Here is a 115,343-nt window from a genome sequence, read left to right as displayed (position 1 = left end):
GCTGGATTTCAACATTACCTGCAAAAGCGACTACGGCACCTATTCCGCTATCGCCTCAATGATGACCGACACCCCCTCCTCGGACGGCTCGTACATCCGCGTTAAGGACGCGGGCGGCAACCTGGATCGGCTGGGCATAAAAATCACCGATGGCGCAGGCAAGGCGATGAAGCTGGACGGCAGTACGTCAGAACAAAAAACCAGTATTACCAGCCAGGGCCCCGCCGAATTCGCCTGGAACGCCACGCTGTTCGCCAGCAGTAAAACCGCCCCCGCAGGCGGGACCTTTAACGCCCAGGCGGAAGTCATTTTTGATATTCAGTAATCAGCTTTTAAATGGATTGGGAAAAATGGACACCCCAGCGACAATTTTTATCAGCATCGCCAGCTATCGCGACCCGGAACTCATTCCAACGCTACAGGATATGCTGCGCCATGCCGCTCACCCGGAGAATCTGCATCTCTCTGTTTGCTGGCAGGACGACGAAAACCTGTCGCTGTTTGAACAACAGGGCATGACCCCGGAAGGCCGCCGCATCGTTGCGGGTCAGGAGGTATTTGCCTTCCGTTACCGTCAGGCCAGGATTGATATTATCAGCGTGCATTATTTTGCCAGCCAGGGTGCCTGCTGGGCGCGTAGCATGGCGGAAACGCTGTTTGAACAGGAAGCCTATTTCCTGCAAATCGATTCCCACTGCCGCTTTATTCCCGGCTGGGATGACGAAATGATCGCCATGCTGCGCCAGGTAGAGCAGAAAAGCGCGCGCCCCATTCTCTCCTCCTATCCGCCGCCCTATAGCCCCGGCGAAGATGAAGAGGCCAGCAAAAAGCGCTATGTCAGCCGCCTGATATTTCGCGAGTTTAATCCGCAGGGTATTCCTATGCTTAGCTCCACCCCTTTTACGGCAACCGAACCGGTGCGGGGGAGCTATCTCGCAGGGGGATTTATCTTCACCCGTGGTGATTTCGTCAGCACCGTGCCTAACGATCCGCAGATATTTTTCGCTGGCGAAGAGATCGCTATGGCGGTGCGCGCCTTCACCCACGGTTATGATATTTATCATCCGCATAAGCCGCTGCTCTGGCATTACTATCAGCGTAAAGAGCACAACAAAGTCTGGGGCGATCACTCAAACGAGGCCAAAGCGCAGGGCGCGGTGGATAAAGCCTGGTGGGAAAGAGACAACGTCTCGAAAAAACGCGTCCGGACTGTGCTGGGGCTGGAGTCAGAAGACGCCGCAAGCCTGGCACCTTACACCACGGGATCGGCACGTTCTCTGCGCGCGTTTGAATATCAGACCGGGATCTGCCTGCAAAGGGGCACCGTGCTGCCGGAAGTCATGAGCGCGGAGAAGATCAACTTTTTCCCGACACCGCCCGATGATCACGCGCAATGGCTTGCCCGCCAGTACGTCTGGTACAAAAAAAACCTCACGCTGGAGCCCGCCGTCTGGCGCGCTGACGACAAAGAGGCGGAAACCCTGCACCTTGGCGTTTATAACCCGCAAAACATGCTGCTCTATAAACGCACGCTCGACGCCCGGGAACTGCAGGCGCTGCATACTGCCTCCCCGGATGACAACCTCACACTCTCGCTCGAATTTAAAACCGCCAACGCCGCGCAGCCTTCTGTCGTGCGGATATGTCCGTGGTCAATAACCTCTGGCTGGGGCACCGTTACGGAGAAAACATGGTGAAAAGTGAACATTTTTTCTGCCGCCTGATCGGCATTGATACCCTGATATCCTTCGACGGCATCATTCCTTCAGCGGCGGATTTTCAGCTCAGGCTGATTTCACTCATTGAGCAGTTCAATAAAGCGTTGCAGGAAGAGAACCAGGCTGCCGAAGAGAGCGAGGCGCTGTGCCAGTTGTTATGCGGCTATTTCGACAAACGACTGATGATAAATCAGAAAGATAACGCGCTCGCCTGGGAGCGTTACTCGTTGATGCATTACTTCTATGGCTACACTCAAAGCCAGGCCGATGACGATATGACGTCGCTGCTGGCCGCTCTGCTTCGTTCCGACAGCAACCTGATGTTCCGCTATGCCCGAAAGCTGCTTACCCTGGTGGAACAGGTCGAAGGGCAAACCGACGCGTTGACATCGCTGCGCGCCACCTGCGCGCCCCGCACCTGGCTGATGCGCGCGGAAGCGGCCCCAGAGCCGGAAACAGGCTACGCAGATACGCCAGCGGCTTCTCCCCGGCTGATGGTGCTGATTACCGGCCCCTTCGCCCGAAAATGGTTTCACCATGCCAATCTGTCGACCAGCGACAACGGACACATCGTCTGGATGGTCGCTGAACATTCAACCACGCTCGCCAGTCGGCTCGCGCATGCGCAAGAGACGCACCCGCCCATGGCGACAGTGGCGCTGTTTCCCGTGCTCGTCGATGGCGTGGAAAACAGCGCCCTGCTGACAGAGCAGCTGATGTCCTGGCAGTACGTCTTTACCTCGATACGGCTTAACAGTCGGTTGCCCTGTATCCCGGCGTTTTATACCCGTCTGAGTCAGCAACGCCATTCGCACGACCCTGACCGGGCGATCTGGACCAGCTCACTGACGCCACCGCCGCACGGTGAGTTGACCCTGGAGTCGTGTTTCCACGACCTGGTGGAGAAGCTTAACGCCCGCGATGACGGCCAGGATCTTTACGCCATACAGCGTTATACGCTCGGCAGAACCTTTATCGCCTGGCTTGCGGAAAGCCGGCTGATGAACGTTATGCAGACCTTGTTTAAAAATACCCCGCTCGATCTGGCTGGCGTTATGCTGGCTGATTATGGTCAGGGATTTACCCGTCACGGCGCCTGGTCGCAATGGCTGGAGGAACGATACGGCATCCTGCCTGCACTTTCCGCCACCATCGCCATGCCGCCCTTACCGCCGTTGCCTTTGCCGCCGCTACCGGAACCCAAGACCGTCTGGCCTGCGCCTGCGCCTCTCGTTGCGCCCGCGCGGCGCCGTCGCGCTTTGCTGCCCGTCATTATCGTGCTGCTGTTACTGTTCGCCTGTCTGGCTGGCGGCATTTACTACTATGCCCGGCATAACATCGGCGAAATACGCGAGCAGATAAGGCAATTTTCTCCGTTCCCGGAAAACCTTGCCGCAGACAACGATGCCTCGCTCTTCTCCCTGGCAGATACCGTGCCGCTGTTTGCAAACGGCAGTAGCACTCTCATGCCCGATAGCGAAAAAACCCTGCTTGCTGTCGTGCCGGCAATTCGCCGCTCGCCAGAAAAAATGTTCCTGATTGTTGGCCATTCCGACAGTACCGGCTCTGCCGCGACCAACCTTGCGCTCTCCGCAGAACGTGCGCAGGTCATTAAAGAGTGGCTGGTCGCGCATACAGGACTGCCTGCCGAACAGTTCATTACCGAAGGCGCTGGCGACACCCGACCGGTCGCCAATAACGACACCAAAGACGGACGGGCGCAAAACCGCCGTGTTGAGATTATTCCCTTATCCCGACAAACCATTAAGGATGAAAAGGACTTACATGAATAAAACACCCATGACTTATCCTATTAATGAAGGCACTTTCATGACGCTCACGCCGCAGGAAGATCAGTCCATTAATATTCTGCGGTATATGGATGAGGACAATAACCCGTACAACATACTGATAAATCGCACCACGCTGGAAAAAGATCAAACGGTGGACGATTTCTGTGAGAAGCAGTGGGAAAAAATGAAGCTTTATGTGCCTGGATTTGAGGTGGAAGGCAAAAACCTGCGCCATGAAATTGGCCCAGCCAAACTGCAGGTGCTGCAAACGGCCAATAAATTCCTGGAGGATGGTGCCTGGGTCCGGCAGGTCTCGTCTATTGTGACGCTGCCCCATCATCCGAAACACAATCCCGAGTCGCGCAAACTGCTGGTCTTTACGCTGGCTGCTTATAACGACTTTACCGAAGCACAGCGTAAGCATTACGTCCGTATTATCAACAGCTTTATTCCAGCGGAAACCGCAATGAACGTGGAGTAACCCGCACGCCCCTCTGCCTCCGCCCGGGGCGCAGAGGGGAGCTTTGCACCGCAACAGTATGGAACACATGTGCAGGGATCATCGATTCCGATCCCCCTCTTTAAAGAACCCTCACCCACCGCCATCCCAGCAGTATCGTCCCCAGAATAATCGTTATCCCCGCAGCCACATGCAGCAGAAAATCCAGGGGATGAACTTCAACAGGATGGCAGAGCGACAGTAGCGTTAACGCCATGCAGGCCACGCCAGCCCCCGCCGCCGCAAGCGTGCGCAGCGGATACAGCGCCCCTGTACGCCGCAAATAGCCAATAACAATGACCACCATGGGCGCGCTGACCGCCATCATGTAGACGTAGCAGTTCACCTCATCAGCATGGTGCGCCTGCGCGGGCGCGAGCCGCAAACTCATCATTACCCCGCCCAGCCACAGCGCGGCCAGCGGAATAAACCATTTCCAGTTCAATGAGGTACGACCGGGGATGCTGAGCAAAAACGCGTTGCGAATGGCGAGCGTCCCCATCACAAACGCCACCGCCAGCTGAAAAGCCGCAATCAGCGCGCCCGGTTGGCTCCAGTCCGTGCCGTCTCGCGGAAACGCCAGGCTGCTCAACCAGCCGCACGGCAGCGCCATCAGCAGCCAGCCGACAACGCGCCAGGGGTTCGCCAGCGTTCGGCGTATCGGCCTGGCATCCTGACTCAGCTGTTTTATGAAAACATCATGATCGACCATGTTTCGCTCCCATACGGCGAAGGTTGGTAAGGGCTCTATGTAATAACGATTTCACTGCCGCAATGCTCAAATTGTTCTGTGTCGCCGCCTCGGCAAGGCTCATCTCCTGAAGATGGACATGCTCGACAATTTGCCGCTGGCGCAGCGGGAGTTGGTCGAGTATCCGCGCCAGGCGTTCCTCTTTATCTGTGTGCTCGGGCAGATCCTCACCCGGGCTTTCCTGTGCATCCTCTTCAGGCGTTTCACGCTGCCAGTGGCGACCCCGCTTGCGTAACGCGTCAACGGCGCGTGCCTGCGTTATCGCCATCAGCCACGGCAGAAAGGGGTAGGCAGGATCGTAGGTATGGCGCACCCGATGCACGGTCAGGAGGACATCCTGGATAACATCGTCGACCAGCACATCATCGAAAATGTGCTTGCGAACGCGCGAGCGAATAACGGGCACAATCGCCCGCAACAGCTGGGTATACGCGTGACGATCGCCCGCCTGCGCGCGCGCCATCAGGGCGGGCCATGCGTCTCGCGGTGCAAAGCCGTTATCCATATTGCGCCATCATTATGACCTCACGCTTTTTTCCCGGCGGCCTGATCCAGAGCCTTAACCACAATCGACGGTGTCAGGACCTGGGGCAGCACCTCAGGTGCGCTGCCGTCCGCGGGATAAACCACATACAGCGGCAGACCGCCCTGGCCGAACGCGCTCATTGCATCGTCAATATCCGCATTAAACTTCGTTGAGTCCGCCACCATATAAACGGCGCCGGTGCGTGAAAGCGCCTGTTTAACCGCCTCTGTCGACAGCGACGTGCGATCGTTAACCTGACAGGTGATGCACCACGATGCCGTAAAATTGACAAAGATCGCTTTGCCCTGCCCGCGCAGTTGCGCCACCGTCTGCGGCGACCACTTCACCGGCTCGGTGTGAGTAACGCTTTGCACGTCGGGCTGCGAAGGCTGCGTATGGATTACGCCGGGCAGCGGGCCGATCGCGGCGATGAACAACACCACCGTCACCGCCAGCAGCGCTTTATACGACTGCCCGATATAGCGTCTGCGCTGGGCCATGCCGTACAGCCACGCCGCAAAACTCACCACCACCGCACTGGCGAGCATGGCGGCCAGGGCGGTGGTTCCTGCCTGCTGCGTCAGCACCCAAACCAGCCAGGCGAAGGCGCCCAGCATCGGGAATGCCAGCCCGCGCTTGAGCAGATCCATCCACGCGCCGGGCCGCGGCAGGCGTCTGGCAATCGACGGGAACAGTGAAATCAAGGTAAAGGGGGCGGCAAAGCCTATCGCCAGCGCCAGGAAAATAGCCAGCGATACCGCCGGAGGTTGTACCAGGGCATAGCCTACCGCGCCTGCCATAAACGGCGCAGAACACGGGGTGGCGACCACGATAGCCAGCGCACCGGTTAGCGCCGAACGCGTAAACGCCCCGCGGCCCACGGAAATTTCCCCCGCGCGCTGCAGCGATAGCCCCACCTCAAACACGCCCAGCAGGTTCAGGGCGGCCCCCAAAATCACCAGCGATAATACGGCGATAACCAGCGGAGACTGAAGCTGAAATCCCCAGCCAACGGCGGTGCCGCCGGCGCGCAGTGCCAGTAATACCCCCGCCAGCGCCAGCATAGTGAGTACGACCCCAAGCAAAAATCCCAGCCCCTCGGTGCGGGCGCTTTTGATGTCGCCCTGATGGCGCAACATGCCCAGCGCCTTCAGTGAAATCACGGGGAATACGCAGGGCATAAAATTGAGGATAATGCCGCCCAACAGGGCGGCCAGAATAGCAGTCAACATAGCGGACCCCGTTATTCAGGTTACGAGTGCGACTTCGCGTATTTCTTCACGGCATCCATCGTTTTTTGAATGTGCTCGTCTGGGTTGCGGTCGGTATAGCTCAGCAGAATTTTGCCGTCCGGAGCGATAACAAACGAGGTGCGGTCAGAAACCGTTTTACCGTTCATCTGCATCAGGGTCTGGTACTCAGCCGCCACTTTCGCGCCGGGGTCAGCCGCGACGGCAAATTTATCCCGACACTCCAGCTTCGAAAACTCATCCACCTGATCAACGTTACCGGCGGTGACACCCACCACGGTCGCCCCCAGTTTTTTGAAGTCATCGGTGGCTTCGGCAAAGGCGTGCGCTTCAAGCGTACAGCCCTTGGTGAAGGCCGCCGGGAAGAAGTAGAGCACCACCGGGCCTTTCTTCAGCGCCTGCTGAAGGGAGAAGGTCAAGGGTTTACCGCCCAGCGCACCCTGAAGGCTGAAGTCCGGCGCGTTGGCACCTGCCTCAAGGGCGGCATGGGCGTTTACTGCGAAGAGGGAAAGGCTCAGTACAGCAGCGGCAGACAAGGTTTTCAAACGATTCATGGTCGACTCCATCAGGGAAAAAGGGGGCTTTATGAATAATAGTTCGCACGCTAACCCCTGAAGGTTTCGCTCAATGATAAAAAAAGTCCGCAGGGGTCGCCTGCGGACTTTTTATGGCCTTCGGGGAGGACTATTTATCCTTCTCGACCATCAGCGGTTCAATATCGCTCTCTTTTTTCACCACCAGCGTTTCATCCCCGCGCAGGCAGGTTCCGCCGTAGTTTCCCCCCACGGTAAAGGTGCACACCTGAATGTATTTTCCGTCTACTTTTGGCAGGCACCACAGCTGCTGGTAAATGTTTTTACGGTCAACAAACTTGCCGCTGGATTTATCCAGCAGTTCGTCCTGCGCGCTAATCAGATCGATATTGCTGCCGCAGCGCCCGGCGATGGGCTTCACGGCGTAGCCGGTCGTTTTCAGCAGGTCGTTAACCTCAAAATCGGTATCCAGCAGGTAGCGGTGGTTCGGGAACAGCTGCCACAGCACCGGCAAAATCGCCTTGTTGCCGGGGATCACCGTCCAGAGCGGTTCGAAGACCAGCACTTCCGGGCGCAGCAGCACGTCGATCAGACGCACTTCCCCTGCCGGGTGCCCGGTCCGGATCGGTACGGCGGCATACTCGGTTTCACTCACCTCGCGGATCTGCTCGATCGCCGTTTCCCACGCCCAGGTTTTCCAGACGCAGTTGACGGGCCGGCCTTCATCGTCAATCAGTTGTCCGGCGGGATCCCAGCTCAGCGCGCCAAGGCCGTGGAGGATTTTGGTATCAAACCCCGCCTGCATCAGCGAACGCTGAATAAAGAGGGCGTGATAATCTTCCTCGACATCGTTGTCCTGCATGATGTGCACAAACGGACGCGCATGGCTGTGCTTCCACGCGCCGGTCAGTTCTTCCAGCAGCCCTTCCGCCGGGTTGTGGCCGGTTCCGCGGTAGCCGTTTTTCACCCACTCCTCGAGGATTAATCCTCCTTCCGTGTGGCAGGAGGCGGAGTCCGCGTTGTACTCGTACACCTTGATGCCGCGCTCATCCATGCAGAAATCCATACGGCCAGTGATCATATGGTGACGTCGCCACTGCCAGGAGAGGCGCAGGCGCGGCCAGAGGATTTTAGGGATGTCGAAAAGCGCCAGTAAGTTATCGTCTTTCAGCACTTTGTCGGTCGCGTGGAGGTACATCAGGTGCAGTTCGTTGGTGGCCTTGATCAGCTCCTGCTCGGCGCTTTCGGTAATGGTGAAATAGTGGCAGGGATCGTTGTTGATGACGTGACCGTTAGCGCGAACGTACGCCTGCTGCAGAGCGTCGTTTTCGTTGAGCCATTTGCCGTCGAACTGACGCTGATTTTTGAGCCGCGCACCGCGGATTTTCAGCAGCTCGCCGTCGATTTCCGGCTGCGGGATACTGTGCTCCGTGTCGCTGGTCTGGATCATCCAGCCCAAAATTTCCGTGTCGGTGAAGGTGTCGTGCAGCGTGTAGCAGCCGTTCTCGACGGTCATGCGCAGCTCGCGCGTCCACTGCTGCCCCAGCGGGAGCGGAGCGTGAATGACGTTCTGCTCCGCAATGCGGACCTTATCGCCGCAGAGCTGAGTGATGACGGCAACGTGCCCGGTTTCATGGAACTCGCCGCCCTTTTGCCAGATCAGCAGCGCCCCGGCGCGCGGCGCACGCTGCGATCCGTTGGCGAAGGCCTGCAGCGGCAAAATGTTGTCGTTCACCACCTCACGCAGGAAGCGCAGGGAGAAGATCTCCCACGCCATGCCGACGTCGGTAAAGACAACACCGTAATTGAGAAAAAGAAAACGACGCGCAAACTCAACACACTGCCACTTGTGGCCCATGTATTCGTTGCCGATATAGCTTCGGAATTCCGCGTCTTCCGGGTAGCGGCGCGGGTCGAGGCTGTCGTAATTGGATGAGTAAATCGCCACTCCACCTGGCGCATAGCCTAATAACGTCCCGAAGGGTGCATCACTGCTTAACGTTCCTTTACGCATGTATCCAACCTAAAGCTGGCAGGCGGCAATTTTAGTAAGGTTGTCGTCGTCTGCACGTTGAGATTAACCTGACAGAGGTGGATTTATCATACACCTGCGATCGCAGAAATATAGCGCCACGTTGGATAACGCCTCTCATCGTTAAACCGTTTTGTCATCTCCTGCTACACTGCCTCAACACATCACTCAAAAGGCAGGCCAACATGTCAGACAACAACACCTATCAGCCACCGAAAGTGTGGGAATGGAAGCAGAATGCCAACGGCGGCGCGTTCGCCAACATCAACCGTCCGGTGTCGGGCGCGACGCATGAGAAGGAACTGCCGGTCGGCTCGCACCCGCTGCAGCTCTACTCCCTGGGCACGCCTAACGGCCAGAAGGTTACCATCATGCTCGAAGAGCTGCTGGCGCTGGGCGTGACGGCGGCAGAGTACGACGCGTGGCTTATCCGCATCGGCGAAGGCGATCAGTTCTCCAGCGGTTTTGTTGAGGTGAACCCGAACTCGAAGATCCCGGCGCTGCGTGACCACTCCACCACCCCGCCGACGCGCGTGTTTGAATCTGGCAGCATCCTGCTTTATCTGGCGGAAAAATTTGGTCACTTCCTGCCAAAAGATCCGGCGGGCCGTACCGAAACCCTGAACTGGCTGTTCTGGCTGCAGGGCGCGGCACCGTTCCTCGGCGGCGGTTTTGGCCACTTCTACAACTATGCGCCGGTAAAAATTGAGTACGCGATTGACCGCTTCACCATGGAAGCCAAGCGTCTGTTTGACGTGCTGGATAAACAGCTGGCGCGCGGGCGTTACGTGGCGGGAGAAGAGTATACCATCGCCGATATGGCGATCTGGCCGTGGTTTGGCTGCGTGGCGCTGGGCAGCGTGTATAACGCCGCCGAGTTCCTCGATGCCGGGAAATACACCAACGTCCAGCGCTGGGCAAAAGACGTGGGTAACCGTCCGGCGGTCAAACGCGGGCGTATCGTCAACCGTACCAACGGTGAACTGAACGAGCAGCTGCACGAACGCCACGCGGCGAGCGACTTCGATACCCAGACCGAAGATAAACGTCAGGGCTAAAATGTGCGCCCGGTGGCGCTACGCAACCGGGCGTGAAGACGGTTTTGGGCAGGCTGGTTCACCAAATCCAGCCTGCCTGAGTCGTCCTTTTGCCTCATCAGACTGTAAAAAATCCGCCAGACGCTGGGCGCGCGGCGTGATAACCGCACAGGCATAATCCGCGCGCGGGTTATAGGGCGCAGGGATATCCATCACCGTCAGCCCGGCAATCTGCCGAAGCGCGGCGGCATAGCTCGCATAGCCGATAAACACCTCCGCCTGCCCGCTGAAAATAATCCACTGCGCGGCCAGCATCTCTGCCGGGATCGGTGAAGAATCGCGCCCGCCCACCAGGGCTATCGCCCGCGTCCTCAACGCCTCGCCCGCCTCTCCCATCCGGCTAAACAGCACCTGGGTGTAATCGCCGGACGGATCGGCTCCCGCCGTGGAAGTGGCAACCCGTAAGTCGCCGCGCATCAGCACCGACCGCCAGTCGTCCTGTGCGCGCAGCACATCGCTGCGCACCGTCAGGCAGAGCCTGTTACTGGCAAACGGCGTCACAGACGCTGCCCGCCCGGCGCGCTGCAGCGCCAGAGGATGCTCGAGACTGGCGGAGGCAAACAGGTCGCACGGCTCACCGGCTTCGATACGTTCCCGTAGCAGCCCGGCGGGGCCAAACTGCGTGTCGACATGTTCCGGGAATTGCACCATCAACGGCTGCCAGACGCTGCGCAGGCTGCCCGCCGCCAGCACGCGCATCAGTCGATCCCCTGATAGTGGGTGCGGTAGAAGCGCTGATACCAGTCGTCTGCCACCTTGCGCATGTCTACATCCGTAAACTTCTGCGGGTAGAGCTTTTTCGCCATCCACAGTTCGCCAATGCCCATTGCTTCCGGCATCGGGTAACCCCAGGCTTTGGCATAGTCGGGCATCAGATAGACGCGGTGGTGTTTGACCGCATCAATCACCTGCCACTGCGGGCTTGTCATGATCTCATTGACGACGGACGGGTAGCGGTCCTGCACGAAGATCACCTGCGGGTTCCAGGCGATGACCTGCTCCATCGCCACGGTTTTGAAGCCCTGAATGGTCGATGCGGCAACGTTAACCGCGCCCGCGTGTGCCATCATCAGCCCGGTGTATTTCCCCGAGCCGTAGGTGGTGAGTTCCGGGTTAGCCATGTAAGCGCGAACGCGTTTTTCGGCGGGGATAGCCTTCAGGCGGTCGCTCACCTTTTTGCGGCCCTGGTCGGTCGCTTCAATTAACGCCTTCGCTTCCGGCTGCTTATTGACGATCTCGCCAATCAGCGCGATCCCTTCGCGCAGCCCCTGATCGTAGGCTTTTTCCTCGTCGGCCAGGGTCGGGTTCAGTTTGGCTTTTTCACCGGCTGCGTCGTGGCGCAGGGAGATCGCCACGACCGGGATGCCGAGGCTGGCGATTTTGTCGATCATCTCCTGCGGCGCATAGTTCGTGACAAACACCACCTGCGGTCTGAGCGCTACCAGTTTTTCCGGATCGACGTGCGTGAGATCGCCCAGCGTCGCTTTCTGGTTCAGCTCTGGCGCGAGACGCGCATAGCCCTCGCCCAGCTGCTGCTTCCAGTTTGCCATCACGCCGACAATTTTGTCAGTGGCATGCATTTGCACCAGCAGGTTAAGGGTTTGATGCTGAAGCACAACCACCCGATCGACGTCGTCGGGAATCGTCACCGTGCGGCCAATCTGGTCGGTTATCTGGCGAGACGCCTGAGAAGAAAGCGGAAGTAAAATCAGGGCGCAAAACGCCACTGCCTGCCAAAAGCGCTGTTTCATAATGTCCTCACATATCGTTATGCAATGGATTATATAACGATTGGATAAGGAAGTCGTGGTGTGCTTTGGGGGTAGGCACCGTCGGTACGATGAAGCGGCTATGGCCCTGATAAGAGGACGTTCGTCGATCCGTGCCGCAAATCCTCCTCTTTTTTCAACATCATATTTACAAGCCCGGATAATCTGGCAAGAATCGATTTATCTTCCCAGGAACAGACGCATGAAACAGGACAGACAGCAGAACATTATTGCCTTGCTGAGCCGCTGCGACTGGCTGACGACCGAGGCGCTGGCAGAACAGCTTGCCGTCAGCAAAGAGACGATCCGCCGCGATTTGAACGGGCTTCAGCAGCAGGGGCGGATCCTGCGCCAGCACGGACGGGCGCGGCTGCTCCATCCGGCCAGTCGCGACGGCGGCGAGCCGTTTGGCGCGCGCCTGAAAAGCCATTACGCCGACAAAGCCGATATTGCACGCCACGCGCTGGCGTGGATCGGCGAAGGGATGACCCTCGCCCTTGATGCCAGTTCGACCTGCTTTCACCTGGCGCGCCAGCTCCCCGACTGGGATCTCACCGTATTTACCAACAGCCTGCCGATCTGCCACGAAATCGCCAGGCGCGAGCGGATCACGCTGATCTGTTCCGGCGGCACGCTGGAGCGTAAGTACCGCTGTTACGTTAACCCTGCCCTGGCGACGCAGCTTAAAACCCTGGAGATTGATCTGTTTATCTTCTCCTGCGAGGGCGTCGACGAGGAGGGTAACCTGTGGGATCCGACCGAGCATAACGCCGCGTTTAAGGCCCACCTGCTCCGCCGCGCCAGTCAGTCGCTGCTGCTGATTGATAAAAGCAAATTCCAGCGCTCAAGTGAGGTGAAAATCGGCCAGCTTTCGCAGGTGACCGAGGTGATCACCGACGCTCACCCTTCGAGACGGTAGCCCGCCATAAAGTAGCGCAACGCCACGCTTGAGTGCGTGTCTCTGAAGAAGTCCATCACCATGTCGCGATCCAGCCCGTAGCGACGCGTTAAAATTCCTGCCTCCCACGCGCTCAGTTGGCGATCCCCGGTCTTCTCAAACATTCGATGCGAAAAGCCCAGCACGAAGCCGCGCTTATAGTCAGAGCAGAAGTGTGCCACATTCTTTGCCGTATCGGCCTGTGCCGCGCGCATGCCCGCCATCAGCCCTTTTCCAAAATGGTTATCCATCGCTACGCCCTCATCGTTGTATATAAAATTATATAGCGATATTTTAAGCGATAGCCAGTGAAAATGAAGGCCGCACGTGGCGGCCTTGAGGTGATTACGCAGAGAGGCGGAATTTCTGGACGGAGCGCTGCAGATCTTCCGTCTGGCGCTCCAGGGCGGAGGCTGCGGCGGAGACCTGCTCCACCAGCGAGGCGTTCTGCTGGGTAACACCGTCCATCTGGGTAATGGCGATACCTACCTGCGAGATGCCCTTGCTCTGCTCTTCCGAGGCAGAGGCAATCTGCTTCATGATGGTGGTCACTTCGGTGATATCGCGCAGGATCGCTTCCATGGTGGTGCCGGTGTCGTTAACCAGTTGCGCCCCCTGCGCCACGCGGGCAACCGAATCGGCAATCAGCCCTTCGATCTCTTTGGCCGCATTGGCGCTGCGGCTTGCCAGATTACGCACCTCACCAGCGACGACGGCGAAACCGCGCCCTTGTTCACCCGCACGCGCCGCTTCCACCGCCGCATTGAGCGCCAGGATGTTGGTCTGGAACGCGATGCTGTTAATGACGGTAGTGATTTCTGCAATTTTCTTCGAGCTGCCTGAAATACCGCTCATGGTCGTCACCACCTCTTCCACCAGCGAGCCGCCCCGGCTGGCGGTGGTTGACGCCACATCCGCCAGTTCGCTGGCCTGACGCGCGCTTTCGGCGTTCAGTTTTACCGTCGCGGTGAGCTGCTCCATGCTGGCGGCGGTCTCCTCCAGCGCGGCGGCCTGCTCCTCGGTGCGTGAGGAAAGGTCGTTGTTGCCGCTGGAGATCTCGGTTGCGCCGCGCCAGATATTTTCACTGCCGGAGCGGATGTTGCTGACCGCTTCACGCAGGCTGTCCTGCATCGCACTGAGCAGCGGCACCAGCTGCCCGACGCAGTTGCGGCCAATGGGTTCAATCGGCTGGCTGAGATCGCCCTGGGCAATCTGGCGGAACTGATGACGAATACGATCCAGCGGTTTCACCAGCAGTGCCACCAGGTAGCGGTCGGTAAACAGCAGGATCAGCAGACCGATAATCGTGGCAACGACGATCACCGTGCGGGTCATGCTGGTCAGCCCATCCACCACCACGCGCGTGGTGTCGAGCCTGTCGCCTGCGGCCTGGTTAAAGCGTTCGGCTGCGGCACCAAAGGCGCGGCTCAGCGGCGGGGTGACGTTGTTCGCCTGCTGGCGATAGCCCTCCAGCGAACCTTGCTGCGCCTGCTGCATCTGCGACGTTACGCCCTGATCGAGCAACGCCTGCCAGGTGCCGATCACCTGGGCGGAGATCTGCTCATCCATCGGGCCTGGCGAAATGGCCTTCATCTGTTCCAGTTTTTTGGCCATGTTATCCAGCGCCTGCTTCGCTGAGGCTAAATCAGGCGTGCCGCCTGCGGCTTTGGCCTCCATTGCGCGGCCAAGACGGGTGACAAAGCGAAAGTACTGATCGTTACCCTGGCTCAGCACCGTCATCTGCTGCACCAGCTGACGGTCAACATCGTTACCCTCGGAGACGCGGGAGAGTGACCAGGTGCTGTACAGGCCGACCCCCGCCCACATTAAACAAAAGATCCCGAGTATCGTCAGCATAACGAAGCGGATCGTGAAATTACGAAGCATCTGCATTGAGTTTTCCTTGCCGTGAGGGGAGATTCGCCCAGAGGCGAGACTTAATCTCGTTATCGGCAGGAAATGGCGAAGGTATACTGTTTCGCGACTCTTTTTCTCACATTTTTTATTTTCCCTTTCCCAATCAGAAAACGATAATCGCGGTGCAGCAATACCCCCTCAAAATATATGTTTTTACATTTCAGCAGATGATGAAATGTAAACTTGCCGCACATTCAATTTTTTCTCCCCACCGGGTACGCTTTTTTGTTCATCTGAATTTTCAATCAATCACGCCAGTATTGATCGTTACCGATAAAATTAGCCTGCTAACCATCCAATCATATTGATACTACAAATGTATTTGCTTTTGTTTATTTGTTTAATTTATTTAAATTGGCTTAATTTAGCTTTAAGTTTTATTACATCCAAAATGGCCAGGATGTTTCTTACTTTTACTTTTTTCATTTAAAAAGGAGATCTGTTCAATCAATCCCATTCAGAGAAAAACAAATGCGAAATTCAATGAAACGTACGCTGATCTCCCAGTGTATTTTACTGGCCTTAACCTCTTTTGGCGTCAGTGCAAAAACAACGCCGATGTATCCAGACGTTCCGACAAAATCATGCGAGAGCGGAAATAACAGCCAGACGTGCGGATTAACAGAATATACCGACGGTAATTATTATCAGGATCCTGGTGCGACCAATGCCGTTATGGCTGACACCACCGCTACCAATATTTATATGGACGGCCACCGTAAGAGCGGCGATACCCAGTCGTTAACCGTATCGGGCACGAATATGTCCGGCCATTATATTCAGGGCAGTAACGGCGGAACGGTCAATATTACCCTCAATAACGGCGCAACCGCCGATATGATTGAGGCTGGCAAGGTGGAGGCCACCACAAATACCACCGTTAACGTCGACCATTCGACGCTGAACGGTGAGAGCAGCACGGGTAAGTACGATAATCATAATAAAGATTATATGATGGGGTCCGCGATTTTCCTCGATCCCATGGATAAAGGCTATCACACCGTCAATATTACCAACGGCAGTGCGCTGCACGGGAGTATTGTGAGCGCGGGTGAAGGCGCACAGGCTATTTCCATGAGCAACAGCGCCATGGATAAAGGGGGTATTTATGCCGGCAGCCTTACATCAGATACCACTGTTTCTCTGACCAGTGCGACCGTCGATGCTTCGCAAAGTCTGATTGCAAAAAATATCGACTCGCTGGCCGAGGCGCTGTTTAAAAAAACTGGCATCAAAATTAATAACCCTGACGAATTCAACGATCTTGCCGTGGCGCTGTACGGCACCACCAACACTACGCTTGCCATGAATAACAGCACCGTAACCGGCGACGTGGCGATACTGAATGACAAAGGCACCACGACGGTAACGATGACCAATAAAAGCGTGGTGAACGGTGACGTAACGGTAGACGGCAGTACCGCCACCACGCTGCTGGTCGATAACAGTACGGTTAACGGCGACGTGGATACCAGCCACAACAGCGGCAATACCACCGTAACCCTGCAAAATAACGCGACCGTAAACGGCGATGTCAAAACCGGCTCGGGCGATGACACGCTGGTATTGACCAACAATTCTCACGTCAACGGCAACGTGGACGGCGGAGCCGGCAGCGATACGCTCTCGATGGACGCAGGCAGTTCCATCACCGGCCAGATCAGCCAGTTTGAAACGGTGAATACCACCAGCGATAACAGCATCACCATTGACAAGATCAACGATGCCACCACCTGGAGCCTGCAGGATGGCTCAACCCTCGTGGCGAGCACTACCGGCAGCAACGCCCGGGTGAGCATGAGCACCGACAGCTTCGTCAACTTCGGTACCATTACCGGTGCAAATAACGCCATCATGGTCACCAGCATTACGCCAACGGCGCAAAACAAGAGTAACGTGATTCTCGGCACGTTCAGCACCGCCAGCAGCACCGCGCCGCAGAACTATGCTGCCGCAACCTTCACCAACGGCGAGAATAGCGTTGAGAACCGCAGCGGCGCGTACAACTATGACAACAGCCTCGACATTGTGCCGGCAGATGCGGCCCCGCAAACGATGCTGGCCGCTGATAACAGCTATAACTGGAACATGGTGTTCAACAGCGCGCAAGGCTCGCTGGCAAGCGACGTTCAGGGGCTGATTGCCGGGCTGGACGCTGCCGAGCAGGCCGGTCACCAGGTTGCGGACGACATCAGCAACCACATGAACCAGGTGCACCTGGCGAATCTGCTGGGTCAGCAGCAGGACGGCGCGCAGGTCTGGGGCGACTTCCTCTATCAGAACGGAAACTTCAGCAACGACGTCGACTATAAAAGCATTACCCAGGGCGCGCAGGGCGGTGTCGACTGGACGGCGCACATGGACAACGGCGACAGCGTGACCGGCGGTATTGCCCTGGCCTGGACCCGCAGCCGCGTGCAGGACACCAGTGACGGGGTCGATAGCTTTAAGGACAGCGTTTACGGCAACTACTACAGCGTCTACGGCGGCTGGCAGCAGGCGCTGAACGGTAAATCCTGGGGCATGTTCGCCGACGGCAGCTTCAGCTATGGCGACATGCGCTATACCCTCTCAGCCAATAACGTGACGGGCAATACCAGCGGGATGACCGAGGCGCTGAACGGCTCCACCGACGGCAACCTGTACATTGCCCAGGCGCGTACCGGTGTGAACGTCTTACTGCCAGGCGAAACCCTGCTGCAGCCGTACGCGACGCTTGGCTGGGATCAGACCAAAGCCAACGGCTTCTCCGACAGCGAAGTGACCTTTGCCGACAGCCAGGTCTCTTCCTGGAACGGCGGCGCGGGGGTGCGTTTGACTACCACCCTGACCGATCTGAACAAGAACGTGCAGGTGATGCCGTGGATTGACGCGCGCTTCCAGAAAGAGTTTAGCGACGATACCGACATCAAGGCCGCGGATTATCACAACACCTCCGGGCACAACAACGCAATGGGTATCTTTGGGGCAGGCATCAACGCCACCATCGCGCATAACTTCTCGCTGAATACCGGCGTGTATGTGGGAACGGGTGACGTGGATAACGATGCCAGCGTTCAGGCGGGGATGAGCTACAGCTTCTGATCCCCTTCACTTCCCGGCAGCGCGACGCTGCCGGGGCAAGCCTGTTTTGCAAGCCGGGCGTGCCCGGCTTGTTTGCGTTCAGCGCAAATACTTCTCGAACCATCCCAGCGTGCGCGTCCAGGCCAACTCTGCCGCAGCCTCGTCGTAACGGGGTGTGGAATCATTGTGAAAACCGTGGTTTACGCCGGGGTAGATATAAGCCTCGTAAACCGTGTTACTGGCTTTCAGCGCCGCCTCATAAGCGGGCCAGCCTTCGTTAATGTTCTTATCCAGTTCGGCGTAATGCAACAGCAGCGGCGCTTTGATTTTAGGGACATCCGCCGCCGCAGGCTGGCGACCGTAGAACGGCACCGCGCAGTTCAGCTCGGGATAGGCCACCGCCGCCGCGTTCGACACGCCGCCGCCATAGCAAAAACCCGTGATGCCGACCTTGCCGGTCGCCTCAGGGTGCGTTCGCATAAACTCGACGGCGGCAAAGAAGTCGTTCATCAGCTTTGTCGGGTCGACCTTCTGCTGGAGCACTTTGCCCTCTTCATCATTGCCCGGATAGCCGCCGACCGAGCTTAAGCCGTCCGGTGCCAGCGCGATGTACCCGGCTTTGGCGACGCGTCTCGCCACATCTTCGATATAGGGGTTCAGGCCGCGATTCTCATGCACTACCACCACCGCGGGCACGTTGCCGCTGGCTTTAGCCGGTTTGACCAGATAGCCGCGCACCTCGCCGTGCCCGTTGGGCGACGGATAGTGAATGTATTCAGGAAGAATATCGGGGTCGGTGAATTTAACCTGCTCGGCCAGCGCATAGTTGGGCTTAAGCATGTTAAACAGCGCCAGCGCCGTTACGCCGCCCACCGCATAGCGTGCTGCAAGATTCAGAAACTCGCGTTTGGAGATTTTACCGTGTGCGTAATAGTCGTAGTAATCGAGCAATTCCTGCGGAAAATCTTTGGCGGTCAGGCGCGTCATCGCATCTCTCCGGGATTTGTGATTTGATAAGCATAGAATGAAAACGTTGTTTCGAAAATTCATCGACAAGAAAGGAGACATCATGTCCTGGCATCCCTACCCTGGCCGCTACGAAAATATGCAGTACCGTTTCTGCGGGCAAAGCGGCCTGCGCCTGCCCGCGCTGTCGCTCGGCCTGTGGCACAGCTTTGGCCACGTTCAGACGCTGGAATCCCAGCGCGCGCTGCTGCGTAAAGCGTTCGATCTCGGCATTACCCATTTTGACCTCGCCAATAACTATGGCCCACCGCCGGGCAGCGCCGAAGAGAACTTTGGTCGGCTGCTGCGCGACGATTTTGCCGGGTATCGCGACGAGCTGATTATTTCCACCAAGGCGGGCTACGACATGTGGCCGGGGCCGTACGGCTCGGGCGGTTCGCGTAAGTATCTCCTCGCCAGCCTCGACCAGAGCCTGAAGCGCATGGGCGTGGAATATGTCGATATTTTCTACTCCCACCGCGTCGATGAGAACACGCCCATGGAGGAGACGGCTGCGGCCCTGGCGCACGCCGTGCAGAGCGGCAAAGCGCTGTATGTGGGGATCTCCTCTTACTCGACGGAGCGAACCCGGATCATGGCCGGGCTGTTGAGCGAGTGGAAGATCCCGCTGCTGATCCATCAGCCGTCCTATAACCTGCTGAACCGCTGGGTCGATAAAACCGGGCTGCTGGACGCGCTGGACGCTAACGGCACCGGCTGTATCGCCTTTACGCCGCTGGCGCAGGGGTTGTTAACCGGAAAATATCTGAACGGCATTCCGGACGGATCGCGCATGCAGCGTGAAGGCAAGAAAGTGCGCGGACTGACGGAAAACATGCTGACCGAGGCCAACCTGAACAGCCTGCGCCTGCTTAACGAAATGGCGCACGCCCGCGGGCAGACGATGGCGCAGATGGCGCTGAGCTGGCTGTTGAAAGACGAGCGCGTCACGTCGGTGCTGATCGGTGCGAGCCGCCCTGAGCAGCTTGAGGAGAACGTTCAGGCGCTGGAAAACCTGCGCTTTACGGACGATGAACTGGCGCGAATTGACCAGCACGTTGCGGATGGTGAGTTGAATCTGTGGCAGGCGTCGTCAGATAAGTAAAGTGAACGGAAATACCCCCACAGCCGTATATTCCCCTCACCCTAACCCTCTCCCCAAAGGGGAGAGGGAATGGTTCGATGCGCGCATAAATTTGTGCGCGATGGAAAATTACTTCTTACTGATCTTATCCAGATACCCCATAACGAACGCCGACAGGACAAACGTCAGGTGGATAATGACATACCACATCAGCTTGTTGTCCGGTACGTTCTTCGCATCCATAAACACGCGTAAAAGATGGATGGAGGAGATCGCCACAATGGAGGCGGCCACTTTGTTTTTCAGCGAGGTGGCGTCCATTTTGCCGAGCCAGCTCAGCTTTTCTTTGCGCGCGTCGATATCCAGCTGAGAGACAAAGTTCTCATAGCCGGAGAACATCACCATCACCAGCAGCCCGCCGACCAGCGTCATGTCCACCAGCGACAGCAGCACCAGAATTAAATCCGCTTCCGCAATGGAGAAGATGTTGGGCAAGACGTGAATAATTTCCTGGAAGAACTTGATCGTCAGAGCGATAAGCGCCAGGGAGAGGCCAAAGTAGACCGGCGCCAGGATCCAGCGAGAGGCGTACATTGCGTTTTCAAAAAAGCGTTCCATAGAGTCCTGTCTGCAAACGAAACCAGCGCTCAGTATATCTCAGGAGCGCTTACTGTTTGCAACAGCTAACCAACAAAGCACTTACACTTCCTGCGGGTTTACGTCCGGGCGCGCATATTCCGGCCACACCAGCGCCACCAGCTCCGGGTAGGCTTCAAGACTGAACTCGCGAAAACACTGGCGCAGATTTAATACGTCCAAATCCGAATACGAGACCTTCTCGCCATTCAGACAACGTTTTTTGATATTGTCATAATATTTGTACACCGCCGAATTCAGGTCGCTGCAGCGGCGCTGTGCTTCAAACAACCCGGGCGTATCATTAATTTCAGCCATTTTCATGCGCTTAATAGTCGCATGCAAAAAGTCGATATATTCATGATTGACACGCCAGTACCAAACCGGCGTTATCGCGTTCATCAATACCGAGAAATGATCTTCCCCTTCCTCTTTTGTCATCGGCTCTGGCTGTGGCGGGACGCTGGCATCCTTCGATACTTTGGTTTTATTGAACTCTTGCATCAATAAAAGAACGCCGGCGGTCAGTAATAGCAATGTAATGACCGTAAAGAAAATACTGTTCATGGGTAGGCTCCATTTTTTTTGATTTTAAAATTGCCTCATGTTATTGTCAACGAATCTCACCCTAATACTAACCCCACCCTGTTGAAATTAAAGGACGTTACAATGCTGCCCGACAATCTCGTCCCGGCTAAGTACCACATCACGCCTGTGGAGCAGCCTGCGAAGGAAGCAGAAAAAGAGACGAATTTCACTCAGGGAAAAAGAAAGCTCTCCGATTATGAGTCCGAAATATTAATTGGTGTCTCACAGTCCGGTAAATCCCGTAATATGTTGCTGGAAGAACACGACCGCCATATTAAGGATCGCTTGTTTCGCGCCGTAAAAATTGAAGCCTTGGTACACCTGCTGGACGATCTGCAAGCCGAGGGCGAAATAGATGCCCAGACCTTAAGTCAAATAATGGCTGAAAAAACCAAAGAAATAAACGAAGCGGGAAATGAAATTTGGCTTAATTTAATTACCCGCGAAAAAAACACCCCCATTTTTTATGACCTCGGGGAAGATTAACGTGAAAGCAGTTAGCGATAATAACGTTTATTTGACTTTAGAAGATAAAAAAAGCGACGAGTTTATCTTAAAGCAGAATCTCGCTGCGTTACGAAACATCAAAAACGCCGAGATGACGCGTATTACCCAGGATCTGGTCTCTATCCCGGCGACGCTGGTGCGCCTGAAATGGCAGAACCGCCGTGAAATTTATGCTTTACAGGTGAAAGAGGAGATTTACGGCGCGGTGATGAATGCCATCATTGAAAAGCAGCCGGAGCTGAAAGAGAAGCTCCTCGGACGCCTTGAAGCCCACTACCAGTACCTGCTGGCGCGCGAAACCGCAACCCTGCGCCTGACCCGCAAACTCGCCGAAGGCGACTACCGCACCTCCAGCGTCACCTGCGTCGCGCTTGATGAAGAGGCGCACGCCAGTATTACGGATAATCCTTAATTATCCCTGCTTTTCGATAAAATCTCCTACGCTTAATGGGTAAGTTCACTCAAAAGGAGATCCCTTATGGCACATCACCAGACGAAAATGCAGGACCCCACCACGCAGTATCACACCGGTGAATACCCTAAGCAGAAGCAGCCTGCCCCTGGCGTGCAGTCAAAGATGACGCCTGTACCGGACTGTGGCGAAGAGAGCTATAAAGGCAGTGGACGACTCCAGGATCGTAAGGCGCTGGTGACAGGGGGCGATTCCGGTATCGGACGCGCTGCCGCCATCGCTTACGCGCGTGAAGGCGCAGACGTAGCGATTAACTACCTCCCGGCGGAGGAAGAGGACGCGCAGCAGGTCAAACAGCTGATTGAAGAGGCGGGACGTAAAGCGGTGCTGATCCCGGGCGACCTGAGCGATGAGCAGTTTGCCCGCTCGCTGGTGCATACCGCGCACGAGGCGCTGGGTGGTCTGGATATCCTGGCGCTGGTTGCCGGTAAGCAGACGGCGGTAGAGAAAATTGCCGATCTCACGACCGAGCAGTTTAAAGAGACTTACGCGGTCAACGTCCTGGCGCTGTTTTACATTACCCAGGAAGCCATCCCGCTGCTTCCGGCCGGGTCCAGCATCATCACCACGTCCTCGATTCAGGCCTACCAGCCAAGTCCACATCTGCTGGATTATGCCTCAACCAAGGCCGCGATCCTGAACTACAGCCGCGGGCTGGCGAAGCAGATCGCCGAAAAAGGGATTCGCGTGAACGTGGTCGCACCGGGTCCAATCTGGACCGCGCTGCAGATTTGCGGCGGCCAGCCGCAGGAGAAAATCCCGCAGTTTGGTCAGCAGACGCCGATGAAGCGTGCGGGGCAACCTGCGGAGCTGGCACCGGTGTATGTCTATCTGGCAAGCCAGGAATCCAGCTACGTCACGGCAGAAGTGCACGGCGTGTGCGGGGGAGAACACCTCGGTTAAAAACCGTTGTGGGGAATAAACAAAGGGGGCCGCGATGGCCCCCTTTTTACATTCACAGTGTGTTACCGACTGGCGTTAACGGTGAAATCACTTCGCCGCCGTTTTCTCTTCACCCACCAGACCAATCTTCAGGTAACCCGCCTGATGCAGCGTGTCCATTACCTTCATCATGGTTTCGTAATCAACGGTTTTATCCGCGCGGAAGAACACGGTGGTGTCTTTCTTGCCGCCGGTGAGCTGGTCCAGCGCCGGAATGACTGACGTATCCGTGACCGGGTCGTTGCCCAGGAACATGGATTTATCGGCCTTAACCGACAGGTAGATTGGCTTTTCCGGACGCGGCTGCGGCTGGCTGGACGAGGCCGGCAGGTTCACCTTCACGTCAACCGTCGCCAGCGGCGCAGCCACCATGAAGATAATCAGCAGCACCAGCATCACGTCGATAAACGGCGTGACGTTGATTTCATGCATTTCGCCGTTATCGTCCAGATTTTCGTTAAGACGCATTGCCATAGTATCAACCTAAGCGCAGTTTGGACGCCGCATGTACCGGTTTAACGGCGCTGGCGTTGAGGTCCAGGTCACGGCTTTGCAGCAGCAGAACCTGCGCCGCAACGTCACCCAGCGTGGCTTTATAGCTGCCAATCATACGCGCGAAGATGTTGTAGATAACGACCGCAGGAATTGCTGCCACCAGGCCGATAGCCGTCGCCAGCAGCGCTTCTGCGATACCCGGCGCAACAACCGCCAGGTTGGTAGTCTGCGTTTGGGCAATACCGATAAAGCTGTTCATGATGCCCCAGACGGTACCGAACAGGCCGACAAACGGAGAGATCGCACCGATGGTCGCCAGATAACCGTTACCGCGGCCCATATGACGGCCCACAGCAGCCACGCGACGTTCCAGACGGAAGCCGGTACGCTCTTTGATGCCTTCGTTATCTTCACTGCCTGCGGAGAGTTCCAGCTCGTTCTGCGCTTCATTCACTAAAAGGGAGGTCAGGCTTTTCGCGTGGAAGGATGAGGTCATGTCGGATGCCTGATCCAGAGAGCGGGCTTCAGCCAGCTGCTGCTGTTCGCGCTTGAGACGACGCTTCTGCGAAATAAGCTCAACGCTCTTGCTGAAGAAAATAGCCCAGGTGACAACGGACGCCAGGATCAGGCCGATCATCACAATCTTAACCACGATGTCGGCATGATGATACATGCCCCAAACGGAGAGATCCGTCTGCATCAAATTATTACCCACTCTGTATCTCCAGGACGCAAATCACAAATTCTGAGCATAATAATATCAAAACAACGTCGAATTGATAGTAGTTCTCATTAGTATTTACATAGTGCCGTAAATTTCACTCACTTTCCTTGCGCTTACCCAGGAAAAATTTTCAGAGCCGCAATTTTAGAAAATTTTCGCCTTATTCCACTATCGCAGAAGTGCACTTTTTTACTTTCATGGTAGTCTGGACGTCCAGACGTATAAAAACAGGGCTATCCAGGATGACGAAGAAGCAGCTTGATACCACGCTGGTGCAGGCCGGACGCAGCAAAAAATACACCCAGGGCGCGGTCAACAGCGTGATCCAACGGGCCTCCTCTCTGGTGTTTGATACCGTTGAGGACAAAAAGATCGCCACGCGTAACCGCGCCTCCGGCGGGCTTTTCTACGGGCGTCGGGGCACCCTTACCCATTTTTCGTTGCAGGAAGCGATGTGCGAGCTGGAAGGCGGGGCGGGCTGCGCGCTGTTCCCCTGTGGCGCAGCGGCCGTTGCCAACACCATTCTGGCGTTCGTGGAACAGGGTGACCATATCCTGATGACCAACACGGCGTACGAGCCGAGCCAGGATTTCTGCACCAAAATCCTCAGCAAGCTCGGCGTCACCACCGGCTGGTTCGACCCGCTAGCGGGCGAAGGCATTGCCGACCTTATTCAGCCGAACACGCGCATCGTGTTCCTGGAATCACCGGGGTCGATCACCATGGAAGTACATGATGTCCCGGCCATCGTTAAGGCGGTGCGCAGCAAAGCGCCTGAGGCAATCATCATTATCGACAATACCTGGGCGGCGGGCGTGCTGTTTAACGCGCTGGAATTCGGTATCGATATCTCCATTCAGGCCGCGACCAAATACCTGATTGGCCACTCTGACGGCATGATTGGCACCGCGGTATCTAACGCCCGCTGCTGGGATCAACTGCGTGAGAATGCCTACCTGATGGGCCAGATGGTGGATGCCGATACGGCCTACATGACCAGCCGCGGCCTGCGCACGCTGGGCGTGCGCCTGCGTCAACACCATGAAAGCAGCCTCAGGGTGGCCGAGTGGCTGGCGCAGCATCCGCAGGTTGAGCGGGTTAACCATCCGGCGCTTCCCGGCAGTAAAGGCCATGAGTTCTGGAAACGTGACTTTACGGGCAGCAGCGGGCTGTTCTCATTCGTGCTTAAAAAACGGCTGAACAATGACGAGCTGGCAAGCTATCTGGATCATTTTACCCTGTTCAGCATGGCCTACTCCTGGGGCGGGTTTGAATCGCTGATCCTGCCTAACCAGCCGGAGCAGATCGCGGCGCTACGCCCGGGCGGAGAAGTGGACTTCAGCGGCACCCTGATCCGACTGCATATTGGTTTAGAAAATGTTGACGATTTAATTGCCGATTTAGCAGCAGGGTTTGCGCGCATCGTGTAGAGTGCAGGCTGAAAGTGTACTCCCTGGACATTTTTATTCACGGCGCAACCGGAAAAGTCTGCATGAGTTGCGCCTGCGATCAATCCCAACGGGCCAATTAGGGAGTACAATAGCGTTATATCTGCTGTTCCACAGGAAAGTCCATGGCTGTTATTCAAGATATTATCGCTGCGCTCTGGCAACACGATTTTGCCGCGCTGGCGGACCCGCACGTTGTGGGGATTGTCTATTTCGTGATGTTTGCGACCCTGTTTCTGGAAAATGGATTACTGCCAGCCTCGTTTCTGCCCGGTGACAGCCTGCTGCTGCTTGCAGGGGCGTTAATCGGCAAGGGCGTGATGGACTTCGCACCCACGATGATAATCCTCACTTCCGCCGCCAGCCTTGGCTGCTGGCTGAGCTATTTGCAGGGCCGCTGGCTCGGGAATACCCGCGTCGTGAAGGGCTGGCTGGCGCAGTTGCCGCACAAATATCATCAGCGTGCGACCTGCATGTTTGATCGTCATGGCCTGCTGGCGCTGCTGGCCGGGCGCTTCCTCGCTTTTGTTCGCACCCTGCTGCCAACAATGGCCGGCATTTCCGGGCTGTCGAACCGCCGCTTCCAGTTTTTCAACTGGCTGAGCGCCCTGCTGTGGGTTGGCGTGGTGACATCCCTGGGCTATGCGCTGAATATGATCCCGTTTGTAAAACGTCATGAAGATCAGGTGATGACCTTCCTGATGGTGCTGCCGATTGTCCTGCTGGTTGCCGGGCTGGTAGGGACGATTGCGGTGGTGATTAAGAAGAAATATTGCAGCGCGTGATCCCCTCACCCTGAACCTCTCCCCACAGGGGAGAGGGGGAAAAACCTAAGCGCCCTGCATTGTTCTGATGCGCGTCGCATCTTCCCCCGGCGTCACGCCGAAATAGCGCTTAAATTCCCGACTAAACTGCGATGCACTTTCATACCCAACGCGCATAGCCGCCGCGCTGGCCTTCATGCCGTCGTGGATCATCAGCATGCGCGCCTTGTGCAGCCGGTAGGTTTTAAGATACTGCAGCGGCGAGGTGCTGGTGACCGACTTAAAATTATGGTGGAACGCCGACACGCTCATGTTCGCCTCTGCCGCCAGTTGGTCCACGCTGAGGTTTTCCGTGTACTGGCTTTCAATGCGTTTCAACACGCGGCTGATCAAGCTGAAGTGCGTCTGACGGCTCACCAGCGCCAGCAGCGCCCCGCCCCCCGGCCCTAACAGAACGTGGTAGAGGATCTCGCGGATAATCTGCTTACCGAGAATACGGGCATCCAGCGGTCTTTCCATGACGTCCAGCAGGCGTTCAACGGCGCAGAGGATTTCATCCGACAGCGTCGCGGAGTTGATGCCGCTGGCCGCCATCGACGGCTGGAACAGCTCATCTTCCCCAATGTCCATCAGCAGCTCCTGCAGTTGCAGAATATCAACATTCACGCGGATCCCCGCCAGCGGAACCGCCTCCGTCGCGAACGTTTCACATTCAAAGGGTAAAGGCACCGTCAGGAGCAGATATTCATTGGTGTCGTAACGAAACACGCGCTCATTGATATAGCCAATTTTATGGCCGGAAAAGAGAAAAACGATGCCAGGCTGGTACATCACCGGCGTGCGCGTACCCGGCTGCGTCCCGTAGAGCAGGCGGATATCCGGCAGCAGCGCACTCAGGTCATTTTGCTTATCTATCAACTGTTTGATTTGCGAAGTAAGCTGTAAACAGATGTCATCGCGGTTCATTTTTTCTTACTCCAGAGGCGGTTTCCGACCCATGCAGTGTGCGCAATTTCTTTCACTTTCTCCAGCGCGCTGTAGAAATGGGCAAGACATCGGCAGGAATGTGCATTGAGAGGATAGCGCCAGATAGCCACAATGTGCAGCATCAGGTCGCCATTTGCGCCACCGCGGTTTTTCACCCACCAGAGGGAAAGAGCAATGAATAACTTTAATTTACATACCCCCACCCGCATCCTGTTTGGTAAAGGTGCTATCGCCGAACTGCGCGAGCAGATCCCCGCTGACGCCCGCGTGCTGATCACCTACGGTGGCGGCAGCGTGAAAAAAACCGGCGTGCTGGATCAGGTTTACAGCGCGCTGGACGGTCTGGACGTGCGTGAGTTCGGCGGCATCGAGCCAAACCCGTCTTACGAAACGCTGATGAACGCGGTGAAAATCGCGAAAGATGAGAAGATCACCTTCCTGCTGGCCGTGGGCGGCGGTTCTGTTCTGGACGGCACCAAATTCATCGCCGCAGCGGCCCACTACGCGGACGGCATCGATCCGTGGCATATTCTGGAAACCCGCGGCAGCGACGTGAAAAGCGCGATCCCAATGGGCTCCGTGCTGACCCTGCCCGCCACCGGTTCGGAATCGAACAAAGGTGCGGTGATCTCCCGTAAAACCACGGGCGATAAGCAGGCCTTTATGAACGAACACGTTCAGCCGGTATTTGCCATTCTGGACCCGGTTTACACCTACACCCTGCCTGCACGTCAGGTCGCCAACGGCGTGGTGGATGCGTTTGTTCACACCGTTGAGCAGTACGTTACCTACCCGGTGGATGCTAAAATTCAGGACCGCTTCGCAGAAGGCATTCTGCTGACCCTGGTTGAAGATGGCCCGAAAGCGCTGCAGGAGCCGGAAAACTACGACGTGCGCGCCAACGTGATGTGGGCGGCAACTCAGGCGCTGAATGGCCTGATCGGTGCCGGCGTGCCGCAGGACTGGGCAACCCATATGCTCGGCCACGAGCTGACGGCGATGCACGGTCTGGATCACGCACAAACCCTGGCGGTGGTTCTGCCTGCGCTGTGGAATGAAAAACGTGACACCAAACGCGCCAAACTGCTGCAGTACGCCGAGCGCGTGTGGAACATTACCGAAGGTTCTGACGATGCGCGTATCGATGCCGCGATCGAAGCGACCCGCAACTTCTTTGAAAGCCTGGGCGTGCCAACGCGTCTTTCCGGCTATGGCCTGGACGGCAGCTCCATCCCTGCCCTGCTGGCAAAACTCGAGGCGCACGGCATGACGCAACTGGGCGAGCACGGTGACATCACCCTGGACGTAAGCCGTCGTATTTACGAAGCGGCACGCTAAGCGTTTTTGTTGTCACACCTTTCGTTTTTTGACATTTCGTCCAGACTTAATGCACACCAACATCGTCGGAGGCTCCCTTCGACGATGAGCAAATGGAGGAGGAAAAATGGCAAACCAAACCGTGATCAAGCTTCAGGACGGCAACGTAATGCCCCAGTTGGGGCTCGGCGTATGGAAAGCCGGTAACGACGAGGTCGTGTCCGCCATTCATAAAGCACTGGAAGTCGGCTACCGGTCGATTGATACCGCTGCCGCGTACAAAAATGAGGACGGCGTGGGCAAGGCGCTCGCCAGCGCAGGCATGCCCCGCGACGACCTTTTCATCACCACCAAGCTGTGGAACGACGACCAAAAACGCCCGCGCGAAGCCCTGCAGGAGAGCCTGGACAAGCTGCAGCTCGATTTTGTCGATCTGTATCTGATGCACTGGCCGGTTCCGGCTATCGATCATTACGTGGATGCCTGGAAAGGCATGATTGAGCTCCAGCAGGCTGGGCTGGTGAAAAGCATTGGGGTGTGTAACTTCCAGGTGCACCACCTGCAGCGTCTGATTGACGAGACGGGCGTCGCGCCGGTCATCAACCAGGTTGAGCTGCACCCACTGATGCAGCAACGTCAGCTGCATTCCTGGAACGCCACGCACAAGATCCAGACCGAATCCTGGAGCCCGCTGGCACAGGGCGGTGAAGGCGTATTCGATCAGAAGATAATTCGTACGCTGGCGGATAAATATGGCAAAACCCCGGCGCAGATTGTGATTCGCTGGCATCTGGACTGCGGCCTGGTGGTGATCCCGAAATCGGTCACGCCTTCGCGCATCGCTGAGAACTTCGACGTCTGGGATTTCCGCCTGGATAAAGATGAGCTGGGTGAAATTGCGAAGCTGGATCAGGGCAAGCGTTTGGGGCCGGATCCGGATCAGTTTGGGGGGTAATTTTCCCTCACCCTAACCCTCTCCCACAGGGAGAGGGTACATTTTACACCCTGTCCCTGTGGGAGAGGGCCGGGGTGAGGGCATCACCGTTATCCGATCTTACGTTTTCCCGTTTTTTTCGCCCCCGTTGCCCCACCGTTCGAACGCTGATGCACAATCGGCGTATGTTTCGTGAGGGCCGGGCGCGTATGGCGGTTCTGGCGGCGTGCTTCCCGCATTTCATCGAGCGTTGGCGCAGGGACCAGGCAGTCGCGGCGTGAGCCAATCAGGTGTTTTTTACCCATCTCTTCCAGCGCCTGGCGGATCAGCGGCCAGTTAGCCGGATCGTGGTAACGCAGCAGCGCTTTATGCAGACGACGCTGTTTATCCCCTTTCGGCACCACCACGTCTTCACTCTTGTAGCCAATCTTACTCAGCGGGTTCTTGCCGGTGTAATACATGGTCGTCGAGTTGGCGAGTGGCGACGGATAGAAGTTCTGTACCTGATCGAGTCGGAAGCGACGCTGTTTCAGCCACAGCGCCAGGTTGACCATATCTTCATCGCGCGTGCCGGGGTGCGCGGAAATGAAGTACGGGATCAGATACTGCTCTTTACCCGCCTGCTTCGAGTAGGTATCAAACAGTTCTTTAAAGCGATCGTAGCTGCCCATGCCCGGCTTCATCATCTTGGACAGCGGGCCTTCTTCGGTGTGCTCCGGGGCAATCTTCAGATAACCGCCGACGTGGTGCGTCGCCAGCTCTTTGATATAGCGTGGATCTTCCACCGCGATGTCGTAACGCACCCCGGAGGCGATCAGGATCTTCTTGATGCCTTTCAGATCACGCGCACGGCGATAAAGATTGATCGTCGGCTCGTGGTTGGTGTCCATATGCTCGCAAATGCTCGGATAGACACAGGATAAACGGCGGCAGGTCTGCTCCGCGCGCGGCGATTTACAGCGCAGCATGTACATGTTGGCAGTCGGGCCGCCGAGATCGGAGATCACACCGGTAAAACCCGGCACCGTGTCGCGAATGGCTTCGATCTCGTTGACGATGGAATCCTCAGAGCGGCTCTGAATAATGCGGCCCTCGTGCTCGGTAATGGAGCAGAAGGAGCAACCCCCAAAGCAGCCGCGCATGATGTTGATCGAGAAGCGGATCATCTCATACGCCGGAATACGGCTGCTGCCGTACGCCGGATGCGGTACGCGCTTGTACGGCAGCGCAAAGACGCTGTCCATCTCTTCGGTGGAAAGCGGGATCGCCGGTGGGTTGATCCAGATATAACGCTCGCCGTGCTTTTGCATCAGCGCGCGGGCGCAGCCGGGGTTGGTTTCATGGTGCAAAATACGCGACGCATGGGCATAGAGCACTTTATCGGCTTTGACTTTTTCAAAGGACGGCAGCAGGACGTAGGTTTTTTCCCACGGCTTCGGGCGCGGCGGCTGAACCACCACGGCTTTCGCTTCGGCTTTTTTCGGAGCGACCGGTTTGTTATCCGCACACGGCAGATCGTCACCGTACGGGTGCGGGATAGGGTCGATTTTGCCTGGCATATCAATGATGCGGGAATCCACCCCGCTCCAGCCCGGCAGCGCCTCTTTCACCATAATCGCGGTATTGCGCACGTCGCGGATGTTGCCTACCGGCTCGCCCTGCGCAAGACGGTGTGCCACTTCCACCAGCGGACGCTCGCCGTTGCCGAAGATCAGCATGTCGGCTTTGGAATCGACCAGTACCGAGCGACGCACGGTATCGGACCAGTAGTCATAGTGCGCGGTGCGGCGCAGGCTGGCTTCGATACCGCCCAGGATCACCGGGACATCTTTCCAGGCTTCTTTGCAGCGTTGGGTATAGACCAGCGTGGCGCGGTCCGGGCGTTTCCCCGCCACGTTATCCGGGGTGTAAGCATCGTCATGGCGCAGCTTGCGATCGGCGGTGTAGCGGTTGATCATCGAGTCCATGTTGCCCGCGGTCACGCCGAAGAACAGGTTCGGTTTCCCCAGACGCATAAAGTCGTCTTTGCTGTTCCAGTCAGGCTGCGAGATGATCCCGACGCGAAAGCCCTGCGCTTCCAGCATACGTCCGCAGATCGCCATGCCGAAGCTGGGGTGGTCAACGTAGGCATCGCCCGTCACCAGAATGATATCGCAGCTATCCCAGCCCAGCAGATCCATCTCTTCGCGGGACATTGGCAGGAACGGCGCTGGCCCAAAGCAGGCAGCCCAGTACTGCGGCCAGGAGAAGAGGTCACGATCCGGCTGGATCAGGGAAATTGCGCTCATAGTGCTTCCGAAGAAAAAATAGACAAAAGGAGCGGGATTATACGCTGGTTTACCGGGGGAAATGAAGGGGTATTGTGCGGGCCGTTGCCCTCACCCCCCTCTCCCACAGGGAGAGGGAGAAAAGCCATTTACGGCGCCGGATTCACCAGCAACTGCCCCACGGATCCCCTGTCCATCATCTCCAGCGTCTGGCTGTGATAGAGGAACGGGAAGTGCGGCCACGAAGGTTGACCGTAGTAGACCAGCAGCTCTACCTGCCCGTCCACCCAGACGGTATCTTTCCAGCCGCGATCTTCCGGGAACGGCATCGCGCCGTTGACGTTGCGGATCAGGAAACTCACGCCCTCAATATGGAACGACTGGGGCATATCCGACCGCACCGTCCAGCGCTCCCAGGTGCCCTGCTGAGCGGTAATATCGATGCGGTTTACGTCCCACAGCGCGCCATTAATGCCCGGATCGTCGCCCAGGCTGATGTCGCGGCTGCGGACCGCTGGCCCGGTCATGATCTCCTGCGGTAACAGGCGCATCGGCAGGCTGTCGGTCACCAGCGGCAGCAGGCCGGTTGGACGCAGGGTCAGCACCAGGGTAGAAACCAGAATGCTCGACGGTTCAAAGAATCCGCGGATACGGTCGACAATGCTGGCCGCTTCGCCGCAGGTTAAAGAGACTTCATCGCCGTTGGTCATGTCGACCAGAATTTCACGGCGTTCGCCCGGTGCCAGCGCCAACTGCTTAACGGAAACCGGCGCGGGCAGGAAGCCCTGATCGCCTGAAATCACGTGCAGGGCGCGGCCATCGCTCATCTGCAGCAGATAGCGTCGGGAGTTGGAGGCGTTAAGCAGACGCAGGCGCACCCAGCCGCGAGACACTTCGACATACGGACTTTGCGCTCCGTTAACCAACAGCGTGTCGCCGACAAAACCGCCGCTGCCCGGCTCGCTGTATTCCGGCGTGCCAAAGTTATCCAGACGCTTGTCCTGAATAATGACCGGGAAATCATCCACGCCGTAGTGGTTCGGGATCGGCAGTGATTTGCTGATCTCATCTTCAATCAGCCACATGCCCGCGAGGCCATTATAGACCTGCTGTGCAGTGCGGTTTGGGGTGTTGGCGTGATACCACAGGGTCGCCGCGCTCTGGCGGATCGGCAATACCGGCGCCCAGTCGGCGTTTGGCGACATCATGCGCGCCGCGCCGCCAACCAGCGGACCAGGCACCTGCAGGCCGCTGACGGTCATCGCGACATTCTCAGGCGTGCGGTTACTGTAAATCAGCTTAACGTCATCGCCGTTCCACACGCGGATGGTTGGCCCGAGGTAGCGCCCGTTAATGCCCCAGATGGAGGCGCGCGTCCCCTGGGTAAAGGACCAGTGGCTGCGCTGTAACGTCAGGAAAAGCGGCTGCCCGCGACGGGATTCGATCAACGGCGGGATGGGCAACGGCTGCTGCTGCCCCGCGGCGCTGGCTGTCAGCGGCATCGCACCCGCACAAAGGGCGATCCCCGAAGCCTGAATAAATTGACGCCGACTGAGTGACATATAAGCTCCATCTGAAACGACTAACAACGCGGGAATTCGTTTTCCCTTTAACGCCGGTTAAATTTTACCGGCGGCTTCTCTCTCTGCGACTTCTTTGTCGAGCTGCGCGATATGCTGAGCCATCAGCTCGCGGCAGTGTGTCGCCAGTTCGCGCACCTGATCTTTACCGTAGTGACTGGTGTCCACCGGCGGCAGCATTTCCACTATCACCAGCCCATTATTCAGGCGGTTAAGATTAATTTTATTAGAAGTGTTGGAAACGCACACGGGAATAATTGGAACCCCTGCCGCAATTGCAGCATGAAACGCACCGGTTTTAAACGGCAGCAGGCCGCGGCCACGGCTGCGCGTCCCTTCCGGGAACATCCAGATTGAGATTTTGCGTTTTTTAAAGTGGTTCACCACTTCGGCAATGGTGCCGTGGGCTTTTGCCCGGTTATTACGGTCGATCAGCAGGTTACCGGTGAGCCAGTAAAGCTGGCCGAAGAACGGGATCCACAGCAGGCTTTTTTTCCCTACCGTCACGGTCGGCGGTAATACGATGTTAGCAGCCGTGACCATATCGTAATTGTTCTGATGGTTAGCGATATAGATGGCATTACCGAAGTTCTCTGCCCCTTCCGGCAGACGTTTTTCGACCTTCAGGCCAAACAGCGGGGCAAGACGTCCGAACATGTGACCAAAAGTGGCGACATGCTTCGGATTACGCGGGCTGAACAGGCACCAGATACAGCCGAAAACACAGACCAGAATGCAGTAAATAACGGTAAGAATTAAACGAACAATGTATAGCATAGCGACCTCTGAAGCCCTGACAGCTGACAATTATACTTCACCTGTGGCCAGGTAAGGACTTTATTACGAGCGCGTATTGTTAATCGCAACGCATGAATTAACAACGTTTTTACGGGAAATTTTAGTGAATTTACCCCCTCCGGAACAGAGGGGGTGAGAACTAAACTAGGCTTCGCTGTCGCCCACGACGGGACGATTCGGAGAATCAATCTCAATGCGGTCGATACGCTGCAGGCCGCGCATCAGCGAGCCGCGGCGGCCGCGCTCGCCCACCACTTTTTGCAGCTCTTCCGGACGAAGCTTAATTTTACGTTTGCCTACATGGATCGTCAGCGTGCTTTGCGGCGGTAAAATAAACAGGTGCGCCAGGCCATCTTCGCCTTTTGCCGCTTCCGCCGACGGGATGTTAATGATCTTGTTGCCCTTACCTTTTGACAGCGCAGGCAGATCGCTCACCGGGAACATCAGCATACGTCCGGCGGCCGTGATGGCCAGCAGCATATCGCTGTCGTTCTCAATGACCAGCGGCGGCATAACGTGCGCGTTATCCGGCAGGCTGATCAGCGCTTTACCCGCACGGTTGCGCGACACCAGATCGTTAAAGGTACAGATGAAGCCGTAGCCCGCGTCTGAGGCCATCAGCAGTTTCTGGTCGTCGGACTCCATCAGCATATGGTCAACCGTGGCACCCGGCGGCAGCGTCAGCTTGCCGGTGAGCGGCTCGCCCTGCCCGCGCGCAGACGGCAGCGTAATAGGATCGATGGCGTAGCTGCGGCCCGTGGAGTCGATAAACGCCACCGGCTGGTTGCTCTTGCCTTTTACCGCCGCCTTGAAGCTGTCGCCCGCCTTGTAGCTCAGGCCCGGCGCGTCGATATCGTGACCTTTCGCGCTGCGCACCCAGCCGCTTTGCGACAGCACGATGGTGACCGGCTCGGAAGGCTGCATGTCGTGCTCGTTCATCGCTCTGGCTTCTTCGCGCTCGTGCAGCGGAGAACGGCGGTCGTCGCCAAACGCGTCGGCATCGGCCTGCAGCTCTTTCTTCAGCAGGGTATTCATTTTGCGCTCAGAGGCGAGGATCGCCTGCAGCTTATCGCGCTCTTTTTCCAGCTCGTCCTGCTCGCCGCGGATCTTCATCTCTTCCAGTTTGGCGAGATGGCGCAGCTTCAGCTCAAGGATCGCTTCGGCCTGGGTTTCGCTGATACCGAAACGCGACATCAGCGCTGGCTTCGGCTCGTCCTCGGTACGAATGATTTCAATCACTTCGTCGATATTGAGGAACGCCACCAGCAAACCTTCGAGGATATGCAGGCGCTTGAGCACTTTTTCCAGACGGTGATTCAGACGACGACGCACCGTATCGCGGCGGAACGTCAGCCACTCGGTGAGGATCTCCAGCAGGTTTTTCACCGCCGGACGGCCGTCGAGGCCAATCATGTTCAGGTTGATGCGGTAGCTTTTTTCCAGATCGGTGGTGGCGAACAGGTGGTTCATCACCTGATCCATGTCCACGCGGTTGGAGCGCGGGACGATCACCAGACGGGTCGGGTTCTCGTGATCCGACTCATCGCGCAGGTCGTCAACCATCGGCAGCTTTTTATTGCGCATCTGGGAGGCGATCTGCTCCAGCACCTTCGCGCCAGAGACCTGGTGCGGCAGCGCGGTGATCACCACGGCACCATCTTCTTTATTCCAGACGGCGCGCATACGCACGGAGCCACGGCCGTTCTGGTAGATTTTGCGAATTTCCGCACGCGAGGTAATGATTTCGGCTTCGGTCGGGTAGTCCGGCCCCTGCACGATATCCAGCAGCTCGTCCAGCGAGGTTTTCGGCTGTTCAATCAGGGTGATGGCGGCGTTTGCCACTTCACGCAGGTTGTGCGGCGGGATGTCTGTCGCCATGCCGACGGCAATACCGGTGGTGCCGTTGAGCAGGATGTTCGGCAGACGCGCAGGCAGCATTTTCGGCTCCTGTAACGTCCCGTCGAAGTTAGGCACCCAGTCAACCGTGCCCTGACCCAGCTCGCCCAGCAGCAATTCGGCATATTTGGACAGGCGGGATTCGGTGTAACGCATGGCCGCGAAGGATTTCGGATCGTCCGGCGCCCCCCAGTTCCCCTGCCCGTCGACCAGCGGGTAACGGTAAGAGAACGGCTGCGCCATCAGTACCATCGCTTCATAACAGGCGCTGTCGCCGTGCGGATGGTATTTACCCAGTACGTCACCGACGGTACGGGCGGATTTTTTGAACTTGGCGCTGGCGCTCAGCCCCAGCTCGGACATCGCATAGACGATGCGGCGCTGGACGGGCTTCAGGCCATCCCCGATAAACGGCAACGCCCTGTCCATGATGACGTACATGGAGTAGTTCAGGTAGGCGTTTTCCGTGAATTCATGTAGCGCGAGGCGCTCTGCCATATCGCTCATTACGTGTGATTCCTCAACTCAGAAACCGATGGGTTTCAGGCAATATTGCCGCAGATACTACCTCATCTGGCGAGTTGAGTCACAAAGAAAAAGGGCCGGTTAAGCGGCCCTTTTCGGGTTATTTGTTCAGTTTAATAACCTGCTTCACGTCGATTTCAAATTCGTTCCAGTCTTTGTCGACTTTACCCTGAAGCTCGACTTTATCCTGCGGGGTCACGGTCACGCCGTTCCAGCGCTTGTGGTCGATCTCCACCACCACCGTGCCGCTCTCGTCGCGGAAGGTGTAGCGGTCATCGGACAGGCGCTCGGTAATGTTCCCGCGCAGCTTAACCCAGGCGTCGTCCTTCAGATCTTTCACTTTTGCCGCCGTGGTCAGGTTGGCGTTGTTATCCACAAAACCGCCCTGCTGGGTTTGCGTCTGGCTGGCGGTGGCCGATGGGCCGTTAAAGCCACCCTGTGCAGCAAAGACAGGTGCGGTGGTCATCATCATGATGGCAGCAATTGCAGCGTATTTTTTCATCTTTATCTCTCCCTTTAATGTTGTTTCGCAATCCATTAAACAGGGTAATCCTTAACAACTTCTTAAGGGAAAAATTTATTTATTTTTACTGTACAGCGCCCGGGCGCAACGGGTTTACTGGCTGCATCATGGAGGGAACATGCGCATTTTACTGGTAGAAGACGACAAGTTAATCGGCGACGGCATTAAGACGGGCTTAAGCAAACTGGGCTTTGGCGTGGACTGGTTTACCGACGGGAAAACCGGCCAGGCGGCGCTCTACAGCGCCCCGTACGACGCCGTGGTGCTGGATCTCACCCTGCCGGAAATCGACGGTCTGGAGATGCTACGCGCGTGGCGCGAAAGCGGCCGCAGCGAGCCGGTGCTGATCCTGACGGCGCGGGATGCGCTTAACCAGCGCGTCGAAGGGCTGCGTCTGGGGGCGGATGATTATCTGTGTAAGCCGTTCGCCCTGATCGAAGTGGCGGCCCGCCTTGAAGCGCTGGTGCGCCGCAGCCACGGCCAGACGCGCAGCGAACTGCGCCACGGTAAGGTCATGCTCGATCCGGTCAGCCTGGTGGCGACGCTTGACGGCGACACGCTGGTGCTTAAACCGAAAGAGTTTGCGCTCCTTGAGCTGTTAATGCGCAACGCAGGCCGGGTTCTGCCGCGCAAACACATTGAAGAAAAACTGTATAACTGGGATGACGACGTCTCCAGCAACGCGGTGGAAGTGCATGTTCATCACCTGCGCCGCAAGCTTGGGAGCGAGTTTATCCGCACCGTGCACGGCATCGGTTATACCCTGGGTGACACATGAAACTGAGTCTGAAGCTACGCCTGACGCTACTGTTCCTGCTGCTCTCGCTGGCCGCCTGGTTCGCCGCCAGCCTTGTCGCCTGGCAGCAAACCACCCACAAGCTCGATAAGCTGTTTGATACCCAGCAGATGCTGTTTGCCAAACGGCTGCTGACGATGGATCTGGATGAGGTCCGCGCCCCCGAACGGATGCGCGACATCCCCAAAAAAGTGAAGCACGGTCGCCTGGACGACGACGCGCTGGCGTTCGCCATCTTTAGCGCCGACGGCGATATGATCCTCAACGACGGCGAAAACGGACGCGATATTCCGTATCACTACCGCCGCGACGGATTTGACGATGGTCGCCTGAAAGATGATAACGACGCGTGGCGCTTTGTGTGGCTAACCTCGCCGGACGGTAAGTACCGGGTGGTGGTCGGGCAAGAAGCCGAGTACCGCCAGGAGATGGCGCTGGACGTAGTCAGCTCGCAGCTCACGCCGTGGCTGGTGGCGCTCCCGGTGATGCTGCTTCTGCTGATTGTCATGCTGAGCCGTGAGCTTAAGCCGCTGAAAAAGCTGGCGCAGACCCTGCGATCGCGCTCGCCGGATGCCACCGATACGCTGTCGACGCAGGGTGTCCCTGCGGAAGTCCGCCCGCTGCTCGACTCGCTGAATCATCTCTTCACGCGCACCCAGGAGATGATGTCCCGGGAGCGCCGCTTCACGTCGGATGCCGCCCACGAGCTACGTAGCCCGCTGGCCGCGCTGAAGGTGCAAACGGATGTGGCGCAGCTGTACCTCGACGATCCGCAGGCGCAGGCCAAAGCCCTGGCGCAGATGCATGCCGGCATTGATCGGGCATCCCGGCTGGTGGATCAGCTTCTTACGCTGTCGCGTCTGGATTCGCTGGACAACCTCGACAATATCGAACCCCTTGCGCTGGCCGATTTACTCCAGTCCGCCGTGATGGACATCTATCATCCGGCTCAACAGGCGGGGATTGATATTCGGCTGAACATCAATGCGCCGCAGGCAACGCGTACCGGCCAGCAACTCCTGCTCAGCCTGCTGGTGCGCAACCTGCTGGATAACGCTATCCGCTACAGCCCGCGCGGCAGCGTGGTGGACGTGACCCTTAACGCCCGCAGCTTCAGCGTGCGCGACAACGGCCCGGGTATTGCCCCCGACGCCTTAGCCCGCGTTGGCGAGCGCTTCTATCGCCCGCCGGGACAGGATGAGACCGGCAGCGGCCTGGGGCTATCGATTGTTAAACGCATCGCCACCCTGCACGGAATGCGCGTATCGCTGGCCAATAGTGCCGAGGGCGGTCTTGACGTCACCGTAAGCTGGTAGGGGATTATTGCCTGAGCAGCAAAAGACTTTGCACATTTTGCCTATTTTACCGCCCCGTTCTCGCGCGTAGACTATCTGGCATACTCTCATCGTCGAGGACAAATAATGAGCAATATTCTGATTATCAACGGCGCGAAAGAATTCGCGCACTCTAAAGGCCAACTGAATGACACCCTGACCGAGGTCGCGGACGGTTTCCTGCGCGACGCCGGGCATGATGTCAGGGTGGTGCGCGCGGACGGCGATTACGATGTTAAAGCAGAAGTGCAGAACTTCCTGTGGGCCGATACCATCATCTGGCAGATGCCGGGCTGGTGGATGGGTGCACCGTGGACCGTGAAAAAATACATGGACGACGTGTTCACCGAAGGCCACGGCTCCCTGTATGCCAGCGACGGTCGTACCCGCTCTGATGCGTCTAAAAAGTACGGCTCAGGCGGCCTGATCCAGGGCAAAAAATACATGCTCTCCCTGACCTGGAACGCACCAATCGAGGCCTTTACCGAGAAAGATCAGTTCTTTGAAGGCGTGGGCGTAGACGGCGCATATCTGCCATTCCACAAGGCCAATCAGTTCCTGGGCATGACCCCGCTGCCGACCTTTATCGTCAATGACGTGATTAAAATGCCTGATGTCCCACGCTATATCGCAGAATATCGCAAGCATCTCGCGGAGATTTTTGGTTAACTGGAAGCCTGACATCAGGAGAAACGATATGCTTACCGTAATTGCAGAAATTCGTACGCGTCCAGGCCAACATCACCGTCAGGCGGTGCTGGATGAGTTTGCAAAAATTATCCCAACCGTGCTGAAAGAAGAAGGCTGCCACGGCTATGCGCCGATGATTGATGCCGCCACCGACGCCAGCTTCCAGGCCACCGCGCCGGACTCCATCATCATGGTTGAGCAGTGGGAAACCGTGGCGCACCTTGAAGCACACCTGCAGACCGCGCACATGAAAACGTGGAGCGACGCGGTGAAAGGTAACGTGCTCGACACCCATATCCGTATTCTGGAGCAGGGCGTCTGATCCTTCCTTCCCTCTCCTTTTGGAGAGGAAAATTTCTGTGACCTGCTATGCTTATTCTGACTTCATGTTTAACAGGAGGATGGAATGGGTCTTTTTAATTTCGTAAAAGAAGCAGGCGAAAAACTGTGGGACAACCTGACCGACCACAAAGGTCAGGGCGACAAAATCGCCGAACACCTCAAGAAACTGAATATTCCCGGCTCGGATAAGGTCCAGGTTAACGTCACCGATGGCAAAGCCAGCGTGACCGGCGATGGGCTGACGCAGGAGCAGAAAGAAAAAATCCAGGTTGCCGTCGGGAACATCGCGGGCGTGAGCGAAGTGGAAAACAACATCACCGCGACCGATGCCAAAGACGAAGCCACCTACTACACGGTGAAATCCGGCGATACCCTGAGCGCCATCTCCAAAACCGTGTACGGCGATGCCAACCAGTACAACAAGATTTTCGAAGCTAACCGCCCGATGCTCTCCAGCCCGGATAAAATCTATCCCGGGCAGACGCTGCGTATTCCTAAAGCCTGATAGCAACGGAACGCGAACGGATGAAAATAGCCTGCCTTGGCTGGGGTTCGTTAATCTGGAAGTACGGCCCGCTGCCTGTCGCCGGTGAGTGGCAACCTGACGGGCCGTCTCTGCCCGTCGAGTTTTGCCGGGTCAGCGACGGCGGTGAGCTGGCGACCGCCCTCTGTATGAATGCCCCTGCGGTACCGGTGCTATGGGCCTGGCTCAGCGTGAATTCGCTAAGCCAGGCCTGTGACGCGCTGCGAAAGCGGGAGGCCATTCCGCAATCGCGCTGCGACGGCATCGGCTCCCTGCTGATTACCGGGCGCAGCACCGGTGTCCTCTCGACGTGGGCAGCGGAAAAGGGCATCGATGCCCTCATCTGGACCGGGCTGCCGCCCCGCAGCGCGAGCCTGGAAGGCCGCGTCCCCACCGTTGACGAGGCAATTGCCTATCTGGACAGCCTTAGCGGTGAGACGCGCCCCCATGCGCAGGACTACTTCCGTCGCGTACCGGCGCAAATCAGTACGCCCTATCGCAGGGCGATTTCCGACGTGCTGGGGTGGTGATCCGCCCCGGCATTTTTACCAGTACAGCTTCCAGCTCTGAGTGAACCGCACCAGCGCTTCCACGTAGAAGTAATCCCCCCAGCTTGCACACTCATCCACCCCTTTGTTGCTCGCCAGATGGTAAACCGAGTGCTTCAGCAGCCCGTTGCCCTTCTCTTCTTTACCCATCAGATAGTGTTTCGTCAGCGAGGACATGATCCCTTTTGCCCACTCCAGATAGCGTTCCCGGTCCGGGTCCGTAACCGGCAGATGTTTCACCAGTTCCAGCAGGCCGCACACCGCAATCGCCGCCGATGATGAATCGCGCAGCGCGTCGGTGCCCACCAGCGCCAGATCCCAGTGGCAGACGTTGTCTTCCGGCAGGCGGTTAAGGAAGTAGTTTGCCAGCCGTTTTGACAGGCCGATCATCGTCTCATCGCCGGTATAGATGTAGCTCAACAGGAAGCCGTAAATGCCCCAGGCCTGCCCGCGCGACCAGCAGGAGTCGTCGGCGTAGCCCTGCTGGGTGTTGCCGTAGCGCGGTGCGCCCGTCACGACATCCATATAGTAGGTGTGGAACGTCGAGGCATCATCGCGAATAAGATAGGTCGCCGCCTGCATGACATGGGCTTTTGCCGCCTCGGCGAAGCGCGGATCGCCGGTTTGTTCGCTCGCCCAGTAGAGCAGCGGCAGGTTCATGTTGCAGTCGATGATCATGCGCCCGGCCTGCTCGGGATCGGTCAGATCGCCCCACGCCTGGACGATCTTCGCCCGCGAGTGAAAACGCTCCAGCAGCGCTTGTGCCGCCAGCAGGGAGAAGCCGCGCGCTTCACGGTTGCCGGTCAGCCGCCAGGCCGCTACGCAGGAGAGCGTATAGAGGAAGCCCAGATCGTGGGTATTGGTGTCGCTGCGCCCGGCGATGCGCAGGCCAAACGAGCGCACGTGCTTCTCCGCCAGCGCGCGGAATTTTTCTTCGCCGCTCATCTCCCACGCCAGCCACAGCTGCCCGGTCCAGAAGCTGGTGGTCCACTCCACGTTGTCCGTCAGTGGATAAAAACCGTCCTGACAGGTTTCCGCCGGGAACTGCTCACCGAACTCGGTTACGTGACGGCTAATCAACTCGAGGACGTGGCTGCGCGCCGAACTCAGCTCATCGCTAAACGCGCGTGAATCGACGGGCGTGGCGATGGCGTTCAGGCGTTCCTCTTTGATACGACTTAACATATTTCGGTTCCTTCTTTGACGGCATAATTAACGTGAAGTGGGCTCGGCTACGTTCAGCGTACGGCTCCCACGCCACTTGCTCTGGCAGGCGGAGAGGGTAAACGCAGAGATCAGGGTAAAGGTCAGCGCCGTGGCGCCCATGATGATATAGGTCTGCTCGAAGCCGATGCGGTCATACATATAGCCGGCAGGCGATGACACCACCACGTTGCCGACGTACAGCATCGCCTGATAGCCCAGCAAATACATGGTGGCATTTACGCGTTTGTCGAAATGCTCGGCGATATATTTAAATACGGAGACCAGCAGCAGGCAGATTTCCAGCCCGTACAGCGGCTTAAGCACGGAAATTAACAGGTGTGAATCGCACATCCCGGAAATAATCAGACGCGCCCCGACCACCAGCCCGACAATTAACAGCCCGCGTTTAGCGCCGATAAAATTAACGAACAGCGGGATCACCATATACATCACGAATTCCATTCCCGACTGCACAGTCCCCAGATAGCCAAAGACCGCGTTGCCCTGGTGAATATCGTCGAAGAAGGTGACGAAATAGCGCGAGAATTGCTGCTCGGCAATAAACATCATCCACGCCACACCCGCCACGTACAGGCAGAAGGCCCAGAATTTACGATTCCGCAGCAGGGCGTACACGTCCGACGGCGCGATTTTTTCTTTGGTCAGCACCTCACCTGCGTGAACGGAGTTAGTGTTCACTTTCAGGCTCAGCAGGACAATCAGCATCACCACCGACGCCACGCTGCCCATAATAAAGTTATAGGCCGGAGAGAGGTTAAACAGCAGACCGGAGAAGGAGGACGCCACCGCCCAGCCGAGCGAGCCCCACATGCGAATTTGTCCAAACTCCATGCCGTTTAAACGGCTGAAGCGGTCGGAATAGGATTCGCACGCCGCCACGCCCGCATACCAGGCAAAGCTCAAATAGAGCGCGCCAATAATTATCCCCAGCATGGTGTTGGACATTAATAGCGGCTGGTAAACGTAGATAAAGAACGGAGCCATCAGGGCAGACATTGCCACCACAAAATAGAGCAGGTATTTGCTCATGCCGATCTTATCGAGAATATAGCCGTAGATCGGCTTCAGAATAACCGAGAAAATACCGTTCACCGCAAAGACGGTGCCAATGACCGACCCGCTAAGATTGGCTTTTTGCCCGAGCCAGATCGCCAGCAGGCCAATACTGGCGGACCAGGTAAAGAAATACAGAAAAATAAAACTGCTGATTTTGTAATATTCGGTTCTGTTTTTTGTAGATGGTCTTTTCATAGCATCCTCGCCAACGAGTAGGGGCCAGAGTTTTATAAGGTGAACGACAGCTGGCGTTCACTTCCGGGGTCGCGAATAACGACCTGGTCAGGGGTCATGGTCAGCTGCGGCGTCGCCGCAATCCGGTGTTGCTCGCTGGCGAAGACGGCGCAACAGAGCCAGCTTTCCCCTTGCGGGAGTTCCGTTTTGAGCAGGGGGATGGAGGCGCACTCCGCAAACATCACGCTGCTGTTAGGCGGCGTGACGAGGCTGTCCGGCTGGCGCGTAAGCGCAGGAGAGAGATCGACAATCACGCTGCTGCCGTTGCTGGCCGCCAGATAACAGCCGCGATCGCGGATCTGAGGGTCGGTTTTCATCACCGCAAATCCGCCCTCCGCCGTTTGCAGTTTCCGCGCGCTGTGAATGCGGTGCAGACGCAGATGCCATTCGCCGAACGGGATTTGCCAGGTGTCGATATGCACGTCGCACCACGGAGACCAGCGCGAGTAGAGGTAATTTTCCTCGACGCGCACCGCATCACACGCCCGGCGGCCACGAAAGTAATCGTCCCCGTCGGCCAGCAGCAGCATGGAGTCGCACGCCGCGTGTTTCAGGCCAAAGCGTCCGCGCTCAAGGGTGAAGCCGAAGCGGCTGGAGTAGGCGAATTTGGTGTATTTGGCCTCGGTGTTGACGTAATTGTTCAGCTCAAGCTGACCGGCGGTGAGCATGGTGACGTGCTGCGACTCGTCCGCGTGCATCAGGATCTGCGCCGCATGCGGGAGCACGCGTTTTTCGGCCAGCGCGGGAAGCGGCGCTTCCCCGGCCTGCCAGAACGGATGCGTCTCCGGCAGGGCCAGGATCAGAAAGGTTTTCAGCGCCCAGTACGGCGACCCCGGCGAGTTGTAGTCCTCACACATCGCCAGGTTGGGATAAGCAAAACCGAGCGTCAGAATGCCGTCGCGATCGGCAATGGGCCGCTGCTGCCACCAGCGTAAATGGCGCAGCACAATGCCCTTCACGATGCCCGGTGTGAATACCTCAAGCCCGGAAAAGGCCACCGCGCTCCAGAAAGCGACCATCGCGAAGCGGTAGGTCAGACTACGGCCAAACGGCACCGACGCGCCGTCGGCGGCGGACCAGTAGATAAAGTCTTCGGCGAACAGGCGCGACCGCTCACACAGGATCTGCCCCCTCTCCTCATCACCGCTGAGCGTGGCGTAAATCAGGCCGTAGAAGTGGAATGCCATTGAGATGTAATAATCTTTTGGCCGACCGGGGCCGTCGGAATACCAGCCGTCGCCTAAATAGTAAGCCTCCATCAGTGCAAAACGGCGATCGATAGCCTGCTGGTCGTACGGCAGTCCGGCGCGCCTGAAGCCGAGCTGCACCATGATGGCGAAGTAGTTCCAGTTACTGTCCGGCATTTGCGCATCGGTGATTTGGTTGAGCCACGCGTGCAGGTTCATGACCTCGCGCTCGCTGAAGCGGTCGGTGAGTTTTTCCCCGAGCAGCGCAAGCCCCAGTCCGTAGGCCGCCATCTCCACCAGACGCTGATCGTAGGGGGCGGTTTCTCCCCAGTAACCCGCGCTGAGCGGATCGGTGCCGAGCCGGATCGCCTCAATGTACTTGTCGCTGAACGGGGCGGCATCGCCGGAGGCCATCAGCGGAAACAGCCCCCACAGCGCGCGCGACAGCCCTTCCATCTGCGCAATATCCGTCGCGTAATGCGCACAGGTCTCGCCGAGTGAGAAACGCGACTGCCCCGCCGGAAACTGTTCATCCAGCGCGCCGAGCATGGCACTGAGAGACGCCACCACGTCCTGGCGTGAAGACAACGGATTTGATGTTTTCTGATTTGCCGCCCACATACTTTCGCCCTCGTAATCAACTGCGGCAAAGCATAGTGAATCCGCGAGCTGGAGAAATGTTAGCCAGGTCACAGGTGCGAACGATAACTAAACCCGCAGTTGAGAAAATTTAAAAAGGTGGTTTATAACGATAGCCAGACGAGGAAAAGTTGAGTTTTATTGCACTATGCGCGACACGCCGACAGCCGATTATCTGGAGTTGATTACCCTGAACGATGCGGTGGGATCGTTCAGCCGTCTGTTTGCCAATACCGTGCGTTACCATCACTGGCATCAATGCCTGGAGATCCTCTACGTCGAAGAAGGGTTTGGCGTGGTGATCGTCGATAACCGCCACTACACCATGCGTCCCGGACGGCTGTTTTTCTTCCCTCCCTTCACCCTGCACAAGGTGAGAGTGGATGAGCAGGCGCAGGCCTTGTATCGACGCACCATCATCCATCTCGACCAGCATGCGGTCCTGAAGGTGTTGCGTGATTTTCCCCATGCCCGGCAGCGGCTGCAAAGGCTCTCCTTTCGCGGCGCAGAGGCGTGGGTAGCGGACCTGGCGCATTGCCATGGTCATCTCGTGCATCTGTTTAACTGTTACCGGCCACCGATGAACAGCGAGAACATTGCCTCGCTGCTCATCAGCCTGTTCGCGATGCTGCCGGACGATAACGACGGCGCACCGGGCAACAGCCAGGGGATCGCCAGCCAGGCGATGTTCTGGCTGGATGAACATTATCAGGAGAAATTTCGCCTCGACGCGCTGGCGCACGAACTGGGGAAATCGCGCAGCTATGTGTCGCGAAAATTCCATGCCGAAACCGGCGAGAAAATTCACGACTACCTGAATACGCTCCGGCTGCGAAAGGCCTGCGAGTGCTTATTGCACAGCGATGCGAGCGTGCGCGAGATAGCGACACGGGTCGGATTTTCTGACGTCACCTGGTTTATCAGCGCGTTTAAAAAAGGGATTGGCGAGACGCCGTTGCAGTACAGGAAGAACCATGCGAACCGATGAGCGGCTTTATTGCCGGGTGGCGGCTGCGCCTTACCGGGCCTGCAATTTCATTAGGCAATATCTTAATTATCCCGGCAGCTCGCGAAAGAGGGCTATTAATTTAATTCTTTATTCGGAATAAACCGCGCTGAAATAGTAAAAGTTGCCTTAATCCTAAATCCAAAATCTTAAATCCAGCCTTTTACTATATCGTTCTTATCCGCTGTTGATTACTATATTGCCCCTCAGGTCGACGGAGTCAGTGAGGCCACCAAAAGGACAAGGGTAGTATGATTTCGATTTTGCTTGTAGACGATCATCCAGCAATCTGCTTTGCATTAAAAGTACTTCTGGAAAAGCACGGAGATATGACCGTCAGTACCTCTACGGGTGAGAACCTGCTGTCCCAACTGCATCAGCAGCGCCCGGACTTATTAATCCTGGATCTCGAACTTAAGCACGCCGATGGCCTCGAGCTGTTACCCCGAATTAAACAACACCTCCCGGAACTTAACATTCTGGTCTTTACCAGCCAGTCAGCAGGTATATATGCGCTGAGAACGCTCCACGCCGGGGCGCAGGGGTTTATCAATAAAAATATGCCACTGGAAAACGTTGAGCCACTGTGCCGGCTCATTATGGCGGGTTACCAATGTTTTCCCGAAGGGACGCTGTTCAAAGCCGCCAGCGTCAATGAAAAAAGCGATGCGTCTGAATCACTATCAAGCCGCTTCTCGGATCGCGAAATTGCCGTTCTCAATTATCTGAAACAGGGCAAGAGTAACAAAGAGATTGCCGATCTCCTGATGCTCAGCAATAAAACCATTAGCACCTATAAAACCCGGATGCTGCAAAAATGTGGCTGCGACGATCTCAACCAGCTTATCTCGCTTGTCTTCAGAGAGTCTGATAATGAGAATACTTAGTGGACTGCTGCTGTTACTCGTCGCTTTTATGGCACAAGGCGCGACAGCGCAGGAACCCCTTAAGCTTCTCTCCCGAAGCATGGAGACGATTGCCGACCCGGGACTCAGTGCAAGCGAATGGCGCTGGCTGCGTGAACACCGCAAGATCCGCCTGGCCGTCTGGTTGCCGATGTCGCCGCCCTATGACATTACCACCGGCCTGAACGATTACGGTGGCATCAATGCCGATTTCCTCGGCCTGGCGGCCGATAATCTTGGCGTCGAAATAGACGTTATTCGCTACCCAAACTATGACGCTGCGCTGGAGGCGTTACGCGCAGGGGAAGCAGACTTCATCGCGCAGGCCAGCGATAACCAGCAAAATCAGGGGCTGATACTGAGCCATCCCTACAGCCCAAATGCTGCCGTTGAAGTGGTCAATAACGAAGCCACACAGGATGATGCGGTCAGAAAGATTGCCATCGCGCCGGGCTACGATCCTCAACGCGTCCTGCAGCGTTACCCGAACGCGGAGATCGTCCCCTTCTACTCACCGCGCCACGCGCTGGAAGCACTCGCGTTTCGAAAAATCGACCTTTTCTTTTGCGATGGCGTTACCGCCCGCTATCTGGTGAACCAGTCCAACATCAGCAACTTACTCATACGCCCCCTCGACACCCCCTTTCCCGTGTCAGGATTTTCCTTTGCGGCAATGCCAAAGATGCACATGTGGGTAAGGGTGCTGAATAACTTTCTGGCCGCGTTGCCGGAAAGTGCAAGCGTAGAGATACACCGTCGGTGGAATGGCGGCATCCCGCTTTCACTGAGCGAGCAGAAACCGGTCTTTACCTCGCTGGAAAATAAATGGATTGATGAGCACAAACGCATACGGGTGGCCGTGGCCGAGGATAACCCACCGATCGCCTTTTTTGATGACGGTGGCCAGATGCGTGGCATCATCGCCGATGTCCTGACCGCATTGCAGCTCCGCACCGGGTTTACCTTTGTCATCCAGCGTTTTCCTACCCAAAGGGCGGCCCTGGCGTCGGTGAAAGCGGGAAAATCGGATTTGGTTGCAGGCGTGACGCAGGGGGACATCTGGCGCACTGATTTACTGACCACCCGTACCTGGCTCTATAACTCCTGGGTGATGGTCGGGCAAGCGCATTCTGTTCCGGGCGCGGTGAGTCCTGGCGTGCTCAGCCTGGATGGGCAGTCGCCAGAAGAGTGGTTACGTAAGCAGAGCGGAGGCCAAACGGAAAAAGTCGACACCTGGCGACAGGGGCTCAACCGCATCGTTCACAGCCACGACAAGATGATGGCCATGCCGTTGATCGTCGCCAATACGCTTCTGGCGAATAAAGAGTATGCCGCGCTCCGTATTCTGGGAAGTATCGACATCGACCCGATGCGATTCTCATTCGGGGCGTCCCGTCAGTCCTGGCCTTTAATTACCATTCTCAATAAAGCGCTCATTAATATTCCGCCGGAGGACCTCCATGCCCTGACCCGTGGCGGAAATGCCGGTAACAGCTTCACGTCGACCGGGCCAAAACAGGTAGCGCTGAGCACGGTATTGACCATCGGACTGGCTATCATGGTTCTCCTCTGCCTCGCCGCCGCCTGGGGTTATCGCCGCCATCGGCGCGCTCAGCAGCGAATGCTGAAGATCATGTCGGCCCAGCGACAATCCAGAAATCGTGCCCATCGCGCCAGCCGTGCAAAGAGCGTGTTTCTGACCACCATGAGCCACGAGATACGCACGCCTATCGGCGCAATCATGGGGATGCTGGAACTCGTCATGAAGCGCCCTGGCGATACCCAGCAAAACCGCCAGTCGGTGCAGGTGGCGTGGGATGCGGCCCAGGCCCTGCTGCAGTTGATTGGCAACATACTTGATGTGTCGCGTATTGAATCTGGCCGCCTGGTGCTTCGCCCCGAGCGGGCCTCGCTGCGCAAGCTGATCGAGGAGCCCGCGATGTTGTTCGAAGGCATGGCGGCGCAAAAAGGGCTGGCCTTCGTGCTGGAACGTGATGCCGAACTGCAGGAGGACGTGCTGGTCGATCGCAGCCGTTTCAGGCAGATTTTGGTTAACATCGTCGGAAACGCGATCAAATTCACCGAACGCGGGCAGATAACGCTGAGCGTGCAGCTCGACGGACGTGACGAGGGCTATCTGCTGTTGCGTATCACGGTCGTCGATACCGGCGAAGGTATCGACGAGGCCACCCGGCAGCGGTTGTTCCAGCCCTTCGCTCAGGGAAACACCCGTAACGTCGCACAGGGGAGCGGGCTGGGCCTGTATATCTGCCGCACGTTAACAATGATGATGGGCGGGAGTTTAGCGATCCACAGCGAGCCTGGACATGGAACGACGGTCACGGTCTCCCTTAAGCTGCCGGTAATGGCAGAACGCCAGGATGCTCCTGATATACAGCCCGCGTCGCCACTTTCCCGCCCCTCTCTGCGCGTTTTGATTGTCGATGATAATCCCGTGGGCAGAATGGTATTAAGCCAGCAGCTGAGCTGGCTCGGCCACCGCGCGATCGGCGCCGACAGCTCAGCCTCTGCGCTGGAAACGCTAAAGCAGGTGCAACCTGATGCGGTGATCACCGATTGCAATATGCCCGGCATGAGCGGGTTCGAACTGGCGCAGTTCATCCGTGCGCACTACCCCGACATTGCGGTCTTTGGCGCGACCGCAGACGCACGGGAAGTTGTCCGTGAGATGGCAAGAGAAGCAGGCATGCGCGACTGTCTGTTCAAGCCGGTCACGCTCACTATGCTGGCGGAACTGCTGGCTCCCCTGAAGGGATCTGTCCCGGTCGCCGAAGAGCCACAAGACGCATTGGCGTGTAACCTGCCGCCCGAGCTGCTGGAAGGGGATAACCTGCCCCTGTTTCTTTCGCTCCAGATGTCGGTCATTGATGAATCCCTTGCCCACTTGCGCGCCTGGCTCGCCGCGCCAGAAACCTCACTGCGTGAAACGCTGCACAAACTGCGCGGCGGACTGGCGTTACTGGGCGTGCCCGCGTTGATAGCCCGCTGTGAAGCACAGGAAGCCACCCCGGACCGCGACGGGATCCACCAGCTGTTAGCTGAACTTGCGCAGCTACGCGCCGCGTTACAGCGTTGGCACGATTCAGGACGACAACCTTAATCCACGTCCTACATGCGTTGAGGACGCGTCTGCATCGTTTTGGCTATCCGCGTTGCAGTACTCTTTTGTTCACAGGAGATTGCCGGAGCATCTGCTCAGGCAATACATCAACAAAGGAGAAAGACCATGAAGAAATTAGTTTCCGTTCTGTCTGTCGTTGCCGCTGTGGGTATGTTCGCTACAGCATCAGCACACGCCGCTGAAAGCTGTGCAGCTAAAAGCGCAGCGCTGGAAAAAGAGATCAAAATTGCCCAGCAGTATGGCAATACCTACAAAGTGAATGGCCTGAAAAAAGCCCTGGCAGAAGTTAAAGCCCACTGTACTAACGCAAGCGTTCTGGCTGATGCTCAGAAAGACGTACGCAAGCTGGAGAAAAAACTGGCTGAAAAACGTGGCGACATCGCTGAAGTTCAGGCCGATCTGGCAGAAGCTAAAGCGAAGGGCAATGCCAAGAAGATCGCCAAGTACCAGAAAAAACTGGCAGAAAAGCAGGCGGATCTGCGTGAAATCCAGCAGGAGCTGAACCAGGCTCGCGCTGAGCTGGCAGCCCTCAATAAATAAGCCATCGCGAGCTTAATCGTGGGCAGCAAACGCTGCCCACGAGATTGACGCAAAATGCAGATCCACCATGCAATCCGAGTGTTGGTGCTGTTACTGACAGCAAACGCTGCGTCTGCCAATGAAAAGACATGGGTGATTCTTAATAACGACTATAAAGGCTCAATCTTTCTTGATTTTCAATCCGATAAACCCTGCCTGACGCGTCCTCTGCTTGAAGAGTGGGGCGTAAAATCCACCGTACTTGATAAGCTTCACTGGGATACCAGGGCGTGTCTGAGCGCCGACTCGGCGAACGCCTTCGATCTCCAGTTCTGGTATCGTCCGGATGCCAACCTGCTCACGCTTTTATTTCCCCAGGAGGCGTTTAATCCGCAACAAAACGGGGTCAGTACCAGCCGCTGGGATGATGGAATCAATGCCCTGTTTGTTAACTACCGGCTGGACGTCAATAACCAACGCGCGCAGTACCGTTGGGATACGCCGGGCACCGATGCAACGCTCGCGCTGGAAAACGGCCTTAACGTCGGGCCATGGCGCATGCGCTACCAGAATACATTCTGGCGAGAGGCAGACCGCCAGCACGGCTCTTACAGTAATTCAGCTTCTGTCTGGCGCAGCATCACGTCTATGCGATCCCGGCTTAATCTTGGCGACGGTTACACCTCATCGAACCTGTTCGACAGTATGTCCTATCGGGGGATTTCCCTTGCCAGCGATGAGGCGATGTTCCCGGATAGCTGGCGGCCCTATTCACCGCTGATTAACGGCTATGCGCGCAGCGAAGCGGAAGTTACCCTTCGTCAGAACGGCGAGCGCGTCTATCGCATCCACGTCCCACCGGGGCCGTTTGTTATCCGTGATTTTTACCCGCCAGATGCGCAGGGCAACCTTGAGCTGACGATTCAGGAGAGCGACGGGAGCGAGCGTACCCGGTTCATTCCGTACTCGATCATGCCCAATCTGGTGCAGTATAAAATGTTCAGCTACGAGCTGGTCGCCGGGCGTTATAAGCCCTTTCACGGCGTGGAACTGGAGAAAGATCGTTTCTGGCAGAGCACGCTCTCCTGGGGCGTCGCCCCGCGCGCCACCGTATTTGGCGGCGTACAGCAGGGCGAGAATTACGTCAGCCATGTTGTGGGATTGGGCGGCAATATGGGCAAATGGGGAGCGTTGTCTGCCGATGTGCGTAACGCCCATTACAGCCAGCAGGGTAAAGCGCTCAGCGGCAGCGTCGGGCGAATGCGTTATGCAAAAACATTTTTCCAAACCGAAACCAGCCTTAACGCCCAACTTCAGTGGTACCCGCGCGGTAGCCAGTATCGTTCGCTTGAGGAGCGGTTAAACCGCGCCTCAGTGCTGGCCTGGGGTCTGGATGATGACACCACCCAGCGTAGCTTTGAAAGCCAGGTTGAGCTGACGCAAAACTTCGACGAAAACTCGAGTCTCAGCCTCTCCTGGCGCTGGCTGAAATCACGCACTCGCGCAGCGGGTAGCAACAGCCTCACCCTGAGCCTGGACGCCAGCTGGCAGGACGTCGATTTGTCGCTGTATGGCAGCTATGACCGCTACGGCGACTCTGCCCCGGAATCGACGCTGGGGATTAACATCAGCATCCCCTTCAGCACTGGAAACCATTTTACCAATGTGGCACTGGTTTCCGACCTCGCCAGCCGAAATAAGAATACCCATGGACTCAACATTAATGGCTCGGCACTGGACGATTATAGCCTGCGCTATGACGTGACGGCGGAGCATAGCGAACACGGGAACGATGCTCTGAAAAGCAGTATCGGCTATCAGTACAACAGCGGCGAACTGAACGTCAGTATGACCCGCAGCGGCACGCAACGTGATTATCATGGCGACGTCAGCGGCAGCGTGCTGGTATATCAGGAGGGTGTTGTCATGGGCCAGACGCTGGGAAGTACTGCGGCATTGGTTCAGGTGCCAGGTTCGGCGAAGATTGGGTTTTATAACCAGTTCGGTTCAACCACCAACGCAAATGGCGATCTGCTGGTGAGTTACCTCACGCCCTGGCGCGTAAACCGCATCACGGTGGACAGCTTCAGCCTGCCAGAAGGAACCGATATGGATGTGAATGAGCTGGAGACCGTGCCCACCGATGGCGCGATTGTGAATCTGCGCTTTTTGAAACCGGAAAAAACAGAGGTTCGCTGACGGGATAACGGCGCAACGCCCAGGTAGCCGGAGATCCCTCAGCCTCGTGGAGGCTGAGGGCCAGTGCATCAGGCTTCAATGTCCGCCATATCGCCTTTCTCCTGCAGCCAGTTACGTCGATCTTCTGAACGTTTCTTGGCCAGCAGCATATCCATCATGGCGTTGGTTTGCTGTTCGTCTTCGTCGCTGATCGTCAGCTGCACCAGACGGCGGGTGTTTGGATCCAGGGTGGTTTCACGCAGCTGCATCGGGTTCATCTCGCCCAGCCCTTTAAAGCGCTGTACGTTCGGTTTGCCCTTCTTGCGTCTGAGCTGATCCAGCACGCCTTCTTTCTCTTCTTCCGTCAGCGCGTAGTAAACCTCTTTGCCGAGGTCGATACGGTACAGCGGCGGCAGCGCAACATGGACGTGGCCGTTTTTCACCAGCGTACGGAAGTGCTTCACGAACAGCGCGCACAGCAGCGTGGCGATGTGCAGCCCGTCGGAGTCCGCATCCGCAAGGATACAGATCTTGCCGTAGCGCAGCTGGCTCAGATCCTCGCTATCCGGATCGATGCCGATCGCGACAGAGATATCGTGGACTTCCTGCGAGGCCAGCACTTCGTCAGAGGAGACCTCCCAGGTATTCAGGATCTTACCCTTAAGCGGCATGATCGCCTGATATTCGCGATCGCGCGCCTGCTTGGCGGATCCGCCCGCCGAGTCCCCTTCGACCAGGAACAGCTCGGTGCGATTAAGATCCTGCGCGGTACAGTCCGCCAGCTTGCCCGGCAGCGCGGGGCCGCTGGTCAGCTTTTTACGCACAACTTTCTTCGCCGCACGCAAACGACGCTGCGCGCTGGAGATCGCCAGTTCGGCCAGCATTTCTGCCGCCTGCACGTTCTGGTTCAGCCACAGCGTAAAGGCATCTTTGACCACGCCGGAAACGAAGGCCGCGCACTGACGCGACGAGAGGCGCTCTTTGGTCTGGCCGGCAAACTGCGGATCCTGCATCTTCACGGAGAGTACGTAGGCGCAGCGATCCCAGATATCTTCCGCCGAGAGCTTCACGCCGCGCGGCAGAATGTTGCGGTATTCACAGAACTCGCGCATCGCATCGAGCAGACCCTGACGCAGGCCGTTGACGTGCGTCCCGCCAAGCATTGTCGGGATCAGGTTGACGTAGCTTTCAGTCAGCAGCTCGCCGCCTTCCGGCAGCCACAGCAGCGCCCAGTCGACCGCTTCGGTATCGCCTGAGAAATTACCCACAAAAGGTTTCTCCGGCAGCGTCGGCAGGCCGTTTACCGCTTCGCACAGATAGTCGTTCAGTCCGTCGGCGTAACACCAGGTTTGTTCGGTATTATTGACGTTATCTTTAAAGGTGATTTCCACGCCCGGGCACAGCACCGCTTTGGCTTTCAGCAGGTGCGTCAGGCGAGACACCGAGAAACGTGGGCTGTCGAAGAAGCTCCCGTCAGGCCAGAAGTGGACGCTGGTGCCGGTGTTGCGTTTACCGCAGGTGCCGACAACCTGTAAGTCCTGCACTTTTTCGCCGTTTTCAAAGGCGATGTTGTACACCTGGCCGTCGCGGCGAACGTTCACTTCAACGCGTTTAGACAGGGCGTTAACCACGGAGATCCCCACGCCGTGCAGGCCGCCGGAGAACTGGTAGTTTTTGTTGGAGAATTTACCGCCCGCATGCAGACGGCAGAGGATCAGCTCAACGGCCGGGACCCCCTCTTCCGGATGAATATCCACCGGCATGCCGCGCCCGTCATCGATGACTTCCAGCGACTGATCGGCGTGCAGGATAACATCGACGCGTTTGGCATGGCCTGCCAGCGCTTCGTCCACACTGTTATCAATAACTTCCTGGCCCAGGTGGTTTGGGCGCGTCGTATCGGTGTACATCCCCGGGCGGCGGCGAACCGGCTCAAGCCCGGTGAGTACCTCAATGGCATCAGCGTTATAGGTTTGCGTCATGATTTAAACTAGCAATTCGCATTGATTGTCAGAGGCTTTGCAGTCCAAGAAAATCGACAATCTGGGTGAAATGATCCTCAAAGCCCGTGAAAGCATGATTTCCGCCCTCTTCTACAGTTTGGCGGCAGGATGCGTAATACGCCACTGCCTGGCGGTAATCCAGCACTTCATCACCCGTCTGCTGCAGCAGCCAGATGAGATCGGGCGCTTCCAGCGGGTCTACCTGCATGACTTTGAGGTCGTAAATATGGCGTGACTCTAGCACATATTGTTGTCCGGTGTAGGGGTTCTCGTTTTGCCCGAGAAAGTCCCTCAGCAGCTCAAACGGGCGTACCGCCGGGTTAACCACCACAGCGGGCACCATAAACGCTTGCGACAGCCAGGTGGCGTAATATCCGCCGAGCGACGATCCCACAATGCCAAGCGACTCTCCGCCATGTTCCAGCACAATGGATTCCAGCATCTCCGCCGCGTCTGCCGGATAGGGCGGCAGCTGGGGGACGATCATCTCAACGTGTGGATGATGCTCGCTCAGCCACTGGCGAAACAGCGTCGCTTTTGCAGAGCGCGGGGAGCTGTTGAATCCGTGTAAATATAGAAGCGTCGACATCAATAGCCTTCTGAAGCGGTATCGGGACGAAATTCTGCGCCTGACAACCGGCAGACTTCCGTGGTCAGGGTGCCGTCGGCATGCAGTTCCAGCCACCGCCAGCCCGGCGCGATGGTATCCAGCGTGAAGCTGTCGCAGTGCGGCTTGAACTGTACGCAGGTCGAAGGGGTAGCCAGCAGGCGGCGACCGTTCCAGTCGAGATCCTGCTCCTGATGAATGTGCCCGCACAGCAGGTTTTTCACGTGCGGGAATTTCACCAGCACTCTGTCCAGCGCGGCCGAGTTGCGCAGGCTGTGTTGATCAAGCCAGCTACAGCCCGCAGGCAGAGGGTGATGATGAAGCAAAAGCAGCGTATGCCGCGCAGGCTCAGCGGCCAGTTTGTTCTCCAGCCAGTCGAGCTGAAAGTCGCTCAGTTCACCGTGAGGAACGCCAAACACCTGACTGTCGAGCAGCAGAACTTGCCACTGTTCGCCGAGGAAAACACACTTCGCCGGGGAGATCCCCGCCTCCTGAAGCGAGCTGTACATGGCAGGCTGAAAGTCGTGATTGCCCGGCAACCAGACGCAAGGTGCGCTGAAGCTCGCGATGCCTTCAGAAAAATGCTGATAGGCCGCGGAGGATTGATCCTGCGCCAAATCGCCCGTTGCGACAATCAAATCGCAGCGGCGGTTTTCGGCATGAATCGCGCTTAATACAGCCTGATAACTCTCCCAGGTATTCACGCCCAGCAAAGTCTCATGCTTTTCGGCAAAAAGGTGAGTATCGGTGATTTGTAATATCCTGACTGGCGCCCCACCAGCAACAGTCAGGTTCAACAGGCTTTCCAAATGGTGTCCTTAGGTAGGTTTATGACGCTAACAAACCGGAATCGCCATTGCTCCATGTGCTAAACAATATCTTAGCCAGTCGGCTAAAAACTGGTTAATTTGATGCTTTTCGTCGCGTTGATGCAACTTTTTATTGGGATAATCATACCGCGCTTTGAAGCGAAAGATCTGCTGGCTTGAACACACTTCAGCGACCATCGCGTCATGATAGAGGCGTACCGACATCGACGGCAGGCTCCAGTAGCTAATGGTGGGCGCGGTTTGTTCTATCTCGACCAGGGTCGTGTAACGCGTTGATTCTGTAATAGTTAACCGGTACTGCGCGTTGCTCACCTGATAGCTAACCGTTTCGCCGGGTGCGTCGTTTCGCGGCAGCAGGCGGCGCAGCTGGGCGAAATTGGTTTCGCACAGGCGCATCATTTCTGGGAAGTCAGGTGTATAACGCTTCATTTTAACCACTCGTTTCTTAATTTCTGATGATGCAGCTGCAGCCATTGCAGGGCGATGACAGACGCCGCGTTGTCGATTTTCCCCTCTTCTACCCACTGGTAAGCCTGTTCCCGGCTCACCACATGAACACGAATGTCTTCGTTTTCATCAGCCAGACCGTGAATACCTTTCGCGGTCGTGGCGTCCACTTCGCCTACCATAATAGATAAACGTTCGCTCGTGCCGCCTGGGCTTGCCAGATAGCTCAGCACGGGTTGCGTTCTGCCGACGACCAGCCCCGCCTCTTCCTGCGCTTCGCGGCGGGCAACGTCCTCGACGGACTCGCCTTCTTCGATCATCCCGGCCACCATCTCCAGCAGCCACGGACTTTCACTGACATCATACGCCGCAATACGGATCTGCTCGATCAGCACCACTTCATCACGCACTGGGTCAAAGGGTAGCAAGACAGCCGCATGGCCGCGCTCAAAAATTTCACGTTTAATTTCACCGCTCATCTCGCCGTTAAATAAGCGATGCCTGAAACGGTAAAGATCCATTGAAAAAAAACCGCTATAAAGCGTTTCTCGTGCAATAATTTCTACATCGTTTTTGGTGAAAGTCACTGGCAACTTTTCTGGTTTTTGCATGAGTCATGTCCTGGTAGCAATAGTGATGAAATTGTGAATTTCAAGTCTGTTTGGCTGCCGTTTGTAAGGCTATATGGTAGATTGGTGCAAATTACCGCCAGATGGCACGTAACGCCAACCTTTTGGTGCGGATGATTCTGTTAGAATCGGCAATAATTTTTTAATTTGATCAGCGCTAATACTGCTTCACAACAAGGAATGCAAATGAAGAAATTGCTCCCCATCCTTATCGGCCTGAGCCTGACGGGCTTCAGTTCAATGAGCCAGGCAGAGAACCTGTTACAGGTCTACCAGCAGGCACGTCTGGGCAACCCTGATTTACGTAAATCAGCGGCCGATCGTGATGCTGCGTTTGAAAAGATTAACGAAGCACGTAGTCCGCTGCTGCCGCAGCTGGGCCTGGGTGCTGATTATACCTACGGTAACGGATACCGCGATAATAATGGCGTCAACTCCAACGCCACCAGCGCGTCGCTGCAGTTAACGCAGACCCTGTTTGATATGTCCAAATGGCGCGCCCTGACCCTTCAGGAAAAAAGCGCGGGCATCCAGGATGTGACCTATCAGACCGATCAGCAGACGCTGATCCTGAACACCGCTACCGCGTACTTCAACGTGCTGAGCGCCATTGACTCGCTCTCCTACACCGAAGCGCAGAAACAGGCCATTTACCGTCAGTTGGATCAAACCACCCAGCGTTTCAACGTGGGTCTGGTGGCGATCACCGACGTGCAAAACGCCCGCTCACAGTACGACAGCGTGCTGGCGAACGAAGTGACCGCGCGTAACAACCTCGACAACGCGCTGGAATCGCTGCGTCAGGTCACCGGTAACTACTACCCTGAGCTGGCCTCCCTGAACGTGGACAGCTTCAAAACCGATAAGCCGCAGGCCGTCAACGCGCTGCTGAAAGAAGCAGAAAACCGCAACCTGGCGTTATTGCAGGCGCGTCTGAGCCAGGATCTGGCCCGCGAGCAGATCCGTCAGGCACAGGATGGTCACCTGCCAACGCTGAGCCTGAGCGCATCAACCAGCGTATCCGATACCACCTACAGCGGCTCCAAAACCAATACTCAGGCTTATGACGACAAAAATATCGGTCAGAATCAGGTTGGCCTGAGCTTCTCCCTGCCGCTGTACCAGGGCGGAATGGTGAACTCTCAGGTGAAACAGGCGCAGTACAACTTTGTTGGCGCAAGCGAGCAGCTCGAAAGCGCGCACCGCAACGTGGTGCAGACCGTTCGTTCGTCATTCAACAACGTGAACGCCTCTATCAGCAGCATCAACGCCTATAAACAAGCCGTGGTGTCTGCGCAAAGTTCACTGGATGCGATGGAAGCCGGTTACTCCGTCGGTACACGTACTATCGTCGACGTGCTGGACGCAACCACCACGCTGTACAACGCCAAACAGCAGCTCTCCAGCGCCCGTTATCAGTACCTGATTAACCAGCTGAACATCAAGCAGGCACTGGGTACGCTGAACGAACAGGATCTGCTGGCGCTGAACAATGCGCTGGGCAAACCGGTCTCGACGTCGCCTGAAAGCGTCGCGCCGGAGAACCCACAGCAGGACGCCGCCGTTGATAATTTTAACGGTAACGGCAATGCGCCTGTCGCGCAGCCTGCTACCGCGCGTACGACCGCGCCTGCCGGCAACGGTAACAACCCGTTCCGTCAATAAGCCCTGCCTTCCCTCTCCTGGCTAACGGGAGAGGGAGAACACATATCACACCTGAACGTAAGTCAACGTAAAGACCCCCTGATTTCGCCCCTCTTCGCTTCATTTTCAACCACTCATCCTCTATCCTGAGCGTTATCACCACTGGGTCCTGGAAGACAAAGATGAAACGGACAAAAACGATTAATCACGCTTCGTTCCGCAAAAGCTGGAACGCGCGTCACCTCACACCGGTCGCGCTGGCGATCACCGCCGTCTTTATGCTGGCGGGCTGTGAACAAAATGACGAAACCGTCTCGATGTATCAAAACGCCGACGACTGTGCGTCTGCGACCGGTAACGCAGCTGAATGTAAAACGGCCTACAACAACGCCCTGAAAGAAGCGGAACGTACCGCGCCGAAATATGCCTCACGCGAAGACTGCGTGGCGGAGTTTGGTGAAGGCCAGTGCCAGCAGGCACCTGCGCAGGCAGGCATGGCACCGGAAAACCAGGCGCAGGCGCAGTCCAGCGGCAGCTTCTGGATGCCGCTGATGGCGGGTTATATGATGGGCCGTCTGATGAGCGGCGGTGCAGGCTACCAGCAGCAGCCGCTGTTTAGCTCCAAAAATCCAAACAGCCCGGCGTACGGCAAATATACCGATGCCAGCGGCAAAAACTACGGCGCTGCCACGCCGGGTCGTAGCATGACCGTACCGAAAACGGCAATGGCACCGAAACCGGCGACCACCAGCACCGTTACCCGTGGCGGCTTCGGTGAATCCGTCGCGAAACAAAACACCATGCAGCGCAGCGCAACGGGTTCTTCAACTCGCTCAATGGGCGGCTGATCATGGAAAGAGTCAGTATTATCGAGCGCCCGGACTGGCGCGAAAAAGCCACCGAGTACGGTTTTAACTTCCACACCATGTACGGCGAGCCGTACTGGTGTGAAGATGCTTATTACAAACTCACGCTCGCCCAGGTTGAGAAGCTGGAAGACGTGACCGCAGAGCTGCATCAGATGTGCCTGAAGGTAGTGGAGAAGGTTATAGACAGCGACGAGCTGATGACCAAATTCCGCATTCCAAAGCACACCTGGAGCTTCGTTCGCCAGTCATGGAAAACCAGCCAACCGTCGCTTTACTCGCGCCTCGATCTGGCGTGGGACGGCGTGGGTGAACCCAAGCTATTAGAGAATAACGCCGATACGCCAACCTCCCTGTATGAAGCAGCGTTCTTCCAGTGGATCTGGCTGGAAGATCAGGCTAACGCCGGCAACCTGCCGGAAGGGAGCGATCAGTTCAACAGCCTGCAGGAAAAGCTGATCGCGCGTTTCGCCGAGCTGCGTGAACAGCACGGTTTTAACCTGCTGCACCTCGCCTGCTGTCGCGACACGGAAGAAGATCGGGGAACGGTTCAGTATCTGCAGGACTGCGCCGCAGAAGCCGAAGTCGCAACCGAATTCCTTTATATGGAAGACATCGGCCTGGGTGAGAAAGGTCAGTTTACCGATCTGCAGGATCAGGTGATCAGCAACCTGTTCAAGCTCTATCCGTGGGAATACATGCTGCGTGAAATGTTCTCCACCAAGCTGGAAGATGCCGGTGTGCGCTGGCTGGAGCCGGCCTGGAAGAGCATTATCTCCAACAAAGCGTTGCTGCCGATGCTGTGGGAGATGTTCCCGGACCACCCTAACCTGCTGGAAGCGTACTTTGCCGAAGACGACCATCCGCCCATGGAGAAATACGTCGTTAAGCCGATTTTCTCCCGCGAAGGGGCGAACGTGTCGATTATCGAAAACGGTAAAACGCTGGAAGCGGTTGAAGGGCCGTACGGCGAAGAGGGAATGATCGTCCAGGCGTTTCATCAGCTGCCGAAGTTTGGCGACAGCTATACGCTGATTGGCAGCTGGCTGATTAACGATCAACCCGCCGGGATTGGCATTCGTGAAGACAGAGCGCTGATTACCCAGGATCTGTCACGGTTCTATCCGCATATCTTTGTGGAGTAAGATCTGCCGGGTGGCGGCTTCGCCTGACCCGGCCTACGGTTTTGTAGGCCCGGTAGCGTAGCGCCACCGGCCATTTTTCACCCTACCTGCACCGACAGCATACTGATACTGCCCATCTCAATGCCCTCGACCGGGACGGTCACCGGCTCCTCTGCGTCCCATGCGCCTAAGACATACAGCAGCGGCAGGAAGTGCTCTGGCGTCGGGTTAGAGAGCGATCCGCCTTCGTGATCCAGATAGTTGACCAGCGGGTGCTGATCAACCGGGCCTTGCCAGGTCAGGTTCGCTTTCACATAGTCATTAAAGGATGTTGCCCACGGATACGGCGTGTTCTCACCGTGCCAGCGCGCCGTGCGCAGGTTATGCACCACGTTACCACTGGCGATCAGCATGATGCCTTCATCACGCAGCGCCGCAAGCTTACGGCCCATCTCAAGATGCCACGCCGCCGGTTTGGTGCTGTCGATGCTCAGCTGCACCATCGGGATGTCGGCATCCGGGTACATCTTAATCAGCACGCCCCATGAGCCGTGGTCAAAGCCCCAGGCCTCTTTGTCCAGGGCAACAGGAACGGGCGCGAGTATATTCGCCAGCCGCTGTGCCAGCTCAGGCGAGCCGGGTGCCGGATAGTGCGTGTCGTACAGCGTCTGCGGGAAACCGCCGAAATCGTGGATCGTTTTGGGGGTTTCCATCGCGGTCACACCGGTGCCCCGGGTGAACCAGTGCGCGGATACCACCACAATGGCTTTCGGGCGCGGCAACGTCTCACCCAGCTGACGCCAGGCGCGTGTATAGACGTTGTCTTCCAGAACGTTCATTGGGCTGCCATGGCCTAAAAACAGTGCTGGCATACGAGGCGAACTCATGGTGTTATCCTTAAAGAATGTGTCATGTTGATGGCTCTACATTACGCGTAATGCAGGTAAGATGAACCCAGATAACCATGATGATCATCATCAGGAAATTTGAATATAAGGAGAGAGAGGGATGTCAGTGCCTTTGATTCTGACCCTACTTGCGGGCGCGGCCACATTCATTGGCGCGTTTCTCGGCGTACTCGGCCAGAAGCCGTCCAACCGCGTGCTGGCCTTTTCGCTCGGCTTCGCCGCCGGGATCATGCTGCTCATCTCCCTGATGGAAATGTTACCCGCAGCGCTGGCCACTCAGGGCATGTCACCGGTGCTGGGTTACGGGATGTTCGTCTTTGGCCTGCTGGGGTACTTTGCGCTCGACCGCCTGTTACCCCATGCGCACCCCCAGGATTTAATGGAGAAACAGGCCGGGCCGCAGCCGCGCACGATCAAACGCACCGCGATTCTGCTGACGCTGGGTATCAGCCTGCATAACTTCCCGGAAGGCGTTGCCACCTATGTGACGGCCAGCAATAACCTGGAGCTGGGGTTCGGCATCGCGCTGGCGGTGGCTTTACACAATATTCCTGAAGGACTTGCCGTCGCCGGGCCGGTTTATGCGGCGACGGGGTCAAAACGCAAGGCCGTATTCTGGGCGGGTATCTCCGGCCTGGCCGAAATTCTCGGCGGCGTGCTGGCGTGGCTGATTCTGGGAAGCCTTATTTCACCCGTGGTGATGGCCGCGATTATGGCGGCAGTGGCCGGGATCATGGTGGCGCTCTCTGTCGATGAACTTATGCCGCTGGCAAAAGAGATCGATCCTAATAACAATCCCAGTTACGGCGTGCTGTGCGGGATGTCGGTAATGGGGTTAAGTCTGGTGCTGCTCCAGGCGGCGGGGATTGGCTAATCTGTCGGGGCCTCCTTTTGGGGGCCCTTGCGCTTTATGAATACGTGCGGCGCTTTAAATATGTATTAGAAATTAATCAAACGAAAAAATATAATCCCTTTGTTTTATTTTATTTAAAGTCAATATTTAAACTGGATATTATTATTCTCAATAAATTAATTGCAATTCGCGCAAAGAAAATGACAAACCCTTCAAAATCAAGCAGCACAAATCACTCCAGATAATACATTAAAGCTCTCTACATTAATATTTAAGTTTGATTAATCGCATTCCCCCTTCCCGCACAGTTATACTTTTACCGAAGTTTACTGAAATAACATTCAGACGATGAATTAATTTGAAAAAGGATATTTTCATGCACTTAGCTAAAAAAGCGCTGTTAGCGGTTTCCATGGCAACCATCATCTCTGGCTCAGCTTTTGCGGACGAGCAGGGTTCCGGAAAAATCAAATTTAAAGGTGTGGTGATTAATGCGCCTTGCAGCATTGCACCAGACAGCGTTGATAAAGAAGTTGATCTGGGTGAAGTGACCACCGCAATGATCAATGCCAACAGAAAATCGGCACCGGTTGCAGTCGATATCAACCTGCAGAACTGCCAGCTGGATAACCCAGGCGATGAGTCGGCCACACCAATCACGAAAGTGGACGTCAAATTCACCAGTACCGCAACCAACGCGGCAGACACCAGCCTGATGGCGAACACCTATGCCGATGGCGCACAGAACGTCGGCGTACGTCTGCTGGATGATGCTGAAGCCAAAATCACACTGGGTTCACCGAAGGAAGTGGTGCTGCAGACAGGTTCAGACACTCAGGTGCTGCACTTTAAAGCGCAGATGGAAGTCCCTACCGGTGCAACTGCAACAGCCGGCCAGGTTGAAGCGACTGCCAACTACGTCCTGCAGTACAAATAATACGCCAGCATCACCGTTTAACCGGCTGATGAATTTTATCAGTCGGTATTTTTATTCTCTCGAGTAACAGTATGATGAAAAATAAATCACAATGGATAATCATCATTACTGCCCTGTTAATGACGAAAGTCGCCTCTGGCACCGAATTTAATATCAACGCCATCGATAAAGATCTCCGAAGCGGCATTGACCTGTCCCGTTTTAAAGATGAAACATCCGTCACGCCCGGCCGCTATTTCGTTAGCGTTTCTATTAATGATATTCCACTGACAAATGGCTGGCAGCTAACCTGGAAAGAGGTCAATGATACTGTTCAGGTGTGTATTCCTTCAGAACTTGCTGATACCTTTGGTTTGCAGGATAAATTACGCCAGAAACTCCCGGTCAACGAGGGTTGCGTGGATTTTAGCACGCTCCCGGATATTACCTTTACCTTCGAACAGGCAACCCAGACCTTAAAGGTCACGGTTCCGCAAGCGTGGCTTCAGTATCGTTCCACCGACTGGATGCCCCCGTCGACCTGGGATAACGGCGTCGCAGGCGTCCTGCTGGATTACAATCTGTTTGCCAGCCACTATCAGCCCAACAGCGGCACCAGCACGGATAACGCCAACGCCTATGGCACGGCAGGCGCGAACCTGGGCGCGTGGCGATTGCGCAGTGACTTCCAGTATAACCAGACGCATACCGACGGAGGTTCAGAGCACGACGGGCGCTTCTCACGCGTGTATATGTTCCGACCGCTGCCCGCCTTAGGGGCGAAGCTCACGCTCGGTGAGACCGATTTCCAGTCCGCCATTTTTGATGCCTTCACCTACACCGGTGCGTCGCTTATCAGTGATGAACGCATGCTGCCATGGTCGCTTCGCGGCTACGCGCCGCAAATTTCCGGTATCGCGCAGACCAACGCCACGGTGACGGTCTCGCTGTCGGATCGTGTTATCTATCAGGCCAAAGTTCCCCCCGGTCCCTTTGTCATTCAGGATTTGAATCAGTCGGTTCAGGGCACGCTGGACGTTAAAATTACTGAAGAAGACGGGCGCGTCAGCACCTTTCAGGTTTCCGCGGCGTCGGTCCCTTTCCTGACGCGTAAAGGCCAGATCCGCTACAAGCTTGCAGCGGGTAAAGCCCGTGAAGATGCCTCACACAGCGTCGAGGACAGTGCGTTTATGAGCGGGGAGTTCTCCTGGGGGGTGCTGTCGCAAACGTCGCTGTACGGCGGAACCCTCGCGGACGGCGATCGCTACCGTTCCGTTGCGGCAGGCATCGGGCAAAACCTGGATATCCTGGGCGCCATTTCCTTCGACGTCACCCAGGCAACCAGCCAGCTGCCCGATCAACGCAGCCAGACGGGGTACAGCTATCGCTTTAACTACAGCAAGCGGTTCGATACCACGGGAAGCCAGCTCACGCTCGCCAGCTATCGCTATTCCGATCCGCAGTTTCTGAGCTACGCGCGCTTCCTTGAGCGTGACGACGATGACAACCAGACTGAAAAGCAGACCCTGAGCGTGACGGCAAGCCAGTACATTCCGGCGTTGTCGCTCAACGTGTATCTGAGCATGTTACGCCAGACCTGGTGGGATGACTCGCCGTCCACCACTGGCAGCATCACGGCAGGTTATAACTTTGACCTCGGTCGCTGGAAAAATATGGGGATAACCGTCTCGTTAAGCAAAACGCATTACGAGGATCAAAAAGACGATAACCAGTTTTATCTCTCCCTCAGCGTTCCGCTGGATACCGACCATCGTCTGACCTACGACCTGCGCAACAGTGACAATCTGAGCCAGAACGTCTCCTGGTATGACACCTCGGATCGGGATAACACCTGGGGCGTGTCCGCCGGTACGGAAAGCGAAAAAACGGATGCGGGCGCGCAGTTTAGCGGTAACTACCAGCACTACTCTTCGCTTGGCGATCTCAACGTGTCCGGAAGCTACAAGGCGAATGAGTATAACTCTCTCAGCGCCAGCTGGAACGGCTCTATAACCGGCACGGCGAAAGGCGTCGCTCTGCATCGTCGCAGCTACGGCAATGAACCCCGGGTGATGGTGAGCACAGACGGTATTGGCAACATTCCGCTGAATATGTCCCGGGATGAAACCAACGCGTTCGGCATAGGCGTATTACCGTCCTTCTCCAGCTACTCGCCGTCTAACGTGCAGGTCAACATGAATAACCTGCCGGATGGGATCGATGTGGACAATCGGGTCACCACCTCGACATGGACAGAAGGGGCCATAGGCTATCGCCAGATCGCTACACGTGCGGGTAGCGATGTCGTCGGGGTCCTGCGCACCGCGTCCGGCGTTCCCCCTCTCGGCGCGCAGGTTCTCCTGCAGGAGAGTGGCCAGGAAGTGGGCATTGTGGCCGATGAAGGACACATCTGGCTCGGGGCCGTTAAACCTGAACAACAGTTCCTGGTGACCTGGGGGGACAACAATCAGTGTCGCTTCTCGTTGCCGTCACACCTTGAAAACAGTAAGCAGCTGATGCTGCCATGCCGGTAAGAAACCCATGATGAAACATTCACCCTTAAAACTTCTGTGCCTGATGCTCATCGGCACAAGCTTAACGACCCACGCCGCGATCAACCTGGATCGCACCCGGATTGTGTTTCCACAGAGCGACAAAGCCAGCAGCCTGAAGATCGTTAATCAGAGCAAATCTCTGCCGTATCTCGCGCTCTCCTGGATTGAAGACGAGAACGGGCGCAAGGAAGACAGCCATTTTATGGCCCTCCCGCCCATACAGCGTATTGAACCAGGCGCATCGTCACAGGTGCGGATCGTCAGGCAGGCGGGCGTCAGCCAGCTTCCTGGCGATCGCGAGTCGCTGTTTTACTTCAACCTGCGCGAAGTCCCGCCGAAAAGCAGCAACGCCAGCGAGGAGCGCAGCGTGATGCAGGTTGCCATGCAAAGCCGCATCAAGCTGTTCTGGCGTCCTAAAGCCATCAGCAAAAAAGCGGGCGAGAAGAGTGAAATGCGCTTAGAAGTCACGGCGACCGCTAAGGGGCTTACCTTCCATAACCCGACGCCTTACTACATTACGCTGGCCTGGCTCAGTAAAGATGCAAAAACCATGCTGCCGGGTTTTGACAGCCTGATGATTGCGCCGTTTGCCACCGCTTCCGCCTCCACCGGTAGCTACCACGGCAGCTACTACAGCATCGGTTACATTGATGATTACGGCGCGCTGCGCAAGGTAGACGCCAGCTGCGCGGGTGCGGCGGCGTGTAAGCTCAGCGAGCGCAAGGTAGAGAGCGATGAAAAGACTCGCTAAACTTCTGTTTTTAAGCCTGCTGCTGTTCGTCCCGCTTAAGGAGGCCCTGGCGCTGAACTGCTATCTGGGCACGGCCAACGGCCCGGTTGAGCAGACGAAAACCATCGCGCCGTTCTCCATACCGAGCAACGCACAGCCGGGGCAAAAAATCTGGGAATCTGACGATATTAAAATTCCGGTGTACTGCGATCGCAACACCGCGTCGAACCATGCAAACGAAGACGTTTACGCGTGGGTGAACCCCTACTTATCCAGCGAGGATCCTTATTACCAGCTGGGGGTGACCTACGAGGGCGCGGACTATGACGCAGCCGGGCAGCCAACCGGGATCGACACCCATCAGTGTCTGGATAACAACAGCCTGAACACCTATACCCCCGCGCAGCTGCATGACATGGGCTGGGAGCATTACATCTGTTCCGGCAATGTTAACGACATCCATACCAGCCGCTATTTTATCGCGCGTTTTCGCCTGTACGTGAAAATCAAAACCATGCCGCCCCACGGCTACATCAGCTCGCTCGGGGATTACATACTGGTGCAGTTCGACGGTAAGGGGGGCGTGAACACGCTGTCTGATGCGAAGAACCTGAAATATCACGTGAACGGTCTGAATAACATCAACGTTCTGGACTGCGGGGCAACGTTTAGCATCTTCCCGGAAAACCAGGAGATCGACTTTGGCTCCTTCAGCGCCCGCGACATCGTCAATCAGGGTACCCGTAACCGGACGTTTACCGTTAAAACCACCAAAGTGCAGGACGCCCAGTGCTCGGACGGCTTCAAGATGGACTCGTCGTTTTACACCGACGGTTCCCTCAGCAATAACGATACCGCGCTGCTGATCGGAAACGGGCTTAAGCTGCGGATCCTGGATGGCACCCGGCCGTTTACCTTTAACCAGTATAATGAGTACGCCGATTTTACGGGCAGCACGTTGCAGGTTGAGCAGACCTATACCGCTGAGCTTTCGCCCGTTGCGGGGAAAGCCATTGATTCTGGCCCCTTTGAAACCGTCGTGCTGTTTAAAATTAACTACCACTAAAAACAAAAAAAGCCGGGGGTCGCCCGGCTTTTATCGTTACGTTTGCGCCTTTCAGCTGGCTTTGCGCTCGTGCGCCTGGCGATATTCAACCAGATCTTCGATGGTCACCACCGGCATGTTATGCAGACGGGCAAAGGTGATGCACTCTGGCGCGCGCGCCATGGTGCCATCATCGTTGGTCAGTTCGCACAGCACGCCTGCAGGTTTGAAGCCTGCCAGGGTCACCAGGTCGATGGTGGCTTCGGTATGGCCGCCGCGGGTCAATACGCCACCCGCCTGCGCGCGCAGAGGGAAGACGTGGCCTGGGCGATGCAGATCGGATGGCTTCGCACCGTCGGCAATCGCAGCACGCACGGTGGTCAGACGGTCAGCCGCTGAGACACCGGTAGTCACGCCGTGCGCCGCTTCGATGGTCACGGTAAAACCGGTTCCAAAGGCGCTGGTGTTGTTTTCAACCATCATTGGCAGGTCGAGCTGCTTGCGGCGGTCTTCGTTGATGCACAGGCAGACAATGCCGCTACCGTGACGAATGGTGAGTGCCATCTGCTCTACGGTCATATTTTCAGCGGCAAAAATCATGTCGCCTTCGTTTTCACGGTTTTCATCGTCAAGCACCATCACACCGCGGCCTTCGCGCAGTGCATCCAGTGCATGTTCAACACGTTGAGTTGAAGTGCCAAAAGAGGAAAGTAGCGTCTGATTCATGGTAAAAAAAACCTCATTAACTATATGGTTACCAGAATCAGGGCAGTCTTAGGAGCGCCGTATACGCGGCAAAAAGATAACGTGAGCGGGCCTTTGCCCGACTGGATCGTTACTCTCTCCCATCCGGACTCTAACCGTCGGCCCCGGAATTACACCGGATCTGCTGACCTTTGAGTGTTCACCCAAAGCGCTCGCGGGCTTTCAGCATGACGCTGATTTACCGCCGGTGGGGAATTTCGCCCCGCCCTGAGAATAAGCGAGATAACTATAACGCTATTGATTAACCTGGGCAATGCATAAGCTTCAAACAAATCTTGTTTATGCCCGGCACTTACAGGCTACAATGGTTTCTGAGACCGTTTTACCAAGGGAAGCCACAATGATTGACCCGAAGAAAATTGAGCAAATTGCGCGTCAGGTTCATGAGTCCATGCCGAAGGGCATTCGTGAGTTTGGTGATGACGTTGAGAAGAAAATCCGCCAGACGCTGCAGGCGCAGTTGGTCCGCCTTGATTTAGTCAGCCGCGAAGAGTTTGACGTGCAAACGCAGGTTCTGCTGCGCACCCGCGAAAAGCTGGCGCTGCTGGAGCAACGTCTGAACGAGCTGGAAAACCGCAACGCGCCGGAAGAAGTGAAACCGGCACCGGCTATTCCGCCGGTGGACGATCAGGCGTAATTGCGGCCTGTTGTGCCCGGTAGCGGCTGCGCCTTATCGGGCCTGGATGAACGCGTAGATCGGGTAAGGCGCAGCCGCCACCCGCCATAAAAAAACGGGCCAAACGGCCCGTTTTTTACTGACTGTCTTTCTGGATCTTCTTAATGATGTTGGTGGTTGAACACCCGTCCTCAAAGTTGAGCACCATCACCTCGCCGCCGTTGGCCCAGACCTCTTCGCTCCCCGCGATTTGCTCTGGCTTGTAATCGCCGCCCTTCACCAGCAGATCCGGCAAAATACCTGCAATCAGGCGCTGCGGCGTGTCTTCCTCAAACGACACCACCCAGTCCACCGCTTCCAGCGCGCCGAGCACGATCATGCGCTGCTCCAGCGGGTTCACCGGACGCGTTTCGCCTTTCAGACGTTTGGTTGACGCATCGCTGTTCACCGCCACAATCAGGCGATCGCCGAGCTTACGCGCATTCGCCAGATACGAGACGTGGCCCGCGTGCAGAATGTCAAACACGCCGTTGGTCATCACCACTTTTTCACCGCGCTTACGCGCCGCGGCAACGGCCACCTTCAGCTCGTCTTCGGTCATCACCCCAAAACCGGTGTCGGCACGGCCACGCACAGCGTTTTCGAGCTCGATTGGCGACACGGTAGAGGTGCCGAGTTTACCCACCACCACGCCCGCTGCCGCGTTAGCAAAGTAGCAGGCCTCTTCCAGGGAGTTCCCCGCCGCCAGCGTTGCCGCCAGCACGCCGATCACCGTATCACCGGCACCGGTCACGTCGTACACTTCCTGCGCCTGCGTCGGCATGTGCAGCGGCGCTTTGCCCGGCTGCAGCAGCGTCATGCCCTGCTCGGAACGGGTCACTAACAGCGCGGACAGCTCGAAATCGGCGATGATTTTCATGCCGCGCTCAACCAGCTCTTCTTCGGTTTTGCACTTGCCCGCCACCGCTTCAAACTCAGAGAGGTTTGGCGTCAGCAGCGTTGCGCCGCGATAGCGTTCAAAGTCGGTGCCTTTCGGGTCGATCAGCACCGGCACGCTGGCTTTACGCGCCAGCTGGATCATGGTCTGCACGCTTGCCAGCGCGCCTTTGGCGTAGTCGGACAGCACCAGCGCGCCGATATTGCCCAGCGCCTGGTTGATGCGCTCGTGCAACGGCTCGGGATCAACGCCCTCGAAACCTTCTTCAAAGTCGAGGCGGATCAGCTGCTGGTTGCGCGACAGCACGCGCAGCTTGGTGATCGTCGGGTGGGTGGGAACAGAAACAAAGTCGCACTTCACGTTCACGTCCGCCAGCGACTTGCTCAGCGCACGCGCCGCATCGTCGATGCCGGTTAAGCCAACCAGACGCGACTGCGCGCCCAGAGAGGCAATGTTCATCGCCACGTTTGCCGCGCCGCCGGGGCGCTCTTCAATGGTGTCGACCTTTACCACCGGAACGGGCGCTTCCGGGGAGATGCGGCTGGTCGGCCCATACCAGTAGCGATCCAGCATCACATCGCCGACAACCATAACCCCAGCACGTTCAAACTCTGGCAGTGTTACTTTCATTCCTGACTCCAGAAAGATTCACAATTTGCGCGCGATAATATCACACTTGCTTTGTTACGCACGGTTCCACCAGCCACTTCTGCCAGCTGGCGGTCACCTGCGCCCGCTCGTCGACGAACTGGTCGAGCGCCACATGGCCCGGCTGCTCCTGCAGCGCCAGGTGATGCAGGGCATCCCTTAGCGTGGTGTAGGCCCGGGTCAGCGCCTGCGCCTCCTGCTCATCCATAATCTCATTCTGCGCAAGCAGTTCCAGAATGCGCACGTTATCGGACCAGCGCGTCAGCTTTGGCTTCGCGTGGGCGTGCAGCAGCACCAGATACTGGGTAATAAACTCAATATCGGTAATTCCGCCCTCATCAGCTTTGATATCAAAGCGATCGCGGTGTTTATTGCCAAGATGCGCGCGCATTTTTTCGCGCATCTCCCGCACCTCGGTCTGCAGCGTGCTGCCGTCGCGTAAGGTGGTCATGACCTCCTTGCGGATGAGATCAAACTGCGTTTTTAACTGCGGATCGCCATAGACCACGCGGGCACGCACCAGCGCCTGATGTTCCCACGTCCAGGCCTCGTTTTTCTGATAATCGGCAAAGGCGTCCGTGGAGGTAACTAACATGCCCGCCGCGCCGGACGGGCGCAGGCGCGCATCCACCTCGTACAAAATGCCCGACGAGGTGCGCGTGCTGAACAGGTGCATAATGCGCTGCGCCAGTCGTAGGTAAAACTGACGCCCGTCGATTTCACGCTCGCCGTCGGTCATGACGTCTACCGGGCAGTCGTGCAGGAAGATCAGATCAAGATCGGAGCTGTACCCCAGCTCCCAGCCGCCGAGCTTGCCATAGCCGACCACCGCAAAGCCGCGCCCTTCACGCTCGGCCAGATGTTTCGGCTGGCCGTAGCGTGCCACCATCTGCACCCAGGCCTGATGCACGACGGCATCAATCATCGCTTCCGCCAGCCAGGTTAAGTGATCGCTGACTTTCATTACCGGCAGCGTTCCGGCGATATCGGCCGCCGCCACACGCAGCATCTGCGCCTGCTTAAACTGACGTAACGCCTCCAGCTGCTGCTCTTCATCCTCTTCCGGCACGCGCAGCAGATACTGGCGCAGTTCGTCGCGGTAGGCGTCCGTTGCCGTGGGCTGGTAAAGGGTGTTGGGATCGAGCAGTTCGTCCAGCAGCAGCGGATAACGCGCCAGCTTGTTGGCGACCATCGGCGACGCGGCGCAGAGCGAAATCAGATGCTTGAGCGCGCCGGGGAATTCGCTCAACAGTTCAAGATAGGTGGTGCGGGTGATGATCCCGCTCAGGAGCGGCATCATTCGCGACAGCGGCACCGGGGCATCCGCGCGCGCGCAGACGTCGCTTAGCAGATGCGGCATCAGGTGATCCAGCACCTGGCGACCGCGCGGGCCAATGGCGCGCTTGTTCAGTTCGAGACGGAAATCGGCAATTAACGCCACCACGCGGTGTCGGTCGTCATCGCTTAAATGCGCCAGCACCGGCGTGGTGTCATCTTCCTGGAGGGCGTCCTGCCACAGCTCGCGCCAGTGTTCGGACAGCGCATCGTCCTGCGACTCCCCTTCGTCGTCGCCAATCAGATCGTTAAAGATCCGGCGCACGCCTGCCATGTGGGCATCCAACCTCTCGGTGAGCGCCGCCCAGCTTTCCATGCGCATTCCCCAGGCGAGGCGCGCCCGGTTAAGGTCATCCCCCGGCAGGGTCTGGGTTTGTTCGTCGTTTATGCTTTGCAGCAGGTTTTCCAGCCGACGCAGGAACAGGTAGGCCTCGCGCAGCGTTTGCGCGTCGCCCTCCGGCAGCAGGTGAAGCTGTTCGATGGCGCTCAGCGTCGGTAGCAGCGAGCGGGATTGCAGCGACGGCTCACGACCACCGCGGATAAGCTGGAAGACCTGAACGATAAATTCGATTTCACGAATGCCGCCCGCGCCGAGCTTGATGTTGTCTTTCAGGCCACGGCGGCGCACTTCGCGGGCGATCATCCCCTTCATGTTACGCAGGGACTGGATCACGCTGAAGTCGATGTAGCGGCGGAACACGAACGGGCGCAGCATGGCACGCAGTTCGTTGGCATAGGCATCGTCGCTGTCGCCCATGATCCGCGCCTTCACCATCGCGTAGCGCTCCCAGTCGCGCCCCTGTTCCTGATAGTAATCTTCCAGCGCGGCAAAGCTCAGCACCAGCGGGCCGCTGTCGCCGAACGGCCGCAGGCGCATATCAACACGATAGACAAAGCCATCCTGGGTGGGCTGGTCCAGCGCCTTAATCAGCCGCTGGCCAAGGCGGGTAAAGAACTGGGCGTTATCCAGCTCGCGCCGCCCGCCGCGCGTGGCCCCGTTCTCAGGCCAGGCAAAAATCAGATCGATATCCGAGGAGAAGTTCAGCTCGCATCCGCCAAGCTTCCCCATCCCCAGAATCAACAGCGGCTGAGGAACCCCTTCCTCGTTGCACGGCGTGCCCCACTCTTTACAACATGCGGCATACAGCCAGTCGCGTGCGGCAACAATCAGCGTTTGCGCCAGCTCGCTGAGCTGCTGCAACGTACTCTCTTCGCTGACCAGCTCCAGCGCCTGGGCCCAGGCAATGCGCACCATCACGCGGCGGCGGAACTGGCGCAGAACGCGCATTAACGTGGCTTCATCCGCTACGTCTGCAAGCGCAGCTTGCAGCCAGCTGGCGTACTGCCGCCACTCTTCCGCCTGCGGAGGCGCGCTTTCCAGCGCCGCCAGCCAGCCCGGATTCGCCGCGACACTCTCCTGCACAAAATCACTGAAGGTAAGCACGCACTTCGCCTGTTCACTTAGGGATGACGGCGGTAATGACTCAGGCAGACGTTCGCAAACAATCTGCCACTGCTGCTGTAACTGCGAAGAAAGCGGCATGATGGGGGTTCCTTGCCAGAATTAACGTTTTCCGCTGTGCAGCCAGAACGGCTCCTGCGAAATGGCCTCGTTGCGGAAATGCTCAATCTCGACCTGCTGGCGGTTTTCGATGGCTTGCTTCAGCCCCTGCCAGTTCTCCATCCAGGCCTGCGCTTTCACGCCGTCATAGGCGCCGGACAGCAGCAACATGCTGTCGATATTACGCGCCAGACGCGGAAGCTGATCGCCGTACTGGTCGCCCAGCGGGTAGGCAAACGTGGTTCTCAGCTCAGCGGCATGCCGCGAAAGATGAATATCCGCAAAGCGCTTAAAGTTATCCGCGATTTTGGTCTGCGCTTTTGCATCGAGGAAAGTCCGCCAGCCGCGCGTTACCAGAAACTCGGTGAGCGCCAGTTTGGCCGAGGCGGCCTGTGGGCTATAGAGCGCCGTTTGTGCCGACACATCGGAGAGCATAAGCGCTTCGGTTTGGGTAAGCAGATCACGTAAGTGAGCGCTTGCTTTACGCGGCACGATACCGCCGAACAGCGCCAGCGTATGACGCACCAGGCCGATAGCCGCCATGACGTGGGTTTTCGCATTTTTGACATTTCGCGCCCACAGCTCTTCGTGGTACAGCCACTGGGAGAGCGCCAGTTCCAGCGCCGCTTCCATGCCCTGTTCGATGCTGGCTTTCGGCACAACGCGTAAAATCGGCGTCTCTTTCACCGTACGTGGCGCATTCCCGGCCGCCAGATGATAACCGCGTGCGGCCTTGCTCAGGCTGCCCTGACGCAAGCCGGACTGGTTCACCAGCTTACGTGCCAGCTTCAGCACGTCGTTCGCGTCACCTTCCAGCAGCTCAAGCTCCAGTTCGCAGAGTGGCTCCTGCCATTCGCCCGCCTTCACGTCGCCCAGATCGAGGGCAATTTCTATGCGGCTTTTGCCTTCCGTCACCTGCCATTTTTCGCGCCAGAAATCGGTGCTGAACAGCGGCTGCACCTGCGCCGCTAACGTTGCCGGCAGCTCGCCCTCTGGCCATACCTCGGCAGGGAAACGCGCCAGTTCAAGTTCCGGCTTGCTGATATCAATATTGTATTCCGGGCGCTGGTGTAACCCGCCGACCACGCGGCCAGCGGTTTTCATCGTCATTTCATAGCGCCCGCCAGCTCCCCGGATGCGCAGCCCCATGTCGTGCTGGCGCAGCCAGTTGTCCGGCGTTTCGTAATAGATGTTAAGCAGCTGTACCGGTTCATGGTGCTCGCCGGAAAGCGTGTGCAGATGCTGACGAAGCGCGTCAACGCTGTCTTTTTCGACGATAAACTTTAATTCGATTTCTTGTGCCATAGCCTTGTACTTTTGCGTGCGTCACAGACGCGTCAATGAAGGCGAACTTCCTCGCCATTTGTTTGTCAGTACATAGTATTTTGCGCCAAATTGCCATGCAATGAGCAATTTGACGGGCGTAAAAGTTTAAAGCAGTAGAAATCAGGACACAGATGATTCCGATTGATGATGAATCCTTTGCGTAGAGACACTGATGCCACTACTATCGTTCCACTATTTATGAATATAACGACTGATATGCTTAAATTGCGCCTGATTGGACTTACTTTACTCGCTTTTAGCGCCGCAACCGCGGTGCACGCTGAAGAAAAGCGTTACGTTTCTGATGAACTTAACACCTGGGTACGCAGTGGCCCCGGAGACAATTATCGCCTCGTGGGCACGGTGAATGCCGGCGAGGAAGTGGTTCTGTTACAGACTAATGCGGATACCAACTATGGCCAGGTTCGCGACAGCACCGGCCGCACCTCGTGGATCCCGCTGAAAGAGCTGAGCAACGTGCCAAGCCTGCGCACGCGCGTGCCGGACCTGGAAAACCAGGTGAAAACCCTGACCGATAAGCTGAACAACATCGACAGTACCTGGAACCAGCGTACCGCAGAGATGCAGCAGAAAGTCGCGCAGAGCGACAGCGTGATCAGTGGGCTCAAGGACGAAAACCAGAAACTGAAAAACGAGCTGATTGTCGCGCAGAAGAAAGTGAACGCCGCCAATCTGCAGCTTGACGACAAACAGCGCACCATCATCATGCAGTGGTTTATGTATGGCGGCGGCGTGCTGGGCGTGGGTCTGGTGCTGGGTCTGGTGCTTCCAATGCTGATCCCAAGCCGCAAGCGCAAAGACCGCTGGATGAACTAACTCGTCTTCTCTGCCACACTTACGTATTATCTTGCGAAAAGAAAAAACGGGAGTGTGGCTGTGAAGAGTTATCTGGTCGGTGGTGCGGTTCGTGATGCGTTATTAGGTCTGCCGGTCAAAGATAAAGACTGGGTTGTGGTCGGCGCCACGCCAGAAGAGATGCTCGACGCGGGCTACCAGCAGGTAGGCCGCGATTTTCCCGTGTTCCTCCATCCGAAAAGCCGTGAAGAGTACGCCCTGGCGCGAACGGAGCGAAAATCCGGCGCGGGTTATACCGGCTTCACCTGCTATGCCGCCCCGGACGTGACCCTGGAGCAGGATTTACTGCGCCGCGACCTCACCGTTAACGCCCTGGCACAGGACGAGCACGGCCAGATCATCGACGTTTACGGCGGTCAAAACGATCTCCGCGATCGGCTCTTGCGCCACGTTTCTCCCGCATTTTCTGAAGATCCGCTGCGCGTACTGCGCGTGGCGCGTTTCGCTGCCCGCTATGCTCACCTGAGCTTCCGCATTGCCGAGGAAACGCTGGCGCTGATGACCGCCATGACCGAGGCGGGCGAACTGGCGCACCTGACGCCGGAACGCGTCTGGAAAGAGACTGAAAACGCGCTGACCACCCTCAACCCGCAGGTCTTTTTCCAGGTCCTGCGCGACTGTGGTGCCCTGAAGGTGCTGTTCCCGGAAATCGATGCGCTGTTTGGCGTTCCGGCGCCGGCGAAGTGGCACCCGGAAATTGATACCGGCGTGCATACCCTGATGACGTTAAGCATGGCCGCCATGCTCAGCCCGGAGGTTGACGTCCGTTTCTCGACCCTGTGTCACGATCTCGGCAAGGGGCTGACGCCGAAAGCGTTGTGGCCGCGCCACCACGGACACGGCCCGGCGGGGGTGAAGCTGGTTGAAGGGCTTTGCCAGCGTCTGCGCGTGCCTAACGACATCCGCGATCTGGCGAAACTGGTGGCGGAGTTCCACGACCTGATCCACACCTTCCCGATCCTGAAGCCAGCCACCATCGTTAAGCTGTTCGACAACATTGACGCCTGGCGCAAACCGCAGCGCGTTGAGCAGATTGCGCTCACCAGCGAGGCTGACGTGCGCGGGCGTACCGGGTTTGAAGCCAGCGATTATCCGCAGGGGCGCCTGCTGCGCGAAGCCTGGAACGTGGCGAAAGCGGTGCCGACGAAAGAGGTGGTTGAGGCAGGATTTACCGGCCCGGCTATTCGGGAAGAATTGACGAAACGGCGGATTGAGGCGGTTGCGGCCTGGAAGGAAACGCGTTGCCCTCAGCCAAAGGACTGAGGGCGGTCGGTCATCAGAAGAAGACCACGTACACGGCAGCTGCGACGATAAAGCGGTAGATCGCGAACGGAATGAACGAGATACGCTTAATCAGCTGCAGGAAGGTTTTAATCGCAATCAGCGCCACGATAAAGGCGGTGATAAAGCCCACGGCAAACATCGGGATGTCGCCGGTAGTCAGGAAGCCGATGCTTTTATAGAGGTCCAGCGCGGTGGCGCCCATCATCATCGGGACCGCCAGCAGGAAAGAGAACTCTGACGCCGCATAGCGGCTCACGCCCATCAGCATCCCGCCGGAAATGGTCGCCCCTGAACGGGAGAAGCCCGGCCACAGCGCCAGACACTGGAAGCAGCCAATGATAAACGCCTGACGATAGGTCATGTCATCCAGACCTTCCGCACGCGGGGTTTTAGGTTTGAGCAGCTCCGCCGCAATCAGCAGGACGCCACCAACCACCAGGGCGTACATCACGTTGATGGGGTTAAACAGCGACTTGATTGTATCGTGGAATATCAGCCCCAGCACCACTGCCGGGATCATCCCGAGCAGGATATGAATCAGCGTCAGACGGCCTTTGCCCTCGCCTTCGCGCTGCGGCAGACGGCCAAAGTGGATGCCAATCAGGCCAAACAGACGACGCCAGAACATCACCACCACGGCCAGGATTGAACCGAGCTGGATCACCACTTCGAATGTCTTTGCGGTATCCCCCTCAAAGCCCAGCAGATGGCCCACAATAATCATATGGCCCGTACTGGAAACCGGCAAAAACTCCGTCAATCCCTCGACCACACCCAGTATTGCCGCCACCAGCAGCGAGTGCATATCGCTCATCTATAAACCCCTAAAAAGATATAAAAAAACGGTCGCTACAAAGGCTCCCGTGAAAGATACAGCTTTAAGACCTGTATTACCGAAAATGGTTTAGCGATTATGACGTTAAATCATTCCTTTCAGATTTTTGCCACGCTCGATAATCACGCCCACGTTGGCGGCGCGCGCCACGGCGCCGGGTTTGCTCAGCTTGATGCGCACCCACGGTGAATTAAACTTGTTCAACAGCAGCTCCGCAACCTCTTCCGCCACGCGCTCAACCAGTGCAAAACGCTGCCCTTCTACGTGGCTCACGACGGTTTCGCTGATGTCGGCATAGCTTAAACAGTCATTCACGTCGTCGCTTTTTGCCGACGCGCGGTTATCCCAGCCCATTTCGATATCGAACACTAATTTCTGTTCTATGGTCTGTTCCCAGTCGTAAACACCAATAGTGGTGATTACCGAAAGTTGCTCTATAAATACAATATCCATCACGACCTGCCTGCTTTTTGGCTAAACCGGATACCACTTCCGGCGAATTATGCGTATTATCCACAGATGCTGAGAATACAGATACATTTTCAAAACGGAACAGCGTTATGAGTGCAATCGCGCCTGGAATGATCCTCCTCGCCTACCTTTGCGGCTCAATCTCCAGCGCCATTCTGGTCTGCCGCATTGCCGGGTTACCTGACCCGCGCGAAAGCGGCTCCGGGAATCCCGGGGCGACCAATGTACTACGAATTGGCGGCAAGGGAGCAGCCGTAGCGGTTTTGATTTTTGATGTTCTGAAAGGGATGCTTCCCGTCTGGGGCGCGTATGCGCTGGGCGTCACGCCGTTCTGGCTGGGGCTTATTGCCATTGCCGCCTGCGTTGGCCATATCTGGCCGGTATTCTTCGGCTTTAAAGGCGGTAAAGGCGTCGCGACCGCCTTCGGTGCCATCGCGCCGATCGGCTGGGATCTCACTGGCGTAATGGCCGGGACCTGGCTGCTGACGATTTTACTGAGCGGCTATTCGTCGCTGGGCGCCATTGTCAGCGCGCTTATCGCGCCGTTCTATGTCTGGTGGTTTAAACCGCAGTTCACCTTCCCGGTTTCGATGCTCTCCTGTCTGATTTTGCTGCGTCATCACGACAACATTCAGCGCCTGTGGCGTCGCCAGGAGACCAAAATCTGGACGAAGCTGAAGAGAAAGAAAAAAGAGCCGAAAAACGGCTCCTCCTGATTACGCCTCCGGCAGTTCTGCCAGCGGCCAGCGTGGACGCACGGAAACGCTGAGATCGGATGTCGCGCCGGCATTGAGCCGCACCATACCCGCGTAGGCGATCATCGCCCCGTTGTCGGTACAAAATTCCGGACGGGCGTAAAACACTTCACCGCGACGCTTTTGCATCATCTCGGCCAGCTTCGCGCGCAGCGTACGGTTGGCGCTAACGCCCCCGGCCATTACCAGGCGCTTAAAGCCAGTCTGATCCAGCGCGCGCTTGCATTTGATCATCAGCGTATCGACGACTGCATCTTCAAATGCCCGGGCGATATCCGCGCGGGTCTGTTCATCATTATCGTTGTTGCGAATGGTGTTGGCGGCAAAGGTCTTCAGACCGGAGAAGCTGAAGTCCAGGCCCGGACGATCGGTCATCGGGCGAGGGAAGACGAAACGGCCTTCCGTCCCCTGCGCGGCCATTTTCGACAGCATCGGGCCGCCAGGATAATCCAGCCCCAGAAGCTTGGCGGTTTTGTCGAAGGCTTCACCGGCTGCGTCGTCAATCGACTCGCCCAGCAGTTCATACTTGCCAATGCCCGTCACGCTAATCAGCTGAGTGTGGCCGCCAGAAACCAGCAGCGCCACAAACGGGAACGCTGGCGGATTGTCTTCCAGCATCGGTGCCAGAAGGTGCCCTTCCATATGGTGAACCGGGATCGCCGGAACATCCCACGCAAACGCCAGAGAACGCCCGACGGTTGCACCGACCAGCAGTGCGCCGACAAGGCCAGGACCTGCGGTATACGCCACGGCATCGATATCTGTTGAGCTCAGCCCGGCCTCTTTCAACGCCGCCTGAATTAAAGGGACGGTTTTACGCACATGGTCACGAGAGGCCAGTTCAGGCACGACACCGCCGTAGTCAGCGTGCAGTTTCACTTGACTATACAGTTGGTTGGCCAGCAGCCCTTTTTCGTTGTCGTAAATGGCGATGCCGGTTTCATCGCAGGATGTTTCAATACCCAGTACACGCATGACTTGTTTTACCTCGCTTCAGTACCGCGCAGTGTAGAGCCTGGGCGGGTTGATGTAAAACTTTGTTCGATCCAGGAGAAAGGCTCGTGTATACTCCTCACCCTTATTAAAGTCCCTTTCAAAATCGCTTCGGTGCTTTACAAAGCAGCAGCATTTGCAGTAAAATTCCGCACCATTTTGAAATAAGCTGGCGCTGATGCCAGCGGCAAACCGAATTTATTAAAGGTGAGAGTTACATGCCGGTAATTAAAGTACGTGAAAACGAGCCGTTCGACGTAGCACTGCGTCGCTTCAAACGTTCATGCGAGAAAGCAGGTGTTCTGGCTGAAGTTCGTCGTCGTGAGTTCTATGAAAAACCAACGACTGAACGTAAGCGCGCTAAAGCTTCTGCAGTGAAACGTCACGCGAAGAAACTGGCTCGCGAAAACGCACGCCGTACTCGTCTGTACTAATCTGTTGAGGGCGCACGCTCTCAGCTGACAGACAGAGTAATAGTCGTAAGGCCGTGCTTCCGGAAGGAATGCGCGGCTTGTTTTCGTTTATAAGTCGCTAAACTATTGGGGCCTATGGCTGGACGAATCCCACGCGTTTTTATCAATGACCTGCTGGCCAGAACCGACATCGTCGATCTCATCGACGCGCGGGTAAAGCTCAAAAAGCAGGGCAAGAACTACCATGCGTGCTGTCCGTTCCATAATGAAAAAACCCCCTCTTTCACCGTAAACGGTGAAAAACAGTTTTACCACTGCTTCGGCTGTGGCGCCCACGGTAACGCGGTCGATTTTTTGATGAACTACGACAAGCTCGAGTTCGTTGAAACGGTCGAAGAGCTGGCGGCGATGCACAACCTTGAAGTGCCGTATGAAGCAGGCAGCGGACCCAGCCAGATAGAGCGCCATCAACGGCAAACGCTTTATCAGCTGATGGACGGCCTGAATGCATTCTATCAACAGTCTCTTAAGCACTCTGCGGCTGAGCCTGCGCGTCAATATCTGAATGCGCGCGGACTGAGTGACGATGTGATTGCGCGTTTCGCTATTGGTTACGCCCCGCCCGGCTGGGACAACGTGTTAAAGCGTTTTGGCGGCAATAGCGAAGATCGTAAGTCTCTCATCGATGCCGGCATGCTGGTCACCAACGACCAGGGACGAAGCTACGACCGCTTCCGTGAACGGGTCATGTTCCCGATCCGCGACAAGCGTGGCCGGGTCATTGGTTTTGGGGGTCGCGTGCTGGGCGATGCCCTGCCGAAGTACCTCAACTCCCCGGAAACCGATATTTTCCATAAAGGCCGCCAGCTTTACGGTCTTTATGAGGCGCAGCAGGAAAATGCGGAACCTCCGCGTCTTCTGGTCGTCGAAGGCTATATGGACGTCGTTGCCCTGGCGCAGTACGACATCAACTATGCCGTTGCGTCATTAGGCACGTCCACCACGGCCGATCATATTCAGCTGCTGTTCCGGGTGACGAATAACGTCATCTGCTGTTACGACGGTGACCGCGCAGGGCGCGATGCCGCCTGGCGTGCGCTGGAAACGGCGCTGCCTTACATGACCGACGGACGTCAGCTACGCTTTATGTTTCTGCCCGACGGTGAAGACCCGGATACGCTGGTGCGTAAAGAGGGTAAAGCGGCGTTTGAAGCGCGGATGGAGCAGGCTCAGCCGCTCTCCACGTTTTTGTTTAACAGCCTGATGCCGCAGGTGGATTTGAGTACCCCTGACGGGCGTGCGCAGCTCAGTACGCTGGCACTGCCGTTAATCAGCCAGGTGCCCGGCGAAACGCTGCGCATCTATCTGCGTCAGGAGTTGGGTAATAAGCTCGGCATTCTGGATGACAGTCAGCTTGAACGTTTAATGCCTAAACTTGCTGAAAACGGTGCGGCTCGTCCGGCGCCTCAGCTAAAACGCACAACCATGCGTATACTGATAGGATTGCTGGTTCAAAACCCAGAACTTGCGCCGCAAGTGCCGTCGCTGGCGGGTTTGAACCATGAGAAGCTGCCCGGGCTTGGGTTATTTTCAGAACTGGTCAACACATGCTTGTCACAGCCAGGACTCACCACCGGACAGCTTTTAGAGCATTATCGCGGCACTAAAGAGGCCGCTACCCTTGAAAAACTGTCGATGTGGGACGATATAGCAGATAAGGACATTGCAGAAAAAACGTTCACCGACTCACTCAACCATATGTTTGATTCGATGCTTGAACTGCGCCAGGAAGAGTTGATTGCCCGCGAGCGCACGCACGGTTTAAGCAGCGAAGAACGCCGGGAACTCTGGATGATTAACCAGGAACTGGCGAAGAAATAGAAGAAATAAGTGAAAGACAAAATCATTCGCGTTGTATCAAGGCAGCAAGTGAACGAACCCCTGGGAGTGTACATAAGTACATGACCAGGATGAGAGAACGCCGCTAACGCAGAGACAACGTGAAGGATAAAGTATTTAACGGCTTAAGTGCCGAATATCGATCGGGAAGCCCCCGGCAGCCGCACTGAGAGGCAGCGGCAAAAATATAAGTACGCCCTCGCTTTAAATGTTGGCAGCCCCATCGCCGACACCAATCAAACGAATTAAGTGTGGATACCGTCTTATGGAGCAAAACCCGCAGTCACAGCTGAAACTTCTTGTCCAACGCGGTAAGGAGCAAGGCTATCTGACCTATGCCGAGGTCAATGACCATCTGCCGGAAGATATCGTCGATTCAGATCAGATCGAAGACATCATCCAAATGATCAATGACATGGGCATTCAGGTGATGGAAGAAGCACCGGATGCCGATGATCTGTTGCTGGCTGAAACCTCCAACAACACTGACGAAGATGCCGAGGAAGCTGCTGCACAGGTACTGTCCAGCGTGGAATCTGAAATCGGGCGTACCACTGACCCGGTCCGCATGTATATGCGCGAAATGGGTACCGTTGAACTGTTGACCCGCGAAGGCGAAATCGACATCGCGAAACGCATTGAAGACGGGATCAACCAGGTTCAGTGCTCCGTTGCTGAATACCCGGAAGCGATCACCTATCTTCTGGAACAGTACGATCGCGTTGAAGCGGAAGAAGCGCGTCTGTCCGATCTCATCACCGGCTTCGTCGATCCGAACGCTGAAGAAGACATGGCGCCTACCGCCACGCACGTCGGGTCTGAACTGTCTCAGGAAGAGATGGATGACGACGAAGACGAAGATGAAGAAGAAGACGACGACAGCAGCGATGACGATAACAGCATCGACCCTGAACTGGCGCGCGAGAAGTTTGCCGAACTGCGTACGCAGTATGAACTGGCCCGCGACACCATCAAGGCAAAAGGCCGCAGTCATGCTGCCGCTCAGGAACAGATCCTGAAGCTGTCTGAAGTGTTCAAGCAGTTCCGTCTGGTGCCTAAGCAGTTCGACTACCTGGTTAACAGCATGCGCGTGATGATGGATCGCGTACGTACCCAGGAACGCATCATCATGAAGCTGTGCGTCGAACAGTGCAAAATGCCGAAGAAGAACTTCATCACCCTGTTCACCGGCAACGAAACCAGCGAAACCTGGTTCAACGCCGCTATCGCGATGAACAAGCCGTGGTCTGAAAAACTGCACGACGTGAAAGACGATGTGCATCGCGGCCTGCAGAAACTGCAGCAGATTGAAGAAGAGACCGGCCTGACCATTGAGCAGGTAAAAGACATTAACCGTCGTATGTCCATCGGTGAAGCGAAAGCCCGCCGTGCGAAGAAAGAGATGGTTGAGGCGAACCTGCGTCTGGTTATCTCTATCGCCAAGAAATACACCAACCGCGGTCTGCAGTTCCTGGATCTGATTCAGGAAGGCAACATCGGTCTGATGAAAGCGGTAGATAAGTTTGAATACCGTCGTGGCTATAAGTTCTCCACCTACGCAACCTGGTGGATCCGTCAGGCAATCACCCGCTCTATCGCGGATCAGGCGCGCACCATCCGTATTCCGGTGCATATGATTGAGACCATTAACAAGCTCAACCGTATCTCCCGCCAGATGCTGCAAGAGATGGGCCGCGAACCAACGCCGGAAGAGCTGGCTGAACGCATGCTGATGCCGGAAGACAAGATCCGTAAAGTGCTGAAGATCGCCAAAGAGCCTATCTCCATGGAAACGCCAATCGGCGACGATGAAGATTCGCATCTGGGTGATTTCATCGAGGATACCACCCTCGAGCTGCCGCTGGACTCTGCCACTACCGAGAGCCTGCGCGCTGCCACGCACGACGTGCTGGCTGGCCTGACCGCCCGTGAAGCTAAAGTCCTGCGTATGCGTTTCGGTATCGATATGAACACCGACCACACGCTGGAAGAAGTGGGTAAACAGTTTGACGTTACCCGTGAACGTATCCGTCAGATCGAAGCGAAGGCGTTGCGTAAACTGCGCCATCCAAGCCGCTCTGAAGTGCTGCGTAGCTTCCTGGACGATTAATCCAGGTAAACGGCAAAAAGCTCCCCATCGGGAGCTTTTTTTTTGGTTATTCCTTCTCCCCGTTGGAGAGGGTCAGGCCGCAGAGGCCCCTATAGTCCCCGCACCATCAACGCCTCATCGAGTTCGCGGTACGCCTCTACCAGCTTATCCAGCGTCGCCCTGTTCAAGCCGCTCGGGTTTGGCAGCACCCACACCTGCGTCGCACCGATACTAATGCTCTGCTTGCCCCACTGCGCTCCACGCTGGCTGAACGCCTGTTCATAGGCCTGCTTGCCGAGGATCGCCAGCGCTGCCGGCTGGTAGTCTTCTATCTTTTTGATAAGCTCACGCCCACCGCTGCGCAGTTCATGCAGGTTGACTTCACTCGCCTGCACCGTTGGGCGCTCAACTAGCATGGTGATCCCACAGCGCGTGTCCAGCAGATGTTGCTCCTCTTCAGGCTTGAGTAACTTGTCGGTAAACCCCGCCTGATAGATCACCTTCCAGAAGCGATTTCCCGGATGGGCGAAGTGAAAACCGGTGTGCGCCGAGGACTTGCCCGGATTGATTCCGCAGAATACCACCCGCAGGCCCGGTGCCAGAATGTCGTTAATCATCTCTACTCCCAATCGATACATCGTTATAGAAGTATAAAGGATTGATTATGCATTGTTTATAAAAACAGCAGGCAGGTGCGAATGGCTGGATTGCTGAAGGGAGTTACTTTATAATTCACCGCCACGGCCCCTTAGCTCAGTGGTTAGAGCAGGCGACTCATAATCGCTTGGTCGCTGGTTCAAGTCCAGCAGGGGCCACCAAATTTTAGCTTTAGAATCATATAATTAAGCCACTTTCAGCAAAGTGGCTTTTTTGTGTGTACGTTTAATGTTCTCTTTTTGTCCCCTCTCGCTCCCCTTTTGTCCAGATACTGGCATTGTTTGCCGAGACTGGTTGTAAAAAATAGATGTGATTAATGCTGTTACATCATTGCCTTTCACGTTATTTGCATTTAAATTCCCGCAGAGATACCAGGGATTGAAGACGATGGATAAAAAATTAAGATCGGAACATTTGCGCGAATGTTTGCGCCGTGAAGTCATGATGAATTCTAAGCCATTTACGTGGTTCAGGGTGCTGCATAAAGCAATGAAATGCCCTGACCGCCGTTTTCACTTCTGGTGGCGTATCGCATCTTACTGGCATCACTCAGACAGCAAATTTCTAAGGGAGCGCGCATTAAAGATAAACAGAAAGCTCATTTTTAAGTATGGCACGGATATACAACTGGGTGCGCACATTGGACCAGGCATGGTAATTTCCCACCATCAGGGGATTGTTGTGAACGGCTCCGCTGTCATCGGCCACTCTTTACGAATCAGGCAGAACACAACGATTGGCCTTACCGGCGCGAATGTGAATAAAGAGGCAATATCCATTGTTATTGGCGACAATGTCAGCATCGGCGCAGGTTCGTGCATCATTGCGGATAAGATTAGAATCGGTGATAACGTGGTGATTGGCGCTATGTCATTTGTGAACAAGGACATCCCCAGTGATGTAACGGTCTATAACGAAAAGACTCTGCATGTATTGTCCAACCGATCACATGAAGCCTGACCCTGTAAAACGCCCAGCGATCACACGCCCGCAACCGGCCTCGCCCGGCGGGTTATTCTATAACCCACAACGATGTGAGATGCGCATTTCATTTAACTACTAATAAGGCATACATTAAGGTGTATATATACTGCTCACAGTAAAACGCGTGATCATTGATGAATACATTAATTCTCTCGAATATAATGTTTACGAAATAACCAGTGGTTATTCTTTTAGCCTGGATACATCCTATGATGTTGGTCACTAAAGGGTGTCTTAGTTGCGGCAAAAAAGATGGAAAAAAGGATAACTATTAGCTGGCTAATACTCTTTACGTCACTGACTATTAAGACTCTTCAATGAGAGGCTATTTGCATTTGTAGGGATATCTCGTTTTTGTTCCCTCGGGCTCGCAACATCGGCTACAATGTGCCTCCTCCACTGGCCACAAAGAGTGTGGAATCAGCGCTGAGCACAAGGAATGCACTATGATTTATGACTGCTTTTTATATTATGACGAAGACATGATGCTGGATATTCGCCTGAACACTCTGGCCGGTGTTGTGGATCGCTTTGTCATTGTCGAATCATCTCATACTTTCACGGGCAAGCCTAAGAGCCTGAATTTCGATATAACGAAGTATGAAAAGTTTAAAGAAAAAATCATCTACGTGCCCTTCCACGATCGTCCAATCCTTAAGGAAGGCTCAGCAGATGAATATGATGCCTGGGCAAATGAAGCTGCCACACGCAACGCCATCATGCGTGGTCTGGAAAACGCTAAAGACGACGATATTATTCTGGTTTCAGATGTGGATGAGATTTTCAGGCCTGACGTTGTCAAGAGTATCAATCCCAAGCATCTGTGTACGATTTTGCATATGCCGTTCTATAACTATCAGTTTAACCTCCAGGTATTTAACATGGATGGGTCTGAACGTCAGTGCAAAGCGCCACGTGCAACAACGTTTCGAAACTTAAAAGGTTACTTTAACAGCGAACCAGAAGTTTTCCGTAACATCAAAAAATCGGCGTTACGCAAAGATTTCCTCTCTAAAACATGGTTTAAGTTGCGCAGTAAAATTGTGAAGAACTCCGGCTGGCATTTCTCCTGGATAATGACGCCTGAACGTATTTCAGAGAAGATGTCATCTATTTCTCATACCGAATATGACCTGCCGCATCTCAATAACAAAGATCACATTATCAGTGCGCTCACCAATTCAAAAGACATCTGGAACCGCGAGCGCGTGATGAAGAAGCAGGAACTCAGCAAAGATAAATTCCCCGCCTACTTGGTCGATAACGCTGAGAAGTACAAAGACTTCATTCTGTAAGCTTCTCATCAAATGAGCCGAATACAAGTGTATCCGGCTCGTTGGCATCTTCCTGACCACAACCGTTTGGTTCTTCAACGCAAAAGCGGCCAGATCGGTTACTCCTTCAACTCACCACCCCCTTACGTCGCGGGCGGGTTCAGCATCACGCCTGTTACCTGAAGATTTTACCTGCCTCACAGACGGCAAAAACTAAAGAAATCCCCCGTCGCGCCGATCATCATCCGTGTGTATTATTTCCTGTAGCGTTTACCACAACTAACCTTAACTCAAATACTTAAGCGCCAAAGCGAAAGGCATCATGAGCACACCGATCAAACGGCTAGAAATCATTAAAAATGCCATTGAACTGGAAGATGACGACATCATCCAGAGCCAGCTGACACGCCTGAAAAACGAAGCGTTTGACGAGGGGCTGCAGGCGATCATCGTGGCGCTTGAACAGAAGAACTACACCGACGCCATGGCGGCCATCACCGCCTGGCTGCAAAGCCAGCGGGCCATCACGCAGTGGCGGGATCCGCAGGTGGCAGCCAGCAGGCTGGAGCTGAAGGCGCTGGAAGAGCGCCTGCGGGATCTGATCGACCGCCGCAACGCGCGCGTTCAGCAACTTGATGAGTTCAACGATCTCTATTTCTCCCGGCTCGGCCCGCTGATGCAGCAGATCCTTGCCCTGCGCAAAACGCTGGCGGAGCTGAACCTGCGTCGTCAGCAGGCGGAAGCCCGCCGTCGCGAAGAGGATTATCGCCGCTGCCAGCGTTACATGGCGCAGGCGGTGGAGGTGCTGACCACGCTCACGCAACGCTGGCGCGAGCTGCCCGCGGACTCTGTGCAGGCTGCCGAGGCCCGTAAGCATCTGCAGCAGCAAAGCGATCTGATCGCGAATCTACTGGCCGAAGCGCGTGAACTGGAGAGCGGCCTTACCCGTGAAGAAGAGCCGGCACGTCAGGCACGCGACGAGGCAAATGATGAGTATGAGAAGTATCGCGAGCAGCATCACGATGCGGAGATACGTCTGCGCAAAGGAAAAACGCTCTCTGAAGAGGATCGGAACGAACTGAAGCGGCTCTGGCGTCAGGCGAGCAAACTGTGCCACCCGGACCTCGTCGCGGATGATTTAAAAGAAGAAGCCAACACCATGATGGTGCAGCTCAACCAGGCCAAACAGCGTGGCGACGTTCAGGCGATCCGTTCACTGGTAGCGCGTCTGCAGCAGGGCTTTGAACCGCTGATGGCGAGCGACAGGCTGAACGATCTGGAGCGTATCCGCAAAAAAATGGCGCAGGTACGCGAGCAAATCGACACCTTAGTGAACGAGCTGGCAGAGCTTGAGAAAGAAGAGTCCTGGCTGCTGGTCTCGTCGCTGAACAACATGGAAGCCTATTTTGCGCAGCAGGAGAAAGCGCTGCACGACGTCCGCGCTTCGCTCGAACATCAGGTAAGCGAAGCGCAGATGGATTCAGCCGCGTAGCTATTTGGCGTGCCAGTATGCGCTGGCACGCACCAGCTGCTGATCAATTGCGTCGGTCTCAAAGCGACGGCTCAGGTTTTTCACCACCTTCCCTTCCCCCGTCAGCCAGATAAAGTAATCTTCCGCCGGAACGGTCAGCGCGGCCAGTTGGTCTGCCACCGCCTGTTCGCTATGACCCACAATCCAGGTAATGTTGAACCCGCTCAGGTGCGCGAGATAAGTCTTGTAAGACGCATCGCCGACGGTCACCACCGCATGGATCGCCGGGCGAACCTTCAGGCTGGCGATAGCCTCTAAACGACGGCGCAGCGCGGGCATCCCGGACTCATCGCACACGTAAAGCTGCCAGGCGTAATCTTCCGGCACCACCAGCGAACCGCGTGGGCCGCCGATCGTCAGCTTATCGCCCACTTTCGCTTCCAGCGCCCAGCGGCTGGCGACCCCGCCGTCGTGGACGAAGAAATCAAGCACCAGTTCGTTGTGTTCCGCGTCAAACAGCGGGGTATAGTCACGCGCCTGCGGGCGGACGCCCTCTCCCCAGTCGATGCCTTCCTCGGTCACGATGGGCGGAACGAAAGTCGTGCCCGGCGCCGGGAAAAAGACTTTGGTATGGTCATCAAAGCCCCGTGAGCTAAAGCCCTCCAGCGCTTCACCGCCTAAAACAATGCGCTGAAAGCCAGCATTGACGCGCTCGACGCGGAGCACGTCCAGCTCGCGAAAACGCAGGTCATTACGAACACGTTGCGGGTAACGAGGTGATGTCATGGTTATGCCCTCTCAGATGAATACGATATATCTAAATAAATTTTAAATGATAATGATTGCTAATTAGCAAGAATGCAAGATCTTTTAGATTGCATCTAAACATATCTACGATATAGTTTAGATATATCTTTTAGAGAGACATGACATGCGACATGAACATGAGGGCGGCCGCCGTCCGCGTTTTTTTGGACACGGCGATCTGCGGCTGGTGATCCTGGATATCCTGACGCGCAATGCGAGCCACGGTTACGAGCTGATCAAAGCGATCGAAAACCTGACTCAGGGGAACTACACCCCCAGCCCGGGTGTGATCTACCCGACCCTGGATTATCTGCAGGATCAGACCTTTATCACCATTACGGAAGAAGAGAGTGGCCGCAAGAAAATAGCGATCACCGTGGCCGGACAGCACTGGCTGGATGAAAACCGGGAACAACTGGAACAGATTCAGGTGCGTATCAAAGCGCGCAGCGTCGGCTTCCAGCTGCGTAAAAACCCGCAGATGAAGCGGGCGCTGGAAAACTTCAAAGCGGTATTAGACCTGAAGGTTAATCAGGGAGAGCTCAGCGACGCGCAGCTTAAGCAGATCATCGGTGTGATCGACCGCGCGGCGCTGGAGATCTCCCAGCTGGATTAAGCCAGCGCGTGCTCGCTCACGCGGAACACTTTTACCAGCTCTTTCAGGTGCATCGCCTGATCGTTCAGCGATGCCGCTGCGGCCACAGACTCCTCCACCAGGGCTGAGTTCTGCTGCGTGGTGGCATCAATCAGGCCAATCGCGCTGTTAATCTGCGAGATCCCTTCCGTCTGCTCATGGCTCGCCTGGCGAATTTCGCGCAGGATCACGTCCATCTCTTCCACGTTGCCAACCATCCCGTTGATCAGCCCACTGGCTTTTTCGACCAGGTTCATTCCGTCCTGCGTCTGGCTGGAGGAGCTTTCAATCAGCTGGCGGATTTCACTGGCTGAAGAGGCGCTTTTTTGCGCCAGCTGGCGCACTTCACCGGCGACAACCGCGAATCCACGGCCATGCTCACCCGCACGCGCCGCCTCTACCGCCGCGTTCAGCGCCAGAATGTTGGTCTGGAAAGCAATGGCGTCGATCAGGTCAATGATGTCGGACATCCGGTTCGATGTTTCGTTAATCAGGCGCATTTTGCTGGTCACCTGCTTCATCATTTCACCATTATTTTTCACCACCGCAGCCGCATCGGCGGAGAGGTTGGTGGCTTCCCCGGTGTGGGATGCGGTGTTTTTGACCGTCGCGGTGATCTGCTCCATTGACGCCGCCGTCTGTTCAACGGAACTTGCCTGCTCTTCCGTGCGCGCGGCCAGATCCTGGTTGCCCGCCACAATTTGCGCGGCCGCGCTGGAGATATTCTCCGACCCGGTCTGCACCTGCTGCACAATCTCCAGCAGGCGAGTTTTCATCTCCATCAGCGCAGAGAGCAACAGGCCCGTTTCATCTTTCCCGTGGGAGGCGATGCTGCCGGTCAGATCGCCGTCGGCAATGGCCTCGGCAAAGCTCACCGCCTCGCCCAGCGGACGGGTAATCGAGCGCACAATAAACCAGCCAATCAGGCTCCCCACCACCACGCTAAAGAGCGTGATAAGGATCAGCACCAGCCAGTTGGTGCGAAAATCACCGTCCACCTGCGCGCCTGCGTTTTGCATCTCCGCGTCCTGAACAGCAATCAACTCCTGCACTTTCGCTTTATAGGCCTGCTGCAGGCTAAGCGTGGTGGTCATCATCTCCTGAATAGCGCCAGGACGATCGTTGTTTTGCACCGCCTGTAAAATACGGTAACGCGAGTCCAGGTACTGCTGGCGGACGTCGCGAATATCCGACAGAACCTGCTGAGATTTTTTATCCTGCAGGTCGGTGTTCAGCTCACCCAGGATGACGGTGATACGCTCGCTGATGGCCTTCAAACGCTGCTGTGACTGGGCGGTGTAACTCCCCTGCTCATCCAGCAGCATGAGTTGCTGAGTGCTAACAAATTCCTGGAAGTTGTCGATGAGCTGGTTCGCTTTTATCGTGGTGGGATAATCATGGGAAAGGATTGTTTGCATTCCGTGATTGGCCCGATTCAGGCTCATCAGGGACAAACTCGCGCTGACCACCATCAGTACAATAAAGAAGCCAAACGCCAGAAATAATTTCGTGCCGATCTTTACGTCATGTAAGTACATATTTACTCCATCGATGTGATTATTTCTCAGACGATCGCTGTTATCGGTAACTGTCGCGCTAACTTTATGAGTTTGATCGTTTTTTTATTTCATAACCCACACAATGGATAGGCATAGACTATTAATTTCGCCCCATCGATCGTTATGCGGCCGCTTATGAGGGCATTGATGAAATAGCGTAGGGGAAAACCGACTTAGGCAGGAACAAATAACTGAGGCGTTTCTTTAGTTATTTAATATTATATTAACAATAAACCACATGAATAATCACAAAAAAAGCCGCTTATTCCTGAACGAATAAACGGCTTTACGGGAACATGCCGAAATCAGTGCAGCACCGTGACCGCATCTTCAAGCCGTCCGGCGCGATGCTTCACCATGGCGGAGATGTGCGCACTCTCTTCCACCAGATCGGCGTTTTTCTGCGTGATTCTGTCCAGCTCCTCAACGGCGCGAGTCAGCTCAGACAAACCGGTCGCCTGTTCTGACGTTGAGTGGCTGATCTGGGCGATGAGCCGGGTGACGTTTTTCACCTGCTCGACGATATCATCCATCGTCCGGCCCGCGGCATGAACCTGATCGGAGCCGGACTGCACCTTGCTGGCGCTGGCATCAATCAACTTGCGGATATCGTTGGCGGCGTTCGCGCTGCGGCTGGCGAGATGGCGCACTTCACCGGCCACCACCGCAAATCCTTTGCCTTGCTCGCCCGCCCTCGCCGCTTCTACCGCCGCGTTCAGCGCCAGGATATTGGTCTGGAACGCGATATCGTTGATAAGCGTGGTAATGGAGCCGATTCGCTGCGTGCTGTCGGCAATGTCATCCATGGTTTTCACCACGGTTTGCATCGCGTGCCCGCCTTCCGACGCCGCACTGCTGGCGGCGACGGAGAGTTTGTCCACTTCGGCTGCGGTCTCGGAGTTACTTTGCACCGACGCTGCCATCTGGTTCATGGTCGCCACGGTTTGCTGCACGTTGGAGACGGTCTGGCGCGTGCGGTCGTTCAAATCTTCATTGCCCTGCGCCAGTCGGTCGCTGCCGTCGCGTACGCTCACCACCTGGCTTGAAACGTCATTGATCAGCCAGCGGCACATCAGCCCCAGTTGCCCGACTGCGCGCAGCGTCAGCCCTAGCTCGTCGCTCCGGTTCAGGTGCTGCACGCTGTTACGTTCTCCGGTCGCCACTTTCAGCGCCTGACGCGCCACGTTCTCCACCGGGCGGACGATCTGCTGTTCAAATAATGCCGTGCCCACCAGCATGACAACGGCACTCGCGGCAAGCGATACCCAGCCCGCAGACGTTACGAAAAGCGTTGCGGCTAACAGTGCAAACAGGATGGCCATGACGCCGCGTACGCGCCAGCGCAGCGGCATCGCGGGCATCTTCCCGAGCCAGCCTTTGCGCACCACCAGTCCCTTATGGATACGCTTGTTGCAGCGGCCTTCATTCAGCGCCTTATAGAGCGGCTCAACCGCCGCGATCTCCTCCGCCGTCGCCCGGGTACGGATCGACATATAGCCGGTCATCTGCCCCTGACGGACCATCGGCACGGCGTTCGCCCGCACCCAGTAGTGGTCGCCGTTCTTGCGGCGGTTTTTGACGATGCCGCTCCACGGCTCGCCTTTTTGCAGGGTGTACCACATATCGGCAAACGCCGCTTTGGGCATATCCGGATGGCGTACCAGATTGTGCGGCTGCCCGATCAGCTCCTGAAGCGAATACCCACTGACCTGTACGAAAGTGTCGTTAGTGTGAGTCATATAGCTGTGGAGGTCGGTCGTCGACATGAGCGTGGTGTCGTCGTCCAGAGGGTATTCGTTCTGGGTGACGCTGGATGGAGAGGACATAATGAGCATCCCTTGCAGGTTATTTGAATGTTAATTTTGTGGTTTATTGTTTTTTCGGCGGTTAAGAATTTATCTTTAGTTGTTAAACATGATTGAGATCGCAAATTTCAGTTAAACCGCACTTTTTGCGCGCCTTTTTAATTAATTGATTTTAAATACTTTCGTGGTGAAATTACTCACAAAGCATGATCTGTTAACGCCCACTAAAGAAGCACACGCCGCACCGCACTGGTGCGCCTGCTTGCAGGAGGCAAAAACCGGCCTGCCGCTTCATCTCGTCCGGGCTTTACCGGCATGATTAAATATTGCGCAATAATCATTTCCCCTGGCGTTTATCCCGATTTTTGTTAAGTCCTCTGAAGTGGCGTAATCCCTGCAATAATTAACGCAGTATCATGTGATACGCGATCCCCGGGAGCATATTTTGAACAGGTTACCTTCCAGCGCCTCGGCTCTTGCCTGTACCGCGCACGCACTGAATCTCATTGAAAAGCGAACGCTTGACCATGAGGAGATGAAACACCTGAATCGCGAGGTCATCGACTACTTTAAAGAACATGTGAACCCTGGATTTTTGGAGTATCGCAAATCTGTTACCGCCGGCGGGGATTACGGAGCCGTAGAGTGGCAAGCGGGAAGTTTGAACACGCTTGTCGACACCCAGGGACAGGAATTTATCGACTGCCTGGGTGGTTTTGGCATTTTCAACGTGGGGCACCGTAATCCAGTTGTGGTTTCCGCCGTACAGAATCAACTCGCGAAACAACCTCTCCATAGCCAGGAACTGCTCGACCCGCTGCGCGCCATGCTCGCAAAAACGCTGGCGGCCCTCACGCCCGGCAAACTGAAGTACAGCTTCTTTAGCAATAGCGGCACGGAATCGGTCGAAGCAGCGCTCAAACTCGCGAAGGCGTACCAGTCGCCGCGCGGGAAATTCACCTTTATTGCCACCAGCGGCGCGTTCCACGGTAAAACCCTGGGTGCACTGTCGGCGACCGCCAAATCCACCTTCCGCAAACCTTTTATGCCGCTGCTGCCGGGCTTCCGCCACGTGCCGTTTGGCGACATTAATGCCATGCGCACCGCCCTTAGCGAATGCCGTAAAACCGGCGATGACGTGGCGGCGGTGATCCTGGAACCCATCCAGGGCGAAGGCGGCGTGATCTTACCCCCGCAGGGCTATCTGCCCGCCGTGCGTCAGCTGTGCGATGAATTTGGCGCCCTGCTGATTTTCGACGAAGTGCAAACCGGCATGGGGCGCACCGGCAAGATGTTTGCCTGCGAGCATGAGAACGTTCAGCCGGACATCCTGTGCCTGGCAAAAGCGCTCGGCGGCGGGGTGATGCCGATAGGTGCCACGGTTGCCACCGAAGAGGTGTTCTCGGTGCTGTTCGATAACCCCTTCCTGCACACCACCACCTTTGGCGGCAACCCGCTGGCCTGTGCGGCCGCGCTGGCGACCATCAACGTGCTGCTGGAGCAAAACCTGCCTGCGCAGGCGGAGCAGAAAGGCGACATGCTGCTGGATGGCTTCCGTCAGCTGGGGCGTGAATATCCGGATCTGGTACAGGACGCGCGCGGCAAAGGCATGCTGATGGCCATCGAGTTTGTGGATAACGAAACCGGCTATAGCTTCGCGAGCGAGATGTTCCGCCAGCGGGTACTGGTGGCCGGTACGCTTAACAACTCAAAAACCATTCGCATTGAACCGCCGCTCACGCTGACGATTGAACAGTGTGAGCAGGTGCTAAAAGCGGCACGTAAAGCGCTGGCCGCGCTGCGGGTGAGCGTGGAAGAGGCGTGAGATCCATAATCCCTCTTCAGCTGGAGAGGGATTACTTTCAACTATTTATATATTTTAAAGTTTTTTTCGGACGGATTTAACTTTAAATGAAATTCCATTCACTGACGTCGGATAAAATAGCGTTTTCCTTAATCACTTCATAACATTAACGTTGTCAATCCTGCTGAATTAATTATCGGAAAGATAATAATGCCCTGGGGTATACGCCTAAAACATGAGTTAAGGCGCGTCATTCAACTGGAATAAATTCAAGATAATAGGAATAACAGGGTGTTCTTTGTCACAGTAATTAATTAGCGATTAATTCACTTTTAAGTAAATATAACGCCATGGAGATAATCCTTATATTGCCTATTTCTTCAGCTGCCCATAAAATAATATTCAGAGTTGTTTATTAGTGAAGTTCACGTCACCTTTCCTCGCTGTAACTGATCGAGAAAAACCGCTCAAAATAAATTGATTATCAAATCAACCAAATTGATTTTTATTTAATAAAAGGACTTGTATGAAAAAGCATATTTTGGCACTGGTCACTGCTGCGGCACTGACTGGCGGTATTTGCGCGAACGCTCAGGCCGATACCGTAACCGTTTCTGGGGGTTCCGTTGATTTCGTAGGACAGGTTGTGAATGCCGCCTGTTCTGTTGCCGCTGACTCTGTCGACCAGACCGTGATTCTGAGCCAGGTGCGTACCGTGAAGCTGACTCAAGCTGGCATGATGGCTAATCAAAAAGAAGATTTCCAGATCAAACTGGAAGACTGTGACACCTCCGTGAGCCAGAACGCGGCGGTCATTTTTAACGCCCAGCAAGATGAAGCTCAACCGGGTACCCTGGCGAACACCGCAGGCGCTGGCTCCGCGCAAAACGTGGCGCTGCAGCTGTTTGGACCGGACGGTAAAGCCCTGCATCTGGGTACCTCGTCTTCCACGGTTAAGCTGATCAACGGTGAAAACATCATCCCTCTGAGCGTTGACTACATCGCGACAGGCGCGGCTACACCAGGCAACGTTGCCGCGACCGCAACGTTCCAGATGGTTTACTCCTGATCGAGTAATCCAATAGCCCTCATCCCGAGGGCTATTAACATCCTTTTTTTCGCAAACAGGTAAGAGAAGTCGTCATGAATAAAATGTGTAAAATAGCCAGCGGACTCTTATTTGTGTCAGCAATGATATCAAATGCCAATGCGGGCGGAATTGCCCTTGGCACAACTCGCGTTATTTATCCTCAGGGTGACAAACAAGTTTCACTTCCGGTGATCAACTCTTCAACCAACAATGCCTTTTTAGTGCAATCGTGGGTTGCGAATGCCGATCAGTCTAAGTCTTCCGACTTTATTCTGACGCCGCCGTTATTTGTAATGCACCCTAAAAAAGAGAACACGCTGCGTATTATGTACGTCGGCCCTGAGTTGCCGACCGACCGCGAAAGCGTATTTTACTTAAATAGCAAAGCGATACCTGCGGTGGATAAAAGCAAATTGCAGGGCAATACGCTGCAAATTGCCACTCAGAGCGTGATTAAACTCTTTATACGCCCTAAAAATCTGCCGACGCCGTCCATTGATGCACCGAAGACCCTTCGTTGCCAGGTCGCTAACGGCAAAGTCACCATTTCGAATCCCTCACCGTATTACGTCTCACTGGTGAAGTTCAAAGTTGGCGCCACGCTGCTTCAGAACAACATGGTTTCACCTAAAAACACGCTTACGGTCAACGTACCCGGTAATCAGGGCGGACAGGTTAGCTTCCAGACGGTAAATGACTTCGGCGCGACCACGCCAGTGCAGTCATGCCCGTCCGCGTAGTCGCGCGAGCGCTTCGCCACTCACCTCCAGGCATAAACGGATAATGCATCGTAAGCAACAACATCAGTTACACACAGGGAACTATGCGCTGGCGCCAGTGGCGCTGGCAGTGGTGTGTATGTTGGCCTCTTTGGATGCACGGGCAAGTTACTACTTCAACCCGGCATTTCTCTCCAGCGATCCGAACGCGGTTGCGGATTTATCACGCTTCAGCGCTGACGGGCAGGCGCCGGGCACCTATCGCGTCGATCTGTGGCTGAACGATACCTTCCAGGCAACGCGAGATATCGTCTTTAACGCCCGTAAATCGACATCGCCCGGTGACGACGATACCGGCCTGACGGCCTGCCTCACGCTGAAAGCGTTAGACGACCTGGGTGTGAACGTTCAGAACATCCCTGCGTTGAAAGATGTCTCGCCCGACAGCTGCGTGGATATCGCCACGGCCATTCCGGCTGCCAGCGCGCGATTTAACTTTGAACAGCAGCGTCTGGATCTGAGCGTTCCACAGGCGGCCATTCGCAATAATGCCCGCGGATACATCCCGCCGGAACAATGGGATGAAGGCATAAATGCGCTGCTTCTGAACTATAACTTCAGCGGCTCTCACAACCGCACGCAGGGTGACAACAGTTCGTCATCGAAGAACTATTTCCTGAACCTCAACAGCGGGATCAATCTTGGGCCGTGGCGTCTGCGCGACTACTCGACCTGGAATTACAGCCGCTCCGGCTCCAGCACCTATAAGGACTGGGAACACATTGCTACCTATGCTCAGCGGGCCATTATTCCGCTCAAGAGCCAGCTGACGGTTGGGGAGAACTACACCCCTTCCGATGTGTTCGACAGCCTGCCGTTTCGCGGTATCCAGCTCAATTCTGACGACAACATGCTGCCAGACAGTATGAAAGGTTTTGCGCCGACGATCCGCGGCATCGCGCGTTCTAACGCCCAGGTCACCGTAAAACAGAATGGCTACACCATTTACCAAAGCTATGTGCCACCTGGCGCCTTTGCCATTAACGATCTCTTCCCGACCTCTTCCAGCGGTGACTTAACCGTCGAGGTGAAAGAGACAGACGGTAGCATCAACACCTACACCGTTCCCTATTCCGCCGTGCCGGTTTTACAGCGCGAAGGCCGGGTGAAGTATGCCGCAACCCTTGCCCGGTATCGCAGCAACAGCGAACAGCAGGACGATCCGAATTTTGCGCAGGGCACGGTGATTTGGGGTCTGCCAAAAGGCTTTACGGCCTATTCCGGCACGCAGCTGTCGTCTCATTATACCGCCCTCGCTCTGGGCGGCGGTGTGAACATGGGGAACTTTGGCGCGGTCTCGGTGGATCTCACCCATGCAAAAAGCGAGCTGTCGGATGATACTAAGCACACTGGGCAATCCATCCGTTTCTTATATGCCAAATCCCTCAACGGTATAGGCACTAACTTCCAGCTTTTGGGGTATCGCTACTCCACCTCCGGGTTCTATACCCTGAATGAAACCACCTACAAGCAAATGGAAGGGTATAACGGCGACGACGCTACCGAAGACGATCGCGACACCACGCCGATCTGGACGCAATATTACAACCTCTACTACACCAAACGCGGCAAATTGCAGTTCAACATTTCCCAGCAGATTGCGCAGGCGGGTTCCATCTTCCTGACCGGGAGCCAGCAAACGTACTGGCATACTGACAAGAAGAGCAGCCTGGTGCAGGTCGGTTACAGCGGTACCGTGGCGGGAATCACCTATAACCTGAGCTACAACTACAACCGCGCCCCCGTAATGGAGAGCAGCGACAGCGTTTACGCGCTGACGCTTTCTCTGCCGCTTAGCCTGTGGCTGCACCCCGGCGGTGAGGTGACAAAACGCGTCAATAACATGTACGCCACAGCGGGAACCAGTACCGACAACCACGGTAACGTATCGAACATGGCGGGTTTGAGCGGAACCTTACTGGAAGATAACAACCTGGCGTATGCCATTCAGCAGGGTTATCAAAATCAGGGGGCGGGCGCGAACGGCTCGCTCAATGCCGAGTATGACAGCGCCTATGGCAACATTAATACCGGCTACAACTACAGCAACAACGGTGATTATCAGCAGATTAACTACGGCCTTGAAGGCGGGGTGGTTATGCATCGCAATGGCGTCACGCTCAGCCAGCCGCTGGGTGAAACCAACGTCCTTATCGCCGCACCGGGCGCCAGTAATGTGAAAGTGGAAGATGGGCCAGGCATCCATACCGACGTTCGCGGCTATGCGGTCGTCCCTTACGCCACGGCCTATCACCGTAACCGAATGGCGCTGGATACCAACTCTCTGCAGGACGACCTTGATATTGATGAAGCGGTCGCGCACGTCGTCCCGACCCAGGGTGCTTTGGTGCGCGCCACCTTCAAAGCGCGTCAGGGTGCGCGCGCGCTCTTTACCCTGATGCACAACGGCAAACCCGTGCCGTTTGGCGCGGTAGTTGCCCGCAGCGACGAAGGCGGAGATACCATCGTCGGCGAAAATGGCGAAGCGTATTTATCCGGCCTGAGTCAGGAAGGATCTTTGCATGTCCAGTGGAGCGATGCCGCAAACGGTCAGTGCCGCGCAAATTACCTGTTACCCGAAACGAAACAAACTCTGGTTCGTTTGAAAGCGGAGTGTAAGTAAATGATTTTACGTTGGTCGACACTGTTAGCGATGCTGCTGTCATCATTCGGCTGTATGGCAAGCATTTGTCATAACGTCAATAATACTATTTCGGTTGTGAATTACGATTTAACCTCCACGCTCACAACTGAACAAAACCAGGTGGGCCAGGCGACGGAACTGCATAAATCTCAGTTTGTTAACGTCGATGCGATATGCCCCGAACCCGATCCGACGAACGTAGACAGCCGCACGTACCGCAGCTACATCACCTCTTTCCCCGTGGTGGAGACCGATGGTCAATGGCAGTACTTAACCCTCGATCCCGATTATGTGAACGGTGCCATGAGCATTACCGACACCGACGCAGGGGTTTTCTATCCACCCGGTAACTACATCCATATGGGTCGAAACACACGGGTCAATAAACAAAAAGATTTTGGCGTTTACGATTCGAATTTAACGTTCAGACTAAAAGTGGTTAAGCCCTTTATTGGTTCCGTGGTCATCCCGAGCAGAACGATGTTTAGCGTCTATGTCACGACAAACGACCACGATCCGCTGTCTACCATCGTTTATCAGATCACCTACAGCGGCATCATCACCGTGCCGCAAAACTGCACCATCAACGGCGGGCAGATCATTACCGTTGATTTAGGAAAACTGAACAGCGCCGCCTTTAACGAGGCAGGCAAGAAACCGTATAACGCGCCAGAAAAAACGTTCAACGTGCCGATTGCCTGCAACGGTGATGTCGTCGCGCCGGCGCATCTGACATTGCGCATGCAAGCCACACCAGACAGCCATATAGCCGACGCGGTTGCGACGGATAACCCGGACGTTGGCGTTGTTGTTACCAGCGAAAACGGTTCAGTCTTAAAACCTAACGACATTAACAGCAGCGTCGATTTCACCACCAGTGAGGACGGCAATGCCAATATTACGCTGAAAACCTATCCTGTCAGTACGACCGGCAACGCGCCTGCGGAAGGGATATTTACGGCACTCGCCTGTTTGCGAGTCGATTTTGCGTAGGTGCACTGTATGAAAACCCTCTTGTTAAAAGCATTAACGCTATTTGCCCTTATTCATTCGCTCGCTGTCTACGCTGACGACGGCGCCGTCTATAACCTGCGGGTGACCGGTACCATCATCAGCGAGTCCTGCGAAGTCGACACATCCAGCCAGGAGCAGAGCGTCTCGCTGGGTGAATTCGATAGCAGCGATTTCCCATCTGTGGGGGCCACATCGGCATGGGTACCTTTTAATATCACGCTGAAAAATTGTTCGAAGGCAATCAACGGCACCAAAATCTGGTTTAGCGGGCTGGCTGATACTGACAACCCAAACCTGCTCGCGCTGAGCGACACGGGTAGAGGAACAGAAAGCACGCTGGCGACCGGTCTCGGCGTGGAAATTATGGATGCCAGCCAGGTCATTGTGCCGATTAACAATACCGAATCCAGTACCTATCCGCTTCAGACCGGCAATAACGAACTGACATTTAACCTGCGTTATAAATCCACCCGTCAGGACGTTACGCCGGGCGATGCGACCGCCGTGATGTATTTTGACCTTCTCTATCAATAAGAGCGTGCCATGAAACCTGTTATCGCCCGGATCCTTGCCACCGTTTATATGGGTCTTGCCTTCTGCACGCCCGCGCAGGCGCATGACGGCACGGTCTATATCAATGGTAAAATTAAACAACGTACCTGCACCCTCTCCCCCGATTCCCAGGCTCTGCTTGTCAGGATGGGGAGCGTTCAAAACAATGTGTTTACCCAGGCAGGCGACAGCAGTCGTTACGAATCCTTTACGATTAACCTCGAAAGCTGCCAGGGTTCAAAGCAGAACTTAAGCATCAGCTTTGAAGGCACGCCCGATAAGCGCAATCCTTCCCTGCTAGCCCTCACTCCCGCCGCTGCCAGCGCAACGGGGATTGGTATCGGGATTTACAATCAGGATAAAACGCTTGTTCCGATGGGCAACGCCAGCGCCACGCTTACGCCAGCGCCAGCAAGCGATACGATTGCGTTCGTCTTTTTTGCTCGCTATGTCTCGACCGCTGCCGACGTCACGACCGGGACGGCCAACGCCTCTACCACCTTTATCGTCAACTATGCGTAATTTCTGCGGCATCCTGCTCTGCGCCTGCGCGTTACTTTTCACCCTACCTGCTGCACACGCGGGCGTGGTCATTAGCGGAACGCGCTTCACTTATCCGGCGGGCAAAAAATCCATTACCTTCGCGGTGCGTAATCCGTCGACCACAACGTGGCTTATCCATACCAAAGTCAACCAGGGGGGTGCATGGACAGGCGCAGACCGGCCTGAAACCGCGCAGAGCATGTTCGTTGCCACGCCCCCGCTTTTTACGCTCAAACCCGCACGGGAAAATAGCGTCCGCCTGACTTTTACCGACGGCGCGCTGTCAGACGATCGGGAATCGCTTTTTACCTTGAGCGTCGCGGCCATTCCGGAAGGTCAACGCGAGGGCAACAGCGTGCAGACCGCCATCCGCTCCCGCTTCAAGCTCTTTTATCGTCCGGCCAAACTGCCCGGCGAGCCTGACGCCGCCTACCAGGCGTTACGCTGGTCATCCGCCAACGGCACGGTGACCGTTGAAAACCCGACGCCCTGGTACGTCACGCTGTACCAGCTTTCGCTCAACGATAAAAAATTCGCCGACAGCGGCCTCGTCGCCCCCTTTGCGACGCGCACCTTTTCAGGATGTCAGCAGGCCAGCCGCTGCGACATCCGCTGGCAAGCCATCAACGAGTACGGACGCATCCTGCCCGAACTGACCCGACATGTGAGATAACCCTATGAAAAAGTCGATCCTCTCTCTCGCGCTCTGCGCTTCCTTCTTCACCGCCTGGCAGGCAAGTGCGGCCCAAATCGACGCGCTCACGCCGCAGCAAATCGAGCAAACGGGCAAAGCCGCCGAAGCCTGGTTTGCAGCGCATCCAGAAAAAATGGGTGAGATCGTGGCAACCTATCTGGCAGAGCATCCTGAATTTCTGGTGGCCGCCGGTGAAAATCTTCGCCAGCGTCAGCAGGTAGCCCAGCAGCAGGCTTTCGTTCAGGCCGCGCTGCACCAGCGTGATGCCCTGCTTCACAGCACCAGCCCGGAACGCGGGCCAAAAACGGCGAAAGCGGCGGTGATCGTGTTCCTGGACGAGACGAGTCCGGTAGGCCAGGCGGCCAGCGAGTTGATCGGCAACGTCGAAAAATCTAACCCGGACGTGCGATTTATCTTTAAAGCGCTGGCCGCGACCGACAAGCAGCCGCTCGCGGCTTCCGCGCTGCAAGCAAACCTCGACCTTGCTAAAGTGATGGGCTTCACCGTCACGCCAGCGTTTGTCGTGATGCCGCAGGAGCAAGATCCGGAGGTCCATCGGGTGAGCGTCATGAGCGGTAACGTCTCCGAAGAGGCGCTGATCATGGCCATTCAGAAAGCGAAGAAATAAGAAAATGGCCGGGCGGCACGGTGCCTGCCCGGCTGTACGTTACTCCGGCAACAACCCCACAAAACAGCGCTTTTTGCGCGGCTCTGACATCAGTTCCTCAAGCTTATCCACGCAGGCCAGATAGTGCGGCGTCTGCTTGTGCGCCAGCACTGCCGCTTCGTCTTTATAGGCCTCGTAGATAAAGAACCGGCTTTTCACCCGCGGGTCCTGCAGCACGTCAAAACGCAGGTTTCCCGGCTCCTGAATCGCCCCTTCGTGGTTGGCGCGAAACACCTCCAGAAACTCGTCCACGCGCTCGGGTTTGATGTTGATTTCGACTAACGTCACGTTCATTTTGCTTCTCCCTGTTTTTCTTCCTGCCAGAACTGGAACGCGTCCCGCGCGCTCATGTTCTCGTGAACCACTTTTTTCACCGCTTTCAGCATGGCGAGCGGCGCGCTGGACTGGAAGATATTTCGCCCCATGTCCACGCCGGACGCCCCCTGATCGATAGCCCGCCAGCACATCTCCAGCGCCTCGTTTTCCGGCAGCTTTTTGCCCCCGGCGATGACAATCGGCACCGGGCAGCTGGCGGTCACTTTTTCAAAGCCCTCGTCGACATAATAGGTTTTAACGAACTGCGCCCCCATCTCAGCGGCAATACGGCTGGCGAGAGAGAAATAGCGGGCGTCACGCGCCATCTCTTTGCCAACACCCGTCACCGCCAGCGTCGGCACGCCGTAGCGCGCGCCCGCGTCCACCAGTTTGATGATGTTATTGATCGACTGATGCTCAAATTCACTGCCGATATAGACCTGCGCCGCCACCGCGCAGGCGTTCAGGCGCAGCGCGTCTTCCATCGCGACCGCCACGCACTCGTTAGACAGTTCGCCCAGAATCGAGTTACCGCCCGAAGCGCGCAGCACCACCGGCTTATTGGTGGCCGCTGGCACGGTGCTTCGCAAAATACCGCGGGTGCACATCAGCACGTCGGTTTCACCAAATAGCGGGGCAATAGAAAGATCGATACGCTCAAGGCCGGTGGTCGGGCCCTGAAAATAGCCGTGGTCAAAGGCCAGCATCACCGTGCGGTTGCTTTGCGGGTTGAAGATCCGCGCCAACCGGGACTGCATGCCCCAGTCCAGGGAGCCACAGCCCTTCAGGGTATAGGGCGCGTTTACCTGTGGCGTGCCGATGCCAAAATCCTTGCCGTCTTTGATGTCGTCTAAATCAGCCATTTGCTCCCCCGTCAGAAATCGTATTTGCCGATGTTCTCTTTGGTAAACACCACGCGCTCCGGCAGCAGCACAATGCCGTTGCCCTTCGCCTCATACTGGTAGCCCTGCACGCTGTTTGGCTCGACCTTGAGCGTGCCGATATCTTTTACCTCCACGCTGTCGCCCACGTTAAGATCGCCTTTTTTCAACAATTGATCGGCGACATTGACCGCAATTTTGCCCTGTTGCACCACATCCCACAGGCCGAAGGCTTTCACCGTGCCGCGTTCAACGTACGGACGCATGACGTTCGGTGTGCTGAACCCGACGATGGCGACGCCCTCCCGCTTCAGGTTTTCTGCCGCCTGCGCCGCAGCAGGCAGGGCGTTAGCGTCCGGGGCAATGATCGCATCCAGATCCGGATATGCTTTTAAGATCCCTTCGGCGGTTTGCAGGGATTTCGTGGCGTCGTTATAGCCGAACTGGGTGGTGACGACCTGCCACTGGGGATGATCTTTCTCGATTTTGGCCTTCGCCTCTTTGACCCACTGGTTCTGGTCGGTGACGGTTGGGCTGGAGTAGAAGAACGCGACTTTGGCATTCGGTTTGGTGACCTGCTTGCCGGCCATCTCCACCAGCAGGCCGCCGAGCTGTTCCGGCGTCCCCTGGTTGATGTAAATGCTGCGGCACTCCGGTTTGGTGTCGGAATCCCAGGTCAGCACCTTCACGCCGCGCTGCATCGCGCGCTTCAGCGCCGGGCAGAGGCCGTCCGGCGACACGGCGGAGACGATAATCGCGTTATAGCCCTGGTTCACGAAGTTATTGATCAGCTGCACCTGGCCGGAGACGCTCGGCTCAGTCGGGCCGTCGTAGGTCACGTCCACGCCGAGATCTTTACCCGCCTCTTTCGCGCCGTTGCCGCCGCTGGTAAAGAACCCCACCCCCACCAGCTTCGGGATAAAGGCGATACGGTCCGCCGCCTGCGCCGACGCCACGCTGAGCGCCATCGCCAGGACTATCAGTTTTGTTTTCATCTTACGCTCCGGATATGTTTTGTGAGGAGAGAGCGCACCCATTCACGGTGCAGACTCAGCGAACGTCCCATCACCACCACAACCAACAGCGCCCCTGACAGCGCGCTCGACACCTGGTTGGGGATGCCGACCATCTGTAAACCCTGTTGCAGATACCCCACCAGCAGCGCCGCCAGTGCCGTACCGATAACCGAACCTGAACCACCGTAGATATTCGCGCCGCCCAGCACCGCCGCGGTCAGCGCGGGCATCAGTAAATCGCGCCCCAGATCCGAACGCGCCGAGCCGAAATAGGAGACCATAACCAGCGCGGCAATCGCCGAGGCGACGCCCACCAGGCCATACAGCGCGTAAGGCATACCGTTCACAGACAGCCCCGCATAGCGTGCCGCGCGCGGATTTTGCCCCATCAAAAACAGGTGCCGACCGAAGCGCCCGCGATGGGTAATCAGCCAGAAGAAAAGGGTTATCACCGCGAATAGCACCAGCGGGATCGGCAGACCCAGCACGGTGAGGTTAGCGAAGGCGGTAAAACTGTCCGGGAAGCCGCCGATCCCCTCGTAGCCAGTCGCGCCCGCCATGCCGGAGAGCAGCAGCGCCCCGCCGCCGTAGAGGTACAGCGTGCCGAGGGTTATCACTAACGGGCTGATGCCGGTGTAGTGGATCAGCGCGGCGTTCACCAGCCCGCACAGCAGACCGAGCAGCAGCGTCAGCGGGATCGCCACCGCCATCGGCCACCCCGCCTGCATCATCACGCCCAGCGCAATGGCGCACAGGCCGATGGTGGAGCCGAGCGAAATATCAATCCCACCGCTGATAATGACCAGCGTTAGCGGCAGCGCCACAATACCGATGCAGATAAAGTCGCTGGTGCTGAACAGCAGCATATTGATATCGAGCATCCGCGGGTTGATGGCCCCAAAGAGCAGGATCTCCAGCACCAGTAAAATCAGCAGCGCGCTTTCCCAGTTAAGCCTCATTTACGCCACCTCTTTTTTGCGTTTTGGAAACGGGGTAACGTGCTTTCCCCCTTTATTGCCCGGTTGGAAACGGCTGTATTTCAGCGCCCGCTGATGCCTTGCGAGCGCCTGACGCAATCGCCCGTCGAGCACCAGCACGCCCAGCAGCACCAGCCCGGCAATAAAATCGTTCCACCAGGCCGGGAGCCTGAACAGCACCAGCACGGTGTCGATTTGGGTCAGGAAGAACGCACCGAGCAGCGCGCCAATCAGCGTGCCTGTCCCGCCCAGCAGCGAAATACCGCCAAGCACGCAGGCGGCGATGGCTTTCATCTCCAGGCCGCTGCCGGTCTGATTCGGCACAAAGCCAATCTGCGCGGCAAAGACGATACCTGCGCAGGCCGCCAGCATCCCGTTAAGCGTAAAGGCGATTATCCGCGTGCGGTTGACCGCCACGCCCAGCTGGCGCGCGGCGGCGAGGTTGTCCCCCACGGCGTAGAAGTCACGGCCAAAGGCAGTGCGCGACAGCGTCCACGCGCCGACGGCGGCGAAGAACAGCACCAAGAAACCCAACGGTGAAATCCCGAGGGCAACCGGCGCGGAGAGCGCTTTCAGATCCGGCGGAAGCCCTTCAATCCACTTCCCGCCGGTCCAGAGCAGCATCGCCCCACGATACAGCCCCAGCGTACCGAGGGTGGCGACAATCGCCGGTATCCGCAGCCCCACCACCAGCACCCCGTTGAACGCGCCCGCCAGCGCGCCGATCGACAGAGCAAAAAGGATGGCGACCGGCAGGCTGTAACCGCTGTTGAGCGCCACGCCAACCGCGATGGCAGACAGCCCCACGGTAGACCCGACCGAAACGTCGATGTTGCGGGTCAACATCACCAGCGCCGCGCCAAGCGCCAGCAGGATCAGGATCTGCGCGCTGGCGAAAATCATTCCCAGGGTTTGCAGACTGAGATAGGCCGGGTTCAGCGCCACCAGCACAACGAACAGGGCGAGGATCGCCAGAAACGCGCTCAGCTCGCGGTTTTTCAGTAAGGTCTTCATGATTGCCCTCCAAACGCCAGCCCCATCATCCGATCGAGCGTCACGGCGTGGCGCGGCAGTTCGCCGCTGAGCATGCCCTGATGCATGACCAGCACGCGATCCGCAAGACCGGGAAACTCGTCGAGATCGCTTGAGATCATCAGCACCGCCACGTTCTGCGCCGCCACGCTTTTGATCAACTGATAGATATCGGCGCGCGCCGAGACGTCCACACCGCGCGTGGGTTCATCGACAATCAGCAGCAGCGGGTTGGCCTCCAGACAGCGCGCCAGCAGAACCTTCTGCTGGTTACCACCAGAGAGCGTGCGCACGGTTTGATCCGCATGGTTGAGCTTGATCCCCAGCGCCCGGTGATAACGCTCCACCACCGCAGATTCCCGCCTGCGCTGCTGCCAGAGAGACGGCTCGTTCAGGGTCACGGTGTTCCAGCGAACCGGCGCATCCAGGAACAGGCCGGAGACCTGCCTGTCTTCCGGCAGGTAGACCAGCCCTTTTTCCAGACGCGCGGCAACCGAATCCGCGTTGATCTCCTGATTTTCAAGCCAGACGCGTCCGCCGCGCACGGGGCGCAGGCCGTAAAGTGTTTCAGCGAACTCGGTACGCCCGGATCCCACCAGCCCGGCCAGGCCGACGATCTCCCCGGCGTAAATCTCCAGGCTGAGATCGATAAACCCTTCCCCGGTAAGATCGTCTACCCGCAGCACCGGAAAGTCCTGCGGCTGGGTCCGGCGATTCCCGGGCAGCGCCAGCCACAGTTTTTGCGTGTCGCTTAAGCGTTGTTCCCGGCTCACCGGGGTCATGGCAGCAATCAGGGCGTTATCGTCAAAGGTCGCGGTTTCGCCGCTCAGCACCACGGCCCCGTCGCGCATCACCGAGACGTGGCTGGAAAGCTGGCGGATCTCCGGCAATTTATGTGAAATAAAGACAATGCCAACGCCCTGATCCTGCAGGGCGCGGATCTGGCGAAACAGCCGCTCGGTTTCGCCAGGGGTCAGCGATGCCGTAGGCTCGTCGAGGATCAGAATTGTTGCATTGCGCATCAGCCCGCGCAGGATCTCCACCATCTGCTGATCCGCCACCTCCAGCGTGCTGGCGGTAGCATCAAGACTGAGCTGGCACTGCAACTGCAGCAGCTTCTCCGCAAGACGCTTGTCCACCCCCTTTTCGCGCGGCAGGCGGAAAAGGATATTTTCCCGCACCGTCAGGTTAGGAAATAGCAGCGGCTCCTGCGGCACCAGGTAGATCCCCAGCCCGTGCGCCTGGCCGGGGCTGAGGCGTGCATATGCCCGTCCGGCAACCGAAAGTTCACCGCTGTCCGGGGTCTCGACACCAGCGATAATCTTCATCAGCGTCGATTTCCCCGCCCCGTTACCGCCCATTAACGCATGCACCTGGCCCGCAAGCAGCATGAAATCAATGCCTTTTAACACCGGCACGCCCGAGAACTGCTTGCTGATATTCCGTGCTTCGATAAGTGGGGTCATCATCGCTCCGCTGTTGAACAAATGATTTTTTGATTTAATAATGTTCAAAAGCGTAGACGGTGAACTATATTTACAACCGTGCAGGGATCACAGTTTTATCGATTAAGATCCAGATACACCTAAAACAGTTTTAAAGATCCGTTTTGCCGCGTGGCTCACATTTTCGGCCCGCGCCTGAGCGAACATATGATCTAAATTTTTATAAGAGTTCAAATATGAGCGATAAACGCACTGTGGAAGAGGGTCGTTTTGCCGGGCTGGCGCTGGCGGAAGAGGAGCTGGTCGCTCGCGTGGCATGGTGTTACTACCATGACGGGCTGACCCAGAACGACATTGGCGAACGGCTCGGCCTGCCGCGCCTGAAGATCTCCCGCCTGCTGGAGAAAGGCCGCCAGTCCGGGGTGATCCGCGTGCAGATCAACTCGCGCTACGAGGGCTGCCTGGCGCTGGAGACCGAACTGCAGCAGCGCTTTGGGCTGAAGCTGGTGCGCGTGATGCCCGCCCTTAACACCCCGCCGATGAACGTGCGGCTGGGCATTGGCGCAGCGCAGTCGCTGATGGGCGTTCTGGAACCCGGCCAGCTGTTAGCGGTGGGATTTGGTGAAACAACCATGAGCAGCCTGCAGCACTTAAGCGGTTTTATTAGCTCACAGCAGATCCGCCTGGTAACGCTCTCCGGCGGCGTCGGGCCGTATATGACCGGTATCGGCCAGCTGGATGCGGCCTGTCGCGTCAGCATGATCCCCGCCCCGCTGCGCGTTTCATCTGCCGGGGTGGCCGGGATCTTAAAGCGTGAAACCAGTGTGCGGGACGTGATCCTCGCCGCCACCGCCGCCGACGTGGCGGTGGTTGGGATTGGTTCAGTGAACCAGCGCCGCGACGCCACCATTTTACGCTCCGGCTATATCAGCGAAGGTGAACAGCTGATGTACGCCCGGAAAGGGGCGGTGGGCGACATTCTCGGTTACTTCCTCAATGCCGACGGCGAGTGCGTCGAGGAGCTTGAGATCCATAAAGAATTACTCGGCGTCACCCTTGATGAACTGGCGCAGCTGCCCACCATCGTTGGCGTGGCCGGAGGTGAAGAGAAAGCCGATGCGATTTACGCCGCACTGAAAGGTCGCCGTATTAATGGCCTGGTGACGGAAGAGACGACAGCCCGCGCGGTGCTTGCTCTGGCAACATAAGAGACGGCCCTGCGCCTGACACGAGGCATGCTATGAGTTACCTTTTAGCGTTAGATGCAGGGACAGGCAGCGTTCGCGCCGTTATTTTCGATGTGCAGGGCAACCAGATTGCCGTCGGCCAGGCCGAGTGGAAACACCTGAGCGTGGAGAACGTGCCCGGCTCGATGGAGTTTGACCTCGACACCAACTGGCGGCTGGCCTGCCAGTGTATTCACCAGGCGCTGGAGCGTGCCCACCTGCGCGCGGCGGATATTCAGTCCGTGGCCTGCTGCTCCATGCGCGAAGGCATCGTGCTGTATGACCGCAACGGCGACGCCATCTGGGCCTGCGCCAACGTCGACGCCCGCGCCAGCCGCGAGGTGGCCGAACTCAAAGAGATCCACCACGACCAATTTGAATCCGAAGTGTATGACGTTTCCGGCCAGACACTGGCCCTGAGCGCCATGCCGCGCCTGCTGTGGCTGGCGCACCACCGCCCGGATATTTATCGCAAAGCGGCGACGATCACCATGATCAGCGACTGGCTGGCGGCAAAACTCTCTGGCGAGCTGGCGGTGGACCCGTCCAATGCCGGCACAACCGGCATGCTGGATCTCTTTTCCCGCGACTGGCGTCCGGCGCTGCTCGACATGGCCGGGCTGCGCGCCGATATCCTCTCCCCGGTGAAAGAGACGGGAACCGTGCTGGGGGCCATTACCCGCGAAGCCGCGCAGCAGAGCGGCCTGCGCGAAGGCACGCCGGTGGTGATGGGCGGCGGCGACGTGCAGCTTGGCTGTCTCGGGCTGGGCGTGGTGCGCGCCGGGCAAACGGCGGTGCTGGGCGGCACCTTCTGGCAGCAGGTGGTCAACCTGCCGCAGGTGCGAACCGACCCGGATATGAACATCCGCGTGAACCCTCACGTCATCCCCGGTATGGCGCAGGCGGAGTCGATCAGCTTCTTTACCGGGCTGACCATGCGTTGGTTCCGCGACGCCTTTTGCGCGGAGGAGAAGTTAATTGCTGAACGCATGGGCATGGATACTTACACCCTGCTCGAAGAGATGGCCAGCCGCGTGCCCGCGGGCTCACACGGGGTGATGCCGATCTTCTCCGATGCGATGCATTTCAGGCAGTGGTACCACGCCGCGCCGTCGTTTATTAACCTCTCCATCGACCCGGAAAAATGCAACAAGGCCACGCTGTTCCGTGCCCTGGAAGAGAATGCGGCGATTGTCTCCGCCTGCAACCTGACGCAGATATCGCGATTCTCCGGCGTGACGTTTGACAGCCTGGTCTTTGCGGGTGGCGGCGCTAAGGGTGCGCTGTGGAGCCAGATTTTAAGCGATGTCACCGGGCTGCCGGTGCGCGTGCCGGAAGTTAAAGAGGCGACGGCGCTGGGCTGTGCCATCGCCGCGGGTGCTGGCGCCGGGCTGTTTACCGACATGGCCTCCACGGGCGAGCGGCTGGTGAAGTGGAGCCGCGAATTTACGCCGAACCCGGAATACCGGGAACTGTACGACGGCATGATGCAGAAATGGCAGGCGGTGTACGCGGATCAGCTTGGGCTGGTCGACAGCGGGCTGACTACGTCGATGTGGCAAGCCCCGGGTCTGGTGCGGGCATCCCCCTCACCCCGGCCCTCTCCCTGAGGGAGAGGGAGATCGTGTCCCCTCTCCCCGTGGGAGAGGGTTAGGGTGAGGGCACCAGGCCGCACAATATTTGAATCCCATCACAATCGCCGCATTCCCCTTTTCCCTTTTACTCTCCGCTGGCTAAATTAGTAACTCATCCGACCACATAACAATAATTTTACACTGGAAGAGACTATGAGCCGCTACCCGTCGTTATTCGCCCCCCTCGATCTGGGGTTCACAACGCTCAAAAACCGCGTGTTGATGGGTTCGATGCACACCGGGCTGGAGGAGCGTCCGGACGGCGCCGAGCGGCTGGCCGCTTTCTACGCCGAGCGCGCCCGGCACGGGGTGGCGCTGATCGTTACCGGTGGCGTGGCCCCCGCGGTTTCTGGCGTGACGATGGAGGGCGGCGCGGTGCTGAACGATGCGGCCCAGCTGCCGCATCACCGGATCGTGACCGACGCGGTGCATAAAGAAGGCGGTAAAATTGCCCTGCAAATTCTGCATACCGGGCGCTACAGCTATCAGCCAAATCTGGTTGCCCCGTCGGCCCTCCAGGCCCCGATCAACCGCTTTACCCCCCATGCCCTTACCCACGATGAGATCCTGGCGCTGATCGAGGACTTCGCCCGCTGCGCGGCGCTGGCGCGCGAGGCGGGCTATGACGGCGTAGAGGTGATGGGGTCGGAAGGCTACCTGATTAACGAGTTCCTCGCCGCCCGGACCAACCATCGTGACGACGAATGGGGCGGCGATTATGCCCGCCGAATGCGTTTTGCCATCGAAGTGGTGCGCGCCGTACGGGAACGTGTGGGCGCAGATTTTATTATCATCTACCGCCTGTCGATGCTCGATCTGGTGGAGGGCGGCGGCACGTTCGACGAAACCGTCCAGCTGGCGCAGGCAATTGAAGCCGCCGGGGCCACGATCATCAACACCGGCATCGGCTGGCACGAGGCGCGTATCCCGACCATCGCCACGCCGGTGCCGCGCGCGGCGTTCAGCTGGGTGACGCGTAAACTGAAAGGGAAAGTGTCTGTTCCGCTGGTTACCACTAATCGCATTAACGATCCGCAGGTGGCGGAAGAGGTCATTGCGCGCGGCGATGCCGACATGGTGTCGATGGCACGCCCGTTCCTCGCCGACGCGGCGATCCTCTCCAAAGCGCAAAGCGGACGCGCGGACGAGATCAACACCTGCATCGGCTGCAACCAGGCCTGTCTGGATCAGATCTTCGCGGGCAAAGTCACCTCCTGTCTCGTCAACCCGCGCGCCTGCCATGAAACGAAAATGCCGGTAACACCTGCCGTCACCCCAAAACGGCTCGCCGTGGTCGGCGCGGGCCCCGCCGGGCTGGCGTTTGCGGTGAATGCCGCCGCGCGCGGGCACAGCGTGACGCTGTTTGATGCCCTGGCTGAGATCGGCGGGCAATTTAATATCGCCAAACAGATCCCCGGCAAAGAGGAGTTTTACGAAACCCTGCGCTATTACCGCCGGATGATCGACCTGACGGGGGTCGAGCTGCGGCTTAACCATTTTGTGAATGCGTCTGATCTGGTGGCGTACGATGAGGTGATCCTGGCCAGCGGGATCGTCCCGCGCTTGCCGGCGATCGCGGGCGTCGATCATCCGAAGGTGCTGAGCTATCTCGACGTATTACGCGACAAAAAACCGGTCGGCGATCGCGTGGCGATAATCGGCTGCGGCGGGATCGGTTTTGATACCGCCATGTACCTGAGCCAGCCGGGGGAAGCCACCAGCCAGAATATTGCGGCGTTTTGTGAGGAATGGGGGATCGATACCAGCCTCAATCAGATCGGCGGCCTGCGACCGGAAGGTCCGCAGCTGCCAAAAAGCCCGCGCCAGATCGTCATGCTGCAGCGTAAAGCCAGCAAACCGGGCGACGGGCTGGGCAAAACCACGGGCTGGATCCATCGAGCCACCCTGCTCTCACGCGGGGTGAAGATGATCCCGGCGGTGAGCTACCAGAAGATCGACGACGACGGGCTGCACGTGCTGATCGGCGGTGAGCCGCAGCTGCTGGCGGTGGATCATGTGATTTTGTGCGCCGGGCAGGAACCGAAGCGCGATCTGGCCGAACCGCTGCGTGAGGCGGGCAAAACGGTGCATATGATCGGCGGGTGTGACGTGGCGATGGAGCTGGATGCGCGGCGGGCGATTGCGCAGGGAACAAAGCTGGCGCTGAGTATTTAAC

Annotated in this window: 103 protein-coding genes, 1 tRNA gene and 1 riboswitch (1 of these 105 running past the window's edge); of the genes, 58 read left to right on the top strand and 46 right to left on the bottom strand. The window is 56.7% G+C overall.

Going from position 1 to position 115,343, the window contains the following annotated elements; genetic code table 11:
- The 4 genes in view from ACWKX3_RS17615 to ACWKX3_RS17600 are tightly spaced (at most 25 nt apart) and all read left to right on the top strand, a layout consistent with a single transcriptional unit that may run on beyond the window.
- Positions 1-325 carry the 3' end of a fimbrial protein gene (locus tag ACWKX3_RS17615; RefSeq protein ID WP_006178510.1) on the top strand. It extends 662 nt beyond the left edge of the window, so the window shows 325 of its 987 coding nt (coding positions 663-987); its start codon lies off the left edge, out of view; it ends in the stop codon at positions 323-325.
- Between the two features lie 25 nt (positions 326-350).
- Positions 351-1,697 carry a GlcNAc-transferase family protein gene (locus tag ACWKX3_RS17610; RefSeq protein WP_006178511.1) on the top strand — a complete coding sequence of 449 codons (1,347 nt, stop codon included), beginning with the start codon at positions 351-353 and terminating at the stop codon, positions 1,695-1,697.
- Positions 1,691-3,511: an OmpA family protein gene (locus tag ACWKX3_RS17605; protein WP_006178512.1), complete on the top strand. Its 1,821-nt coding sequence runs from the start codon at positions 1,691-1,693 to the stop codon at positions 3,509-3,511. Before ACWKX3_RS17610 ends, ACWKX3_RS17605 begins: the two co-directional genes overlap by 7 nt.
- Complete coding sequence (locus ACWKX3_RS17600; RefSeq protein ID WP_137903625.1) at positions 3,504-3,992, top strand: DcrB-related protein; 489 nt, start codon at positions 3,504-3,506, stop codon at positions 3,990-3,992. Before ACWKX3_RS17605 ends, ACWKX3_RS17600 begins: the two co-directional genes overlap by 8 nt.
- Before the next feature lie 100 nt (positions 3,993-4,092).
- Here ACWKX3_RS17600 and ACWKX3_RS17595 read toward each other — a convergent pair whose 3' ends face one another.
- From ACWKX3_RS17595 to gss, 5 genes are all read right to left on the bottom strand, one after another.
- Complete coding sequence (locus ACWKX3_RS17595) at positions 4,093-4,722, bottom strand: DUF1109 domain-containing protein (RefSeq protein WP_454542148.1); 630 nt, start codon at positions 4,720-4,722, stop codon at positions 4,093-4,095.
- Positions 4,709-5,266, bottom strand: coding sequence for a sigma-70 family RNA polymerase sigma factor (locus ACWKX3_RS17590; RefSeq protein WP_337278752.1), 558 nt, complete (start codon positions 5,264-5,266; stop codon positions 4,709-4,711). The genes ACWKX3_RS17595 and ACWKX3_RS17590 overlap by 14 nt, the downstream gene beginning before the upstream one ends.
- 20 nt (positions 5,267-5,286) lie before the next feature.
- Entirely contained in the window at positions 5,287-6,519 is a 1,233-nt protein-coding gene (locus ACWKX3_RS17585; RefSeq protein ID WP_454542147.1) for a protein-disulfide reductase DsbD family protein, read from the bottom strand.
- 20 nt (positions 6,520-6,539) lie between these two features.
- Complete coding sequence (locus tag ACWKX3_RS17580) at positions 6,540-7,091, bottom strand: peroxiredoxin (protein ID WP_171007419.1); 552 nt, start codon at positions 7,089-7,091, stop codon at positions 6,540-6,542.
- Positions 7,092-7,221: 130 nt separating this feature from the next.
- Positions 7,222-9,084: a bifunctional glutathionylspermidine amidase/synthase gene (gene gss, locus ACWKX3_RS17575; protein ID WP_058610774.1), complete on the bottom strand. Its 1,863-nt coding sequence runs from the start codon at positions 9,082-9,084 to the stop codon at positions 7,222-7,224.
- A 203-nt stretch (positions 9,085-9,287) separates the two neighbouring features.
- On the opposite strand from gss, the gene yghU reads away from it, so the two are divergent.
- Complete coding sequence (yghU, locus tag ACWKX3_RS17570) at positions 9,288-10,160, top strand: glutathione-dependent disulfide-bond oxidoreductase (RefSeq protein WP_006178519.1); 873 nt, start codon at positions 9,288-9,290, stop codon at positions 10,158-10,160.
- A gap of 18 nt (positions 10,161-10,178) precedes the next feature.
- Here the strand turns inward: yghU and ACWKX3_RS17565 are convergent, their stop codons facing one another.
- Complete coding sequence (locus ACWKX3_RS17565; RefSeq protein WP_454542146.1) at positions 10,179-10,898, bottom strand: molybdate ABC transporter substrate-binding protein; 720 nt, start codon at positions 10,896-10,898, stop codon at positions 10,179-10,181.
- Positions 10,898-11,950 carry an ABC transporter substrate-binding protein gene (locus tag ACWKX3_RS17560; protein WP_102890196.1) on the bottom strand — a complete coding sequence of 351 codons (1,053 nt, stop codon included), beginning with the start codon at positions 11,948-11,950 and terminating at the stop codon, positions 10,898-10,900. The genes ACWKX3_RS17565 and ACWKX3_RS17560 overlap by 1 nt, the downstream gene beginning before the upstream one ends.
- 220 nt (positions 11,951-12,170) lie before the next feature.
- On the opposite strand from ACWKX3_RS17560, the gene fucR reads away from it, so the two are divergent.
- Positions 12,171-12,887, top strand: coding sequence for an L-fucose operon activator (fucR, locus tag ACWKX3_RS17555; RefSeq protein ID WP_006178522.1), 717 nt, complete (start codon positions 12,171-12,173; stop codon positions 12,885-12,887).
- Here the strand turns inward: fucR and ACWKX3_RS17550 are convergent.
- Together ACWKX3_RS17550 and ACWKX3_RS17545 are read right to left on the bottom strand one after the other, a co-directional pair.
- Positions 12,869-13,156: a DUF2623 family protein gene (locus ACWKX3_RS17550; RefSeq protein WP_006178523.1), complete on the bottom strand. Its 288-nt coding sequence runs from the start codon at positions 13,154-13,156 to the stop codon at positions 12,869-12,871. The two genes, fucR and ACWKX3_RS17550, sit on opposite strands and share 19 nt — an antisense overlap.
- A gap of 94 nt (positions 13,157-13,250) precedes the next feature.
- Positions 13,251-14,798 carry a methyl-accepting chemotaxis protein gene (locus tag ACWKX3_RS17545; protein WP_220710641.1) on the bottom strand — a complete coding sequence of 516 codons (1,548 nt, stop codon included), beginning with the start codon at positions 14,796-14,798 and terminating at the stop codon, positions 13,251-13,253.
- Positions 14,799-15,305: 507 nt separating this feature from the next.
- Here ACWKX3_RS17545 and ACWKX3_RS17540 point away from each other — a divergent pair.
- Positions 15,306-17,906: an autotransporter domain-containing protein gene (locus ACWKX3_RS17540; RefSeq protein ID WP_454542145.1), complete on the top strand. Its 2,601-nt coding sequence runs from the start codon at positions 15,306-15,308 to the stop codon at positions 17,904-17,906.
- Positions 17,907-17,984: 78 nt separating this feature from the next.
- Here ACWKX3_RS17540 and yghX read toward each other — a convergent pair whose 3' ends face one another.
- Complete coding sequence (gene yghX, locus ACWKX3_RS17535; protein WP_006178528.1) at positions 17,985-18,872, bottom strand: YghX family hydrolase; 888 nt, start codon at positions 18,870-18,872, stop codon at positions 17,985-17,987.
- A gap of 82 nt (positions 18,873-18,954) precedes the next feature.
- Here yghX and ACWKX3_RS17530 point away from each other — a divergent pair, with 82 nt between their 5' ends.
- Positions 18,955-19,995 (top strand): aldo/keto reductase, encoded by a 1,041-nt coding sequence (locus ACWKX3_RS17530; protein WP_137903635.1) that lies wholly within the window; start codon positions 18,955-18,957, stop codon positions 19,993-19,995.
- Positions 19,996-20,103: 108 nt separating this feature from the next.
- On the opposite strand, the gene ACWKX3_RS17525 is transcribed toward ACWKX3_RS17530, so the two are convergent.
- Positions 20,104-20,592 carry a TIGR00645 family protein gene (locus ACWKX3_RS17525; protein ID WP_006178530.1) on the bottom strand — a complete coding sequence of 163 codons (489 nt, stop codon included), beginning with the start codon at positions 20,590-20,592 and terminating at the stop codon, positions 20,104-20,106.
- An 81-nt stretch (positions 20,593-20,673) separates the two neighbouring features.
- The gene (locus ACWKX3_RS17520; protein WP_006178531.1) at positions 20,674-21,177 is read right to left on the bottom strand and encodes an ESA_00282 family adhesion-associated protein; all 504 of its coding nucleotides are present in this window, start codon (positions 21,175-21,177) and stop codon (positions 20,674-20,676) included.
- A gap of 102 nt (positions 21,178-21,279) precedes the next feature.
- Between ACWKX3_RS17520 and ACWKX3_RS17515 the strand changes: the two genes are divergently transcribed.
- The 3 genes from ACWKX3_RS17515 (at position 21,280) to ACWKX3_RS17505 (ending at position 23,080) form a co-directional block, all read left to right on the top strand.
- Positions 21,280-21,684, top strand: a complete 405-nt coding sequence (locus tag ACWKX3_RS17515; protein WP_454542144.1) for a hypothetical protein — start codon at positions 21,280-21,282, stop codon at positions 21,682-21,684.
- Complete coding sequence (locus ACWKX3_RS17510; RefSeq protein WP_006178533.1) at positions 21,665-22,117, top strand: hypothetical protein; 453 nt, start codon at positions 21,665-21,667, stop codon at positions 22,115-22,117. Before ACWKX3_RS17515 ends, ACWKX3_RS17510 begins: the two co-directional genes overlap by 20 nt.
- Positions 22,118-22,183: 66 nt before the next feature.
- Positions 22,184-23,080: an SDR family oxidoreductase gene (locus tag ACWKX3_RS17505; RefSeq protein ID WP_058610768.1), complete on the top strand. Its 897-nt coding sequence runs from the start codon at positions 22,184-22,186 to the stop codon at positions 23,078-23,080.
- Between the two features lie 87 nt (positions 23,081-23,167).
- Here ACWKX3_RS17505 and exbD read toward each other — a convergent pair whose 3' ends face one another.
- On the bottom strand, positions 23,168-23,593 hold the full coding sequence (gene exbD / locus ACWKX3_RS17500) for a TonB system transport protein ExbD (protein ID WP_006178535.1): 426 nt from the start codon (positions 23,591-23,593) through the stop codon (positions 23,168-23,170).
- Between the two features lie 4 nt (positions 23,594-23,597).
- Positions 23,598-24,329: a tol-pal system-associated acyl-CoA thioesterase gene (gene exbB / locus ACWKX3_RS17495; protein WP_042321987.1), complete on the bottom strand. Its 732-nt coding sequence runs from the start codon at positions 24,327-24,329 to the stop codon at positions 23,598-23,600.
- A gap of 251 nt (positions 24,330-24,580) precedes the next feature.
- Here exbB and metC point away from each other — a divergent pair, with 251 nt between their 5' ends.
- A complete protein-coding gene (gene metC / locus ACWKX3_RS17490; RefSeq protein WP_454542143.1) occupies positions 24,581-25,768 on the top strand; it encodes a cystathionine beta-lyase in 1,188 nt (395 codons plus the stop codon).
- A 143-nt stretch (positions 25,769-25,911) separates the two neighbouring features.
- Positions 25,912-26,571, top strand: a complete 660-nt coding sequence (gene yghB, locus ACWKX3_RS17485; protein ID WP_006178538.1) for a DedA family general envelope maintenance protein YghB — start codon at positions 25,912-25,914, stop codon at positions 26,569-26,571.
- Between the two features lie 45 nt (positions 26,572-26,616).
- Here the strand turns inward: yghB and ACWKX3_RS17480 are convergent, their stop codons facing one another.
- Positions 26,617-27,516: an AraC family transcriptional regulator gene (locus tag ACWKX3_RS17480; protein ID WP_058610765.1), complete on the bottom strand. Its 900-nt coding sequence runs from the start codon at positions 27,514-27,516 to the stop codon at positions 26,617-26,619.
- Positions 27,517-27,711: 195 nt separating this feature from the next.
- Here ACWKX3_RS17480 and yqhD point away from each other — a divergent pair, with 195 nt between their 5' ends.
- Complete coding sequence (gene yqhD, locus ACWKX3_RS17475) at positions 27,712-28,875, top strand: alcohol dehydrogenase (protein WP_006178541.1); 1,164 nt, start codon at positions 27,712-27,714, stop codon at positions 28,873-28,875.
- Between the two features lie 106 nt (positions 28,876-28,981).
- The gene (gene dkgA / locus ACWKX3_RS17470; RefSeq protein WP_454542142.1) at positions 28,982-29,809 is read left to right on the top strand and encodes a 2,5-didehydrogluconate reductase DkgA; all 828 of its coding nucleotides are present in this window, start codon (positions 28,982-28,984) and stop codon (positions 29,807-29,809) included.
- A gap of 89 nt (positions 29,810-29,898) precedes the next feature.
- Here the strand turns inward: dkgA and ACWKX3_RS17465 are convergent, their stop codons facing one another.
- From ACWKX3_RS17465 to ACWKX3_RS17445, 5 genes are all read right to left on the bottom strand, one after another.
- Complete coding sequence (locus ACWKX3_RS17465) at positions 29,899-32,076, bottom strand: YgiQ family radical SAM protein (protein ID WP_088208525.1); 2,178 nt, start codon at positions 32,074-32,076, stop codon at positions 29,899-29,901.
- 128 nt (positions 32,077-32,204) lie between these two features.
- Positions 32,205-33,617 carry a cell division protein FtsP gene (gene ftsP, locus ACWKX3_RS17460; RefSeq protein ID WP_006178544.1) on the bottom strand — a complete coding sequence of 471 codons (1,413 nt, stop codon included), beginning with the start codon at positions 33,615-33,617 and terminating at the stop codon, positions 32,205-32,207.
- Positions 33,618-33,674: 57 nt separating this feature from the next.
- Positions 33,675-34,412 (bottom strand): 1-acylglycerol-3-phosphate O-acyltransferase, encoded by a 738-nt coding sequence (plsC, locus tag ACWKX3_RS17455; protein WP_058610762.1) that lies wholly within the window; start codon positions 34,410-34,412, stop codon positions 33,675-33,677.
- A gap of 165 nt (positions 34,413-34,577) precedes the next feature.
- A complete protein-coding gene (parC, locus tag ACWKX3_RS17450; RefSeq protein WP_006178546.1) occupies positions 34,578-36,836 on the bottom strand; it encodes a DNA topoisomerase IV subunit A in 2,259 nt (752 codons plus the stop codon).
- A 118-nt stretch (positions 36,837-36,954) separates the two neighbouring features.
- Complete coding sequence (locus ACWKX3_RS17445; RefSeq protein ID WP_058610761.1) at positions 36,955-37,356, bottom strand: YgiW/YdeI family stress tolerance OB fold protein; 402 nt, start codon at positions 37,354-37,356, stop codon at positions 36,955-36,957.
- Between the two features lie 139 nt (positions 37,357-37,495).
- On the opposite strand from ACWKX3_RS17445, the gene qseB reads away from it, so the two are divergent.
- From qseB to ACWKX3_RS17415, 6 genes are all read left to right on the top strand, one after another.
- On the top strand, positions 37,496-38,155 hold the full coding sequence (gene qseB, locus ACWKX3_RS17440) for a quorum sensing response regulator transcription factor QseB (protein WP_454542141.1): 660 nt from the start codon (positions 37,496-37,498) through the stop codon (positions 38,153-38,155).
- A complete protein-coding gene (gene qseC, locus ACWKX3_RS17435) occupies positions 38,152-39,489 on the top strand; it encodes a quorum sensing histidine kinase QseC (RefSeq protein WP_006178550.1) in 1,338 nt (445 codons plus the stop codon). The genes qseB and qseC overlap by 4 nt, the downstream gene beginning before the upstream one ends.
- A 105-nt stretch (positions 39,490-39,594) precedes the next feature.
- Positions 39,595-40,176 carry an NAD(P)H-dependent oxidoreductase gene (locus tag ACWKX3_RS17430; RefSeq protein ID WP_006178551.1) on the top strand — a complete coding sequence of 194 codons (582 nt, stop codon included), beginning with the start codon at positions 39,595-39,597 and terminating at the stop codon, positions 40,174-40,176.
- 28 nt (positions 40,177-40,204) lie between these two features.
- Positions 40,205-40,519 (top strand): putative quinol monooxygenase, encoded by a 315-nt coding sequence (locus tag ACWKX3_RS17425; RefSeq protein WP_006178552.1) that lies wholly within the window; start codon positions 40,205-40,207, stop codon positions 40,517-40,519.
- Between the two features lie 84 nt (positions 40,520-40,603).
- Positions 40,604-41,044: a peptidoglycan-binding protein LysM gene (gene lysM, locus ACWKX3_RS17420; RefSeq protein ID WP_006178553.1), complete on the top strand. Its 441-nt coding sequence runs from the start codon at positions 40,604-40,606 to the stop codon at positions 41,042-41,044.
- Positions 41,045-41,064: 20 nt separating this feature from the next.
- Positions 41,065-41,592, top strand: a complete 528-nt coding sequence (locus ACWKX3_RS17415; protein WP_454542140.1) for a hypothetical protein — start codon at positions 41,065-41,067, stop codon at positions 41,590-41,592.
- Positions 41,593-41,607: 15 nt separating this feature from the next.
- On the opposite strand, the gene ACWKX3_RS17410 is transcribed toward ACWKX3_RS17415, so the two are convergent.
- From ACWKX3_RS17410 to ACWKX3_RS17400, 3 genes are read right to left on the bottom strand one after another with little or no spacing between them, the layout of a single operon-like run.
- On the bottom strand, positions 41,608-42,795 hold the full coding sequence (locus ACWKX3_RS17410) for a glycoside hydrolase family 88 protein (protein WP_454542139.1): 1,188 nt from the start codon (positions 42,793-42,795) through the stop codon (positions 41,608-41,610).
- A 27-nt stretch (positions 42,796-42,822) separates the two neighbouring features.
- The gene (locus ACWKX3_RS17405; protein ID WP_454542138.1) at positions 42,823-44,088 is read right to left on the bottom strand and encodes an oligosaccharide MFS transporter; all 1,266 of its coding nucleotides are present in this window, start codon (positions 44,086-44,088) and stop codon (positions 42,823-42,825) included.
- A 32-nt stretch (positions 44,089-44,120) separates the two neighbouring features.
- Positions 44,121-45,935 (bottom strand): DUF2264 domain-containing protein, encoded by a 1,815-nt coding sequence (locus tag ACWKX3_RS17400; RefSeq protein ID WP_454542137.1) that lies wholly within the window; start codon positions 45,933-45,935, stop codon positions 44,121-44,123.
- Between the two features lie 166 nt (positions 45,936-46,101).
- On the opposite strand from ACWKX3_RS17400, the gene ACWKX3_RS17395 reads away from it, so the two are divergent.
- From ACWKX3_RS17395 to ACWKX3_RS17375, 5 genes are all read left to right on the top strand, one after another.
- Positions 46,102-46,941 (top strand): helix-turn-helix transcriptional regulator, encoded by an 840-nt coding sequence (locus ACWKX3_RS17395; RefSeq protein WP_042322006.1) that lies wholly within the window; start codon positions 46,102-46,104, stop codon positions 46,939-46,941.
- Between the two features lie 269 nt (positions 46,942-47,210).
- The gene (locus ACWKX3_RS17390; RefSeq protein ID WP_454542136.1) at positions 47,211-47,846 is read left to right on the top strand and encodes a response regulator; all 636 of its coding nucleotides are present in this window, start codon (positions 47,211-47,213) and stop codon (positions 47,844-47,846) included.
- A complete protein-coding gene (locus ACWKX3_RS17385) occupies positions 47,833-50,985 on the top strand; it encodes an ATP-binding protein (RefSeq protein ID WP_454542135.1) in 3,153 nt (1,050 codons plus the stop codon). The genes ACWKX3_RS17390 and ACWKX3_RS17385 overlap by 14 nt, the downstream gene beginning before the upstream one ends.
- A gap of 126 nt (positions 50,986-51,111) precedes the next feature.
- Entirely contained in the window at positions 51,112-51,546 is a 435-nt protein-coding gene (locus ACWKX3_RS17380) for a DUF1090 domain-containing protein (RefSeq protein ID WP_006178562.1), read from the top strand.
- Between the two features lie 54 nt (positions 51,547-51,600).
- Positions 51,601-53,724: a fimbria/pilus outer membrane usher protein gene (locus ACWKX3_RS17375; RefSeq protein WP_454542134.1), complete on the top strand. Its 2,124-nt coding sequence runs from the start codon at positions 51,601-51,603 to the stop codon at positions 53,722-53,724.
- 68 nt (positions 53,725-53,792) lie between these two features.
- Here the strand turns inward: ACWKX3_RS17375 and parE are convergent, their stop codons facing one another.
- From parE to nudF, 5 genes are read right to left on the bottom strand one after another with little or no spacing between them, the layout of a single operon-like run.
- Positions 53,793-55,685 (bottom strand): DNA topoisomerase IV subunit B, encoded by a 1,893-nt coding sequence (parE, locus tag ACWKX3_RS17370; protein ID WP_153682075.1) that lies wholly within the window; start codon positions 55,683-55,685, stop codon positions 53,793-53,795.
- A gap of 28 nt (positions 55,686-55,713) precedes the next feature.
- Complete coding sequence (yqiA, locus tag ACWKX3_RS17365) at positions 55,714-56,295, bottom strand: esterase YqiA (RefSeq protein ID WP_058610749.1); 582 nt, start codon at positions 56,293-56,295, stop codon at positions 55,714-55,716.
- Positions 56,295-57,122 carry a 3',5'-cyclic-AMP phosphodiesterase gene (gene cpdA, locus ACWKX3_RS17360; protein ID WP_454542133.1) on the bottom strand — a complete coding sequence of 276 codons (828 nt, stop codon included), beginning with the start codon at positions 57,120-57,122 and terminating at the stop codon, positions 56,295-56,297. Before cpdA ends, yqiA begins: the two co-directional genes overlap by 1 nt.
- Before the next feature lie 27 nt (positions 57,123-57,149).
- Positions 57,150-57,572, bottom strand: coding sequence for a DUF1249 family protein (locus ACWKX3_RS17355; RefSeq protein ID WP_006178567.1), 423 nt, complete (start codon positions 57,570-57,572; stop codon positions 57,150-57,152).
- Complete coding sequence (nudF, locus tag ACWKX3_RS17350) at positions 57,569-58,201, bottom strand: ADP-ribose diphosphatase (protein ID WP_006178568.1); 633 nt, start codon at positions 58,199-58,201, stop codon at positions 57,569-57,571. The genes ACWKX3_RS17355 and nudF overlap by 4 nt, the downstream gene beginning before the upstream one ends.
- Before the next feature lie 204 nt (positions 58,202-58,405).
- Between nudF and tolC the strand changes: the two genes are divergently transcribed.
- The 3 genes from tolC (at position 58,406) to ACWKX3_RS17335 (ending at position 61,874) form a co-directional block, all read left to right on the top strand.
- Positions 58,406-59,884 carry an outer membrane channel protein TolC gene (gene tolC, locus ACWKX3_RS17345; RefSeq protein WP_454542132.1) on the top strand — a complete coding sequence of 493 codons (1,479 nt, stop codon included), beginning with the start codon at positions 58,406-58,408 and terminating at the stop codon, positions 59,882-59,884.
- Positions 59,885-60,045: 161 nt separating this feature from the next.
- Complete coding sequence (locus ACWKX3_RS17340; RefSeq protein ID WP_006178573.1) at positions 60,046-60,711, top strand: DUF1190 family protein; 666 nt, start codon at positions 60,046-60,048, stop codon at positions 60,709-60,711.
- Between the two features lie 2 nt (positions 60,712-60,713).
- Positions 60,714-61,874, top strand: a complete 1,161-nt coding sequence (locus ACWKX3_RS17335; RefSeq protein WP_058610747.1) for a glutathionylspermidine synthase family protein — start codon at positions 60,714-60,716, stop codon at positions 61,872-61,874.
- A gap of 77 nt (positions 61,875-61,951) precedes the next feature.
- On the opposite strand, the gene ygiD is transcribed toward ACWKX3_RS17335, so the two are convergent.
- Positions 61,952-62,740, bottom strand: coding sequence for a 4,5-DOPA-extradiol-dioxygenase (gene ygiD, locus ACWKX3_RS17330; protein WP_454542131.1), 789 nt, complete (start codon positions 62,738-62,740; stop codon positions 61,952-61,954).
- Positions 62,741-62,861: 121 nt separating this feature from the next.
- Between ygiD and zupT the strand changes: the two genes are divergently transcribed.
- The 5 genes from zupT (at position 62,862) to ACWKX3_RS17305 (ending at position 68,881) form a co-directional block, all read left to right on the top strand.
- Positions 62,862-63,635: a zinc transporter ZupT gene (zupT, locus tag ACWKX3_RS17325; protein ID WP_006178577.1), complete on the top strand. Its 774-nt coding sequence runs from the start codon at positions 62,862-62,864 to the stop codon at positions 63,633-63,635.
- A 355-nt stretch (positions 63,636-63,990) separates the two neighbouring features.
- Positions 63,991-64,551: a fimbrial protein gene (locus ACWKX3_RS17320; RefSeq protein WP_042322016.1), complete on the top strand. Its 561-nt coding sequence runs from the start codon at positions 63,991-63,993 to the stop codon at positions 64,549-64,551.
- 74 nt (positions 64,552-64,625) lie between these two features.
- On the top strand, positions 64,626-67,064 hold the full coding sequence (locus ACWKX3_RS17315; RefSeq protein ID WP_058610791.1) for a fimbria/pilus outer membrane usher protein: 2,439 nt from the start codon (positions 64,626-64,628) through the stop codon (positions 67,062-67,064).
- Positions 67,065-67,074: 10 nt separating this feature from the next.
- Positions 67,075-67,836, top strand: coding sequence for a fimbrial biogenesis chaperone (locus ACWKX3_RS17310; protein ID WP_454542130.1), 762 nt, complete (start codon positions 67,075-67,077; stop codon positions 67,834-67,836).
- Positions 67,820-68,881, top strand: a complete 1,062-nt coding sequence (locus ACWKX3_RS17305) for a fimbrial protein (RefSeq protein ID WP_088208511.1) — start codon at positions 67,820-67,822, stop codon at positions 68,879-68,881. Before ACWKX3_RS17310 ends, ACWKX3_RS17305 begins: the two co-directional genes overlap by 17 nt.
- A 51-nt stretch (positions 68,882-68,932) precedes the next feature.
- On the opposite strand, the gene ribB is transcribed toward ACWKX3_RS17305, so the two are convergent.
- Entirely contained in the window at positions 68,933-69,586 is a 654-nt protein-coding gene (gene ribB, locus ACWKX3_RS17300) for a 3,4-dihydroxy-2-butanone-4-phosphate synthase (protein WP_023309208.1), read from the bottom strand.
- Between the two features lie 107 nt (positions 69,587-69,693).
- Positions 69,694-69,844: riboswitch (FMN riboswitch) on the bottom strand.
- A 121-nt stretch (positions 69,845-69,965) separates the two neighbouring features.
- Between ribB and ubiK the strand changes: the two genes are divergently transcribed.
- The gene (ubiK, locus tag ACWKX3_RS17295; protein WP_042322022.1) at positions 69,966-70,262 is read left to right on the top strand and encodes a ubiquinone biosynthesis accessory factor UbiK; all 297 of its coding nucleotides are present in this window, start codon (positions 69,966-69,968) and stop codon (positions 70,260-70,262) included.
- A 115-nt stretch (positions 70,263-70,377) separates the two neighbouring features.
- Here the strand turns inward: ubiK and hldE are convergent, their stop codons facing one another.
- The 3 genes from hldE to ACWKX3_RS17280 are packed head-to-tail and all read right to left on the bottom strand — an operon-like array spanning position 70,378 to position 76,027.
- Complete coding sequence (gene hldE / locus ACWKX3_RS17290) at positions 70,378-71,808, bottom strand: bifunctional D-glycero-beta-D-manno-heptose-7-phosphate kinase/D-glycero-beta-D-manno-heptose 1-phosphate adenylyltransferase HldE (protein ID WP_045404039.1); 1,431 nt, start codon at positions 71,806-71,808, stop codon at positions 70,378-70,380.
- A gap of 40 nt (positions 71,809-71,848) precedes the next feature.
- Positions 71,849-74,704 carry a bifunctional [glutamate--ammonia ligase]-adenylyl-L-tyrosine phosphorylase/[glutamate--ammonia-ligase] adenylyltransferase gene (glnE, locus tag ACWKX3_RS17285; RefSeq protein WP_454542129.1) on the bottom strand — a complete coding sequence of 952 codons (2,856 nt, stop codon included), beginning with the start codon at positions 74,702-74,704 and terminating at the stop codon, positions 71,849-71,851.
- A 21-nt stretch (positions 74,705-74,725) separates the two neighbouring features.
- Positions 74,726-76,027 carry a CYTH domain-containing protein gene (locus ACWKX3_RS17280; RefSeq protein ID WP_088208508.1) on the bottom strand — a complete coding sequence of 434 codons (1,302 nt, stop codon included), beginning with the start codon at positions 76,025-76,027 and terminating at the stop codon, positions 74,726-74,728.
- 237 nt (positions 76,028-76,264) lie between these two features.
- On the opposite strand from ACWKX3_RS17280, the gene ACWKX3_RS17275 reads away from it, so the two are divergent.
- Together ACWKX3_RS17275 and ACWKX3_RS17270 are read left to right on the top strand one after the other, a co-directional pair.
- Complete coding sequence (locus ACWKX3_RS17275) at positions 76,265-76,885, top strand: TIGR04211 family SH3 domain-containing protein (RefSeq protein WP_042322026.1); 621 nt, start codon at positions 76,265-76,267, stop codon at positions 76,883-76,885.
- Positions 76,886-76,945: 60 nt separating this feature from the next.
- Entirely contained in the window at positions 76,946-78,187 is a 1,242-nt protein-coding gene (locus ACWKX3_RS17270) for a multifunctional CCA addition/repair protein (protein WP_454542128.1), read from the top strand.
- A 13-nt stretch (positions 78,188-78,200) separates the two neighbouring features.
- Here ACWKX3_RS17270 and bacA read toward each other — a convergent pair whose 3' ends face one another.
- Both bacA and folB read right to left on the bottom strand, forming a co-directional pair.
- On the bottom strand, positions 78,201-79,022 hold the full coding sequence (gene bacA / locus ACWKX3_RS17265) for an undecaprenyl-diphosphate phosphatase (RefSeq protein WP_058610738.1): 822 nt from the start codon (positions 79,020-79,022) through the stop codon (positions 78,201-78,203).
- 105 nt (positions 79,023-79,127) lie between these two features.
- Positions 79,128-79,496 carry a bifunctional dihydroneopterin aldolase/7,8-dihydroneopterin epimerase gene (folB, locus tag ACWKX3_RS17260; RefSeq protein ID WP_137272665.1) on the bottom strand — a complete coding sequence of 123 codons (369 nt, stop codon included), beginning with the start codon at positions 79,494-79,496 and terminating at the stop codon, positions 79,128-79,130.
- Between the two features lie 107 nt (positions 79,497-79,603).
- On the opposite strand from folB, the gene plsY reads away from it, so the two are divergent.
- Positions 79,604-80,230 (top strand): glycerol-3-phosphate 1-O-acyltransferase PlsY, encoded by a 627-nt coding sequence (gene plsY, locus ACWKX3_RS17255; RefSeq protein WP_006178600.1) that lies wholly within the window; start codon positions 79,604-79,606, stop codon positions 80,228-80,230.
- Here the strand turns inward: plsY and tsaD are convergent, their stop codons facing one another.
- Positions 80,231-81,244, bottom strand: coding sequence for a tRNA (adenosine(37)-N6)-threonylcarbamoyltransferase complex transferase subunit TsaD (tsaD, locus tag ACWKX3_RS17250; RefSeq protein ID WP_042322033.1), 1,014 nt, complete (start codon positions 81,242-81,244; stop codon positions 80,231-80,233).
- Between the two features lie 236 nt (positions 81,245-81,480).
- Here tsaD and rpsU point away from each other — a divergent pair, with 236 nt between their 5' ends.
- The 3 genes from rpsU (at position 81,481) to rpoD (ending at position 85,684) form a co-directional block, all read left to right on the top strand.
- Positions 81,481-81,696: a 30S ribosomal protein S21 gene (gene rpsU, locus ACWKX3_RS17245; RefSeq protein WP_001144069.1), complete on the top strand. Its 216-nt coding sequence runs from the start codon at positions 81,481-81,483 to the stop codon at positions 81,694-81,696.
- 114 nt (positions 81,697-81,810) lie between these two features.
- Positions 81,811-83,556 (top strand): DNA primase, encoded by a 1,746-nt coding sequence (gene dnaG, locus ACWKX3_RS17240; protein WP_101736951.1) that lies wholly within the window; start codon positions 81,811-81,813, stop codon positions 83,554-83,556.
- Positions 83,557-83,839: 283 nt separating this feature from the next.
- Positions 83,840-85,684 (top strand): RNA polymerase sigma factor RpoD, encoded by a 1,845-nt coding sequence (rpoD, locus tag ACWKX3_RS17235; RefSeq protein WP_006178605.1) that lies wholly within the window; start codon positions 83,840-83,842, stop codon positions 85,682-85,684.
- 89 nt (positions 85,685-85,773) lie between these two features.
- Here rpoD and mug read toward each other — a convergent pair whose 3' ends face one another.
- Positions 85,774-86,280 (bottom strand): G/U mismatch-specific DNA glycosylase, encoded by a 507-nt coding sequence (gene mug, locus ACWKX3_RS17230; protein ID WP_042322035.1) that lies wholly within the window; start codon positions 86,278-86,280, stop codon positions 85,774-85,776.
- Between the two features lie 125 nt (positions 86,281-86,405).
- Between mug and ACWKX3_RS17225 the strand changes: the two genes are divergently transcribed.
- From ACWKX3_RS17225 to ACWKX3_RS17210, 4 genes are all read left to right on the top strand, one after another.
- Positions 86,406-86,481: transfer RNA gene (locus tag ACWKX3_RS17225), tRNA-Ile, on the top strand.
- 226 nt (positions 86,482-86,707) lie between these two features.
- Positions 86,708-87,280 carry a serine acetyltransferase gene (locus tag ACWKX3_RS17220; protein ID WP_102890174.1) on the top strand — a complete coding sequence of 191 codons (573 nt, stop codon included), beginning with the start codon at positions 86,708-86,710 and terminating at the stop codon, positions 87,278-87,280.
- A gap of 470 nt (positions 87,281-87,750) precedes the next feature.
- Positions 87,751-88,599, top strand: a complete 849-nt coding sequence (locus ACWKX3_RS17215; protein ID WP_454542127.1) for a benzoate transporter — start codon at positions 87,751-87,753, stop codon at positions 88,597-88,599.
- Positions 88,600-88,900: 301 nt separating this feature from the next.
- Positions 88,901-90,070 carry a DNA repair protein gene (locus ACWKX3_RS17210; RefSeq protein ID WP_454542126.1) on the top strand — a complete coding sequence of 390 codons (1,170 nt, stop codon included), beginning with the start codon at positions 88,901-88,903 and terminating at the stop codon, positions 90,068-90,070.
- Here the strand turns inward: ACWKX3_RS17210 and ACWKX3_RS17205 are convergent, their stop codons facing one another.
- The gene (locus tag ACWKX3_RS17205; RefSeq protein ID WP_220710715.1) at positions 90,071-90,835 is read right to left on the bottom strand and encodes a siderophore-interacting protein; all 765 of its coding nucleotides are present in this window, start codon (positions 90,833-90,835) and stop codon (positions 90,071-90,073) included.
- A 145-nt stretch (positions 90,836-90,980) separates the two neighbouring features.
- Between ACWKX3_RS17205 and ACWKX3_RS17200 the strand changes: the two genes are divergently transcribed.
- Positions 90,981-91,472 carry a PadR family transcriptional regulator gene (locus ACWKX3_RS17200; protein WP_141113523.1) on the top strand — a complete coding sequence of 164 codons (492 nt, stop codon included), beginning with the start codon at positions 90,981-90,983 and terminating at the stop codon, positions 91,470-91,472.
- Here the strand turns inward: ACWKX3_RS17200 and ACWKX3_RS17195 are convergent.
- Together ACWKX3_RS17195 and ACWKX3_RS17190 are read right to left on the bottom strand one after the other, a co-directional pair.
- Positions 91,469-93,028: a methyl-accepting chemotaxis protein gene (locus tag ACWKX3_RS17195; RefSeq protein ID WP_220710716.1), complete on the bottom strand. Its 1,560-nt coding sequence runs from the start codon at positions 93,026-93,028 to the stop codon at positions 91,469-91,471. The genes ACWKX3_RS17200 and ACWKX3_RS17195 overlap by 4 nt on opposite strands.
- Before the next feature lie 326 nt (positions 93,029-93,354).
- Positions 93,355-94,875, bottom strand: coding sequence for a methyl-accepting chemotaxis protein (locus ACWKX3_RS17190; protein WP_454542125.1), 1,521 nt, complete (start codon positions 94,873-94,875; stop codon positions 93,355-93,357).
- Between the two features lie 424 nt (positions 94,876-95,299).
- Between ACWKX3_RS17190 and ygjG the strand changes: the two genes are divergently transcribed.
- From ygjG to ACWKX3_RS17145, 9 genes are all read left to right on the top strand, one after another.
- Positions 95,300-96,679: a putrescine aminotransferase gene (ygjG, locus tag ACWKX3_RS17185; protein ID WP_454542124.1), complete on the top strand. Its 1,380-nt coding sequence runs from the start codon at positions 95,300-95,302 to the stop codon at positions 96,677-96,679.
- A gap of 505 nt (positions 96,680-97,184) precedes the next feature.
- Positions 97,185-97,727: a fimbrial protein BcfA gene (locus ACWKX3_RS17180; RefSeq protein WP_006178641.1), complete on the top strand. Its 543-nt coding sequence runs from the start codon at positions 97,185-97,187 to the stop codon at positions 97,725-97,727.
- 74 nt (positions 97,728-97,801) lie between these two features.
- Entirely contained in the window at positions 97,802-98,488 is a 687-nt protein-coding gene (locus tag ACWKX3_RS17175; protein WP_368747444.1) for a fimbria/pilus periplasmic chaperone, read from the top strand.
- A gap of 43 nt (positions 98,489-98,531) precedes the next feature.
- Complete coding sequence (locus ACWKX3_RS17170; RefSeq protein WP_454542123.1) at positions 98,532-101,150, top strand: fimbrial biogenesis usher protein; 2,619 nt, start codon at positions 98,532-98,534, stop codon at positions 101,148-101,150.
- Positions 101,151-102,164 carry a fimbrial protein gene (locus ACWKX3_RS17165; protein WP_454542122.1) on the top strand — a complete coding sequence of 338 codons (1,014 nt, stop codon included), beginning with the start codon at positions 101,151-101,153 and terminating at the stop codon, positions 102,162-102,164.
- Positions 102,165-102,173: 9 nt separating this feature from the next.
- On the top strand, positions 102,174-102,719 hold the full coding sequence (locus ACWKX3_RS17160; protein ID WP_454542121.1) for a fimbrial protein: 546 nt from the start codon (positions 102,174-102,176) through the stop codon (positions 102,717-102,719).
- A gap of 9 nt (positions 102,720-102,728) precedes the next feature.
- Positions 102,729-103,259: a fimbrial protein gene (locus ACWKX3_RS17155; protein ID WP_454542120.1), complete on the top strand. Its 531-nt coding sequence runs from the start codon at positions 102,729-102,731 to the stop codon at positions 103,257-103,259.
- On the top strand, positions 103,252-103,953 hold the full coding sequence (locus tag ACWKX3_RS17150; protein WP_454542119.1) for a fimbrial biogenesis chaperone: 702 nt from the start codon (positions 103,252-103,254) through the stop codon (positions 103,951-103,953). The genes ACWKX3_RS17155 and ACWKX3_RS17150 overlap by 8 nt, the downstream gene beginning before the upstream one ends.
- Positions 103,954-103,957: 4 nt before the next feature.
- Entirely contained in the window at positions 103,958-104,602 is a 645-nt protein-coding gene (locus ACWKX3_RS17145) for a hypothetical protein (protein ID WP_454542118.1), read from the top strand.
- A gap of 39 nt (positions 104,603-104,641) precedes the next feature.
- Here the strand turns inward: ACWKX3_RS17145 and lsrG are convergent, their stop codons facing one another.
- Genes lsrG through lsrA form a run of 6 tightly spaced genes read right to left on the bottom strand, consistent with a single transcriptional unit; the run spans position 104,642 to position 110,328 of the window.
- Entirely contained in the window at positions 104,642-104,935 is a 294-nt protein-coding gene (gene lsrG / locus ACWKX3_RS17140; protein WP_101736938.1) for a (4S)-4-hydroxy-5-phosphonooxypentane-2,3-dione isomerase, read from the bottom strand.
- Positions 104,932-105,819, bottom strand: coding sequence for a 3-hydroxy-5-phosphonooxypentane-2,4-dione thiolase (gene lsrF, locus ACWKX3_RS17135; protein WP_006178652.1), 888 nt, complete (start codon positions 105,817-105,819; stop codon positions 104,932-104,934). Before lsrF ends, lsrG begins: the two co-directional genes overlap by 4 nt.
- A gap of 11 nt (positions 105,820-105,830) precedes the next feature.
- Positions 105,831-106,832, bottom strand: a complete 1,002-nt coding sequence (gene lsrB, locus ACWKX3_RS17130; RefSeq protein WP_101736937.1) for an autoinducer 2 ABC transporter substrate-binding protein LsrB — start codon at positions 106,830-106,832, stop codon at positions 105,831-105,833.
- Entirely contained in the window at positions 106,829-107,812 is a 984-nt protein-coding gene (gene lsrD / locus ACWKX3_RS17125; protein WP_058609441.1) for an autoinducer 2 ABC transporter permease LsrD, read from the bottom strand. Before lsrD ends, lsrB begins: the two co-directional genes overlap by 4 nt.
- Positions 107,813-108,844, bottom strand: coding sequence for an autoinducer 2 ABC transporter permease LsrC (gene lsrC, locus ACWKX3_RS17120; RefSeq protein WP_454542117.1), 1,032 nt, complete (start codon positions 108,842-108,844; stop codon positions 107,813-107,815).
- A complete protein-coding gene (gene lsrA / locus ACWKX3_RS17115; protein WP_058609439.1) occupies positions 108,841-110,328 on the bottom strand; it encodes an autoinducer 2 ABC transporter ATP-binding protein LsrA in 1,488 nt (495 codons plus the stop codon). The genes lsrC and lsrA overlap by 4 nt, the downstream gene beginning before the upstream one ends.
- 215 nt (positions 110,329-110,543) lie before the next feature.
- Between lsrA and lsrR the strand changes: the two genes are divergently transcribed.
- The 3 genes from lsrR to ACWKX3_RS17100 all read left to right on the top strand — a co-directional run bounded on the left by lsrR (position 110,544) and on the right by ACWKX3_RS17100 (position 115,342).
- Positions 110,544-111,515, top strand: a complete 972-nt coding sequence (gene lsrR / locus ACWKX3_RS17110; RefSeq protein ID WP_006178659.1) for a transcriptional regulator LsrR — start codon at positions 110,544-110,546, stop codon at positions 111,513-111,515.
- Positions 111,516-111,547: 32 nt separating this feature from the next.
- Positions 111,548-113,143 carry an autoinducer-2 kinase gene (gene lsrK / locus ACWKX3_RS17105; RefSeq protein WP_454542116.1) on the top strand — a complete coding sequence of 532 codons (1,596 nt, stop codon included), beginning with the start codon at positions 111,548-111,550 and terminating at the stop codon, positions 113,141-113,143.
- 177 nt (positions 113,144-113,320) lie between these two features.
- A complete protein-coding gene (locus ACWKX3_RS17100) occupies positions 113,321-115,342 on the top strand; it encodes an oxidoreductase (RefSeq protein WP_454542115.1) in 2,022 nt (673 codons plus the stop codon).
- Position 115,343 lies beyond the last annotated feature (1 nt).

The sequence above is a fragment of the Enterobacter sp. UPMP2052 genome, from assembly GCF_053709675.1.
The sequence above is the reverse complement of the archived record's forward strand: the minus strand, read 5'-3'. Positions and strand labels throughout refer to the sequence as shown.

Coding starts and splice junctions, on each gene's coding strand:
- ACWKX3_RS17610 (WP_006178511.1), top strand. CDS start 351: ATGGACACCCCAGCGACAATTTTTATCAGCATCGCCAGCTATCGCGAC.
- ACWKX3_RS17605 (WP_006178512.1), top strand. CDS start 1,691: ATGGTGAAAAGTGAACATTTTTTCTGCCGCCTGATCGGCATTGATACC.
- ACWKX3_RS17600 (WP_137903625.1), top strand. CDS start 3,504: ATGAATAAAACACCCATGACTTATCCTATTAATGAAGGCACTTTCATG.
- ACWKX3_RS17595 (WP_454542148.1), bottom strand. CDS start 4,722: ATGGTCGATCATGATGTTTTCATAAAACAGCTGAGTCAGGATGCCAGG.
- ACWKX3_RS17590 (WP_337278752.1), bottom strand. CDS start 5,266: ATGGATAACGGCTTTGCACCGCGAGACGCATGGCCCGCCCTGATGGCG.
- ACWKX3_RS17585 (WP_454542147.1), bottom strand. CDS start 6,519: ATGTTGACTGCTATTCTGGCCGCCCTGTTGGGCGGCATTATCCTCAAT.
- ACWKX3_RS17580 (WP_171007419.1), bottom strand. CDS start 7,091: ATGAATCGTTTGAAAACCTTGTCTGCCGCTGCTGTACTGAGCCTTTCC.
- gss (WP_058610774.1), bottom strand. CDS start 9,084: ATGCGTAAAGGAACGTTAAGCAGTGATGCACCCTTCGGGACGTTATTA.
- yghU (WP_006178519.1), top strand. CDS start 9,288: ATGTCAGACAACAACACCTATCAGCCACCGAAAGTGTGGGAATGGAAG.
- ACWKX3_RS17565 (WP_454542146.1), bottom strand. CDS start 10,898: ATGCGCGTGCTGGCGGCGGGCAGCCTGCGCAGCGTCTGGCAGCCGTTG.
- ACWKX3_RS17560 (WP_102890196.1), bottom strand. CDS start 11,950: ATGAAACAGCGCTTTTGGCAGGCAGTGGCGTTTTGCGCCCTGATTTTA.
- fucR (WP_006178522.1), top strand. CDS start 12,171: ATGAAACAGGACAGACAGCAGAACATTATTGCCTTGCTGAGCCGCTGC.
- ACWKX3_RS17550 (WP_006178523.1), bottom strand. CDS start 13,156: ATGGATAACCATTTTGGAAAAGGGCTGATGGCGGGCATGCGCGCGGCA.
- ACWKX3_RS17545 (WP_220710641.1), bottom strand. CDS start 14,798: ATGCAGATGCTTCGTAATTTCACGATCCGCTTCGTTATGCTGACGATA.
- ACWKX3_RS17540 (WP_454542145.1), top strand. CDS start 15,306: ATGAAACGTACGCTGATCTCCCAGTGTATTTTACTGGCCTTAACCTCT.
- yghX (WP_006178528.1), bottom strand. CDS start 18,872: ATGACGCGCCTGACCGCCAAAGATTTTCCGCAGGAATTGCTCGATTAC.
- ACWKX3_RS17530 (WP_137903635.1), top strand. CDS start 18,955: ATGTCCTGGCATCCCTACCCTGGCCGCTACGAAAATATGCAGTACCGT.
- ACWKX3_RS17525 (WP_006178530.1), bottom strand. CDS start 20,592: ATGGAACGCTTTTTTGAAAACGCAATGTACGCCTCTCGCTGGATCCTG.
- ACWKX3_RS17520 (WP_006178531.1), bottom strand. CDS start 21,177: ATGAACAGTATTTTCTTTACGGTCATTACATTGCTATTACTGACCGCC.
- ACWKX3_RS17515 (WP_454542144.1), top strand. CDS start 21,280: ATGCTGCCCGACAATCTCGTCCCGGCTAAGTACCACATCACGCCTGTG.
- ACWKX3_RS17510 (WP_006178533.1), top strand. CDS start 21,665: ATGACCTCGGGGAAGATTAACGTGAAAGCAGTTAGCGATAATAACGTT.
- ACWKX3_RS17505 (WP_058610768.1), top strand. CDS start 22,184: ATGGCACATCACCAGACGAAAATGCAGGACCCCACCACGCAGTATCAC.
- exbD (WP_006178535.1), bottom strand. CDS start 23,593: ATGGCAATGCGTCTTAACGAAAATCTGGACGATAACGGCGAAATGCAT.
- metC (WP_454542143.1), top strand. CDS start 24,581: ATGACGAAGAAGCAGCTTGATACCACGCTGGTGCAGGCCGGACGCAGC.
- yghB (WP_006178538.1), top strand. CDS start 25,912: ATGGCTGTTATTCAAGATATTATCGCTGCGCTCTGGCAACACGATTTT.
- ACWKX3_RS17480 (WP_058610765.1), bottom strand. CDS start 27,516: ATGAACCGCGATGACATCTGTTTACAGCTTACTTCGCAAATCAAACAG.
- yqhD (WP_006178541.1), top strand. CDS start 27,712: ATGAATAACTTTAATTTACATACCCCCACCCGCATCCTGTTTGGTAAA.
- dkgA (WP_454542142.1), top strand. CDS start 28,982: ATGGCAAACCAAACCGTGATCAAGCTTCAGGACGGCAACGTAATGCCC.
- ACWKX3_RS17465 (WP_088208525.1), bottom strand. CDS start 32,076: ATGAGCGCAATTTCCCTGATCCAGCCGGATCGTGACCTCTTCTCCTGG.
- ftsP (WP_006178544.1), bottom strand. CDS start 33,617: ATGTCACTCAGTCGGCGTCAATTTATTCAGGCTTCGGGGATCGCCCTT.
- plsC (WP_058610762.1), bottom strand. CDS start 34,412: ATGCTATACATTGTTCGTTTAATTCTTACCGTTATTTACTGCATTCTG.
- parC (WP_006178546.1), bottom strand. CDS start 36,836: ATGAGCGATATGGCAGAGCGCCTCGCGCTACATGAATTCACGGAAAAC.
- ACWKX3_RS17445 (WP_058610761.1), bottom strand. CDS start 37,356: ATGAAAAAATACGCTGCAATTGCTGCCATCATGATGATGACCACCGCA.
- qseB (WP_454542141.1), top strand. CDS start 37,496: ATGCGCATTTTACTGGTAGAAGACGACAAGTTAATCGGCGACGGCATT.
- qseC (WP_006178550.1), top strand. CDS start 38,152: ATGAAACTGAGTCTGAAGCTACGCCTGACGCTACTGTTCCTGCTGCTC.
- ACWKX3_RS17430 (WP_006178551.1), top strand. CDS start 39,595: ATGAGCAATATTCTGATTATCAACGGCGCGAAAGAATTCGCGCACTCT.
- ACWKX3_RS17425 (WP_006178552.1), top strand. CDS start 40,205: ATGCTTACCGTAATTGCAGAAATTCGTACGCGTCCAGGCCAACATCAC.
- lysM (WP_006178553.1), top strand. CDS start 40,604: ATGGGTCTTTTTAATTTCGTAAAAGAAGCAGGCGAAAAACTGTGGGAC.
- ACWKX3_RS17415 (WP_454542140.1), top strand. CDS start 41,065: ATGAAAATAGCCTGCCTTGGCTGGGGTTCGTTAATCTGGAAGTACGGC.
- ACWKX3_RS17410 (WP_454542139.1), bottom strand. CDS start 42,795: ATGTTAAGTCGTATCAAAGAGGAACGCCTGAACGCCATCGCCACGCCC.
- ACWKX3_RS17405 (WP_454542138.1), bottom strand. CDS start 44,088: ATGAAAAGACCATCTACAAAAAACAGAACCGAATATTACAAAATCAGC.
- ACWKX3_RS17400 (WP_454542137.1), bottom strand. CDS start 45,935: ATGTGGGCGGCAAATCAGAAAACATCAAATCCGTTGTCTTCACGCCAG.
- ACWKX3_RS17395 (WP_042322006.1), top strand. CDS start 46,102: ATGCGCGACACGCCGACAGCCGATTATCTGGAGTTGATTACCCTGAAC.
- ACWKX3_RS17390 (WP_454542136.1), top strand. CDS start 47,211: ATGATTTCGATTTTGCTTGTAGACGATCATCCAGCAATCTGCTTTGCA.
- ACWKX3_RS17385 (WP_454542135.1), top strand. CDS start 47,833: ATGAGAATACTTAGTGGACTGCTGCTGTTACTCGTCGCTTTTATGGCA.
- ACWKX3_RS17380 (WP_006178562.1), top strand. CDS start 51,112: ATGAAGAAATTAGTTTCCGTTCTGTCTGTCGTTGCCGCTGTGGGTATG.
- ACWKX3_RS17375 (WP_454542134.1), top strand. CDS start 51,601: ATGCAGATCCACCATGCAATCCGAGTGTTGGTGCTGTTACTGACAGCA.
- parE (WP_153682075.1), bottom strand. CDS start 55,685: ATGACGCAAACCTATAACGCTGATGCCATTGAGGTACTCACCGGGCTT.
- yqiA (WP_058610749.1), bottom strand. CDS start 56,295: ATGTCGACGCTTCTATATTTACACGGATTCAACAGCTCCCCGCGCTCT.
- ACWKX3_RS17355 (WP_006178567.1), bottom strand. CDS start 57,572: ATGAAGCGTTATACACCTGACTTCCCAGAAATGATGCGCCTGTGCGAA.
- nudF (WP_006178568.1), bottom strand. CDS start 58,201: ATGCAAAAACCAGAAAAGTTGCCAGTGACTTTCACCAAAAACGATGTA.
- tolC (WP_454542132.1), top strand. CDS start 58,406: ATGAAGAAATTGCTCCCCATCCTTATCGGCCTGAGCCTGACGGGCTTC.
- ACWKX3_RS17340 (WP_006178573.1), top strand. CDS start 60,046: ATGAAACGGACAAAAACGATTAATCACGCTTCGTTCCGCAAAAGCTGG.
- ACWKX3_RS17335 (WP_058610747.1), top strand. CDS start 60,714: ATGGAAAGAGTCAGTATTATCGAGCGCCCGGACTGGCGCGAAAAAGCC.
- ygiD (WP_454542131.1), bottom strand. CDS start 62,740: ATGAGTTCGCCTCGTATGCCAGCACTGTTTTTAGGCCATGGCAGCCCA.
- zupT (WP_006178577.1), top strand. CDS start 62,862: ATGTCAGTGCCTTTGATTCTGACCCTACTTGCGGGCGCGGCCACATTC.
- ACWKX3_RS17320 (WP_042322016.1), top strand. CDS start 63,991: ATGCACTTAGCTAAAAAAGCGCTGTTAGCGGTTTCCATGGCAACCATC.
- ACWKX3_RS17315 (WP_058610791.1), top strand. CDS start 64,626: ATGAAAAATAAATCACAATGGATAATCATCATTACTGCCCTGTTAATG.
- ACWKX3_RS17310 (WP_454542130.1), top strand. CDS start 67,075: ATGAAACATTCACCCTTAAAACTTCTGTGCCTGATGCTCATCGGCACA.
- ACWKX3_RS17305 (WP_088208511.1), top strand. CDS start 67,820: ATGAAAAGACTCGCTAAACTTCTGTTTTTAAGCCTGCTGCTGTTCGTC.
- ribB (WP_023309208.1), bottom strand. CDS start 69,586: ATGAATCAGACGCTACTTTCCTCTTTTGGCACTTCAACTCAACGTGTT.
- ubiK (WP_042322022.1), top strand. CDS start 69,966: ATGATTGACCCGAAGAAAATTGAGCAAATTGCGCGTCAGGTTCATGAG.
- hldE (WP_045404039.1), bottom strand. CDS start 71,808: ATGAAAGTAACACTGCCAGAGTTTGAACGTGCTGGGGTTATGGTTGTC.
- glnE (WP_454542129.1), bottom strand. CDS start 74,704: ATGCCGCTTTCTTCGCAGTTACAGCAGCAGTGGCAGATTGTTTGCGAA.
- ACWKX3_RS17280 (WP_088208508.1), bottom strand. CDS start 76,027: ATGGCACAAGAAATCGAATTAAAGTTTATCGTCGAAAAAGACAGCGTT.
- ACWKX3_RS17275 (WP_042322026.1), top strand. CDS start 76,265: ATGCTTAAATTGCGCCTGATTGGACTTACTTTACTCGCTTTTAGCGCC.
- bacA (WP_058610738.1), bottom strand. CDS start 79,022: ATGAGCGATATGCACTCGCTGCTGGTGGCGGCAATACTGGGTGTGGTC.
- folB (WP_137272665.1), bottom strand. CDS start 79,496: ATGGATATTGTATTTATAGAGCAACTTTCGGTAATCACCACTATTGGT.
- plsY (WP_006178600.1), top strand. CDS start 79,604: ATGAGTGCAATCGCGCCTGGAATGATCCTCCTCGCCTACCTTTGCGGC.
- tsaD (WP_042322033.1), bottom strand. CDS start 81,244: ATGCGTGTACTGGGTATTGAAACATCCTGCGATGAAACCGGCATCGCC.
- rpsU (WP_001144069.1), top strand. CDS start 81,481: ATGCCGGTAATTAAAGTACGTGAAAACGAGCCGTTCGACGTAGCACTG.
- dnaG (WP_101736951.1), top strand. CDS start 81,811: ATGGCTGGACGAATCCCACGCGTTTTTATCAATGACCTGCTGGCCAGA.
- rpoD (WP_006178605.1), top strand. CDS start 83,840: ATGGAGCAAAACCCGCAGTCACAGCTGAAACTTCTTGTCCAACGCGGT.
- mug (WP_042322035.1), bottom strand. CDS start 86,280: ATGATTAACGACATTCTGGCACCGGGCCTGCGGGTGGTATTCTGCGGA.
- ACWKX3_RS17220 (WP_102890174.1), top strand. CDS start 86,708: ATGGATAAAAAATTAAGATCGGAACATTTGCGCGAATGTTTGCGCCGT.
- ACWKX3_RS17215 (WP_454542127.1), top strand. CDS start 87,751: ATGATTTATGACTGCTTTTTATATTATGACGAAGACATGATGCTGGAT.
- ACWKX3_RS17210 (WP_454542126.1), top strand. CDS start 88,901: ATGAGCACACCGATCAAACGGCTAGAAATCATTAAAAATGCCATTGAA.
- ACWKX3_RS17205 (WP_220710715.1), bottom strand. CDS start 90,835: ATGACATCACCTCGTTACCCGCAACGTGTTCGTAATGACCTGCGTTTT.
- ACWKX3_RS17200 (WP_141113523.1), top strand. CDS start 90,981: ATGCGACATGAACATGAGGGCGGCCGCCGTCCGCGTTTTTTTGGACAC.
- ACWKX3_RS17195 (WP_220710716.1), bottom strand. CDS start 93,028: ATGTACTTACATGACGTAAAGATCGGCACGAAATTATTTCTGGCGTTT.
- ACWKX3_RS17190 (WP_454542125.1), bottom strand. CDS start 94,875: ATGTCCTCTCCATCCAGCGTCACCCAGAACGAATACCCTCTGGACGAC.
- ACWKX3_RS17180 (WP_006178641.1), top strand. CDS start 97,185: ATGAAAAAGCATATTTTGGCACTGGTCACTGCTGCGGCACTGACTGGC.
- ACWKX3_RS17175 (WP_368747444.1), top strand. CDS start 97,802: ATGAATAAAATGTGTAAAATAGCCAGCGGACTCTTATTTGTGTCAGCA.
- ACWKX3_RS17170 (WP_454542123.1), top strand. CDS start 98,532: ATGCATCGTAAGCAACAACATCAGTTACACACAGGGAACTATGCGCTG.
- ACWKX3_RS17165 (WP_454542122.1), top strand. CDS start 101,151: ATGATTTTACGTTGGTCGACACTGTTAGCGATGCTGCTGTCATCATTC.
- ACWKX3_RS17160 (WP_454542121.1), top strand. CDS start 102,174: ATGAAAACCCTCTTGTTAAAAGCATTAACGCTATTTGCCCTTATTCAT.
- ACWKX3_RS17155 (WP_454542120.1), top strand. CDS start 102,729: ATGAAACCTGTTATCGCCCGGATCCTTGCCACCGTTTATATGGGTCTT.
- ACWKX3_RS17150 (WP_454542119.1), top strand. CDS start 103,252: ATGCGTAATTTCTGCGGCATCCTGCTCTGCGCCTGCGCGTTACTTTTC.
- ACWKX3_RS17145 (WP_454542118.1), top strand. CDS start 103,958: ATGAAAAAGTCGATCCTCTCTCTCGCGCTCTGCGCTTCCTTCTTCACC.
- lsrG (WP_101736938.1), bottom strand. CDS start 104,935: ATGAACGTGACGTTAGTCGAAATCAACATCAAACCCGAGCGCGTGGAC.
- lsrF (WP_006178652.1), bottom strand. CDS start 105,819: ATGGCTGATTTAGACGACATCAAAGACGGCAAGGATTTTGGCATCGGC.
- lsrB (WP_101736937.1), bottom strand. CDS start 106,832: ATGAAAACAAAACTGATAGTCCTGGCGATGGCGCTCAGCGTGGCGTCG.
- lsrD (WP_058609441.1), bottom strand. CDS start 107,812: ATGAGGCTTAACTGGGAAAGCGCGCTGCTGATTTTACTGGTGCTGGAG.
- lsrC (WP_454542117.1), bottom strand. CDS start 108,844: ATGAAGACCTTACTGAAAAACCGCGAGCTGAGCGCGTTTCTGGCGATC.
- lsrA (WP_058609439.1), bottom strand. CDS start 110,328: ATGACCCCACTTATCGAAGCACGGAATATCAGCAAGCAGTTCTCGGGC.
- lsrR (WP_006178659.1), top strand. CDS start 110,544: ATGAGCGATAAACGCACTGTGGAAGAGGGTCGTTTTGCCGGGCTGGCG.
- lsrK (WP_454542116.1), top strand. CDS start 111,548: ATGAGTTACCTTTTAGCGTTAGATGCAGGGACAGGCAGCGTTCGCGCC.
- ACWKX3_RS17100 (WP_454542115.1), top strand. CDS start 113,321: ATGAGCCGCTACCCGTCGTTATTCGCCCCCCTCGATCTGGGGTTCACA.